Annotated in this window: 110 protein-coding genes, 4 tRNA genes, 1 pseudogene and 1 riboswitch (1 of these 116 cut by a window edge); of the genes and pseudogenes, 84 read left to right on the forward strand and 31 right to left on the reverse strand. The window is 59.5% G+C overall.

The features are described 5' to 3' along the window. Both L861_RS20135 and L861_RS20140 read left to right on the forward strand, forming a co-directional pair. A protein-coding gene (locus tag L861_RS20135; protein ID WP_016418503.1) for an SDR family NAD(P)-dependent oxidoreductase crosses the window boundary here: on the forward strand, positions 1-319 show its final stretch. 452 nt of this gene lie to the left of the window's left edge; the window shows 319 of its 771 coding nt (coding positions 453-771); the start codon falls outside the window, past its left edge; its stop codon occupies positions 317-319. Between the two features lie 266 nt (positions 320-585). Continuing rightward, positions 586-2,391, forward strand: a complete 1,806-nt coding sequence (locus L861_RS20140) for an acyl-CoA dehydrogenase C-terminal domain-containing protein (protein WP_016418504.1) — start codon at positions 586-588, stop codon at positions 2,389-2,391. Between the two features lie 140 nt (positions 2,392-2,531). Here L861_RS20140 and L861_RS20145 read toward each other — a convergent pair whose 3' ends face one another. Further along, positions 2,532-2,972, reverse strand: a complete 441-nt coding sequence (locus tag L861_RS20145; protein ID WP_016418505.1) for a MerR family transcriptional regulator — start codon at positions 2,970-2,972, stop codon at positions 2,532-2,534. 74 nt (positions 2,973-3,046) lie between these two features. On the opposite strand from L861_RS20145, the gene L861_RS20150 reads away from it, so the two are divergent. Then, positions 3,047-3,496, forward strand: a complete 450-nt coding sequence (locus L861_RS20150; protein WP_016418506.1) for a hypothetical protein — start codon at positions 3,047-3,049, stop codon at positions 3,494-3,496. A gap of 58 nt (positions 3,497-3,554) precedes the next feature. On the opposite strand, the gene L861_RS20155 is transcribed toward L861_RS20150, so the two are convergent. The 7 genes from L861_RS20155 to L861_RS20185 form a co-directional block, all read right to left on the reverse strand. Then, positions 3,555-4,262: a tellurite resistance TerB family protein gene (locus L861_RS20155; RefSeq protein ID WP_016418507.1), complete on the reverse strand. Its 708-nt coding sequence runs from the start codon at positions 4,260-4,262 to the stop codon at positions 3,555-3,557. Positions 4,263-4,365: 103 nt separating this feature from the next. Further along, positions 4,366-4,974: a cob(I)yrinic acid a,c-diamide adenosyltransferase gene (gene cobO / locus L861_RS20160; protein WP_016418508.1), complete on the reverse strand. Its 609-nt coding sequence runs from the start codon at positions 4,972-4,974 to the stop codon at positions 4,366-4,368. Positions 4,975-5,132: 158 nt separating this feature from the next. Continuing rightward, entirely contained in the window at positions 5,133-7,121 is a 1,989-nt protein-coding gene (locus L861_RS23800; RefSeq protein ID WP_016418509.1) for a putative bifunctional diguanylate cyclase/phosphodiesterase, read from the reverse strand. Positions 7,122-7,490: 369 nt separating this feature from the next. Beyond that, positions 7,491-8,513 (reverse strand): alpha/beta hydrolase, encoded by a 1,023-nt coding sequence (locus L861_RS20170; RefSeq protein ID WP_016418510.1) that lies wholly within the window; start codon positions 8,511-8,513, stop codon positions 7,491-7,493. A gap of 27 nt (positions 8,514-8,540) precedes the next feature. Continuing rightward, positions 8,541-8,843, reverse strand: a complete 303-nt coding sequence (locus tag L861_RS20175; protein WP_016418511.1) for a helix-turn-helix domain-containing protein — start codon at positions 8,841-8,843, stop codon at positions 8,541-8,543. A 35-nt stretch (positions 8,844-8,878) separates the two neighbouring features. Then, positions 8,879-9,955: a PA0069 family radical SAM protein gene (locus L861_RS20180; protein ID WP_016418512.1), complete on the reverse strand. Its 1,077-nt coding sequence runs from the start codon at positions 9,953-9,955 to the stop codon at positions 8,879-8,881. A 74-nt stretch (positions 9,956-10,029) separates the two neighbouring features. Next, positions 10,030-10,494 carry a hypothetical protein gene (locus L861_RS20185; RefSeq protein ID WP_016418513.1) on the reverse strand — a complete coding sequence of 155 codons (465 nt, stop codon included), beginning with the start codon at positions 10,492-10,494 and terminating at the stop codon, positions 10,030-10,032. Between the two features lie 238 nt (positions 10,495-10,732). Here L861_RS20185 and cobT point away from each other — a divergent pair, with 238 nt between their 5' ends. From cobT to L861_RS20250, 13 genes are all read left to right on the forward strand, one after another. Next, complete coding sequence (gene cobT, locus L861_RS20190; protein ID WP_016418514.1) at positions 10,733-11,800, forward strand: nicotinate-nucleotide--dimethylbenzimidazole phosphoribosyltransferase; 1,068 nt, start codon at positions 10,733-10,735, stop codon at positions 11,798-11,800. Continuing rightward, entirely contained in the window at positions 11,797-12,774 is a 978-nt protein-coding gene (cbiB, locus tag L861_RS20195; protein ID WP_016418515.1) for an adenosylcobinamide-phosphate synthase CbiB, read from the forward strand. Before cobT ends, cbiB begins: the two co-directional genes overlap by 4 nt. After that, positions 12,774-13,862, forward strand: coding sequence for a threonine-phosphate decarboxylase CobD (gene cobD / locus L861_RS20200; RefSeq protein WP_016418516.1), 1,089 nt, complete (start codon positions 12,774-12,776; stop codon positions 13,860-13,862). Before cbiB ends, cobD begins: the two co-directional genes overlap by 1 nt. Then, complete coding sequence (locus L861_RS20205; protein WP_016418517.1) at positions 13,859-14,410, forward strand: bifunctional adenosylcobinamide kinase/adenosylcobinamide-phosphate guanylyltransferase; 552 nt, start codon at positions 13,859-13,861, stop codon at positions 14,408-14,410. Before cobD ends, L861_RS20205 begins: the two co-directional genes overlap by 4 nt. Next, a complete protein-coding gene (cobS, locus tag L861_RS20210; RefSeq protein WP_016418518.1) occupies positions 14,407-15,165 on the forward strand; it encodes an adenosylcobinamide-GDP ribazoletransferase in 759 nt (252 codons plus the stop codon). The genes L861_RS20205 and cobS overlap by 4 nt, the downstream gene beginning before the upstream one ends. Further along, the gene (locus tag L861_RS20215) at positions 15,117-15,755 is read left to right on the forward strand and encodes a histidine phosphatase family protein (protein WP_016418519.1); all 639 of its coding nucleotides are present in this window, start codon (positions 15,117-15,119) and stop codon (positions 15,753-15,755) included. The genes cobS and L861_RS20215 overlap by 49 nt, the downstream gene beginning before the upstream one ends. Beyond that, a complete protein-coding gene (locus tag L861_RS20220; RefSeq protein WP_016418520.1) occupies positions 15,707-16,135 on the forward strand; it encodes a bifunctional adenosylcobinamide kinase/adenosylcobinamide-phosphate guanylyltransferase in 429 nt (142 codons plus the stop codon). The genes L861_RS20215 and L861_RS20220 overlap by 49 nt, the downstream gene beginning before the upstream one ends. Before the next feature lie 43 nt (positions 16,136-16,178). Continuing rightward, a riboswitch (cobalamin riboswitch) is annotated at positions 16,179-16,394 on the forward strand. A gap of 110 nt (positions 16,395-16,504) precedes the next feature. Further along, complete coding sequence (locus L861_RS20225; protein WP_016418521.1) at positions 16,505-18,361, forward strand: TonB-dependent receptor domain-containing protein; 1,857 nt, start codon at positions 16,505-16,507, stop codon at positions 18,359-18,361. Positions 18,362-18,456: 95 nt separating this feature from the next. Continuing rightward, positions 18,457-19,356: a cobalamin-binding protein gene (locus L861_RS20230; RefSeq protein WP_016418522.1), complete on the forward strand. Its 900-nt coding sequence runs from the start codon at positions 18,457-18,459 to the stop codon at positions 19,354-19,356. Further along, on the forward strand, positions 19,343-20,353 hold the full coding sequence (locus L861_RS20235; protein ID WP_021029245.1) for a FecCD family ABC transporter permease: 1,011 nt from the start codon (positions 19,343-19,345) through the stop codon (positions 20,351-20,353). Before L861_RS20230 ends, L861_RS20235 begins: the two co-directional genes overlap by 14 nt. A 1-nt stretch (position 20,354) precedes the next feature. Beyond that, positions 20,355-21,122 carry an ABC transporter ATP-binding protein gene (locus L861_RS20240; protein ID WP_016418524.1) on the forward strand — a complete coding sequence of 256 codons (768 nt, stop codon included), beginning with the start codon at positions 20,355-20,357 and terminating at the stop codon, positions 21,120-21,122. 19 nt (positions 21,123-21,141) lie between these two features. Then, positions 21,142-21,753 carry a cob(I)yrinic acid a,c-diamide adenosyltransferase gene (cobO, locus tag L861_RS20245; RefSeq protein ID WP_016418525.1) on the forward strand — a complete coding sequence of 204 codons (612 nt, stop codon included), beginning with the start codon at positions 21,142-21,144 and terminating at the stop codon, positions 21,751-21,753. An 11-nt stretch (positions 21,754-21,764) separates the two neighbouring features. Further along, positions 21,765-23,210: a cobyric acid synthase gene (locus tag L861_RS20250; RefSeq protein ID WP_035569075.1), complete on the forward strand. Its 1,446-nt coding sequence runs from the start codon at positions 21,765-21,767 to the stop codon at positions 23,208-23,210. A gap of 6 nt (positions 23,211-23,216) precedes the next feature. Here L861_RS20250 and L861_RS20255 read toward each other — a convergent pair whose 3' ends face one another. After that, a complete protein-coding gene (locus L861_RS20255) occupies positions 23,217-24,017 on the reverse strand; it encodes a glycerophosphodiester phosphodiesterase family protein (protein ID WP_021029246.1) in 801 nt (266 codons plus the stop codon). 194 nt (positions 24,018-24,211) lie between these two features. Here L861_RS20255 and L861_RS20260 point away from each other — a divergent pair, with 194 nt between their 5' ends. Both L861_RS20260 and chrA read left to right on the forward strand, forming a co-directional pair. Next, positions 24,212-24,781, forward strand: a complete 570-nt coding sequence (locus tag L861_RS20260; RefSeq protein WP_016418528.1) for a hypothetical protein — start codon at positions 24,212-24,214, stop codon at positions 24,779-24,781. Between the two features lie 97 nt (positions 24,782-24,878). Continuing rightward, entirely contained in the window at positions 24,879-26,288 is a 1,410-nt protein-coding gene (gene chrA, locus L861_RS20265; RefSeq protein WP_016418529.1) for a chromate efflux transporter, read from the forward strand. 20 nt (positions 26,289-26,308) lie between these two features. On the opposite strand, the gene L861_RS23805 is transcribed toward chrA, so the two are convergent. After that, complete coding sequence (locus L861_RS23805; RefSeq protein ID WP_161629064.1) at positions 26,309-26,863, reverse strand: bactofilin family protein; 555 nt, start codon at positions 26,861-26,863, stop codon at positions 26,309-26,311. A 111-nt stretch (positions 26,864-26,974) separates the two neighbouring features. On the opposite strand from L861_RS23805, the gene L861_RS24610 reads away from it, so the two are divergent. Further along, on the forward strand, positions 26,975-27,628 hold the full coding sequence (locus L861_RS24610; protein ID WP_236617182.1) for a bactofilin family protein: 654 nt from the start codon (positions 26,975-26,977) through the stop codon (positions 27,626-27,628). A gap of 53 nt (positions 27,629-27,681) precedes the next feature. Here L861_RS24610 and kduD read toward each other — a convergent pair whose 3' ends face one another. From kduD to L861_RS20290, 3 genes are all read right to left on the reverse strand, one after another. After that, complete coding sequence (gene kduD / locus L861_RS20280; protein WP_016418532.1) at positions 27,682-28,434, reverse strand: 2-dehydro-3-deoxy-D-gluconate 5-dehydrogenase KduD; 753 nt, start codon at positions 28,432-28,434, stop codon at positions 27,682-27,684. Positions 28,435-28,513: 79 nt separating this feature from the next. Then, entirely contained in the window at positions 28,514-29,116 is a 603-nt protein-coding gene (locus tag L861_RS20285) for a LysE family translocator (RefSeq protein ID WP_016418533.1), read from the reverse strand. A 165-nt stretch (positions 29,117-29,281) separates the two neighbouring features. Next, positions 29,282-32,248, reverse strand: coding sequence for a LysM peptidoglycan-binding domain-containing protein (locus L861_RS20290; RefSeq protein WP_016418534.1), 2,967 nt, complete (start codon positions 32,246-32,248; stop codon positions 29,282-29,284). Between the two features lie 226 nt (positions 32,249-32,474). On the opposite strand from L861_RS20290, the gene L861_RS20295 reads away from it, so the two are divergent. Continuing rightward, on the forward strand, positions 32,475-33,452 hold the full coding sequence (locus L861_RS20295; RefSeq protein WP_016418535.1) for an NADPH:quinone reductase: 978 nt from the start codon (positions 32,475-32,477) through the stop codon (positions 33,450-33,452). A 69-nt stretch (positions 33,453-33,521) separates the two neighbouring features. Here L861_RS20295 and L861_RS20300 read toward each other — a convergent pair whose 3' ends face one another. Beyond that, a complete protein-coding gene (locus L861_RS20300) occupies positions 33,522-34,427 on the reverse strand; it encodes a MurR/RpiR family transcriptional regulator (RefSeq protein ID WP_021029247.1) in 906 nt (301 codons plus the stop codon). A 147-nt stretch (positions 34,428-34,574) separates the two neighbouring features. On the opposite strand from L861_RS20300, the gene L861_RS20305 reads away from it, so the two are divergent. From L861_RS20305 to L861_RS20315, 3 genes are read left to right on the forward strand one after another with little or no spacing between them, the layout of a single operon-like run. Further along, the gene (locus tag L861_RS20305; RefSeq protein WP_016418537.1) at positions 34,575-35,903 is read left to right on the forward strand and encodes an aspartate aminotransferase family protein; all 1,329 of its coding nucleotides are present in this window, start codon (positions 34,575-34,577) and stop codon (positions 35,901-35,903) included. Between the two features lie 11 nt (positions 35,904-35,914). Next, complete coding sequence (locus L861_RS20310) at positions 35,915-36,478, forward strand: carboxymuconolactone decarboxylase family protein (RefSeq protein WP_016418538.1); 564 nt, start codon at positions 35,915-35,917, stop codon at positions 36,476-36,478. A 28-nt stretch (positions 36,479-36,506) separates the two neighbouring features. After that, entirely contained in the window at positions 36,507-38,417 is a 1,911-nt protein-coding gene (locus L861_RS20315) for an SLC13 family permease (protein ID WP_016418539.1), read from the forward strand. On the opposite strand, the gene L861_RS24615 is transcribed toward L861_RS20315, so the two are convergent. From L861_RS24615 to betI, 5 genes are all read right to left on the reverse strand, one after another. Continuing rightward, on the reverse strand, positions 38,336-38,947 hold the full coding sequence (locus tag L861_RS24615) for a hypothetical protein (RefSeq protein ID WP_144063084.1): 612 nt from the start codon (positions 38,945-38,947) through the stop codon (positions 38,336-38,338). The genes L861_RS20315 and L861_RS24615 overlap by 82 nt on opposite strands. Then, positions 38,929-41,376, reverse strand: coding sequence for an acyl-CoA dehydrogenase (locus L861_RS20325; RefSeq protein WP_016418540.1), 2,448 nt, complete (start codon positions 41,374-41,376; stop codon positions 38,929-38,931). The genes L861_RS24615 and L861_RS20325 overlap by 19 nt, the downstream gene beginning before the upstream one ends. 185 nt (positions 41,377-41,561) lie before the next feature. Then, complete coding sequence (betA, locus tag L861_RS20330) at positions 41,562-43,259, reverse strand: choline dehydrogenase (protein ID WP_016418541.1); 1,698 nt, start codon at positions 43,257-43,259, stop codon at positions 41,562-41,564. A 116-nt stretch (positions 43,260-43,375) separates the two neighbouring features. Further along, complete coding sequence (betB, locus tag L861_RS20335; RefSeq protein ID WP_016418542.1) at positions 43,376-44,845, reverse strand: betaine-aldehyde dehydrogenase; 1,470 nt, start codon at positions 44,843-44,845, stop codon at positions 43,376-43,378. Between the two features lie 50 nt (positions 44,846-44,895). After that, positions 44,896-45,519: a transcriptional regulator BetI gene (gene betI / locus L861_RS20340; RefSeq protein ID WP_179944134.1), complete on the reverse strand. Its 624-nt coding sequence runs from the start codon at positions 45,517-45,519 to the stop codon at positions 44,896-44,898. A 248-nt stretch (positions 45,520-45,767) separates the two neighbouring features. Here betI and choX point away from each other — a divergent pair, with 248 nt between their 5' ends. The 20 genes from choX to L861_RS20440 all read left to right on the forward strand — a co-directional run bounded on the left by choX (position 45,768) and on the right by L861_RS20440 (position 59,661). Further along, complete coding sequence (gene choX, locus L861_RS20345; protein WP_016418544.1) at positions 45,768-46,727, forward strand: choline ABC transporter substrate-binding protein; 960 nt, start codon at positions 45,768-45,770, stop codon at positions 46,725-46,727. A gap of 95 nt (positions 46,728-46,822) precedes the next feature. Next, a tRNA-Met gene (locus L861_RS20350) sits at positions 46,823-46,899 on the forward strand. 158 nt (positions 46,900-47,057) lie between these two features. After that, positions 47,058-47,133, forward strand: a tRNA-Asn gene (locus tag L861_RS20355). A gap of 41 nt (positions 47,134-47,174) precedes the next feature. Next, a tRNA-Asn gene (locus L861_RS20360) sits at positions 47,175-47,250 on the forward strand. A 34-nt stretch (positions 47,251-47,284) separates the two neighbouring features. Next, positions 47,285-47,360: transfer RNA gene (locus L861_RS20365), tRNA-Asn, on the forward strand. 130 nt (positions 47,361-47,490) lie between these two features. Continuing rightward, positions 47,491-48,357 carry a ParA family protein gene (locus tag L861_RS20370; protein WP_016418545.1) on the forward strand — a complete coding sequence of 289 codons (867 nt, stop codon included), beginning with the start codon at positions 47,491-47,493 and terminating at the stop codon, positions 48,355-48,357. Further along, positions 48,344-49,768 carry a replicative DNA helicase gene (gene dnaB, locus L861_RS20375; protein ID WP_016418546.1) on the forward strand — a complete coding sequence of 475 codons (1,425 nt, stop codon included), beginning with the start codon at positions 48,344-48,346 and terminating at the stop codon, positions 49,766-49,768. Before L861_RS20370 ends, dnaB begins: the two co-directional genes overlap by 14 nt. After that, positions 49,765-50,202 carry a hypothetical protein gene (locus L861_RS20380; protein WP_016418547.1) on the forward strand — a complete coding sequence of 146 codons (438 nt, stop codon included), beginning with the start codon at positions 49,765-49,767 and terminating at the stop codon, positions 50,200-50,202. Before dnaB ends, L861_RS20380 begins: the two co-directional genes overlap by 4 nt. After that, positions 50,199-50,537, forward strand: a complete 339-nt coding sequence (locus L861_RS20385) for a hypothetical protein (RefSeq protein WP_016418548.1) — start codon at positions 50,199-50,201, stop codon at positions 50,535-50,537. The genes L861_RS20380 and L861_RS20385 overlap by 4 nt, the downstream gene beginning before the upstream one ends. After that, a complete protein-coding gene (locus L861_RS20390; protein WP_016418549.1) occupies positions 50,534-50,971 on the forward strand; it encodes a hypothetical protein in 438 nt (145 codons plus the stop codon). The genes L861_RS20385 and L861_RS20390 overlap by 4 nt, the downstream gene beginning before the upstream one ends. A 186-nt stretch (positions 50,972-51,157) precedes the next feature. Then, positions 51,158-51,415 carry a hypothetical protein gene (locus tag L861_RS20395; protein ID WP_027947860.1) on the forward strand — a complete coding sequence of 86 codons (258 nt, stop codon included), beginning with the start codon at positions 51,158-51,160 and terminating at the stop codon, positions 51,413-51,415. A 3-nt stretch (positions 51,416-51,418) separates the two neighbouring features. Further along, the gene (locus L861_RS20400) at positions 51,419-51,940 is read left to right on the forward strand and encodes a hypothetical protein (protein WP_016418551.1); all 522 of its coding nucleotides are present in this window, start codon (positions 51,419-51,421) and stop codon (positions 51,938-51,940) included. After that, a complete protein-coding gene (locus L861_RS23810) occupies positions 51,937-53,832 on the forward strand; it encodes a ParB family protein (RefSeq protein ID WP_016418552.1) in 1,896 nt (631 codons plus the stop codon). The genes L861_RS20400 and L861_RS23810 overlap by 4 nt, the downstream gene beginning before the upstream one ends. After that, positions 53,829-54,428, forward strand: coding sequence for a DUF2857 domain-containing protein (locus tag L861_RS20410; RefSeq protein WP_016418553.1), 600 nt, complete (start codon positions 53,829-53,831; stop codon positions 54,426-54,428). The genes L861_RS23810 and L861_RS20410 overlap by 4 nt, the downstream gene beginning before the upstream one ends. Further along, positions 54,425-55,795 (forward strand): STY4528 family pathogenicity island replication protein, encoded by a 1,371-nt coding sequence (locus L861_RS20415; protein WP_144063085.1) that lies wholly within the window; start codon positions 54,425-54,427, stop codon positions 55,793-55,795. The genes L861_RS20410 and L861_RS20415 overlap by 4 nt, the downstream gene beginning before the upstream one ends. Positions 55,796-55,902: 107 nt before the next feature. Then, on the forward strand, positions 55,903-56,676 hold the full coding sequence (locus L861_RS20420; RefSeq protein ID WP_016418555.1) for a PFL_4669 family integrating conjugative element protein: 774 nt from the start codon (positions 55,903-55,905) through the stop codon (positions 56,674-56,676). A gap of 149 nt (positions 56,677-56,825) precedes the next feature. Continuing rightward, entirely contained in the window at positions 56,826-57,344 is a 519-nt protein-coding gene (locus tag L861_RS20425) for a DUF3158 family protein (RefSeq protein WP_144063086.1), read from the forward strand. A 220-nt stretch (positions 57,345-57,564) separates the two neighbouring features. Further along, entirely contained in the window at positions 57,565-58,053 is a 489-nt protein-coding gene (locus L861_RS20430; protein WP_016418557.1) for a single-stranded DNA-binding protein, read from the forward strand. 74 nt (positions 58,054-58,127) lie between these two features. After that, the gene (locus L861_RS24620; RefSeq protein ID WP_144063087.1) at positions 58,128-58,697 is read left to right on the forward strand and encodes a hypothetical protein; all 570 of its coding nucleotides are present in this window, start codon (positions 58,128-58,130) and stop codon (positions 58,695-58,697) included. A gap of 61 nt (positions 58,698-58,758) precedes the next feature. Beyond that, on the forward strand, positions 58,759-59,661 hold the full coding sequence (locus L861_RS20440) for a hypothetical protein (protein WP_016418559.1): 903 nt from the start codon (positions 58,759-58,761) through the stop codon (positions 59,659-59,661). Positions 59,662-59,683: 22 nt separating this feature from the next. Here the strand turns inward: L861_RS20440 and L861_RS20445 are convergent, their stop codons facing one another. Further along, positions 59,684-59,932, reverse strand: a complete 249-nt coding sequence (locus tag L861_RS20445) for a hypothetical protein (RefSeq protein WP_016418560.1) — start codon at positions 59,930-59,932, stop codon at positions 59,684-59,686. Between the two features lie 157 nt (positions 59,933-60,089). Here L861_RS20445 and L861_RS20450 point away from each other — a divergent pair, with 157 nt between their 5' ends. The 13 genes and pseudogenes from L861_RS20450 to L861_RS20510 all read left to right on the forward strand — a co-directional run. Then, complete coding sequence (locus L861_RS20450; RefSeq protein ID WP_016418561.1) at positions 60,090-62,135, forward strand: DNA topoisomerase III; 2,046 nt, start codon at positions 60,090-60,092, stop codon at positions 62,133-62,135. Positions 62,136-63,007: 872 nt separating this feature from the next. Further along, positions 63,008-63,556, forward strand: coding sequence for an STY4534 family ICE replication protein (locus L861_RS20455; RefSeq protein WP_016418562.1), 549 nt, complete (start codon positions 63,008-63,010; stop codon positions 63,554-63,556). 86 nt (positions 63,557-63,642) lie between these two features. Continuing rightward, entirely contained in the window at positions 63,643-64,218 is a 576-nt protein-coding gene (locus tag L861_RS20460; RefSeq protein ID WP_016418563.1) for a hypothetical protein, read from the forward strand. Positions 64,219-65,908: 1,690 nt separating this feature from the next. Beyond that, on the forward strand, positions 65,909-66,310 hold the full coding sequence (gene pilL2 / locus L861_RS23815; protein WP_161629065.1) for a PFGI-1 class ICE element type IV pilus protein PilL2: 402 nt from the start codon (positions 65,909-65,911) through the stop codon (positions 66,308-66,310). Positions 66,311-66,312: 2 nt separating this feature from the next. Next, entirely contained in the window at positions 66,313-67,038 is a 726-nt protein-coding gene (locus tag L861_RS20475) for a TIGR03759 family integrating conjugative element protein (protein ID WP_016418567.1), read from the forward strand. Positions 67,039-67,041: 3 nt separating this feature from the next. Continuing rightward, a complete protein-coding gene (locus L861_RS20480; protein ID WP_236617183.1) occupies positions 67,042-67,767 on the forward strand; it encodes a transglycosylase SLT domain-containing protein in 726 nt (241 codons plus the stop codon). 18 nt (positions 67,768-67,785) lie between these two features. Further along, the gene (locus L861_RS20485; RefSeq protein WP_016418569.1) at positions 67,786-68,343 is read left to right on the forward strand and encodes an integrating conjugative element protein; all 558 of its coding nucleotides are present in this window, start codon (positions 67,786-67,788) and stop codon (positions 68,341-68,343) included. 9 nt (positions 68,344-68,352) lie between these two features. Further along, on the forward strand, positions 68,353-70,548 hold the full coding sequence (gene traD, locus L861_RS20490) for a type IV conjugative transfer system coupling protein TraD (protein WP_016418570.1): 2,196 nt from the start codon (positions 68,353-68,355) through the stop codon (positions 70,546-70,548). Then, on the forward strand, positions 70,529-70,822 hold the full coding sequence (locus L861_RS20495) for a hypothetical protein (RefSeq protein ID WP_016418571.1): 294 nt from the start codon (positions 70,529-70,531) through the stop codon (positions 70,820-70,822). Before traD ends, L861_RS20495 begins: the two co-directional genes overlap by 20 nt. A 1-nt stretch (position 70,823) precedes the next feature. Next, the gene (locus L861_RS20500; RefSeq protein ID WP_021029249.1) at positions 70,824-71,522 is read left to right on the forward strand and encodes a TIGR03747 family integrating conjugative element membrane protein; all 699 of its coding nucleotides are present in this window, start codon (positions 70,824-70,826) and stop codon (positions 71,520-71,522) included. A 105-nt stretch (positions 71,523-71,627) separates the two neighbouring features. Then, a complete protein-coding gene (locus L861_RS24320) occupies positions 71,628-72,098 on the forward strand; it encodes a helix-turn-helix domain-containing protein (RefSeq protein ID WP_081645912.1) in 471 nt (156 codons plus the stop codon). Beyond that, positions 72,049-72,408, forward strand: a complete 360-nt coding sequence (locus L861_RS24325) for a hypothetical protein (protein ID WP_442915665.1) — start codon at positions 72,049-72,051, stop codon at positions 72,406-72,408. The genes L861_RS24320 and L861_RS24325 overlap by 50 nt, the downstream gene beginning before the upstream one ends. Next, positions 72,303-72,884 (forward strand): annotated as a pseudogene (locus L861_RS20510) (IS3 family transposase); the annotation flags it as partial. The gene L861_RS24325 and the pseudogene L861_RS20510, both read left to right, overlap by 106 nt. A 69-nt stretch (positions 72,885-72,953) precedes the next feature. Here L861_RS20510 and L861_RS20515 read toward each other — a convergent pair. Continuing rightward, a complete protein-coding gene (locus tag L861_RS20515; RefSeq protein ID WP_016418576.1) occupies positions 72,954-73,613 on the reverse strand; it encodes a glutathione S-transferase family protein in 660 nt (219 codons plus the stop codon). Positions 73,614-73,715: 102 nt separating this feature from the next. On the opposite strand from L861_RS20515, the gene L861_RS20520 reads away from it, so the two are divergent. From L861_RS20520 to L861_RS20570, 11 genes are all read left to right on the forward strand, one after another. After that, positions 73,716-74,597: a LysR substrate-binding domain-containing protein gene (locus tag L861_RS20520; RefSeq protein WP_016418577.1), complete on the forward strand. Its 882-nt coding sequence runs from the start codon at positions 73,716-73,718 to the stop codon at positions 74,595-74,597. A 550-nt stretch (positions 74,598-75,147) separates the two neighbouring features. Further along, positions 75,148-75,492 (forward strand): integrative conjugative element protein, RAQPRD family, encoded by a 345-nt coding sequence (locus tag L861_RS20525; protein ID WP_016418578.1) that lies wholly within the window; start codon positions 75,148-75,150, stop codon positions 75,490-75,492. Then, positions 75,492-75,716 (forward strand): TIGR03758 family integrating conjugative element protein, encoded by a 225-nt coding sequence (locus tag L861_RS20530; protein WP_016418579.1) that lies wholly within the window; start codon positions 75,492-75,494, stop codon positions 75,714-75,716. The genes L861_RS20525 and L861_RS20530 overlap by 1 nt, the downstream gene beginning before the upstream one ends. A gap of 46 nt (positions 75,717-75,762) precedes the next feature. Further along, positions 75,763-76,131: a TIGR03745 family integrating conjugative element membrane protein gene (locus L861_RS20535; RefSeq protein ID WP_016418580.1), complete on the forward strand. Its 369-nt coding sequence runs from the start codon at positions 75,763-75,765 to the stop codon at positions 76,129-76,131. A gap of 15 nt (positions 76,132-76,146) precedes the next feature. Further along, positions 76,147-76,527, forward strand: coding sequence for a TIGR03750 family conjugal transfer protein (locus tag L861_RS20540; protein ID WP_016418581.1), 381 nt, complete (start codon positions 76,147-76,149; stop codon positions 76,525-76,527). Beyond that, on the forward strand, positions 76,524-77,165 hold the full coding sequence (locus L861_RS20545) for a PFL_4703 family integrating conjugative element protein (RefSeq protein WP_016418582.1): 642 nt from the start codon (positions 76,524-76,526) through the stop codon (positions 77,163-77,165). The genes L861_RS20540 and L861_RS20545 overlap by 4 nt, the downstream gene beginning before the upstream one ends. After that, positions 77,162-78,079 carry a TIGR03749 family integrating conjugative element protein gene (locus L861_RS20550; RefSeq protein ID WP_016418583.1) on the forward strand — a complete coding sequence of 306 codons (918 nt, stop codon included), beginning with the start codon at positions 77,162-77,164 and terminating at the stop codon, positions 78,077-78,079. Before L861_RS20545 ends, L861_RS20550 begins: the two co-directional genes overlap by 4 nt. Then, complete coding sequence (locus L861_RS20555; RefSeq protein WP_016418584.1) at positions 78,076-79,545, forward strand: TIGR03752 family integrating conjugative element protein; 1,470 nt, start codon at positions 78,076-78,078, stop codon at positions 79,543-79,545. The genes L861_RS20550 and L861_RS20555 overlap by 4 nt, the downstream gene beginning before the upstream one ends. Beyond that, positions 79,508-80,002 (forward strand): TIGR03751 family conjugal transfer lipoprotein, encoded by a 495-nt coding sequence (locus L861_RS20560; RefSeq protein WP_051149385.1) that lies wholly within the window; start codon positions 79,508-79,510, stop codon positions 80,000-80,002. Before L861_RS20555 ends, L861_RS20560 begins: the two co-directional genes overlap by 38 nt. Then, complete coding sequence (locus tag L861_RS20565; protein ID WP_016418586.1) at positions 80,002-82,905, forward strand: conjugative transfer ATPase; 2,904 nt, start codon at positions 80,002-80,004, stop codon at positions 82,903-82,905. The genes L861_RS20560 and L861_RS20565 overlap by 1 nt, the downstream gene beginning before the upstream one ends. Continuing rightward, entirely contained in the window at positions 82,902-83,642 is a 741-nt protein-coding gene (locus L861_RS20570; protein WP_016418587.1) for a hypothetical protein, read from the forward strand. Before L861_RS20565 ends, L861_RS20570 begins: the two co-directional genes overlap by 4 nt. Here L861_RS20570 and L861_RS20575 read toward each other — a convergent pair. After that, positions 83,588-84,574 (reverse strand): hypothetical protein, encoded by a 987-nt coding sequence (locus L861_RS20575; RefSeq protein ID WP_016418588.1) that lies wholly within the window; start codon positions 84,572-84,574, stop codon positions 83,588-83,590. The two genes, L861_RS20570 and L861_RS20575, sit on opposite strands and share 55 nt — an antisense overlap. Before the next feature lie 323 nt (positions 84,575-84,897). Here L861_RS20575 and L861_RS20580 point away from each other — a divergent pair, with 323 nt between their 5' ends. Then, positions 84,898-85,530 carry a LysE family translocator gene (locus L861_RS20580; RefSeq protein WP_016418589.1) on the forward strand — a complete coding sequence of 211 codons (633 nt, stop codon included), beginning with the start codon at positions 84,898-84,900 and terminating at the stop codon, positions 85,528-85,530. Between the two features lie 46 nt (positions 85,531-85,576). On the opposite strand, the gene L861_RS20585 is transcribed toward L861_RS20580, so the two are convergent. Together L861_RS20585 and L861_RS20590 are read right to left on the reverse strand one after the other, a co-directional pair. Next, positions 85,577-85,828 carry a hypothetical protein gene (locus L861_RS20585; RefSeq protein ID WP_016418590.1) on the reverse strand — a complete coding sequence of 84 codons (252 nt, stop codon included), beginning with the start codon at positions 85,826-85,828 and terminating at the stop codon, positions 85,577-85,579. A gap of 73 nt (positions 85,829-85,901) precedes the next feature. Beyond that, complete coding sequence (locus L861_RS20590; protein ID WP_016418591.1) at positions 85,902-86,684, reverse strand: IclR family transcriptional regulator; 783 nt, start codon at positions 86,682-86,684, stop codon at positions 85,902-85,904. A 131-nt stretch (positions 86,685-86,815) separates the two neighbouring features. Between L861_RS20590 and L861_RS20595 the strand changes: the two genes are divergently transcribed. The 7 genes from L861_RS20595 to L861_RS20625 all read left to right on the forward strand — a co-directional run bounded on the left by L861_RS20595 (position 86,816) and on the right by L861_RS20625 (position 92,793). After that, complete coding sequence (locus tag L861_RS20595; RefSeq protein ID WP_027947976.1) at positions 86,816-87,340, forward strand: 2,4'-dihydroxyacetophenone dioxygenase family protein; 525 nt, start codon at positions 86,816-86,818, stop codon at positions 87,338-87,340. Between the two features lie 68 nt (positions 87,341-87,408). Beyond that, positions 87,409-88,383 (forward strand): Bug family tripartite tricarboxylate transporter substrate binding protein, encoded by a 975-nt coding sequence (locus L861_RS20600; protein ID WP_016418593.1) that lies wholly within the window; start codon positions 87,409-87,411, stop codon positions 88,381-88,383. 33 nt (positions 88,384-88,416) lie between these two features. Beyond that, positions 88,417-88,887 carry a tripartite tricarboxylate transporter TctB family protein gene (locus L861_RS20605; protein ID WP_016418594.1) on the forward strand — a complete coding sequence of 157 codons (471 nt, stop codon included), beginning with the start codon at positions 88,417-88,419 and terminating at the stop codon, positions 88,885-88,887. Further along, complete coding sequence (locus L861_RS20610) at positions 88,887-90,392, forward strand: tripartite tricarboxylate transporter permease (protein WP_016418595.1); 1,506 nt, start codon at positions 88,887-88,889, stop codon at positions 90,390-90,392. Before L861_RS20605 ends, L861_RS20610 begins: the two co-directional genes overlap by 1 nt. A gap of 22 nt (positions 90,393-90,414) precedes the next feature. Beyond that, positions 90,415-91,113 carry an SDR family NAD(P)-dependent oxidoreductase gene (locus tag L861_RS20615; protein WP_016418596.1) on the forward strand — a complete coding sequence of 233 codons (699 nt, stop codon included), beginning with the start codon at positions 90,415-90,417 and terminating at the stop codon, positions 91,111-91,113. Between the two features lie 40 nt (positions 91,114-91,153). Next, positions 91,154-91,918 carry an SDR family NAD(P)-dependent oxidoreductase gene (locus tag L861_RS20620; RefSeq protein WP_016418597.1) on the forward strand — a complete coding sequence of 255 codons (765 nt, stop codon included), beginning with the start codon at positions 91,154-91,156 and terminating at the stop codon, positions 91,916-91,918. An 86-nt stretch (positions 91,919-92,004) separates the two neighbouring features. Further along, complete coding sequence (locus L861_RS20625) at positions 92,005-92,793, forward strand: SDR family oxidoreductase (protein ID WP_016418598.1); 789 nt, start codon at positions 92,005-92,007, stop codon at positions 92,791-92,793. Positions 92,794-93,450: 657 nt separating this feature from the next. Here L861_RS20625 and L861_RS20630 read toward each other — a convergent pair. The 5 genes from L861_RS20630 to L861_RS20650 form a co-directional block, all read right to left on the reverse strand. Further along, positions 93,451-94,404 carry an NAD-dependent epimerase/dehydratase family protein gene (locus L861_RS20630; RefSeq protein WP_016418600.1) on the reverse strand — a complete coding sequence of 318 codons (954 nt, stop codon included), beginning with the start codon at positions 94,402-94,404 and terminating at the stop codon, positions 93,451-93,453. 29 nt (positions 94,405-94,433) lie between these two features. Further along, the gene (locus tag L861_RS20635; protein ID WP_016418601.1) at positions 94,434-95,726 is read right to left on the reverse strand and encodes a TRAP transporter large permease; all 1,293 of its coding nucleotides are present in this window, start codon (positions 95,724-95,726) and stop codon (positions 94,434-94,436) included. 2 nt (positions 95,727-95,728) lie between these two features. Next, a complete protein-coding gene (locus tag L861_RS20640; protein ID WP_016418602.1) occupies positions 95,729-96,247 on the reverse strand; it encodes a TRAP transporter small permease in 519 nt (172 codons plus the stop codon). An 82-nt stretch (positions 96,248-96,329) separates the two neighbouring features. Further along, a complete protein-coding gene (locus tag L861_RS20645) occupies positions 96,330-97,304 on the reverse strand; it encodes a TRAP transporter substrate-binding protein (RefSeq protein WP_016418603.1) in 975 nt (324 codons plus the stop codon). 45 nt (positions 97,305-97,349) lie between these two features. Beyond that, positions 97,350-98,639 (reverse strand): ribulose-bisphosphate carboxylase large subunit family protein, encoded by a 1,290-nt coding sequence (locus L861_RS20650; protein ID WP_016418604.1) that lies wholly within the window; start codon positions 98,637-98,639, stop codon positions 97,350-97,352. Between the two features lie 124 nt (positions 98,640-98,763). Between L861_RS20650 and L861_RS20655 the strand changes: the two genes are divergently transcribed. From L861_RS20655 to L861_RS20695, 9 genes are all read left to right on the forward strand, one after another. Further along, positions 98,764-99,810 carry a LacI family DNA-binding transcriptional regulator gene (locus L861_RS20655; protein ID WP_016418605.1) on the forward strand — a complete coding sequence of 349 codons (1,047 nt, stop codon included), beginning with the start codon at positions 98,764-98,766 and terminating at the stop codon, positions 99,808-99,810. A gap of 23 nt (positions 99,811-99,833) precedes the next feature. Further along, positions 99,834-101,156, forward strand: coding sequence for a four-carbon acid sugar kinase family protein (locus L861_RS20660; RefSeq protein ID WP_016418606.1), 1,323 nt, complete (start codon positions 99,834-99,836; stop codon positions 101,154-101,156). Between the two features lie 546 nt (positions 101,157-101,702). Further along, positions 101,703-105,692, forward strand: coding sequence for a sensor domain-containing phosphodiesterase (locus tag L861_RS25125; RefSeq protein ID WP_016418607.1), 3,990 nt, complete (start codon positions 101,703-101,705; stop codon positions 105,690-105,692). A gap of 597 nt (positions 105,693-106,289) precedes the next feature. Then, on the forward strand, positions 106,290-107,189 hold the full coding sequence (locus L861_RS20670) for a hypothetical protein (RefSeq protein WP_016418608.1): 900 nt from the start codon (positions 106,290-106,292) through the stop codon (positions 107,187-107,189). Positions 107,190-107,541: 352 nt separating this feature from the next. Then, entirely contained in the window at positions 107,542-107,985 is a 444-nt protein-coding gene (locus L861_RS20675; protein ID WP_016418609.1) for a TIGR03757 family integrating conjugative element protein, read from the forward strand. After that, positions 107,982-108,947: a TIGR03756 family integrating conjugative element protein gene (locus L861_RS20680; protein ID WP_016418610.1), complete on the forward strand. Its 966-nt coding sequence runs from the start codon at positions 107,982-107,984 to the stop codon at positions 108,945-108,947. Before L861_RS20675 ends, L861_RS20680 begins: the two co-directional genes overlap by 4 nt. A 5-nt stretch (positions 108,948-108,952) precedes the next feature. Next, complete coding sequence (locus L861_RS20685; protein WP_027947979.1) at positions 108,953-110,407, forward strand: hypothetical protein; 1,455 nt, start codon at positions 108,953-108,955, stop codon at positions 110,405-110,407. After that, positions 110,404-110,784: a hypothetical protein gene (locus tag L861_RS23825; protein WP_016418612.1), complete on the forward strand. Its 381-nt coding sequence runs from the start codon at positions 110,404-110,406 to the stop codon at positions 110,782-110,784. Before L861_RS20685 ends, L861_RS23825 begins: the two co-directional genes overlap by 4 nt. After that, the gene (locus L861_RS20695) at positions 110,781-112,310 is read left to right on the forward strand and encodes a conjugal transfer protein TraG N-terminal domain-containing protein (protein WP_081645914.1); all 1,530 of its coding nucleotides are present in this window, start codon (positions 110,781-110,783) and stop codon (positions 112,308-112,310) included. Before L861_RS23825 ends, L861_RS20695 begins: the two co-directional genes overlap by 4 nt. A gap of 29 nt (positions 112,311-112,339) precedes the next feature. On the opposite strand, the gene L861_RS20700 is transcribed toward L861_RS20695, so the two are convergent. Beyond that, on the reverse strand, positions 112,340-112,687 hold the full coding sequence (locus tag L861_RS20700) for a hypothetical protein (RefSeq protein ID WP_016418614.1): 348 nt from the start codon (positions 112,685-112,687) through the stop codon (positions 112,340-112,342). A gap of 89 nt (positions 112,688-112,776) precedes the next feature. Beyond that, positions 112,777-113,049 carry an HU family DNA-binding protein gene (locus L861_RS20705; protein WP_016418615.1) on the reverse strand — a complete coding sequence of 91 codons (273 nt, stop codon included), beginning with the start codon at positions 113,047-113,049 and terminating at the stop codon, positions 112,777-112,779. Between the last annotated feature and the right edge of the window lie 93 nt (positions 113,050-113,142).

A 113,142-nucleotide genomic window follows, 5' to 3' on the forward strand; every position in this document is an offset into this window, starting at 1 on the left:
CATCGCCGCTTTCGATGGCCAAATCGGCCAAGCTGCCTATAGTGCCTCCAAGGCAGGGGTGGTGGGCATGACGCTACCGTTGGCCCGCGAACTGTCGCGCCACGGCATTCGGGTGATGACGATTGCCCCCGGTGTGTTCGAAACGCCGATGATGAGCGAACTTCCCGACGAAGCAGTGGCGGAACTCTCCGCTGCGGTGCCATTTCCCAAGCGCTTGGGCAAGCCAGGGGAATTTGCCATGCTGGCCGAGCAGATCATCACCAACCCCATGCTCAACGGTGAAGTGATTCGCCTCGATGGTGGGATTCGGATGCAATGACCCGGCTACGCCGTAAGCTTTAAGTGGGAAGTGGGAAGTGGGAAGTGGGAAGTGGGAAGTGGGAAGTGGGAAGTGGGAAGTGGCCAATAATTCTTCTTTCTTCTTTTCTTCAGTCGCGAAGCGACGTTCTTCAACCTTCCTTCTTCCAGGCGCGCAGCGCCGTACTAATTTAAACGAACGCTTGACTGTGGGTGCTGGGCCGGCTAATTTCAAACATATGTTTGAATTGGCTTGGCTGCCTTGCATCGTTTTCAGGAGTGTTCGACATGCCCGACTATCAGGCCCCCTTGCGCGATCTGCGTTTCGTGATGGACGAAATGCTGGAATTCCCTGCTCATTATGCTCGCCTTCCGGGCGGGGAAGAGGCGTCGCCGGATGTGGTGAGTGCCATTCTCGAGGAAGGGGCGCGTTTCGCTCGCGAGGTATTGCTGCCACTCAACCGGAGCGGTGATCGGGAGGGTTGCCTGCTGGAAGGCGGGGAGGTCAAGGCGCCCAAGGGCTTCAAGGAAGCCTATCGGCAATATGTCGAAGGCGGCTGGCCGAGCTTGTCCGCCGAGCCGGAGTTCGGTGGTCAAGGTTTGCCACCTTCGCTGGGCATGGTACTTAGCGAGATGATTTGTGCCTCCAACCTGGCTTGGGGGATGTACCCAGGGCTTTCCCACGGTGCCGCCGATGCCTTGCGTCATCATGGCAGCGACGAGCAGAAGGCTACCTATCTGACCAAGTTGGTCGAAGGGGTATGGACCGGCACCATGTGCCTGACCGAGCCGCATTGTGGTACCGATCTGGGCCTGATCAAGACGCGTGCCGTACCGGCCGCTGACGGTAGCTACGATATCACCGGCACCAAGATCTTCATCTCGGCCGGCGAGCACGACCTGGCCGAAAATATCGTCCACCTGGTGCTGGCCAAGCTGCCCGATGCTCCGGAGGGTTCGAAGGGCATCTCTCTGTTCGTGGTGCCCAAATTCTTGCCGGATGCCGATGGTAATCCCGGTGAGCGTAATGGCGTGGCTTGTGGCTCGTTGGAGCACAAGATGGGCATCCACGGCAACGCCACCTGCGTAATGAATTTCGATAATGCCAAAGGCTTTTTGGTCGGCGCACCGAACAAGGGGTTGGCCTGCATGTTCACGATGATGAACGTGGCGCGCATCGGTGTCGGCATCCAGGGGCTGGGGCTTGCCGAGGCCAGTTTCCAGAACGCCCTGGTGTATGCTCGCGACCGTCTGCAGATGCGTGCACTTTCCGGCCCCAAGGCGGTCGACAAGCCTGCCGACCCGATCATCGTGCATCCCGATGTACGCCGTATGCTGCTGACCCAGAAGGCGTTTGCCGAGGGCGGGCGCATGCTGGTGATGTATACCGCGCAGATGGTCGATCTGGTCGAGCATGGCCAGGATGCCGCCGAGCGTGAACGCGCCGAGCTTTTGCTGGGCCTGTTGACTCCGGTCGTCAAAGCCTTCCTGACCGAAACCGGTTTCGAGGCCACCAATGAAGGTGTGCAGGTGTTCGGTGGCCACGGCTTCATTCAGGAGTGGGGGATGGAGCAGTTGGTGCGCGACGCGCGCATCACGCGTTTGTATGAAGGCACTACCGGCGTCCAGGCGCTTGACCTGCTGGGGCGCAAGGTGCTGATGTCCCAAGGTGAAACGCTCAAGGTCTTCACCAAAGAGATTCACAAGTTCTGCCAGGCTGAAGCCGACAACGCCGAACTCAAGGAATTCATCGCACCGTTGGCCAAGCTCAACGGTGAGTGGGGTGACCTGACCATGGGAGTCGGCGTGAAAGCCATGCACGATCGCGAAGAAGTGGGGGCCGCCAGTGTCGACTATCTGATTTATGCTGGCTACGTGACCCTGGCTTACCTTTGGGCGCGTGCCGCCAAACAGGCGCAGCAGTCCCTGGGTGGTGAGGAAGATGCCTTCTACAAGGCCAAGCTCGACACCGCGCGTTTCTTCTATCAACGCCTGTTGCCGCGTACCCGTGCCCACGCCCAGATGATCCAGGCCGGCGCCGGATCGCTGATGGCGATGTCTGCGGAAGACTTCGGCCTGGGATTCGAAATCTGATCCATCGTGGGGCTAGAAAGCCCAACCATGCTCGCAAGTACGCCCCACCACATGGGGCGTCATAGAACACTCTCGGTCAGGCGCTCTGACCTTCTCTTCCTGGCGGCCTATTGGCCGCCGAGCTTGATGAAAAATCTGGGCTAGCGACTTCCATCGGATTCCTGCTTCGCCAACTCCTTGAACACCACACAGTTGCGCCCCGGGCCGCCGCAACACGCTTCCTCACACTGGTCGACGAATACCTCGAGATTTCTCTCCAACTCGTGCAATTCCGCCAGCTTCGCGCGCACGTCGGCGAGACGCGCGCTGGCGATGTCGCGCACCTCAGTACAATCGCGGTCAGGGCTGATCGAAAGTCCGGCGAGCAGCTTTACCTGCTCGATTGGAAAGCCAAAATCCCGGCAGCGGCGGATGAAGATCAGGCGTTCCAGGTCGGCGTCCTCGTAGACGCGCTGGCCGCTCGCGCTACGGCTCGGCTTCGGCAAGAGCCCGATTTCCTCGTAGTACCTGATGGTTGGAGTGGTAACCCCGGCGGCCTTGGCGAGGGCACCTATGCTCAACACGCGGACGCGGACACTCATGGCTGAGATTCTCCTATTGCCCTTCAAGTTACTTGAAGGATTAGAATCTTATCCAGAGGGATGAGGAGCGCAATATGATTCAGGCACCCCCTGCCAAACCTTCCTGGCCAAGGGCGATCGGCATCGGAATTGCGGTGTCGGTTCTCACCGCCATCGTCATGGTGACCTTGTTGAAGGCCGGTGTCTCGCCCTTCCCGAAGCCACCTTCCTTGGCCTTTGCCGAGACCCTGCTGGGGCGAACGTTGCCGATGCCGGTCGGCTTGCTCTTCCATACGGTCTACGTGACCTTCTGGTCGGTCGTGTTCGTGCGGTATTTCCCGCGCAAGAACCTCCTGACCGCACTAGGCCTAGCCGCCGTACTGTGGGTAGTCATCCTGGTGGTGTTCTTCCCCATGGTGGGCTGGGGACTCGCCGGGCTGGCGATCGGTCCCAAGCTGATCCCGGCTTCCGCCCTGCCGCACCTGTTGTTCGGCCTGCTGCTATGGGGGCTGGACCGCTACTTTGGCAGGCACGGCGGACCATGACACATCATGAACGGAGGCCGGCGACCTGCGCGATGGCATGGGGAAGGGGCGGCTGGTGTCATTCAGCGGCAGCCAACGCCTGGCGTTCCAGTTCCGTTGTCATGGCGGGCTCCAGCCCCAAGGCTTGGGCAAGTTGATCGAGCCAGGCACGCTCCATGGGATTCTGGTCATCGATCATTGCCACACTGGCCAGGTATATCTCGCGAGCTGCCTGCGGCGAGTCGGCTTGCTTGGCCAGGGCTTCGGCGTCCAAGGGGGCTTGGAACTGTCGCTCGACCCAGGCGTGCAACTCCTCGTCGGCCCCCATGGAATCGATCTGCTCGGTGAGCTGGGCACGCTCGTTCTCGTCGATATGCCCGTCAGCACGTGCTGCCATGATCATTGCCTGCAGGATTTCCAGGCTGCGCTGTTCCTGCTGCTGGCCCTGTAGCCGCTCCAGCGGCTGGCCTTCCCGCGCATCGTCACCCTGGCCGGATTGATAGTTCTGCCAAGCCTTCCAGGCCAGCATGCCCACGCCGGCTATGGCACCATACTTCAATGCCTTGCCGCCCATCTTGCGGCCACGCTTGGAACCGATCAGCATACCCAGAGCACCACCGCCCAACAGACTCTTCATGTCGACACCGCTGCCGCCTGCCTGGCCTTGACCGCTGCCGACTTGGGAAGACAGCCCCTTCATCAGCCGATCGACGTCGAATCCGCCGCCTTGCGATTTGCTACCGCCGGCTTGCTTCATGAGTTGGTCGAGAATCCCCTTGGCGTTCATCTGATACTCCATGTGAAGTCTGAAAAAGTCTTGGGATGCTGATGATTCAGCAGCCATACCTCTGGTTTGGAAGCTGCGATAGCGCGGAAGTTCGTCGCTGGTATCAATAATCGATGCCGCGTCGAGCCTGGATCCCACTGTTGAAGGCGTGTTTGGTTTCCTGCATCTCGGTCACCGTATCCGCCATGGCTAACAATTCACGATGAGCGTTTCGCCCGGTGACGATCACTGTCTGTTCGGTGGGGCGATTTTCCAGCGCTATCTTCAGTACCTCGAATTCCAGGTAGCCGAACTTGAGCATATAGGTGATCTCATCGAGCACCACCAAGTACACGGAAGGGTTAGCCAGCATGCGTTCGGCTTCGTGCCACACCTCCTGACACGCCTGGGTGTCGGTTTCGCGGTTCTGGGTTTCCCAGGTGAACCCGGTCGACATCACCTGCACCTCGAGATTGTCGTCATCGATCAAGCGTTCGCGCTCACCGCATTCCCACAATCCCTTGATGAACTGCACCACGCCGACCTTGTAACCGTAGCCCAATGCGCGTGTCACCGTACCCCAGGCCGCTGTGGTCTTGCCCTTACCGTTGCCAGTGAACACCAGCAGCAGGCCACGTTGTTCGGTGGCGTTGGCGACCTTCTCGTCTACATGCGACTTCAGTTTCTGCATCGCCTTCTTGTGGCGTGCTTCGCGATCATCACTTTCACTCATCTGGGGCTCCGCAAGGAAATGGGCTGTGATGCCAACAGCCTACGTCAGTGCAGGCTTAGCGTCAGCCATGACTCGCTGGGCTCAAATGCCCATCAAGCGGATCCGTGTCAGAAGCTCGGGGGAAGGGGGCAAACCCAGCCGGGGCGGACATCTCATGATCAGTCGTTGTCGGCTTCGTCCAAGCTGCCACTGTATTCCAAGGGGGCCCAAAGGCGTCCCTGGAGTATGTCGCAGCCCTTATGGCGAAGAATAATTGCTTGCTCTCGTGTCTCCACACCGTTGGCGACCACTTGCAGCCCCAACTCATGGGCCATGATGATGAGGCTGCGCACGATCGCCTGGCAGTGCGTATTGTCAGTGATGCCGTCGATGAGTGTCTTGTCGAGCTTGATGGTGTCGACCGGGAAACGGTGAAGTTGGGTCAGGGCGGAAGGGCCGCTGCCGAATTCGTCGATGGCCAATCTCACCCCCATCCCCTTGAGGCCATGCAGAATATCGCTGGCCCGCCGGGGATCGCTCATCAGCACGTTTTCGGTCAGTTCTATCTCCAGCATCTTGCCGGGTAGGCCACTATCGATCAGGGCATCTCCCACCTTGTCGACGAGATCGTCGCGCAACAACTGTGTCGTAGAGATATTGAGGTTCATCTTCAGGCCGACCCCCGAGTCCAGCCAGCTACGCCCCTGGTGGCAGACTTTCTCCAGAACCCACTGTCCGATGGAAGCGGTCAGGCCGGATTCTTCGGCGGCATGTACCAGTTGCTGCGCCTCCATCGAGCCGAACCGAGCTGAATTCCAGCGTGGCAGTGCTTCCACGGCAAGTACCTGTCGGGTGTGCGCGCAGATCAAAGGCTGGTAGAAAAGCTCCAACTCGCCACGTGGCATGGCTTCGCGTAGTGCGCCACGTAGAGCGAAGCGATCCGGTTCACTGCGCTGCAGCTCAGGGATGAAGATCTGATACTGCCGGCATCCGTTGCGTTGGGCCTGTCGAAGCGCAAGGCTGGCATTGCGTATCAGTTCGTGGACCGTGCGGCCGTGGTCGGGAAACAGGCTGATGCCAATGCTGCAAGTAGAGAATACCTTATGACCGGCCAACTCGACTGGTTCACTGGTCCAGATCAACAGTCGCTCGACAATTGGCTGAATCTCTTCCGTGCGCGTGATGCCCGGAAGTACCACCAGCATCTCGTCGCTGCCTAGCCGGCTGACAATCTGGCCCTGCCGTAGACAGCGCTTGATACGCTGTGCGGTCCTGTGCAGGAAATAGTCGCCCATGTCGAGACCCAGCGAGTCGTTGATCGATTGCAGACGGTCGACATCGATGTGCAGCACCGCCGTCTTGGATTCGCTATTCGTCTCATTGGCGATGAGCTCTGCCAGGCGGTTTTGGGCGTGTTGTCGATTCGGTAGACCTGTCAATACATCGTGGCCAGCGTGATTGGCAAGTTCCGTCAGCATGTCGTGGCAGAGCTGCTGGGAGGCATTGAGCGCGTGTTCGGCCTGGGCCCGGCATTGAGCTTCATGGCGTAATACCTGGGCTTGTTGCTGGAGTCGGGTCACCTCACGTAGCTGTAGGTGAGGAGGGAGCAGACAGTAGTTTTCGGCCGGCAGCACATGCGAATGGTGGTCGCATATGGCATCGAGCGTTTCTCTGTCGGTGGTCTCATGAAAGTTGGCGATGGCATAGGCGCACAACAGGGTTAGCGATGAGCGGTGGCAGGCATCATGCCAAAGCTCTTCCAGGCGTATCGCCGCCTCGGCGTTGCCGGCCTCGCAAAGCAGATTGACCAGTTCTCCGAAAGCACGAATGGGTCTTGGGAGCGCGGAAGATGAGGTGAGACCAGCAAGCACATGGCGTTCGAATAGCGTTTCGTCGGGCATGCCATCACGCATGATGGCATTGAGCGTGATATGGGCATCGAGAGCAATGAACTCGCCATTGGCGATGGCAGAGTGGATGTCCACTCCTTTGGTCTTCAGTCGTTGGGTGATGGCTTCCAGATGCGGGGCGGTCAATATCACCAACAACCGATTCCCGGCCTGGGCCCCAGCATGCAGATAATCCGCCACAACATCAGCGAGGAAATCGTCGTTCTCATAGAACTGAACGATATGGTCGTGTGCCTGGCACTGGGCTGCTACTTGCATGTGATATCCTTCTACATGAAAGCATTTCTTGTAATGTAATCAGCCGCACTTTATTAGTGGTTGTTGATGTAGACTGTGCTTGACGTTGAGAGCGTGCGTCTTCAGTACCCGAACTCTTTTCTTTATCACGCACTTTTCAGGCTGTCAAAGCCCCCTCTCTAGGCGATCTTTTGATGCCTTCCACATTTCTTGCGCATTTTGTCGGGGTTTCCTTAGCTTAGCAGCGCGACCATTCTTCGCGACCTACAGACGAACGACGAAAGTGTGAGAAACTCATACTGTGAGGTTTTCCTCATGGCTCAGTCGTACTCTTGGCTGGTACGCGGCGTGCCTTCCGCTCCAACCGTTCGGTGGCCGTCGGTAGCGCGGTTACGAGCCGCAGAGTATCCGTTTGGCATCGTTGACGCTGACTTCGTCGCCAGAAGGTAGCGGTGCCATGGGGTCTAGCAGCCAGGCGGCGATGTCGTCGTGGGTCAGGTGACGCTGGGTATAGCGCGTCAGCATATGGTAGCCAGCGGGATAGAGTGCCATTCGCCAGGGGGTGGTGTCGGCATTGGGCAAACGCTCGAGCATATCGCAGATCGCCTTTCTGGGGATGATCTGATCTTCTTCGCCGTAAAGGATCAGGGCTGGGCCGGGGAGCTGTGAAGCGGCTTGAAGCGCTTTATCCATCATCATCGTCAGGCCATACAGGGTATCGACCCGGGCGCTGCGCAGGATCAAGGGATCCTCTGCCAGGCGGCGCTTGATCTCGGGATCGTCGGTGGGTTCGATACCCAGGCGTTGGGTCAACCTGGCCGAAAAGGTATAGGAAGGATATAGGCGAACGCTGAGCCATAGCCCCATGCGTTGATACCAGGGCATGGTGCTTTGGCCCCACACGGCGGGTGAGATCAGTACGCTGCCGTCGACGGGTGGTGGATCGTCGTCGGCCATGGTCAGTAGAACCACGGCGGCCCCCATGCTCTTGCCGACGAGATACAGTGGTGTTTCGGGATAACGCTCGCGTAGCAATCGTGCAATGGTGTCGACGTCTTTGGACAGGCGCTCATCGCCTGGCCACAGGCGGCGCTGCGCTGTGGTGCCGAAGCCGCGCTGATCGTATGCATAGACCTCGATGCCATGGTCGGTGAGCGCATTGGCCAGAATCTCGAAGCTGCCACCGTGGTCGTTGAAGCCGTGTACGGCGAGAACGACGGCTCGTTGGTGACCTTCGGTCGTCCAGTGGGTGAGAGGCAGGCGATAGCCATCACTGGCAGTTACCCAGAAACTCTCCAGACTGGCAGCCGGGGCACCTGGCCCAGGGGCCTGGATGACCGCGCGACTACCGCATCCCCACAGGGTCAGCGGCAACATCAGGAGCAGTAGTAGTGAAATGAATGGGCGATCCATGTCGCAAGATTAGCGAATCGAGAAAGCTCATGGGTAGCCCAAGGAGTCCTTGATGTGTGTCAGATGGTGCATGATCCAGCGTCGGTTGATAGCCCCCCAATCGCGAATCACATAGCGGCCGATATTGTTCGGCGCTCCGGGATGGCGCTCGAATTCGCAGACGATGTCCAGTTCGGCCAGGGAGTTGATGGTGTCTTGGGCGGTGCGCCTGGGCATGCCGGTGGTTTCGGTCAATGTGGGCACACTGGTGGCGACGCCTGTATCGATCAGGTAGGCCACGTAGAGGCGGCGATAGAAACTGGACTTGGTCTTGCTGAGCTTGCCGGCCATGATGCGTTTTCCGATGAGGCATGATGAACGCCATCTTAACCGAACAAGTCGCCTTGAGCGCGGGGAGGAACAAAGGCCCCGCAATCCAGCTCCGCTTCGGCTCGGCCTTGCATGCCAAATCGACGGCTGGCTTTAGCGAAACGTTGTGCCAGCAGATCGGCGAAGACGCCCTCGCCACGCATGCGTTTGCCGAAACGAGCGTCATAGTTTTCGCCACCCCGGCATTGGCGTATCAGACTCATCACCTTGGCAGCGCGTTCCGGGTAGTGGGTAAACAACCATTCCTCGAACAGGGGGGCAACTTCGTGTGGTAGGCGTAGCAACATCCAACCGGCAGTTCGAGCACCAGCCCGGCAAGCGGCTTCCAGCAGATGTTCCAGCTCGTGATCGTTGAGGCCGGGGATCACCGGCGAGATCAGGGTGCCTACCGGGACACCGGCGGTATTCAGTTCACGCATCACCTTGAGGCGTGCCTGAGGAGAGGCAGTACGTGGTTCCAGCGTTCGTTTGAGGTCGGCGTCCAGACTGGTGAGGCTGATGAAGACACGCACCAGACGACGTTCGGCCAGAGCGGACAATACGTCCAGGTCACGCAGGATCAGGGCGCTCTTGGTGATCAAGGTGACCGGATGCCGGCATTCCAGAAGCAGCTCGAGAATCGCACGGGTAGTACGGCGTTCGGCTTCCAGGGGCTGATAACAATCGGTATTGCCGGATAGGCTGATGGGGCGGCAGACATAGCCAGGTTTGCAAAGTTCCTCGCGCAAACGTTCCAGCAGCCCAGTGCGCGCAATCAAGCGCGTTTCGAAGTCGAGTCCGGGCGAGAGATCCCAGTAAGCGTGACTGGGGCGGGCGTAACAGTAGATACAGCCATGCTCACAGCCGCGGTAGGGGTTGAGCGAACGGTCGAAGGGCAGATCGGGTGAACGGTTCCAGGATAAGGCGCTCTTGGTCGCTTCCTCACGTACCTCCGTGACGATACGTGTCGGAGCTTCTTCCTGCCACCAGCCATCGTCGACCGCTTCGCTCACCGTGGGAGCGAAGCGGTTGGGTGGATCATAGGTGGCGCCGCGGCCTTTTCTGGCAACGGGAAGTGACTTTTGCGAGGTCATGGAATCTCTCCAGATACTGTATATAAAAACAGTATAGGAGGGAGTTCAACGATCCTCAATGAACTGATTGGGGCTCAGTAATCCTCGAGTCGTTGCATGTCGCGGGCGATGCGTCTCACTTCTCCTTCGTGTCCCGTGGCCAAGGCAACGAAGAAGTCACGCTCCGCTTCGATGCTGGCCCGGTCAGCGCGGTGCATGTAAAGATCCTGCAAGGTCTTGTGAGTGGCCAGAGCGGTGGCCAATACGTCCTGCACGCTGGCACAATCCATGCACTCTGGCAGTCGGTCGAGTACCGGTGGATGAGGAAAGTCGGCTGGGTCGTCGAACCAAGTGTCGAGTACGTTACAGTGGTCGTTGCCGTCGTTGAAATAGCCTTGTAGGCCGGCTTGCATCTTGCGTTCGCGTTCGGCCAGATATTCGAGTGCCATGCGCACCCGTTCGCTGACATTGCTGGAGGCGAGTTCAGAATACTGATCGCCGAGGCGTGCATGGTAATCCGCTGCCCAGCGCACGAGGTCCTTGACTTGATGGAAACGCATGGTCGTCTCTCCTGTCGTGCCAACGTGCGCTTCGCCAACGAATGCCAGCGTCGCGTTGGATCGTTCTTTCCTTGTCATCCTAGCTGAGCCCTGCGCGAGAGACTTGACGGGTATCAAGCTCTTCTCGTGTTTTTGCGCTTGGGGCATTCGATGCATGATGAATCTTCTTTGCTACTATTAGCGTTTTCCTATGGGCTCACTCGCATTGGGCCCTCGAGAAGACATGCCAGGAGTGGCCGTGCTGAACGATACCTTAGCCAGAATCACAGGATCGGACCGGGAAACCGGTCGCCGGGTCACCGACTATCTCGATACCTTGACCAAACCGCCGGGTAGTTTGGGACAACTGGAAATCCTGGCCGTCCAGCTTGCCAGCATGACTGGCGATGACTTTCCTCGAGTGACACCGCCCGCCGTTGTGGTCTTTGCCGCCGATCATGGTGTTGCCGCTGAAGGCGTCTCGGCTTTTCCGCAGGAAGTTACCGCGCAAATGGTGGCCAATTTCGTGGCTGGCGGTGCCGCCATCAATGTCTTCGCCCGCCAGATCGGGGCGCGAATCGAGGTCATCGATGTGGGCGTGGCGTCCGAACTTGCAAGTGGGGAGCTGGCGCAGGGTGCCGTGGATGAAAAGGTACGCTCCGGCACTGCCAACTTCGTCGAGTCCGATGCCATGACTCGCGCCGAGGCAATACAAGCGATCGAGTCCGGCATTCGCGCAGCGAATCGAGCGCTCGATGCCGGTTGTCGTTGCCTGATCGTCGGTGAAATGGGCATTGCCAATACCAGCGCCAGTAGTGCCGTGCTGGCAGTATTGAGCGGTGAACCGGTAGCCGCAGTAGTGGGGCCGGGAACAGGAATCGAAACCTCGCGGCTCGCGCACAAGCAAGCAGTGATCGAGCGCGCTATTGCGGCGCGTCAGCCTCAATCCGGCAATCCTCTGGAAGTGCTGGCAAAACTGGGCGGGCTAGAAATGGCGGCGATGGCCGGCGCCTACCTTGGCGCGGCGGCACGCCGTATGCCGGTGCTGGTCGATGGTTTCATCGCCACCGTGGCGGCACTGGTGGCATGCCGACTGTGTCCCGAAGTGCGAGGATTCATGATATTCGGTCATCGCTCCCGCGAGCCGGGTCACGATATTGCCCTGACATCCCTGGATGCCAAGCCTCTACTCGACCTGGAACTGCGTTTGGGAGAAGGCACTGGTGCGGCGCTGGCCTTTCCATTGCTGGAGGCAGCGACGCGCATGTTGGCTGAAATGGCGACCTTTGCCTCGGCAGGGGTCGCCGCCGGCGAGTCTGGAGAATGAACGTCGAGCCACTCTCGCTATGGGGCATGACGCTACTGTTGGCAGCAATCTTCCTGGATCTGGTGCTTGGCGACCCGCGTTGGATTCCACATCCGGTGGTCGGCATGGGCAAGTCGATCGCCACGCTGGAGCGCGCCTGGAATCGTGGGGAACCGCTGGCGCGACGATTGATGGGCGGCCTGTTGACTATCGTGGTGGTACTTGGTGTCTACGGGGTCGCTTGGTGGGTGATCGAGATGCTGACACGTTTGAACCCCTGGCTGGGGTTGGCAGTCGAGTTGTGGCTGCTAGCTACCACCCTGGCTATCAAAGGATTGGGAGATGCCGCACGGGCAGTCGCTAGCCCCTTGCTGAAGGGGGATATCGTGGCGGCCAGGCGGGCACTGTCGATGATCGTCGGTCGCGACACCCAGGATTTGAGCGAGGCTGAGGTGGCACGTGGCGCGGTGGAGACGGTGGCCGAGAATACCGTCGATGGCATTACGGCACCGTTGTTCTGGGCTTTTCTTGGTGGTGCGCCGCTGGCGTTGGCCTACAAGGCGGTCAATACCCTGGACTCGATGGTCGGTTATCGAAGCGCCCGCTATGCCGATTTCGGCTACGTCTCAGCGAAGTTGGATGACTTGGCTAACTGGCTGCCGGCGCGCTTGACCGCACTGTGTCTGTGGATTGCCGCGCTGGCGATACCTGAAGCGAGGTGGCGAGGGGGGCTGGCCGGCACCTGGCGCGATGCTCCCCATCATCCTAGTCCCAATGCCGGATGGCCCGAGGCGATGATGGCGCGGCTACTCGGCGTGCAGCTCGGCGGCACCAACACTTATGCCGGTCAGCCTTCACATCGGGCACTATTGGGCGAACCACTCGAGTCTCTCAATGGTAGGCATATCGCGCGGGCCATCCGACATATGCACGGTGGCTGGATTGTCTTCGTCATACTGTTGGGAGTATTGGCCCTGGTAGTCGGAGGACATTGATGACCATGCAATGGCCCAGTCACGGTGGACGTCCCGAGCAAGTACTGCCCCGCTTCGGTCTCGACGAAGATCGGGACGTGCTGGACTTCAGCGCTAATATCAATCCGCTGGGACCACCGGCCTGGCTTGGGGAGCGGCTGGTCGCCGAACTGTCAGGGGTCGAGGCCTACCCCGACCCGAGCTATGGCGCTGCACGCCAGGCCATTGCTGAAACCGAAGGCATTTCGGCTTCCCAAGTGCTGCTGACCAACGGCGGGGCGGAAGCAATCTTCCTGACAGCGGCCCTGCATGCCGGCAAGAGAGCGACCATCGCGCAACCGACTTTTGGTGAGTATGCTCGGGCTTGTCACCATTACGGGCTCTCGGTGAGCGAGCTTCACCTTGAGTCAGACGACTTCGTACTACAGGAGTCGCAAGCGGTGAACGCCATGCGCGTCACCAATGTAGTGTTCCTGTGTCGGCCCAACAATCCCACCGGTACCGTGGTCGAGCGCGCGTTGATCGAACGTATGCTGGAGGAGGGCGAGCGCCAAGGGAACGTATTGGTAGTGGACGAGGCCTTCGTCGACTTTGTCGCCGATCCCGTCGAGCGGCTGACGCCGTTGCTGGAACGCCATTCCAACCTGATTCTGCTGCGATCGTTGACCAAGCTGTACGCCATTCCAGGACTGCGACTCGGCTATCTGCTGGCCAGCCCGGATAGGGTATGCCGAATGGCCGAGCTTCAGATGCCATGGAGCGTAAACGCACTCGCCGCTGCTTTGGTCGAGCCGCTGCTGGCGGATGAAGGCTTCGTGACTCGCACTCACGCTTGGCTGCAAGGGGAGTTGCCTCGCATGCGCAAGGCGCTGATGGCTCTCGAGTTTCGAGTGGCGCCCTCGCAGGTCAATTTCCTGCTGCTGCAGGACACTCGACATCCCGCGGAGACCGGCGCCTTGTTCGAGTTTTTGTTGCGTGCTGGCATCCTGGCGCGCCATACCCATAACTTTTCTGGATTGGATGGCGCCTGGCTGCGGGTGGCGATTCGCTCCGCCGCCGACAATGACCGCCTGCTGGAGGCGCTAGAAGCATGGAGACGACGAACATGATCGCTTTCGTCAGCGGTGGCGCACGTTCGGGCAAGAGCGCACGGGCCGAGGCTCTGGCACGGCGCTGGCATCAGGCCAGAGGTGGTGAGCGCTACTACTTGGCCACCGCCAGGCCTACGGACGGTGAAATGGTGGGGCGCATTGCCCGACATCGTGAAGCACGCGGCCCGGGATGGACGACCCTGGAAGAGCCGGTGGACTTGGTGGCGGCCCTCGACCGAGTGGCGCCGGGCAGCACGCTGCTGCTCGACTGCCTGACACTGTGGGCCAGCCAGGTGCTCTACGCCAGCGACCTCGATGAGCGACAAGCCCTGACCATGCTCGACACCATGCTGTCGTGGGCCAGGGCCCGGAATATCGCGCTGGTGGTGGTTTCCAATGATCTCAACGAGGAGGTGCCGCCGCGCGATGCCGAGGTCAAGCGTTATGTTGCCTTTTTGCAGCGAGCGCATCGTCGTGTCGTCCACGAGGCCGAGTTGGCGATCCAGGTCGTGGCCGGACTCCCCATGTACTGGAAAGGAAACGAATGGACAGGGAAGGCCCAATGAAGGACGCCGGCTATGGTTCGCTGCTGGCACTGCAGTTTCTGACCCGCTTGCCGGTGCCGGTTCAGTGCCCATGGAATGCCGGGACCAGCCGTTGGGCGGTGCGCTGCTATCCACTCGTGGGGCTGCTGCTGGGTGGCATTTTGGCACTTGTCGGCCATCTGCTCGGTACTTGGTTGCCGCCCACGTTGCAGGTACTGGTCTTGCTTAGCTTGTGGGTGGCGCTGAGCGGGGGGCTGCACCTCGACGGCCTGATGGACGTGGCCGATGCCCTGGGTAGCAACGCCCCATTGGAGCGCCGCTGGGCGATCATGAAGGATCCTCACGTGGGTAGCTTTGGGATCATTGCCCTGGTGTTCCTGCTGTTGTGGAAAGCAGCGCTATTGTTGGTGCTGCTGGAGGCGGGGATGAGCCTGGCCGTGTTGGCAGTGATCCTGGCGCTGGCCCGTTTTGGTGCCGTGGCCCTGCTGGTATTGGCGCCGGCAGCACGACCCGAGGGTATGGCTTGGGCATGGAAGCGACATCTTGGCCTTCGCGATCTGCTGCTGGCGCTGTGGCCGCTACCATTGTGCTTCTGGCTGTTGCCCGGTTGGTTGCTGCTATTCGTCGCCCTGGTACCGTTTTTACTGCTGTATGGCTGGGGCATGACGCGGGCTTTCAAGGGCATCAACGGTGATATCGTCGGTGCCGCCATCGAAGGAGGAGAACTATGGCTGCTGCTGATCGCTTGGATCTGGTGGTCGTCCGCCATGGGCTGACTGCCTGGAACCGCGAGCGGCGCTATCAAGGGCACCGAGACATTCCACTGGCATTGGAGGCACATGAAGCGCTAGCCATATTGCGCGACGATTTGGCGCGTTTCGACTTCGGTATGGCGTACTGCAGCGATTTGACCCGTTGTCGCCAGACGCTCGAGTTTCTGCTCGACGAGCGCGAGGAGCCTGTCGAGCCATGTTTCGATGCCCGGTTGCGTGAACTCGACTTCGGCGACTACGAAGGCAAGTGCTACGAAGAACTCAAGGATTTGCCGGCCTACCGGGCCTGGATCGATAGCCGGGGCGAGCAGGCGCCGCCTGGCGGCGAATCGGCAGAAGCATTGCGTCAACGTCTCGAGGCCTGGCTCGGTGAATTGTTCGCCGAGGCGAGGCACGAAGGGCATCGCCAGGCATTGGTGGTAACACATGGCGGCGTGATCCGCGAACTGCGCCGACGTTTCGAGGCCATCGACTTCTGGGAGGGTAGCGTCGGCCAGGGTGAGGGCCGCTGCCTGACCTTTCTTCATCGACACGGAGGCTGGCAATGCAGCTCTTCATCGGCGGTGCCTATGCCGGCAAGCGCACGGCGGTAAGGGAACGTTTTGACTCGCCATTCTGGTGTTCGGCCTATGACGGCAAGGGGCTTGACGAGTGGCGCTCTGCTATTGGTACGGAGCACTGTCTGGTGCTCGAGGGCTGGGAAGAATGGTTGAAGACCGAGTTGGCCTCCGAGCCCGATGACGATCGGGTCAGGGAACGTATGCGCGGAGAGCTGGAATCGATCCGGGCCCAGGAAGATGTCCATGGCTTGCAGGTGGTGCTGATCATGCTGGAGATGGGACGTGGCATCGTCCCTCTGGATGTCGGCGATCGCCGGCTGCGCGACTTGGCCGGCTGGCTCGCCCAGGACGCCGCTACTCACTGCGAACATGTCTGGTATGTCTGGAATGGTCTGGCAAGGCCTTTGGTTTGATCTAGAACGAGTTATGTGCGTTGATCTTTCCCTAGGGCGTTGCTAGGTTACGCCCACTCTCAGGTGTTGGTGGAGCCAAGCTTCGCCAGTGAAACGGGAAGTCGGTGAGCAATTCTCGCGATTCCGACGCTGCCCCCGCAACGGTGATCGAGTCAAGGAAAACCCAGTGCCACTGTGCTGCCGCACGGGAAGGCGGTTTTCCGGGACGTGCCAACGTCCACTCGTCAGTCCGGAGACCGGCCTGGAGAGGCATGCCTGGTTGCGGTGGGTGACCGAAGGGCAGGGCAGACTCCGCACCACGTTTCCCCTTTCCTTCTCGCTACACCGGGCCATTCAATAGAACCCGTGCGGGTGAGCAAGGGAAACATAATGAAGACGAAAACCATGCGTCAGTGGGGACTGGCTGCCTTGTGCCTGAGTGCCGTGCCCATGGTCGTTCAGGCCCAGGCTACCGATGAAGATGCCGATAGCGATACCTCGCTGAACCTCAACCCTCTGATCGTTACCGCCACACTAGCGCCGCGTACCGCCAATGAATCCCTCTCATCCGTTACCGTGATTGACGAGGAAACCCTGCGCCGCCAGGATCCCGTCAGCATCACTGATGTATTGCGCGGCCAACCGGGGGTAGATGTATCCAACAACGGCGCCTTCGGCAAGAACAGCAGTGTCTTCATGCGTGGTACCAACGATGACTCCACCCTGCTGATGATCGACGGTATCCGGCTACGTTCATCTACCGCTGGAACCCCCGCCTGGCAGTTTCTGGAACCACGCATGTTCCAACGTGTGGAAATCGTGCGCGGCCCGCGCGGCAGCCTGTACGGTGCCGATGCCGTGGGTGGTGTGGTGCAGCTATTCACCCCCGAGGGTGAAGGCGGGCCCAGCCCAAGCATTTCTGCCGGCGGTGGCTCCTTCGATACCCAACGTTATAGCGCCACTCTTTCCGGCAGCAGTGGCGGCACTCGCTACAGTTTTGCCGGCAGCCGTTTCTCCACCGATGGCAGGGAGGTCGTACGTGGCGAAGGAGACATGGGTTACGACAACACTACCGGCTTCGCACGGCTGTCACATACCTTCGACAGTGGCGCCGAATTCGGTGTGCTGGGGCTTCGGGCACGTGGTAATACCGAGTTTATCGGCGGTAACACGGACTACGTACAGCAGGTGGCCGGCGTGTATGGGGAACTGCCAGTGACTGGCAATTGGCGTAGCCGACTGACCCTTAGTGAAGCGCGGGATGAAAGCGACAACATCGATGACTTCGGCGATTCCATCATCGATACCCGAACCCGGACCGCGCGCTGGGAAAATACCGTCGATATTGGCCCTCACGAGCTGATTGCCGGTGCCGAGTACAGCAAGGACGATGTCTCTAGTACCACTGACTACGATGAAGATAGTCGCGATAATACTGCCGTCTTCGCCCAAGGATTGCTCGATTTCAGTCCATTCGCAGCGCAGTTGAGTCTGCGCCATGACGGCAATGAAGAGTTTGGCGAGGAAACGACCGGTAGTTTAGCGCTGGGATATGAGCTGGATGATGATCATACCCTGCGTGCCAGTTATGGGACGGCCTTCAAAGCGCCTTCCTTCAACGAACTCTACTGGCCATTTCAGGACTTCGGAATCTTCGGTTCATTTGAAGGCAATCCAGACTTGAAACCGGAAACGTCCGAAACCCTGGAAGTTGGAATTCGCGGCCAGTATCGGCGTCATTTTTGGGATCTGGCGATTTATCAAACAACCGTGGATGACCTGATCGTTACAGAAACGGTGAACAATGCGAGTCGGCCCGCCAATGTCGACAGGGCACGCATTCGTGGTGCCGAGCTTTCTGCCGGAACCGAACTTGATGACTGGACCTTGCAGGCGGCGCTGACCTACACCGATCCTGAAAACCGCGATACCGGCAAGCGTTTGCGGCGTCGAGCCTCCCAGAGTTTGCGCCTGGATATCGACCGTGAACTCGGCGACTGGTTGCTGGGCGGTTCGTGGATCGTGCAGAACCACCGCTATGACGATGCCGCTAACGAGAAACGCTTACCTGGCTTTGGGCTGGTCAATTTGCGTGCCGGTTGGCAGTTCGCGCCACTATGGTCGGCCCGGCTGACGGTGGAAAATATTCTGGATAAAGAGTACTCCACCGCTAGGACTACTGGCGGCGACGACTTCATCAACGCCGGGCGTGCCGCGTTCCTTAGCGTTCGCTTCGGCGCCCAGTGAGGCGTCTCTCTATCCTTCCTGATGGGCGCGCTGTGCTGGCTCTGGCCTCGGCGGGCAATATGGTCAAGTCAATGGGCGGAGTAAGGGCAGGTACAATGAAGGCGGGCATCGAGAGACGTTTTTGGGGGTTGGGGTTGGCATTGTTGCCGGGTGTCGCGGCGATGCCGGTGCAGGCCGAAACCTGTGTCATCGATGATGCCGAGCGTGAGGTATGCCTGGCGCAGCCGGCAAACCGCATCGTGGCCTTGTCGCCCGGGGCCACGGAACTGGTATTCGCTGCTGGTGCCGGCGACCGCGTGGTCGGCGTGGTCAGCTTCAGCGACTACCCGCCCGAGGCCAAGCAGCGCCAGAGCGTGGGTAGCCATACGCGGTTGGACCTTGAAACCGTACTGGCGCTGGAACCGGACCTGCTGGTGGGATGGGTGACCGGCAATCCGCATGAACAACTCGAAAAGCTCCTGCGCCTAGAGGTGCCTCTTTATCTCAGCGAACCGCGTCGTTTCGAGGAAGTCGCCACGTCGTTGGAGCGGTTGAGCACTCTCGCCGGCACCCGCGAGCTTGGCCAGGGCGCGGCCGATGAGTTCCGTGCCGGTGTGGCCGAGTTGCGTGCCCGCCATGCCGATGCACGACCGGTGCGGGTCTTCTATCAGGTTTGGGACGAGCCGCTGATGACGGTCAACGATGAACATCTGATCAGCCAGGCCATGTCCTTGTGCGGCGGCGAGAACGTGTTCGGCGAATTGCCCCGACTGGTGCCGCGTATCGGCGAAGAGGCAGTGCTGACCGCCGATCCCGAGGCGATCGTCGCCGGGGGCATGGGCGAGGCGAACCGCGATTGGCTGGGTGACTGGGAGCGTTACGAGGAACTGAGCGCGGTACGCCGCGACAATCTGTTCTTCGTACCACCGTCGCTGATCCAGCGACCCACGCCACGACTGCTGGAAGGTACCCGAATGCTCTGCGATCACTTGGAGACGGCACGTGGCCGCGACTGAACCGACTCCGACGGCTTGGTCATCGGCCAGGCGGATACGACGCTTGCCATTGGTACTGCTGATCGTAGTAGCGTTAGCGTCGCTGTTGGTGGCGGTGGGGGTAGGAAGTGTCACTATCTCTCCGCAGTCGCTGTGGTCAGTGCTCATGGGGCAGGGCGACCCCCTGTATCGAACCTTGATTTTCGAGCTGCGCCTGCCACGAGCCCTGGCGGCCTTCGGCACCGGTGGCCTGCTGGCCGTAGCCGGAGCGCTGATGCAGGTTCTGCTGCGCAACCCACTGGCTGATCCCTATGTGCTAGGAGTTTCGGGTGGGGCGGCGGTAGCGGCGTTGGCGGCCATGCTGGTCGGGCTTGGTGGCATTGCGGTATCCGGCTCGGCCTTCGTCGGTGCGCTGGTCTCGACCCTGCTGGTCTTCGGCCTGGCACACGGCACCGGTAGCTGGACGCCGACTCGGCTGTTGCTGACCGGGGTGGTGGTCGCTGCTGGCTGGGGAGCGATGATCACCTTCATGCTCTCGGTGGGCCCCACCGAGCAATTGCCTGGAATGCTCTATTGGCTGATGGGTGACCTGGCCTATTCACGCGGCCCCTGGCCGGCGCTTGGGCTGTTGGCGGTCACTTGGCTAGTGCTGATGCCACTTGCGCGCAGCCTCAACGTGTTGGCGCGTGGTCCCTTGCAGGCCGCGGCCCTGGGCGTGGCGGTACGGTCGCTGGAAGGGGCGGTCTACGTCATGGCTAGCCTGCTGACGGCAGTGGCGGTGACCACGGCCGGTAGTATCGCCTTCATCGGCTTGGTGGTGCCGCACATGCTGCGCCTGGTATGGGGCAACGACCAGCGCGTGATTTTGCCGGCCTCGATCCTGGCAGGTGGCACCTTGCTGACCCTGGCCGACACCCTGGCGCGGACACTGATCGCGCCCGAGCAGTTGCCGGTGGGTGTGATCACGGCGTTGCTAGGGGTGCCGACCTTCCTCTACCTGCTTTACCGGAGTCGCTGATATGAGTGTGCTCGAGGCCAGCGGGCTGGTGATCGACGTGCCGGGGCGAGAGGATGGCCAGCCGCTCGACTTCGCTATCGAGCCGGGGCAGCTGTGGGGTGTGCTAGGACCCAATGGTGCCGGCAAGACCACATTGTTGCATACCATGGCCGGGCTTCGCGCGCCGCGCCGTGGGCAGGTGTTGTTGGATGGCACCTCACTCGCGCGGCTACGGCGGCGGCATCTGGCGCAGGCGCTGGGTGTGGTCTTCCAGGAGCGCCAGGACGGTTTTCCGGCTACGGTGAGCGAAACCGTGCTGATCGGTCGCCATCCCTTTCTTTCCCCCTGGCAGCAGGAGGGGACCGAAGACCTACGCCTGGCCGAGGAGGCGATGGCCCGCCTCGAGCTCGAAGACCTGGCAGAGCGTTTGGTGAGCCAGCTTTCCGGTGGCGAGCGGCAGCGGGTGGCGATCGCCACCACCCTGACCCAGTCGCCGCGGCTATGGCTCGCCGACGAACCCACCAATCATCTCGATCTGCGCCATCAGGTAGCGGTGATGACATTGCTCGCCGAACAGGCTCGCAACGGTCGAGGTGTGCTGTTGTGCGTGCATGACCTCAATCTGGCGGCACGTTGGTGCGATCACCTGTTGTTGCTTTATCCCGATGGCGATGCCTGTTGGGGAGCCGCACAGGACATGCTGGTGCCCGACGCACTGGAGCGTCTTTACGACCAGCCCTTGATGGTTGCCGAGATAAACAGCGCTCGGGTTTTTGTTCCGTCAAACTGACGACAGGAGAGAATAAAGGATGCGCGAGAACGCTAAGGATCCCCAGCGCCATGCCGAGCGCATGGCCAGGAAGCAGCGCGTGATGCGCGAACGCATGGCACGAGCCCAGAAGGAGCAGGGGGTATTGCTGGTACTCACCGGCCCCGGCAAGGGCAAGAGCAGTTCCGGTTTCGGCATGCTGGCCCGCGCCTTGGGACACGGCATGAAAGTGGGCGTGGTGCAGTTCATCAAGGGCAAGTTCCGCACTGGCGAAGAGGCATTCTTCCGTCGCCTTCCAGAAGTAGACTACCACGTCATGGGCGAGGGCTACACTTGGGACACCCAGGACCGCGAGCGCGATATCGAGGCCGCCGAGGCTGCCTGGAAGGAAGCCCGGCGTATGCTAGATGACGAGAGCTACGACCTGGTGTTGTTCGACGAGTTGAATATAGCGCTGCGCTACGAATACCTGGATCTCGACCAAGTGCTCGACGATCTCGAGGCTCGCCCGGAGATGCAGCACGTGGTGATCACCGGCCGCTACGCCCCCCAGGCGCTGATCGATATCGCTGATACCGTGACCGAGATGGACGTCGTCAAGCACGCCTTCAAGGAGCAGGGGATAAAAGCCCAGAAAGGTATCGAGTTGTGAGTCGTACCTTGATGATCCAGGGCACCACGTCGGATGCCGGCAAGAGCACCGTGGTGGCGGCGTTGTGCCGTTGGCTGTCTCGGCGTGGCGTGTCGGTGGCGCCATTCAAGCCGCAGAATATGGCGCTCAACAGCGCGGTGACCGAAGACGGCGGCGAGATCGGCCGCTCCACCGCGTTGCAGGCGCTGGCTTGCGGGCTGGCGCCGCACAGCGATATGAATCCGGTACTGCTCAAGCCGCAGAGCGACCGGGGTGCCCAAGTCATCCTGCGTGGTCGGGTGCATGGCAACATGGATGCCCTGGACTATCACGCCTTCAAGGTCGAAGCTCGGCATAGCGTGATGGCGGCCTGGGAGTCGCTGTCGAATCGCTTCGATGTGATCGTCGCCGAGGGCGCGGGTAGCCCGGCGGAGATCAATCTGCGTGCGGGCGATATCGCCAACATGGGCTTCGCCGAGGCTATCGACTGCCCGGTGCTATTGGTAGGGGATATCGACCGGGGCGGAGTCTTCGCGCAACTGGTAGGTACCCTGGAACTGCTTTCCGACTCCGAGCGGGCACGCACCCAGGGCTTCATCGTCAACCGCTTTCGTGGCGATATCGCGTTGCTGGAACCGGGGCTCGATTGGCTCGCCGAGCGCACCGGCAAGCCAGTGCTGGGCACCTTGCCCTATCTGCAGGGGCTGTTGCTGGATGCCGAGGACAGCGTGGGGCTGAGCGGCCGGATGATGGGCGAGCCGGCCCTGCGTGTGGTGGTGCCGGCTCTGCCGCGAATCAGCAATCATAACGACTTCGACCCGCTACGCTTGCATCCCCGTGTCGAGCTTTCTTTCATCGGGCCGAACCAGGCGATACCTGCCGCCGACCTGATCATCCTGCCAGGCAGCAAGAGCACCCGGGCCGATCTCGAGTGGCTGCGTGCGCAAGGCTGGGAAACCGCCATCCGTTGCCACTTGCGTTATGGCGGCAAGCTGTTGGGGATCTGTGGCGGTTTCCAGATGCTCGGACGGTCGGTGCATGATCCCGAAGGCCTGGAAGGCGAGCCTGGGAGTACCCCGGGCTTGGGTCTGTTGGACTTGGAGACGTATATGGTGGCCGGTAAGCAACTGTGCAATGTGCAAGGCGTACTGAATCCCGAGGGCGTGGCCGTGAGCGGCTACGAGATTCATAACGGTATGAGTGAGGGCGCTGCATTGGGCACGCCGCTCGTCATGCTGGATGGCCGAGTGGATGGGGCGGTCAGCGCTGATGGTCAGGTGATGGGCACCTATCTGCATGGCCTGTTCGACCGTCCCGAGGCGTGCCACGCACTACTGGCCCGTTGCGGCTTGGATGACGCCGATGCGGCCGTGGATTACCAGGCGCACCGGCGCCACGAACTGGATCGCTTGGCCGATACCCTGGACGCGCATCTGGACATGGCCAAGGTGTGCCGTTTGCTCGGTATTTCCGGCTGACCGGGTTCAAGGCCGTTGATGCGAGCTACCAGGCAGGTGATGTTCGAACAGGGAAGGATCGTCGCTGATGACGGCATCGACTCCCCACGGCCATAAACGAGCGAAGGCTACGGGATCGTTGGCGGTGTAACAGAACAACTGATAGCCGGCTTCCTTGATCTCGCGGGCACGCTTCTCTTTCAGGCGACGCCAGTCGACATGCAGGCTGTAGGCAGCGAACCGTTCCGCTTCCTGATACCACTGGCGCGTCGGCTTCTCGTACAGGACTCCCAAACGCAGGCGTTGGGCATCGGATTCAAGGCGGCGAGCGGCCTCGAGGGCTTCCTGGTTGAATGAGGACACGATCAGCCGATCGGCGGGAAGAGCGCGTAGTGCCATGGGCAGTGCCGTATCGACCAGTGCGAGGGCATCGCGACCGCGATTGACCTTGAGTTCCAGATTGAGACCCAGGCCGAGTTCGCCGATCAACGCCAGCATCTCCTCCAGGGTTGCCATACGTTCGCCCTGGAAATCGGCACTGAACCAAGTGCCTACGTCCAGGGCCTTGGCCTTGGCGAGGTCGAGCTTGGCTAGCTTGCCGCGGTTATTCGAGCAACGCCGGACGCCGTTATCGTGCCAGATCACTGGAGTTCCATCTCCCAATAACTGAACGTCGAGCTCTACCCACTGGCAACCAATGCGCTGGGCGGCCCTAACCGCCGCCAGGGTGTTTTCCGGCGCATGTGCCGAAAGACCTCGATGGGCGATGGTAAAGGGCACAGGGTTTGGAGAAATCGGTAAACTCACGACAGGAGAAGTGTCTTGCATGGCGGAGTCCCCTTATCAGGTGAGGTGCCGGAAGAGAACGATGGAAGCAGCATGACGCATTTGCTGTGAAAAAGCATGGCAATGAAGTGTGACGACAGCATGACGATGCCCCGGTCTGCCTGAACTATGCTAGGCTGCGCGCATTTCAGGGTGGCTTTCCCACCGAATGACGAGTGATGCAAGAGGGAATGCCCATGAGAGTCGTTCATGTCAAAGCGGCTACCGAACGCGATGCGTGCTTGGCACGGCTATGTGCCGAAGTTTACGGGAGAAAGGCCGGGCTCTTGCCATTGGTCAGTTTCGCCGGTACACGGCGGGTGCTGTTCACCCAGGAAGCTGCTCGCTTGCTGGCGTTGACCGATGATCAAGGAGTTCCCCAGGCGCTGGCGCTGCTGGTGTTGGACGAAGCGGGAACGGGCATGACATTGGTACTGTCCTGTTCGTTGATGGGAAACCGCGAACCAGAGCGTCGCCTGATTGGCGAACTGGCGTTCAAGGCTCCACTTCGGGTCGAAGCTTTGGATCAGGATGCTGAGGCCTTCTACCTGGGATGTGGAATTACCCGCTGGTTCGCTGGCCGAGATGGCAAGCGCATCGGGCTGGGGGCATTACATCCGGTGAGACATGCCAACGAACTCACTGAGACACTCGATTTCGACGAGCAGGCCGTACTGCGTAACCTCAAGCATGATGCCAAGGGCTTCGAGGAAGAAAAGCAGCGCTTCGTGAATGGTCTGGACGACTTCCCGGCGCATTTGTCGTGATCCCGTCGTAGCCGTGTGAGTGTGTCGTCGTATGAGTGTAAAGCGGCCGTGATATAACCGTTATCCGCCTTAGGCTCAACCAATAGGAAGCCGATACATGGCTGAAAATGCCGCCGTACGTCAAACGCCTACCCAAGAAAGTCTCGAACATGGGATTCCCTTTACCGAGGCAGTGCGGGTGTGGTTGCGTATCGCGTTGCTCTCCTTCGGAGGGCCGGCCGGTCAGATCGCGGTGATGCACCGTATCCTGGTTGACGAAAAGAAGTGGGTTGGTGAACAGCGCTTCCTGCATGCCCTGAACTATTGCATGTTGTTACCGGGACCGGAGGCCCAACAGTTGGCGGTTTATCTGGGATGGCTGCTGCACAAGACCAAAGGCGGTCTGGTGGCAGGCACCCTGTTCGTGTTGCCAGGTTTCATAGCGATTCTGGCCTTGAGCGTTATCTACGCTCTATTCGGTAATGTCGGGCTGGTCGAGGGATTGTTCTTCGGTCTCAAGGCGGCGGTATTGGCCATCGTGTTGCAGGCGGTGATGCGGATCGGCCAACGGGCACTGAAGAACCGGGTGATGATTGCCATCGCCGTAGCTGCCTTCATCGCTATCTTCGGTTTCGACATCGCCTTTCCGCTGATTGTGTTGAGTGCCGGCGTCATCGGCTTTTTCGGCGGCAAGCAAGGCTCTGCATTGTTCCGGGTCGGCGGTGGTCATGGTAAAGGCGGTGCCAGCATTCTCGCCGACAAGGATTCGGCATTGGGGGAATATACGCCGGCCCATGCGCGAGTCTCACTCGCTTGGTCGTTGCGGATTTCCTCACTGTTCCTGACGCTATGGCTGGGGCCGATAGCGCTACTGCTGATGGTGTTAGGGCCGGCGGATGTATTCAGTCAGATCGCCGTCTTCTTTTCCAAGATGGCGGTGGTGACCTTCGGCGGGGCCTATGCGGTGTTGGCTTATGTCGCCCAGGAAGCCGTGCAGAATTATGGTTGGCTGGCCCCCGGTGAGATGCTGGATGGCTTGGGTATGGCCGAAACCACGCCGGGCCCGTTGATCCAGGTGGTACAGTTCGTCGGTTTCATGGGGGCGTACCGTGATCCGGGGATGCTGGATCCGATGTTGGCTGCCATCTTCGCTGCCGTGCTGACGACGTGGGTGACCTTCGTGCCGTGTTTCCTGTGGATCTTCCTTGGCGCACCGTTCATCGAGCGGTTACGCGACAATCCAGCGTTGACCGGTGCCCTGTCGGCGATTACCGCGGCGGTGGTCGGGGTGATCATGAACCTGGCGATCTGGTTTGCCCTGCATGTACTGTTCGATGAGGTTGGCACGTTCGAGGGCTTCGGTCTGGTACTGGAGATCCCGCGTTTGGACAGCCTCGACCCGGTGGCAGCAGCGATCACAGCCGGTGCCATTGCGGCGGTCTTCGTGTTCAAAGCGCGCCTGCTGGTAACGCTGGGGGGCTGTGCTGTGGCTGGTATTGCCTGGTTTGCGGTGAGTGGCGCTTTGTAGACATGGTCCCTCTGCCAGTGCTACCGGTAGTCAATGATTTCGCCCTGTAGCCTGGCACCCGCTTCGCAACTAACCCTTTCAGCGGCAATGGTGCCGCTGAAGCGTGCATTCGACAGTAACTCTACCTTCTCGTCTGCTTGCAGCCTGCCCGTCACGCTGCCATCGACAATAATGGTAGGCGCCTCGATGGTGTCAGCCACTGTGCCGGGTTCGGCAATCATCACGCCGTGGCGTTTCACTTTGATTGCCCCACTGACGGCTCCCATGATGACCAGAGACTCCTCTGCGAATATCTCGCCAGCGATTCGAATGGAAGGACCAACCAATGTCATCCCGGTCACGACATGCGGTTCGACTTGGGGTGTGCATGGACAGAAATGAGCGCCGTGATACTGCTGACCGACACCCGCCAGAGCTGCCGCCGTATCACTGACGGGCGAGTCTACCAGTTGCTCGGGCTCAAGAGGTTTATGAAAAGATCGTCTCACGTGTTTCGATACCCGCCATTTGCCATCCAGCACAATGATCAGGATGATTACCACACCCAGCAACAACACCCATCCGCTTTGTTCCATGCGCTTGCCCTTATCTGTCATCGTGATTGGCATTATACTTCGCTAAAACCTTATGGAATATGTGCCAATTGTTTATGTGAAATGCTCCTGGGCATGGGCGGTTTCTTTCGCATGACACAGGACACGGCGGCATTAGCCATCACTATCAATGACACCCAGGGAATTTTCACCATGTTCAACAAGCCAAAAAGAACCAATGCTTCCACCGATCACCTCGTGTCGCTCCCCGCGACGGACAGGCAGCCCCATAATCATGACGAGGTATCCGAGGCGGGAAATTCTGCTCGGAGCATCGCTAGGATAGGCCCGACGGCATGCATCAATGGTGACATCGCCGGTGAAGAAAATCTGCTGATCGAAGGTCAGGTAAACGGGACTATCGAGTTCAAGCACAACACGATTACCATCGGTAACGAAGGTGATGTGCAGGGGGATGTATTTGCCCACACTCTCTACGTGGCAGGGAAGGTGGAAGGTCGTCTGATCGCCTCCCACAAGATCACGATTCGCCACAGCGCGCATATCACCGGTACTATCATTTCACCATGTCTCGTCCTGGAAGACGGTGCCGTCTTCCATGGCAACATCGATATGGATCCCGATAACCGAATATTGGCTGATGCATTTGGCTCTCCTGAGCAGCCATTGTCCAAGACACAGTCCGACGTCAGTGAAAGCTCACTCAGCGGTATGTCAGGGGAAGAAGAGACCTTGAGCATGGCCGACCAGGCAGCACAAGAGAAAAGTCTCGAAGACGTTTCGTGATTGCCGCCATTGGTCAGCGAGGATACTCGCTGAGTAGGCACGTGCCTGTTATCTCAACGCGCCAGCCAGCCGCCATCCACCGCTAGGGCATGTCCGTGCACGTAGTTCGCGGCATCTGAGCAGAGAAAGACCACGGCACCGGCCAGGTCGTCGGGTTCGCCCCAGCGGCCGGCAGGAATACGCCCCAGAATCTCGGCACTGCGTTGCTCGTCCTCGCGCAGCGCCTGCGTATTGTCGGTGGCCATGTAGCCGGGAGCGATGGCATTGACGTTGATACCGTGCTCGGCCCATTCGTTGGCCAATAGCCGGGTCAGGCCGAGGATGCCGCTCTTGCTGGCGGTGTAGGAGGGCACACGAATGCCGCCCTGGAACGATAATACCGAGGCGATGTTGACGATCTTGCCTTGCACTTCGCGATCCACCAGGTGGCGTGCAACTTGCTGTGCCAGGAAGAATGCCGCCTTGAGGTTGACGTCGACCACTGCATCCCAGTCCTCTTCTCTGAATTCCAGTGCTGGGGCACGACGAATGGTGCCGGCATTGTTGGCCAGGATATCCAGCTTGCCGGCCTGAGCCAGGGCGCGGTCGACGATATTGCTTGCCTTGTCACTACCCAATTCGGCCTCAATGTTGTGATAGGTGCGGCCCAGAGCCTCGACCCTGGCTCGGGTCTCAACAGCGGAACGGCGATTGACGCCGACGATATCGGCGCCGGCCTCCGCCAGCGCCACGGCCAATGCCTGGCCTAGACCCTTGTTGCACCCGGTGACCATGGCGACTCGGCCTTCGAGTGAGAACAGCTTCATACCACACTCCTTCGATGAGGATTCTTGCTGTGATGCCTGCCTCAGCGTAGATCAGGCATTCACGAAATAGAAACGGAAGCTAGGCCACGAGTTTGCGTATCACTTGCTCATACAGGATCGTGCCGGCGACATAGATCAGCAGCAGGGCCATGATGCGGTTGAAATGGACGAAAAGGCGTGGATTGGTGATCCAGCGGCCGGCGACCGCACCCAGTAGGGAGTAGCTGCAGGGGGCGCCGAATGCCAACAGCGACAGGAAGATCGACATGGCCAGAATGGCGAGACCGGTAATTCCCTGTGCCGGGAACTGCAGGGTGGCGATAAGTAGCGTCGCCAACGTGCCTTTGGGATTGAGCAACTGCATCAGGAAGCCATCCTTGAACGTCAGGATTCCTTGGCTGTGGCCGCCATTGGTGTCGACCTGGGCTCGGAATAACTTGATGGCCAGGTAGGCGATGAACGAAGCGCCGGCCAAGGCGACGTAAGGCAGGTAGTCTGGTTTGACGATCGCTTCGCCGGTGTAGCCGAAGACCAGGAACAGCACCAGCATGGCAAGTGCCACGCCGCCGAAGAATCCGAAGGTCTGGCGGAAACGGTTTTGCAATCCCGCATTCAGGCTCAACAGGTTGACCGGGCCGGGTGTGTACATGATGCCGACCGCGTACAGGAAGATATCGAGCATTGCTGCGTTCCCGATGGATCAAGAGTGACTCAACTTGTACCGCCTGGCCTCCATTTGGTCTTGGACGATATTGCTTGATGCAAGGCGCACTGAGAATGAAAAAAGCCGACGCCTGTTCGGCGCCGGCCAGGGGTGAGTCTTTTGTCGTGGATGAGGTATGGCGACTCAGGCATACGCTTGCGGCGACTCGATATCGAGTTGGGGCAGCATGGCATCGAGCTCGAACTTGGATTGGGGTGTCAGCGTGCCGCTTCTCGATTCTCCCAGTGAAGGAGAGGCCAACTCGAAGCCATCGGCATGCTCATTGAATTGACTGACGTCGCCGTCGAGGTCATTGAGCGCGTTGTGCAGGTTGTCGCGTAGCGCAGCGAGCATCACCGAGCCATTCTCGCCCTCCGGAATCGAATTGACCCATTCGACGGTCTGCTCCGGTGTGAGCCCATGCAGCTCGCCATAGCGCATCAGTAGTGGTACCGCGTTGTGTCCTTCGTCGCTGCGTTCGATCAATATCTCCGCGGCTTCTTCGCTGAAGCCGGCATGTGCCAGGAAGTCGGCCGTGGTCTGGGTCTCAAAGGGTGGCTCTTCCATGGATTCCTTGATGTACAAGCCCAGCGAGGCGGCCGTGGCGACACCGAAACCCACTGGACCTCCCCACGCCGTGGAACTGAACATCACTGCTATGCCGACACCCCCGGCGGCAGCGGCATTGAGGCCGGCCCCCCAATAGTCCCCCTCTTGCAAACGCATCACGGCGTCGAAACTGGCTAGGGTGGCGCCCATGATATGCACGAATTTTCCGGCCGTCTTGAGCGCATGGACGCTGTCCGCATTGGTAATGCTGCGATACGCCGCCACCAGTTGTGCACTGTCGACGCCAACGCGAGACATGGCGGTCACCAGCTCGGCGGAATTGCGGAAATCGGGATTCTCGAGGAAGTTGTAGCCGGCATTGATCAAGCCGGAGCCGACAATAGCAAATGCCGAGGTGCGGAAGGTCGTGCTGAATGGTGTGTTACGCACGAACTTGCCGTCTATCTGGTCCAGGGTATTGTTGAGATTACGCAGGATACCGTTGACCCGCCCGAACTCATTGTTGCCGGGTAGCGGCTCGGAGGGGACGACGCCGCTGAGGAGCTCAGCGAGTTCGTTGAGATCGCTGGTCGAGATGTCCATTAACTCCGCGAGTTGCGAGTTATTATTCAATGTCTCGCGGATGGCGTTGCGCGCCTCTTCCATTGAGGCGGCGTCGGTGAAATCGAGATCCGCCGCCGAACCCAGCACATTCTCATTCAGATAGGCGCCCACCAGCGTTGCCGCCAATGGATCATCGCCAGTGATGCCGAGTTCGTTGAATGTTTCGATCAGCGCATCGCCGGCTTCACCACGTACCAACTCGGGCTTTTCCTGCAAGGCAGTCGAGATGGCCAGCTGTGCGTTGGAATCGTTGAGTAGACCGTCGATACGTTCCTGGTGATCGGCGCGCACCTCATCGGGCAGGCCCTGCAACTGCTGGATCTGCTGCAACAATCCTGCACCGCTGTCGGCGAGCTGTTCCCGCAATCCCTCTAGTTCCTCGCTCCATTCAGAGCCTTGCGCTTCGATATACTCCTCGATCGCGGCCTCGAGCTGCTCTTGTGTCATCGCGGAACTACCGGTTCCGATCAGGTAGCCCAGCTCTTCGAGGTGCTCGTGATACGCTTCGGCCTGCTCCCCGATAGTGTGGTCGCGGAACTGCTCGACAGTCGCGATGACTTCCTCGCGAAAATCGACCACGCCGTCTTGCGAGGCGATCGCCAGCGCCAGGGCGGGGATCTTGTCCCCTTGTGAAACCGACTCGTACATCGCATTGCGGACGGTATTCATGTCGACGGGGAGCATTTGGGCAAGCTGATCGGTGGCGATTTCTCCCGTCGTCGTTCCGTCGATGCGATCGAGGATCGGGATCAGGAGTTGCGTGCCATTGGGGCCAACCATCGCGCCACCGTATTCCTGAAGGGATCCGTTATTGGCCGCTTCGAGCTCAGGAATCAGTGCGTCCACGACCTCGGCGGTCAGCTCGGGCCCCCGTCCCTCCGTCAACTGGTCGAGGCGTTGTATCGTTGCGAGCATGCGTTGCTGGGGATTCGGATTCTCCACTCCTTCGAGCTCGCCTTCGAGAGGTTCGGCAGCCCACTCGGCGGCGTTATCGATGATGTCCTGGGCATCACTGGAGCGGTCCAGTGCCTCCTGCACTCGCTGGGGGGAAGTGGCGTAGCCTTCCTCGTAGAGTCGCAAGGCTTCGATGGGATCGTCGGCCGCCTGGGCATCGGTCATGAAGTCGGAGGCTGCATTCTCGGCAATCTCACGAGTTCCATTTGAGCGATCCAGTGCGGCCTGTACCGCTGGCGATGCTGCATCGTATCTCTCTTCCAACAATTGCAGCGCGTCGTCCGGGTCAGCTTCGGCCTGGGCATCGGCGATGATCTCGCGGGCTTCGGCCTCGGCTTCCGGCCCGGCGTGGCTGGTTTCATCGAGTTCGATGCCAGCGTCTTCCGCCGCTTGTTCGATGGCCATCTGGGCGGGGCCAGCATCGACCCAATCATGGTCGTAGATACGCTGTAGCGCGGCCTGTCTGTCGTCTTCCGGAAGCGCCTCCACGTAAGCTTGAACATCGGAGGCAAGCTCGCCGATCTCGGCATCGTAGTCGACCGAGGCCGGGGCGTCGGCGTATTCGAGATCGTTGCCCTGCTCACGAAGGCCTTGCACGAAATCCGCTTCGCCTTCCGGCACTCCCTGCGCATTGCGCGGCGAGGTCGCCGCTTCTTCAGGCGAGGTGTTGGGCACGAACAACACATCTCCCTCATTGATCTGGTTCGGATTCGGCATGTCGTCGCGCTCGTTGAGTTCCAGGAGCGCTTCGAAGTCGACATTGAGCTCGTCGGCTATCCGTGCCAGGTTGTCGCCGTCTTCGACCACGAACACGCGCTCTTCGCTGGCGTCCAGCGCTCCTGAACCTCCGGCCTCTGAGCGGGCATCGAGAGCCTCCTCAATGGCTTGTTGGAAGTATTCTTGCTGTGCCTGTGTCAAAGGCGTCTGTATTAGCCCGTTCTCGCTATAGCGACGTAAGGCTTCGATATCGATCCGGTACGACATGGCATCTATTCCTTCCTTGGCTGAGGGGAGGGGGCTTGGAAGAGATTAGGAAGATTGGATTTACGAGCCGTGTCGCTTGGCTGACGTTTCGGTGAAGCTTTTGTTGCATCGTTACAGGACGATCCGTGGGTCGAGTTCATCGGGGTGAGGGGAGATGACTTGACCTATCCTGTCAGCGGCGCTTGTATGGTGAACCAAACTCGTTAGCTGAATAAGGAAGATTCCGATGGCCAAACGCATCCAGTTTTCTCGCACCGGTGGCCCCGAGGTGCTCGAGCTCATCGAGGCCGAGCCATCATCACCCGGTACTGGGGAGGTTCGCATCAGAAACCGGGCAGTGGGCCTGAATTTCATCGATATCTATTTCCGCACCGGCTTGTATCCGGCCCCGTCTTTGCCTTCCGGGTTGGGCACGGAGGGTGCCGGAGTCGTCGACGCGGTAGGCGAGGGGGTGTCACATCTCAAGCCAGGCGATCGCGTGGCCTATGCCCAAGGGCCTCTCGGTGCCTATGCCGAATACCACACGCTACCGGCTGACAAGGTGGTGGTGCTGCCGGATGGTATCGAGTTCGAAACTGCGGCGGGATGCATGCTCAAGGGCCTGACCGTGCAATACCTGCTGCGCCAGACCTACCCGCTCGAGGGGGGCGAGACGATCCTGTTCCATGCTGCTGCCGGTGGTGTGGGTTCCATCGCCTGCCAATGGGCACGTGAGCTGGGCGTCAAGCTGATCGGTACGGTGAGCTCGCGTGAGAAAGCGGATCTCGCTGAGAAGAACGGTGCCTGGGCGACCATCGATTACACCAAGGAAGATGTGGTCGAGCGGGTGCGCGAGCTGACCAATGGCGAGATGTGCGATGTGGTCTACGACTCGGTGGGCAAGGATACCTGGGAGACGTCGCTGGATTGCCTCAAGAAACGTGGGTTGATGGTCAGTTTCGGCAATGCCTCTGGTCCGGTGGAAAACGTCAACATCGGCATCCTCAACCAGAAGGGCTCGCTCTATGTGACGCGCCCTAGTCTCAACGGCTATGCCGATACACGTGAACGGCTCGAGATGATGTGCAACGATCTGTTCGGCGTGCTCGAAAGCGGTAAGGTCAGGATCGACATCGGACAGCGCTACTCACTGGCGGAAGCTGCCAAGGCCCAGGAAGCTTTGGCCGGGCGCAAGACCACCGGATCGACGATCCTTTTGCCCTAAGCAAGTTTGCTCCCTATGCCATCCCAGCGCCCGCCTCCTGAGAGGCGGGCGCTGCCGTTTCCGACAGGCTTAGAGCGACGAATTGAGTTCGGTGATCATCCGCTCGCGTTGCCTGAGTGCCGCCAGGCCGCTGTCGCCCAAATGGCTGGCGACTTCGCTCAGCAATCCCTCGGCGAGCAGCATGAAGGCACACATGCTGTTGCTGAAGAACAGGCTGTGATTGGGTACCTGGAAGCTGTGCGTGGCCACCTTGGTCAGCGGCGAGTTCGCTGAGTCGGTCAGCGCGATCACCTCGATTCCATGACGTGCGGCCACTTCCGCCGTGGCCAGGACGCTAGGTGTATAAGGAAAGCAACTCACCACGACGAGCAGGTCGCCGGTGTCGAGCTGGGCCAGGGCATCAGCGACGCCTTGGCGGCTCGCATCCAGCACGGCGACATCGGAACGCAACATGCCAAGCCCATAGGACAGGAACAGGGCCAGCGAGTTGAACTGGCGCATACCGTGAACACGTACGCGGTGCGCCGTTGCCAGGCGCTCGACCGTTCGTTGGTAGGCCTCGGGGTCGATTCGCTCGAGCAGGCCAGCGAAGTTGGCGCTCTCCTGGCGGCCGAGCCGGGCCAATCGAGATAGTCCTTCCCCTTCTCCACTGGCGGTCATCAACTGCGAGGCTTGATCGCTGTAGAAGTGCTTGCCTTCAGTGAGCTCACGACGAAATACCTCTTGGAACTGATTGAAACCGCCGTAGCCCAGGCGCTGGGCCAAGCGTGTGAGTGTCGAGGCATTCACGCCCAAGCGTGTGGCAAGCTCGCTGATAGAAGAGACGGCCGTCTGTTGAGGCGTTTCGATGAGTGCGGTGAGAACCTGCCGGGAGCGGTTGCCCAGGCGGATGCCGGCCTCCCCTGCATCGAGCGCCTCGAGCATTTGCCTGAGCTCGCTTAGCGTATCCGGTGAAGGAGTGGCAAGTATCGTCATCGGTGAGCTTTCCTCGGTTGTCTCGGTGACTGAGCTATGGTCAATAGCATGAGCATAATGGATTGGTAGGTTTATGCAAATTTTATTGCGATATTTAAAAATGCATTTACTATTTGCATTTGTGATGTCTACCTCCTGGAGTGGAACATGAGCCATGTATTTCACCGCAGTCTGAAGCAGAGCTACCCCACGGCCGTCAGCGGCGATGGGCCTTACCTGATCGACGATCAAGGGCGCCGCTACCTGGATGCCAGCGGCGGGGCCGCGGTGTCGTGCTTGGGGCACAGCGATGCCGATGTCATCGAGGCTATCCGCGAGCAGGTGAGTACGCTTGCCTATGCGCATACGTCTTTCTTTACTACCGAGCCGATGGAGACGCTGGCCGACTTCCTGGTCGAGCGTGCTCCGCAGGGTCTTGAATCGGTTTACTTCGTCTCGGGAGGCTCCGAGGCGATCGAGGCGGCACTGAAGCTGGCCCGTCAGTACTTCATCGAAATCGGCCAGTCACAACGCAAGCACTTGATCGCGCGTCGTCAGAGTTATCACGGCAACACGCTGGGGGCGCTCGCTACCGGGGGTAACGAATGGCGGCGTCGTCAGTTCGAGCCGTTGCTGATCGATGTCAGTCATGTCAGTCCTTGTTATGCCTATCGTGGCTTGCGGGATGGCGAGACACCGGAAGCTTTCGGCATTCGCCTGGCCGCCGAACTCGAGGAGCAGATTCTGCAACTCGGATCGGAAAACGTGATGGCGTTCGTGGCCGAACCCGTGGTCGGTGCCACGATGGGGGCGGTGCCGCCGGTACCCGGCTATTTCCGACGTGTCCGCGAGGTATGCGATCGCCATGGTGTGCTGCTGATCCTCGACGAGGTGATGTGCGGCATGGGACGCACCGGGACGCTATTCGCCGCCGAGCAAGAGGGCATCAGCGCTGACCTTATTACCATTGCCAAGGGGCTGGGTGCTGGCTACCAGCCGATCGGTGCCACTCTGGTCAGTGGTCGTATCCACGATGCGATCGCCAATGGCTCGGGATTCTTCCAACATGGGCATACCTATATCGGGCATGCGACAGCCTGTGCCGCGGCGCTGGCCGTGCAACGAGCGATTGAATCTCGCGATCTGCTGCCCCGTGTGCGTCGTTTGGGAGAAGAGCTCAGTCAGAGGCTTCACGAGCGCTTTGGTGAGCATCCCCATGTTGGCGACATTCGTGGTCGGGGGCTGTTCCAAGGCCTTGAGCTGGTCGCGAACCGTGACGGCAAGACGCCTTTCGATCCTGATCTGAAGCTGCATGCGCGCATCAAGAAGGCTGCCATGGAGGAAGGACTGATGTGCTATCCGATGGGCGGCACCATCGATGGTAAGCAGGGAGATCACATTCTGCTGGCACCGCCGTTCATTCTCGACGACAACCATCTGGACGAACTCGTCCAGAAACTCGATGATGCCCTGCGCAGCGCGCTGGGTGGCCTGTAAGAGGAGCGACGATGGCCATTCAATCTCGCCTCACTTCACTTTTAGAAGAGCAGATGGACGACGCCCAGCGGCGCGTGCTCAGTAATATCCTGAGCGGCCCACGCGGCAATCTCGACGGTCCATTCCTGGCCTGGATCCATAGCCCGGAACTGGCCGACCGTGCCCAGCGCTTGGGAGCGTTCTGCCGCTACGACACACGTCTGGAACTGCGCTTGACCGAGTTGGCGATCCTGTTCACCGCTTCCTGGTGGCAGTCTCAGGCCGAGTGGCAGATCCATGAACCCATCGCCCGCGAAGCGGGTATCTCCGAGGTTGTGATCGAGGCGCTACGTACCGGTCGTGAGCCGGCGTTCGATCGTGATGACGAACGTCTGATTCATCGCCTGGGCAAGACGCTATACACGACAAAGCGTATCGACGATGCACTCTATTCCGAGGCCATCGAGACGTTTGGCGAGCCCGCCGTGGTCGAACTGGTAGGAGTGTTCGGTTACTACGCTCTCGTTGCCATGACGTTGAACGTTTTTGAAGTGCGCCGAGACGCACAGGCCCCTCTGCCGTTTGCCGAGCCGTGAGGGGTAACGCACAAGGAGGTGGCCATAGATGTCCGATGCGACGTTGGTGTTCATCGTACTGGGATTGACCCTGATGGCTTTCGTGTGGGGGCGTTTCCGTTACGATCTGGTGGCGCTGATGGCCCTGCTGGTGAGCGTAATGCTGGGGCTGGTGCCGGCACGTGAGGCTTTCCAAGGTTTCGGGCATCCCGCAGTGATAACGGTGGCGGCGGTGTTGGTGTTGAGCAAGGGGTTCGAGCGTTCGGGGGTGGTCGATATCATCGCCGAACAGGCCTTGAAAGTCGGTGACCACCTGCTGCTGCAACTGCTGGTACTGACTGGTACCGTGCTGGTGTTATCGGCGGTGATGAACAACGTCGGGGCGCTGGCCTTGATGCTGCCGGTGGCAATTCGCATGGCTCGCGAACACGATAGCCCGCCGTCGCTGCTTTTGATGCCGCTAGCCTTCGGTTCGTTGCTGGGCGGCTTGATGACGCTGATCGGTACTCCACCCAATATCATCATCGCCAGTTATCGTGGTGCTCAGACCGGCGACAACTTCGGTATGTTCTCATTCACCCCGGTTGGGGTAAGCGTCGCCGTGGTCGGCTTGCTGTTTCTCGTGCTGTTGGGTTGGCGCCTAACGCCGCGGCGCAAGGGCCAGGCCTCTGCGGATGAACTTTTCGATACCGCCAACTACCTGAGCGAGCTTCGAGTGACGCAGGATTCCAAGGCTCAGGGATGGACGTTACGCGAGCTGCACGAAGCCCTTGAGGAGACCATACCGGTATTGGCGGTAGTGCGTGACGACAAGCGTAAACCCGGTCATACCTTCCTGAGTAGCCTGCGGGAAGGCGATATCCTGCTGGTGGAGGCCGGTACCGACGAATTGAAGTTGCTCGAGAACAAGGCTGGGCTGAAACTCGGCAGCCACGACACTGCAGACGCGGATGCCGCTGAAGAGGCGGATGAAGCCTCGCCGCAACGGGATGCGGCGGAGGGCCTCGAATCGACATCCGAGTCGAATGCCGGCGATAAGAAGGACGATGGCGAACGTCGATCGCGTGCAGACAAGGAAGCGGAAAAACGCCGGGTGGATACCGAGGGGTTGCAACTGGTCGAGGCGGTGGTGCGCAACGATTCGATGATGATCAACCGCACCGTGCAGCAGTTACGACTGCTTAACCAACATGGTCTGCATCTAGTGGCGGTGGCGCGCGATGGGTCGCGTCTCAAGCAACGACTGCGCGACGTACGATTTCGTGCTGGCGATGTGTTGCTGCTTCAAGGGGGAGAGAGCGATCTCAACGAGAGTCTGCCAACGTTGGGTTGCCTGCCGCTGGCCAGCCGCAACCTGACCCTGGGTCAACCGCGGATGCTGCTGCTGTCGGTGGCGATCTTCAGCCTGGCGATTCTTGCCATGCTGCTGGATCTGTTGCCGGCCGCCGTGGCTCTGTCGACGGCGGCGGTGATATCGCTACTGGTCGGCGTATTGGCACTGCGCGATGGTTATCAGGCCATCGACGGGCCGGTCATCGTGTTGTTGGGGGCGATGATTCCCGTAGGCCAGGCCTTGGAGACCAGCGGTGGGGCGAAATTGATCGCCGAGACGCTGTTGGGACTTGGCAGCCAGTGGCCGCCGGTGGCGATCCTGGTGGGGCTGTTCGTGATTTCGATGCTGCTTTCCAATGTGGTCAATAATGCCGCTGCGGCATTATTGATGGCGCCCATCGCCGCCAGCCTGGCCAGAGGCTTCGATCTCTCGCTGGATCCGTTCCTGATGGTCGTGGCAATCAGTGCTTCGTGTGCTTTCCTGACACCCATCGGCCATCAGTCCAACACCTTGGTAATGGGGCCTGCCGGCTATCGCTTCGGCGACTACTGGAAGCTTGGCTTGCCGCTGTCGTTGGTGGTGCTGGTGACGGCCATACCGATGATTCTGCTGGTCTGGCCGTTGTAGGGATGGCCGGCCTGACGGCCGGATCGCGCAGAAAATCTGCGCTCCCACCGGGGGCTCATGGCTGGAGTGTGAGCGAAGCTTTGCTTCGCGATGAAGGCGGCACTGCCGAGAAATGCCGGCCTGATGGCCGGATCGCGCAGAAAATCTGCGCTCCCACCGGGGCTCATGGCTGGAGTGAGAGCGAAGCTTTGCTTCGCGATGAAGGCGGCACCGCCGAGAAATGCCGGCCTGATGGCCGGATCGCGCAGAAAATCTGCGCTCCCACCGGGGCTCATGGCTGGAGTGAGAGCGAAGCTTTGCTTCGCGATGAAGGCGGCACCGCCGAGAAATGCCGGCCTGATGGCCGGATCGCGCAGAAAATCTGCGCTCCCACCGGGGCTCATGGCTGGAGTGTGAGCGAAGCTTTGCTTCGCGATGAAGGCGGCACTGCCGAGAAATGCCGGCCTGCGGCCGGATCGCGCAATGAATTGGCTCCTACAAGGATTGGTGCCATCCGTGGCCGGGAAGTCAATCAGGCGGCGTTGTGCCAAACCACCTTATCCTGCTGCTGAGCGAAGGCATCGAACGCAAAGTCGTCGACACTGAGCATCTCCAGTACCTCGGCCTCGAATTCACGCATGAAGCGTGCTTCTTCTTCGCTGAGAATGCCAGCGGTCAGCGCTGCTTCGACGCGTTGTTCGGGGTGCAAGGCACCCACCGGTAGCTCGCCCTTGGCATAGGCTTTGTTGACCTTGTGGTAGAGCGGCTCGGCTTTGGGGTAGTCCGCGAGCAAGGCATTGTAGTGGGCCAAGGGATTGTCCCGTTTACCGTCCTGCCGGTCCCAAGTGTTGCTGATCAGCTTACTGCGCAGGCTGGTGTGATGGGAGATGCTCTGAGCGATTTCACGCGTCAGATCGTCCTGGGGCTTGTTCCAGCGGCGTCCCAATGGCATCACCACAACGGAGAGCAGTTTGCCCAACGCCCGATTGGGCAGATTGTCGAACAGTTCGACCAGCGCTTGTTCGGCGCGATACAGCAGCGTCTGACAGCTATAACGCAGCAGCGTGGCCTCGCCTTCGACCTTGTCCGATTCATGCCAATGCTTCAGCACCATTGATGTCAGGTAGAGGTTGGAAAGTACGTCTCCGAGACGTGCCGAGAGCATTTCGCGAGATTTGAGGCTGCTTCCTAGACTCGCCATGGCAGCATCCGCACACAGGCCGAAGCCGGCCGAGAGTCGCGCAACGTCCTGGGCATAGGGGGAAGCGACCTCGTCGAAAGGCGTATCGGCCTTGCCAATTCCCAGTCCTTGGGTAAAGGCACGCGCCGCATTGCCGAAGATCAGCCCAGCATGGGAGAAGAACGCCTTGTCGAATGCCTGGATGTCGTCGGCATCCTTGGCAGCCAGTTCCTCCAGAACATAGGGATGGCAGCGGATCGCCCCTTGGCCGAAGATCATCAGGTTGCGGGTCATGATGTTGGCACCTTCCACGGTGATCGCTACCGGGTTGGCACTATAGCCGATGCCAATGTAGTTGCGCGGCCCGAGGGTTACCGCCTTGCCGCCATGAATGTCCATGGCGTCGGCCAGCAGGCTACGTTGGAATTCAGTGAGCTGGCTCTTGAGAATCGCTGAGGGCACAGCGGGTTTTTCGCCATGATCGATCAGGTTGGCGGTCTGCATCACCGAGGCCTGGGCGATATAGGTGAGCGAGGCGATGCGTGCCAATGGCTCCTGGACGCCTTCCATCTCTGCTATTGGCAGGTTGAACTGACGGCGGATACGGGCGAAACCTCCCGTCCAGCCCAGCGCGTAGCGTGAAGTGCCGGTAGCACCGGAGGGCAGGGTGATGCAGCGTCCCACCGACAGGCATTCGACCAGCATTCTCCAACCCTGACCGGCCATCTCCGGTCCGCCGATGATGGTATCCAAGGGCACGAACACGTCCTTGCCCTTGATCGGGCCGTTCATGAACGGGCTACCAATCGGATGATGGCGACGACCGATCTCCATGCCTTCGGTATCGCGTGGCACCAGCGCGCAGGTAATACCCAAGTCTTCCTCTTCGCCCAGCAAGTGGTCTGGGTCGAACATGCGGAAGGCCAGGCCAATCACAGTGGCGATGGGCGCCAGGGTGATCCAGCGTTTTTCGAAGTTCAGGCGCAGACCGAGCACTTCCTCGCCATCGATGACCTGCTTGCAGACCACACCAGTGTCAGGCAGCGAGGTGGCATCGCTGCCGGCTCGCGGGCCGGTGAGGCCGAAACAGGGGATCTCGCGTCCGTCGGCGAGGCGTGGCAGGTAATGATCCTTCTGCTGCTGGGTCCCGTACTTGAGCAGCAGTTCGCCCGGCCCCAGTGAGTTAGGCACACCCACGGTGACCATCAAGGTCTCGTTGATGGCTAGCTTCTGCAGTACCGCCGATTGGGCTTTGGCCGAGAAGCCCAGGCCGCCATACTCCTTGGGTATGATCATGCCGAAGAAGCCTTCTCGCTTCAGGTAATCCCATAGCTCCGCTGGCAGGTCGGCACGCTCGCGGGTGATTTCCCAGGCATTGCACATGCCAGCAGCGACCGAGCACTGCTTGTCGAGAAAGGCATGTTCTTCCTCGCTCAAACCGTCATCACGATAGGCGAGCAACTTGTCCCACGCCGGCCTGCCGGTGAATAGCTCACCATCCCAGGCGACGGTGCCGGCTTCCAGGGCGACACGCTCGGTATCCGAAACTTTGGGTGCGACGTTCTGGAATGTGGCAAAGATCCTCGGCGACAGCCAGCGGCGACGTAATGTCGGCAAGCCGCAGGCAGCAACCGCCGCGGCACCGACCAGCAGCACAAGGCCGAGCAGGGGAGCGCCGAACAGCATCCCGGCGATACCGAGCACGGCCAGTACGCCGAGCGCGGCTGGTGCACCGGCTTCGCGGCGCATGACGATCAGCAGACCGACCACGGCCAGGACAACGAGAGCGAGTTGGGTCATGCGAGACCTCCGTCTGCAAGTCAGGGTGTCACGATACTCTAACAAGCGTTTGAATTATTCAAGCCTAGTGCATATGAGACAGACTGACCAGAAGGAGAGAACATCTCATCCCCTATAAAAAAACACCCCACCGGGGGTGGGGTGAAGTGGACATCACCATATGCGGTGAACGGATACAGGTAACGCTATCCCGCTTGGTCCTGAACCTGGGGGGCAGTACGTGCCGGGGCGCCGTTGGCGACGTAGTAGGGCGCATTCGAGCGCGGCAGTGGTTCGCGGCCGCGAATTCGATCGGCGATCTTCTCGGCCAGCATGATGGTCGGGGCATTGAGATTGCCGGTAGGGATGACAGGGAACAGCGAGGCATCCACCACCCGCAGCCCTTGCATGCCGTGCACGCGTCCCTCGGCGTCGACCACCGCCATGTCGTCGTAGCCCATCTTGCAACTACCGCAGGGGTGGTAGGCGGTTTCGGCATGGGCACGCACGAAGTCGTCCAGTTCGGCGTCGGATTGCACGTTCGGGCCGGGTGAAATCTCGCGGCCACGGTAGGCATCCATGGCGGGTTGCTGGATGATCTCACGGGTCAGGCGAATGGCATCGCGGAATTCCTGCCAGTCCTTGTCTTTGGACATGTAGTTGAACAGGATGCTGGGGGCCTCACGTGGGTCGAGCGAGGTAAGGCGGATACGGCCGCGGCTTTCCGAACGCATCGAGCCGACATGGGCCTGGAAGCCATGGGCTTGCACTGCGCTCTTGCCGTTGTAGCTGATGGCGATTGGCAGGAAGTGGTACTGCAGATTAGGCCATTCCTCTTCGTCACGGGTACGAATGAACCCGGCCGCTTCGAACTGGTTGCTGGCACCGACGCCGGTACCAAGGAATAGCCACTCGGCACCGATCTTGGGCTGGTTGTACCACTTCAGTGCTGGATACAGTGAGATCGGCTGCTTGCATTCATATTGGATATACATCTCCAGATGGTCCTGGAGATTCTCGCCGACACCCTTCAGGTCATGCACCACGGGGATGCCGAACTCCTTGAGATGCTCGGGGTTGCCGATTCCTGAACGCAGCAGAATTTGTGGCGAGGCAATGGCGCCGCTGCACAATAGGACTTCGCGACGGGCGCGGGCTTCCACTGGCTGTCGCTTGTGCAGATAGCTTACTCCCACGGCACGCTTGTCCTCGAACAGGATGCGGTCGGTGGTGGCATGGGTAACGATGGTCAGGTTGGGCCGCTGCTTGGCCTGGTCCAGATAACCCCGGGCGGTGGAGGCGCGGCGTCCCTTGGGCGTGACGAAACGGTCCATGGGGCCGAAGCCTTCCTGCTGGTAACCGTTGACGTCTTCGGTCTTCGGATAGCCAGCCTGCTGTCCGGCCTCGATGAAGGCATGGTAGAGGGGATTGTTGCCGGGCTTGGGCGTGGTCACGCTGACCGGTCCATCGCCGCCATGATAGTCGTTGGGGCCGATGTCGCGCGTTTCGGCTTTCTTGAAGTAGGGCAGGCAGTCGGCGTAGGTCCAGTCCTCAAGACCGGACGCCTTGGCCCAGTTATCGTAGTCCAAGGCGTTGCCGCGGATGTAGCACATGCCGTTGATCAGCGATGACCCGCCCAACCCCTTGCCGCGACCGCATTCCATACGGCGGTTGTTCATGTAGGGTTCGGGATCGGTCTCGAAAGCCCAGTTGTAGCGCTTGCCTTGCAGGGGAAAGGCCAGGGCGGCTGGCATCTGGGTACGAAAGTCGAAGCGGTAGTCCGGGCCGCCGGCTTCCAGCAGCAGTACGCTGACATCGGCGTCCTCGGTGAGACGTGTGGCCAACACGTTGCCGGCCGAGCCGGCACCGATGATGATGTAATCGAACTCGTGAGCTTTTGTCATTGGAGCCCTCCAGGATAAGAGGCGTACGTCAGATCGATGAGCGAGCGGCAGCGTGAGGTGGAAATGCGGTGACTCCACCTCTTGCATGCTGCCGCTCTTATGTGAGCCGGTTAGAGTTAGAACACCGGTGGGAACGGCCCCATTTCCACCTGGATCGATTTGATCTGGGTGTAGTGATCGAGTGTCGAGATACCGTTCTCACGACCCACGCCGGACTGCTTGTAGCCGCCCACCGGCATTTCCGCCGGCGACTCGCCCCAGGTGTTGATCCAGCAAATGCCGGCTTCCAGGCGATGGATGGTGCGGTGCGCACGGGTCAGGTTCTCGGTAAAGACACCGGCGGCCAGGCCATAATGGGTATCGTTGGAGCGAGCGATCACTTCCTCTTCGTCGTCGAAGACCAGCACCGACATCACCGGGCCGAAGATCTCTTCGCGTACGATGCGCATGTCGTCGGTGCAGTCAGTGAAGACCGTGGGGGCAGCCCAGGCGCCATGTGCGAAATCACCTTCGGCCATCGGCTCGCCACCGATCAGCACGCGGGCGCCTTCCTGCTTGCCGATAGCGATGTAGGACAGCACTTTGCGTTGATGTTCGAAGCTGACCAAGGGGCCGAAATTGACCTCTGGATCCAGTGGATCGCCTGACTTGATGCGCGCCACTCGCTCCTTGATCCTGGCTTCGAAGGCGTCCTTGACCGAACGCTGCACGAACACTCGGGTACCGTTGGTGCAGACCTGGCCGCTGGAGTAGAAATTGGCCATCATCGCGGCGTCGGCGGCGCGATCCAGATCGGCATCGTCGAACACGATCAGCGGCGATTTGCCACCCAACTCCATGGTGACGTCCTTCAGTGTCGAGCCGGCAGCAGCCGACATGACCTTCTTGCCGGTACCTACCTCACCGGTAAAGCTGATCTTGTCGATACCCTCGTGGGCAGTGAGCATCTGTCCGACACGACCGTCACCATGCACCACGTTGAATACACCGTCGGGTAAACCAGCCTCGGTGAAGATTTCTGCCAGCTTCATGGTGGTCAGGGGGGTGACCTCGCTGGGCTTGAAGACCACGGCATTACCCGCCGCCAGAGCAGGGGCGGACTTCCAGCAAGCGATCTGGATCGGATAGTTCCAGGCGCCGATGGAGCCGACCACGCCCAGCGGCTCGCGGCGCGTGTAGACGAAGGAAGACTCGCGCAGTGGGATCTGCGAGCCCTCTATGGCTGGAGCCAAGCCAGCGAAGTATTCAATGGCGTCGGCACCGGTGACGATATCCACCGCGGCGGTCTCGCTGATTGGCTTGCCGGTATTCAGGGTTTCGAGTTCAGCCAATTCGTCGTTGCGTTCGCGAAGCAGGCTCACCGCGCGGTTGAGGATGCGAGAGCGTTCCATACCTGTCATGGCGGCCCAGCTCTTCTGACCTTCACGGGCCGAGGCCACGGCAGTATCCACGTCGGCCTGAGAGGCTTGCTGGACCTCGGCCAGGAGCGTGCCATCGGTAGGATTGATGACTTGGAACGTTTCTCCGGAGGTGGCGTCCACTCGGCGCCCGCCGATATAGAGTTGCTGGAGTTCGATTGTCGCCATGGGGTCCTCCTGTGGGAGTTAGAAACCGACTGCGCATCCGTTAGCGCGGGTCAGTCATTCGTTGTGACAGTGGTTTGCCGAGTCGTTGTTCGTCTAGCGAGTTGTGTATCGAGATAGTCGTAGGCGAGCCCACGAGCGCGATCGACGTCCAGCCCTTCCGGTGCCATGGCACCGCGCAGCCACAAGCCGTCGATCATCGCGGCCAGGCCACGAGCGGCTTGCCGTGCCTCTTCCTTAGCTAGGCAATGCCGGAATTGATGGCACAGATTGGAGTACAGTCTTCTGTCATTGACATGCTGAAGACGTTGAAGATCGCGTTTGTGCATGCTGCTGGCCCAGAATGCCAGCCAGGTTTTCATTACCGACTGGCTGACTTGGCTGCGATCGAAGTTGCCGTCGATGATGGCTCGCAGATGATCACGCGGCGAATCGCTTGGTAACGCTTGGCGTCGACGTGTCACAGCCTCGCCAAGATCGCTGAGAATCTGACGCATGGTGGCTTCCAGCAACCCATCCTTGCCGCCGAAGTAGTGGCTGATGATGCCGGCGGAGACACCGGCACGCCGGGCGATACGCACGATAGTGGTATCGGCCAGGCCGGCTTCATCGATAGCCTCCATGGTGGCTTTGATCAGCTGGCGGCGGCGAATGGGTTCCATTCCGAGCTTTGGCACCGGTCTTGTCTCCTCTCTGAGTAGCGCTCGCGAACTCCGGCACTCGTTCGTTCTCGTTGCAGAGCCGGGTGCTGGTCGCTACCTCTATCGTGAAAAGTATGTATCTTTTTTATTGAACGTTCAATCAATAAAAAAGATCGTGTCGTGATATGGTATGTCAGATTCGCTATGAATCGAGCTTAACAAGGAGGGGGATACCGAGTGTAATGACTTGTCCCAAGGAATAGGAAGGCTGGAGAAAGGAAGCGATGAGCAAGACATTGAAGAATTCCCTGCCGATGCTAGGGGTGGCCGCATTGGTTCTGAGCGCGGCTCCACTGATGGCAAAAGAACCTGAGAGCTGTCAGTCGGTGCGTTTTGCGGAAGTGGGCTGGACCGATGTCGCGACGACCACGGCACTCACCCGTGAGGTGCTCGAGGGTCTTGGCTATGACACCTGGACCAACACGGCATCGGTTCCCCTTGTCTACTCAGGACTGCGCAACGGCGACTTCGATATCTTCCTGGGTAACAGGATGCCTACGATGGCGTCGATCAGTGATCCTTATGTCGATCAAGGGGATGTCGACCGAGTCGCTGCCAACCTGCATGGTGCCAAGTATACGCTAGCGGTGCCGCAGTACGTTCATGAGGCAGGGGTGACCTCGGTGACTGACTTGGCCGAGCACGCCGAGCACTTTGGGCAACGCCTGTACGGCATCGAGGCTGGCAGTGACGGCAACCTGATCATCCAGGACATAATCGATGACGAAGCTTTTGGTTTGGAAGAATGGCACCTGATTGATTCCAGTGAGGCCGGTATGCTGGCTGAGTTGCGCTCCAAGGTGCAAAGTGAGGAATGGATGGTGTTCCTTGGCTGGGAGCCGCATCCGATGAACGTCAATTTCGACATCGCCTACCTGGAGGGGGCCGATGATTATTTCGGTCCCGATCGGGGGCGAGAGACCGTTTATACCAATACGCGAGCCGGTTATGTCGAGGAATGTGCCAATGTCGGAACGCTGCTCAAGAACCTGGAGTTCACATTGGAGATGGAGAACCGGCTGATGAGTGCGATTCTGGATGAGGGCAAGGAACCACGCGATGCTGCCCGCGCTTATCTGCGGAAGCATCCCGATGTACTGAAGCAATGGCTCGATGGTGTATCCGCCCGCGAGGGCGGAAACGGTCTAAAGGCTGTCAGAAGTGCACTGGATATCGAGGGTTGAGGTGCCGCTGCAGGCTTGCCAAGCAGCGGGCCCGCAGGCATAATGCGCACCCGTTGTCGGCCTTCCCCGGTATTCGGTGAATCCCGCCCGCAACTGGCTACGTAGCTCAGTTGGTTAGAGCACATCACTCATAATGATGGGGTCCCCTGTTCGAGTCAGGGCGTAGCCACCACGGCGAATCCTGAAACGCCCGTTCGATAAAAAATCGAGCGGGCGTTTCGCTTCATGGCCCACGGAACCACTGTGGCAAGGGATTTGTCTCCTGAAATCGTAGCATCGACTTGACCTTCACGAAGTGATCCGTATACTACGTCGCGTGTTCCGGGTCGTTCCCCGATAGCTCAGTTGGTAGAGCAAATGACTGTTAATCATTGGGTCGCAGGTTCGAGTCCTGCTCGGGGAGCCAACATTCACGGAACACAGGTAGGTAGCTGATTTGCAAGAGATTCCTCGATAGCTCAGTCGGTAGAGCAAGTGACTGTTAATCACTGGGTCGCAGGTTCGAGTCCTGCTCGAGGAGCCATCCTACCCCCTGCCTTTCCGCGTCTGCCGGTCGTTCCTCGATAGCTCAGTTGGTAGAGCAAGTGACTGTTAATCACTGGGTCACAGGTTCGAGTCCTGTTCGAGGAGCCAGTTCCGACCAGGCAATCGCCACTCGGTCTGTCCTCTACCCGCCCAATGTCCTTTCGGGATTGATGACCGCGTAAGAGTTGATAACGGCTGTGCACTCGTCTCCCCCTCAACGGAGCCGAGGAGCTTAGCGATGAGAATCATCTCTGTTATCTCCAGCAAGGGCGGTGTCGGCAAGACCACGGTCACCGCCAACATGGGCGGTCTACTCGCCGATGCAGGGCTGCGAGTCCTGATCGCCGATCTGGATATCCAGCCCACACTCTCCAGCTATTTCCCTCTCAGATTCGAGGCACCCGGCGGGATCTATGAGCTGATCGCCCTTGGCGATACCGCCGCCGATCATGTGGTGTCGCAAACTGCCTATCCCCACCTCGACATCATCATTTCCAACGACCATGGCGGGCAGCTGCCCCAGTTGCTGCTCAACGCGCCTGATGGGCGATTCCGACTGGCCCACCTGCTCGGGGCGTTTCGTGATGACTACGACGTTGTCCTGATCGATACCCAGGGGGCCCGTTCCATAACGCTGGAGATGGCTGTCCTGGCCTCGGATCAGGCGTTGTCTCCCATTACCCCCGAACTGCTCTCGGCGCGGGAATTCGTTCGTGGCACCGTCGGGTTGCTGCGCGATCTGGAGACACTCAGCCGGTTCACCCATCTCAGCGTTCCGCCCGTCTCCGTGCTGATCAACCGCCTGGACGAAACGGTCGATGCACGCAATATCCACCATACCCTGGCCGAGATGTTCACCGCAGGTGATCAGGGCGTCCGAATTCTGAAAAGCACGATTCGCGCCGGCGTGGCCTTTCGTCAGGCAGCCTCGGCGGGCGTGCCGGTTCACCAGTACGAGACGCGCAAACCGGCCGGTCGTAGGGCTCCCGCGGCGGCGGATCAAATCAAGGCGGTCACCTGCGAACTCAACCCCGACTGGGAGCCGCTGATCGAAGGTATGGCACCCAAAGCCGTGATGGCGGGAGGCAGCTATGAGTGTCATTGAGCCTCTGCCGTCTCGCCAGGATGCAGTGCCTGAAACGGGCATCGTGCCACCTCATAGCCTCGAGGCTGAGATTTCACTGCTGGCCGGCATCATGCTGGACGCCCAGCTGTGGGACGACGTCGCCGATAGCGTGGCCAGCTGCCATTTCTATCGGCCTGGCCATCAGGCGATTTTTGCAGCGATCGCCTCTCTGGCCGAGGAGAGCCAGCCCATCGACCTGGTGACCGTCAGTGAACGCCTGGAATGCCAGGGCCAGTTGGAGCAGGTCGGCGGGTTGTCTGCATTGACCGAACTGGTTCGCCAATCTCCGGGAACAGGTAACGTTCCGGTCTATGCCCGCATCGTGCGGGACCGCTATGAGCTACGGCAACTGATCCATACCTGTTTCGACCTGACCCGGCAGGCGTTTGGTGAGCGGGGCAAATCAGCACGTGAGTTGATCGAGGACGCCGAGCATCGTCTGTTCGCGCTCACGGAGGATCAAGGCTCGGAACTCTCTTCGGTCAAGGACATGTTGTCCCGGGCCGTCGACGCCATCGATACCGCCTTCAACGCCAAGGGCGGGATCACCGGGACACCGAGCGGCTATGTCGATCTTGATCGACTGACCGCGGGCTGGCAGCCAGGAGACCTGATCGTGGTAGCCGGTCGCCCCGCCATGGGCAAGACCACCTTCGGGCTCAACCTGGTCGAGAATGCCTTGATGGCTGCGACAACGGTCACGGCGACGGCGCCGGCTTTCGTGTTCAGTGTCGAGATGCCGGAAGAGCAGTTGATGCTGCGTTTGATCGCCAGTCTTGGCCGGGTATCGCTCCAGAAACTGCGCACGGGGATGTTGGACGACGAGGACTGGCCGAAGGTCACGGCCGCGGTCAGTCGGCTCACAGAGCTGGAGGGACGCCTGTATATCGATGACCGGTCCGGCGTGACGGCGTCATCGCTCAAGGTTCGAGCTCGTCGGATGGTTCGCCGCTATGGGCGTCCCTCCCTGATTCTTATCGACTACCTCCAGCTTCTGCACGAGCCCGGAGCGGAAAATCGCACCCTGGAAGTGGCCACGGTGAGCCGGATCCTCAAGGAGACGGCCAAGGAACTTCATGCCCCCGTGATTGCGCTCTCCCAGCTCAATCGCTCGCTGGAGAACCGACCCAACAAGCGTCCCTGCTTGGCCGACCTGCGTGACAGCGGGGCCATCGAACAGGATGCCGATGTCATCGCGTTTCTTTACCGCGATGAGGTGTACCACCCCGATAACCCCGACAACCACGGGCTGGCCGAAGTGCTCCTGAGTAAGCAGCGTAACGGCCCCATCGGCACGGTACACCTGGCGTTTCTCGACACTTGCTCACGCTTCGAAGCGCTTGAATGGAAACGGTCGGAAACCGGCAATCAGGGAGGTCAAGTGGCATGAAACTCTACGAATCCATGACGCTGCTCCAGGGGGGGCCGGATGAGGCATGTATCCGTCATGTCGCCACCAACGCTGGTCCACGCCCGGTGTATGCCTTTGGCGATCTGATGATCGAGGTTGCCGAAGGACGGCACCAGGGGCGGAAGGTGGAGGCATTTGCCTTCCTGGTGAGAGGGGAAGCCGTTCGCGTGACCGAGCGACGCACGGGTTACCAGCTCGTGGACATTCCCATCGTGCATGTCAACGGCGACTTCAGCCAACTGGATGACCGGCGTTTCGCCCAGGTTTGCGAGGCCATGCTCCGCGGCAGCCTGGAGGCCGCCTTCATGCGGTTCCGTGACGCCGATGATCCACAGCTGGATCAGCTTTTCGCGCGACTGGATGCCGTGCCTGAACTCACCATCCCGCCCATGGCGGAAGGGGGTGGGGAATGAAGGCTATCCAGGCGGTGCTGTTTGCCGAGCCGATTGCCGATCTGGTCTGGGATCGAATTCTGCTGCTGAGATCCCTGGGCCTCGACGGCAGGTTCATAACCGTCAATTCCTTCGAATCGCCGATGGCGGCCCGCTACGAAGCCGGTGACGCCAACGGTACCGAATCCCCCGGTGAGTACGGCATGGAACCGCCCGCCGGCTACGAGCTGATTTTCAGTGGCCCGAGCGAGGACGGGGAGTCGGTCTGGGCATTGTATGCAAGGCCGCTCACGCCACTCGGGGAATATTTCATGCGTGAACTGGACGAGGCCCGCGTCCGGGAGGCGATGCCATGAATGACTACCTATTACACACGAGCGTCACCGACGCCAGGGCAAGCCTGGAATGCCAGCTCGGTCAACACCCCATGGCCGCGGCACGAACATCGTTGACCTTGCTGTCCCGGCTGCAGGACCAGCCTGGGCAGATCGCCCGCCGCAGGATGCTTGCCGGCGTACTCAGGAAAGCCGCCATCGAAGTGGCGGAGCAGCCCGCCTCTTCGAAGGACCTGCCCATGGGGGTGTTGAGGCAGGCCAATGTGGCCGTGGCCAGGCACATTTACGAGCACTGGCAACTGACGGCGCCAGCCGAGGCAGCAAACTCCGCGCTCATCGGACTGGAAGCCATCCAGGGAAACCCACGAGAGGCGTCGCGTCGCCGGATGCTGCTCACTGTCATCCGCCAGGTGGCTTCGTCGTTGAGCCGTGATCAAGGGAGGGCGGTGGCATGAACTGGCTACATGACCTCGCGAAGTCCGAACGCCCATCACGCGAGCGACGCGAAATCCGGCAACCAGAGCAAGCATGGCGCAGGCGCCATGGGCAACGTCGGTGGTTGTTTTGCCGGTGCCTGGGGCGGCGGGGTCCTTCTCACGATTCCAATCAGCGGGACGAGCTGCGGCTCAAGGGGGGGCGTCATGCCTAATCTCATTCCAGTCGCGGCCAGAGGTAGCCGTGGGATGCAACGCGTGATCGAGTTTGCTGTGGCGCATGGATGGCAGGTAAGCCGGACATCCGGTGGCCACCTGCGGCTCTACAAGCCAGGTTGCGGTGTCATTTTCGCGCCATTCACCGCGAGTGACAGGCGAGCCCAGCGGAACGCCCTGGCTCGACTGCGCCGGGCACAGCGTCAGGCCAAAGCCACCAAGGCGCGCCAGATCACAGGGAGGGACTGACGAATGGCTAGCTTGCGCTCCAATGCCCTGAATACGTTACCCGGTCACTGCGTGTGCCGAAGACGGGATCTGACCAGCCTGACCCCTGACCGTGGCCTGTGCTATTTCGTCTCGCCACTCGCGCACTGCCTCACGCGTTATCGCCGTTGGCAGACCTCTCATCCTGACGTGCCGACCCGCGATCAACAGGCAATGCTCGCCCTGCTCGAGGATAGCTGCCTGCTGTGCCGTGTCGTGGTCAGGCCACCGATCGATATCCGCAGCCGGCTGCGTTGGCAGCAACTGGAGATGGCAGACCTCTCGGATATCCAGTTATTCACGATCGTGCTCGACAACCTCTTCACCATTCGAGATCAGGTCGCCGTCTGGAACCGTCGGCTCGACCACGCCGACCTGTCATCGTTGCTGGCCGACTTGAGGTGTCTCACCTGGCGGATCGAGGTCTTGCTCGATCCGGCAAGAGGTATGCGGGACATCGTCAGGATGGCGAGTGAGGCAGGGGCGAGGGAGGATCAGCCGTCATGAGCAGACTTCTGGCGAAAGATGAGTTGACGAAAAAGCTGCTGCAGCCGGGCCCCAGGCTCAATACCCCTCGGGTGGACAGTTTAAGTGCGCCCAACGAGGAGATGGGCATGTCGGTGACGCTGGACAGGATCCGGCCGTATGACCGTAATCCCCGGACCCAACGCAACCCGAAATATGACGAGATCAAGGAGAGCATCCGGCAGGTGGGGCTGAAGCACCCACCAGTGATCAGCCAGCGCCCTGGGGATGACAAGTACATCATCTGTGACGGGGGCAATACCCGGTTGCAGATCCTCCAGGAGCTCTATGAGGAGACCGGTGACCGTCGTTATTTCGAGTTCTGGTGCATCTTCCGGCCCTGGGTATCAGAAGCCCGCGTCCTGGCCGGGCATCTGGCGGAGAACGACACCCGTGGCAATCTGATGTGGGTCGAACGGGCCGTGAAGGTGCTGGAGGCCAGGTCGATATACGAGGAGGAGATTGGCGAGGAACTCAGCAATAGCGAACTGACCCGTCGTCTTGCTGCTGATGGGTATGTGATCGATCGCAGCCTGATCAGTCGGATGGCGTATACGGTCGAGCATTTCCTGCCGACGATTCCTCAGACGCTGTACAGCGGGATGGGCAAGGACCAGGTGGCTAAACTCATTTCCTATCGTGAGGCCTGCCGCCTGATCTGGGAGCGCTGCGACCAGGAAGTGATGCCAGAGGACTTTGCCGAGGCATGGCACGAAACCCTCGCCTGGCACGACGATGAAGGCCAGACCGTACTGGCCTGGAATATCGTTATCGATCGGTTGTGCGGGATGCTGGTCGACCGTACGGGCGTTCACTACAACATCATCGAGCTGGTGCTCGACAACATCGTGACTTTTCGCAAGCGGCGATGGGATCTGGAAGAGCACGAGGCGTTTCTCCCGCTGGATGATGAACTGACCCTGAAGCGCGATCCCGATGCCTTGCCCCCCACGCTTTACCCACCGCTACCGGAGGAGGAACACCGCAGCAACCCTCGAACGCCCGATAACGACGGTCCAGGTGTTTCATCGGTGCAGTCGAACCGGGCAACGGGTGAGCAGTGTCACGATACATCGGAGATCGAGGCAGACACTTCCATGCCGGAGAGGGAGTCCAGTCAGCAGCAGAACAACGAGCTGACCCGACTTCGCAAGCAGGTGGCACAACTACAGGAAGAAGAATCCCAACGTGCCGATTCGTCAAATGATGCCTCGACCGACATGTTGCTGATGCCCCCGCCGATGGCAGACGAGGAGCCTGCTACCGAGGCTGAACCGACCGATATGCCGGCGGGGGCATCCCTCGATGAGCGGCAGGCGCGTCTTCAGGGACAGGTGCTGTCGGAGTGGCAGGAAAGCCCCGGTAAGCGGGGATATCGGCACTATCTGGCAGAACAACTGGGGGTCGCCACCATCGACTTCGAACGGGCGGCTCCCCTGTCGATTCCCCTGATGTCCGGTGACACGACGCCTCCGATTACCGATATCTGGTTCATTGAGGGGACCCATGACTCCATCCGGGCCCTGCGCATTCAGGTGCGGGAATTCGCCCAGGCTATCGCCCGCTGGGGGGGATTTGGGGGTAGCGAGATCGTGGTCCCTGTCGAGGAAGGTATCGGCTTCGATTTGATCCCTCTTGAGGATTCGCCGGATCGTCGGTCGCTGCTGGCCTGGCAGGCACTGGCGAGCCTGCGCGGAGAATTGAATCCGGAGTATCCCACCGATGCCTCGCTATGGGGGGAACTACTCGGCACCCATGGCGACGATGCCGACTGCACGTGGAATGACGCCATCCTGGTGCGCTACTTCCGCTTGATCCGGTTAATCCGCCGGCTCCGCGCCCACTTGCATGACAATACGGGGGACGAGGCATGACGACGATCAACCAGCATCTCAATCACGCACTGCTGACCCAGGTCATGGCCCTGTTGCGGGAAGGCAACATGCGCAAGGCCCTGGCCCTGGGATTCAGTGAAGACGAATTGCGCACGCTGCGGCGTATGCGGGCCAGCGAGATCGAGTCACTGGCTTGTACGGGGCGGGTTTTTGCACGCTTCTCGGTCGATCATCAGGCACTCAAGGGTATCCTATCGCGGCTCGACGAAGACCAGGATCGGGAATCGTTGATCGACCGCTGTCTGCGCTTGGGAGCCAGCGTCAGCATGATGGGCACATTCTTCGGCCTGACGACGAATGACTGTGCCTCGCGACGGCAGCTCCTGGGAATCGAGCCGCGCCAAGGGCGCCTCGCCATGCCATCGGAAGGGCAGGAACATGATGCCTGGGAGCGCTGGCAGCATATTGCGCCGGATCCCCGGGATGCCGAGGACGTGCAGGGCATGATAACGCTGGCGAGTGAGACCGGCTTGCCGCTGGCCGTGATCTGGCACCTGGTCAAGCAGTGGGCAGAACCGGACCAGCCGCGTACGACAGTGCCAGCGGAAGAGTGCGTCCATGAAGGAGTGACATGATGGCGGTCGCAGAACGTTCCGGAACACGGGACTGGCAAACATTGATCGGGCGTGCCGCCTCCGCCATTACCCGACGACGAGGCGAGGCGTCGAACTCCGAGAACAAGACGCCGAGAGACAAGCAGGAACTGGATGGCCTGCTGTTCTTCGGCAACCCCCACGAGACGGTTCCCCGTGCACTCTTGCTCGATCCCCGGCTCGGTCATGTCGACAAGCTTGGCTGGCAAATGATGCGGCTGCTGGTCAATCCGGATCGCACCACCTGCTTTCCGACCTATGACGAGTTGCAGCCGTTGCTGCGCGGGGCGCCTGGTGAACAGGCCTCACGTGCCACAGTGGCACGGGTGATCGCGGTCCTGCGCCTGACACGTTGGCTGAGCCTGGGGCATCGGGCTCGGGACAAGCACAACGGCCGGGTCATCGGCAATGTCTATATCCTGCACGACGAACCCTTGTTGCCATCCGAGGCCGAGATCTTCGATGCCGAGTACCTGGAGTTCGTTTGCCAGTGTCTCGAGCACCGCAATCGTGTCGTCAATGCGGTCGCTCACTCGGTATTCGAGGAGATCCAGCAATCGGGGGCGCTGCATTCGCTACCGGATCGATTGCAGATCATGTCGCAACGGGCAAGACGCCATGAACTGATGCGTGACTCCTCCACCCATGCCAAGTCGCGTAAACGGCATCAGGCGCCTTCCACCTCGCCCGGATCCTCAGCGAAGTCCAGCCAGTTCTCAGTGAAAACTCAGTCGATTATCAATGACTTGGCAGCCAGTTCTCGACGAGAACTCAGGGAGTGTCCACCGAGAACTGCCCTGAGTTCTCAGCAAGAACTCAGCCCGGAATCAACCAGTTACCCCTCAGTTTTCCCTGAGAACTCTGTTAGTACGGTACGTACTACACACAATGTGTGTAACAACCGTACCGTGCGCGCACGCGAGGGAGGAAACACACCGGATCAGAATCTGGTTTGGCCCGGCTCGCTGGGACTTGATGCTGCCGACCGCCAGGCCCTGTCTTTGCTGCTTCTGGATCTACCGAGTGAGTTGCGCCAGCCCGTGCTCGATGAAGCGTCCGGGCGAATCGAAGCTGGTGAGGTGAGACATCCCAAGGGCTTTTTGAGGACACTGATCAAGCGGGCCGTGCAGGGAGAGTTCGTTGCCACCGGGCATGCCCAACAGCAAGCAGTCAAACGAGGAGAAACCCGTCTGCGTAGCCATGCCACTTCTCCTCGTAATGAGGTGGCTGCAACCCATGCCCGTTCAGCTGACTCACCGAGTATGGAGACTGCCTGCCCGAGAGTGACGCCCCGGGAAGCCGCCGAGGCACGAGAGGCGTGCTTAAGGAAAGTGGGCCTCAGACGGTAAGAAACCCTAAAGGATCCTATTAAGGTTTTGGGTATTCAGTGACCCGTCGCCACAAGACAGTGCTTCCAATCGACATTGACCTCTCAGGCAAGAAGGATTGGAGCACTATGGCAACAGCAGGCCGGTTGGGCGCACTACGAAGCAAGATCGAGCTGACGCTGCACACGCATCACGCGGTACGCCTTTGGCATGGCCGTGGTGTGGAATCCGGGTTACCACAAATCATCGGAATGCGTCAGTTCCTGTTGCTGGCTGGCAAGATCAAGCAGAATGCCGCCAAGGACGATCCCTATGCCGACTATTGGTTGCTGAAGCTGGATGATCGCCTGAAACATGCACGTATCCAGCTGGACCAGCGACTGAACCAATCACATACCTTGCTGGAAAAACTGCCCGCCGAACTCGAAGTGGAAGAGAACCTGAACCAGCAGCCCATGAGAATCCCGGTCTTTACCGGGGGACAGCACGGCTGGTTGGCGCTCCGCTTGCTTATCGATTTCGATCGTTTCGTTAGAGAGGTCATGCTCGCCCACCATGTTGCCCTGATCGGGCGTCGCCAGACAGACGATCTTATCCGCACAGGCGGGCATGTATTGCGCAGCCTGTGTGCCAGTCCTCAGAAATACCCTGGATTCAGCGGTGCCACTCGCGATGACTTCGCCGCCAACAATGCCAAGGCGAGAGAGGCCATCGAGAAATATGGTGAGCTTCCCCAGGATGTGCTGAAAGGGATAAGACGCAGTGACTTTGCCCCAGCATTGTTCAAGTCAGGGCCTGAGCCGTCTCCGGCATCTTCAGCAACGCCGTCGGGGTGGGAGGCGACATCCAATGGTGACGCTAGTGATGCCGACAACTCTGAAGAAGACGCCGGAGGAAGTTGAGCTGGGAGACTGTGACAGTGTCACAGTCTCCGAATGCCGGTGCAGGGGTGTGACGGCGTCACAGTCTCCGAATGCCGGTGCAGGGGTGTGGGGCAGCCATGAGGACCCACGGGGGTAGGTGATGCGAGAGCGGGAGCGAGACGATCGCCATGGTAGCCACTCGAAAACGTGATAGGCGTTCTGCACTCGATGTGTACGGCTTCGCACCAGAAGGGTACGCAAAGGGCCTTTTACCTTTTAAGGGTAAGGGGGAGTTGCTGCGATTCCGAGATGAACTGGAACTGGTCCAGTTGAAACTGCGGCAGCAGGCGATCGACCTTGCCAATGCTTACAACCAGGAGCTCTTGAAGAATACGGGTATCGTGCTAAGGCCACATTGGCGAAAGAATGAAATAGCCTGCTCCCTTCGCTGGCGCGACCGGCATCAGCACCGAATGGGGCTTCGTTTGTGGGAGGCAACAGTGGCACAGGCGGGGCCGGGGATGCGAGAAGCACTGGTCGACATGGAGGTCGAGCGATGCCTCTTCAATGGTGCTGTTTCTGTGGTAAGCCGGCAATTATGGCGGGTACGACGTGTATTGGCCGACATTGAACATGCCGAATCTTACCTACTGGCCAACAGTCGGGATAAGAACACAGGAAATATTGGAGAAAGCGATACACGTTAATGGGTGATAAATATCGGGACTTCTCGTGCACGGTGTTGGTATGGATATATATCGTACTAACGATTTGATATTGGCTGAATAACCATTGATCGCGATATCAAAGCGCCAATGATAAACCTTCCACGCCCCTTTTAATGTTTCCTGATGCTTTCTCCCTTCTCCTCGGCGAGAGTCGCACGGACCTAATGGTTCTTGTAGCCAGTTTCTCGGGAGGAACGCCATGAGTACGCGATTTTCAGGGGTAGGCAATATCGGGAGCGATCCCGAGGTTAAGGTATTTTCCGGTGAAGAAAACCAGCCACCGGTGGCTCTGCTGCGTTTCAACGTGCGCTTTGATAATCCCGTTCCAAGCAATGGAGAACTGGTCGATCGTGGTGGTTTCTGGGCCAATGTCGTGCGCTGGCATCCCGATGTGGAGACGGCCGAGAAATGGATCCGTCTGTATCAGCGAGGTATGCGGGTCATGGTGGATGGCCGGATGGAATATCGAGAATGGGAGAAGGATGGAGAGCCGCGTGATGCCTTCCAGGTAAGAGCCAGCCATATCGGGATCCTGCCGCATCGCCTGGTCAAGGTTGAGATGGAGGAGCGATCCCCCGCTTCGGGACAGCAAACGTTGGGAGAGCTGCCGCAGGAGGATGATGAGATACCGGAATCCTCAACCGACCAGGCCGCCGATCACTCCTTCGATGAAGAGAGTTCCCCATAGGTCGATGCCGGGAAGGTGCCATTGGCACCACCCCGGCTTTGAGGCTGCTCAAGTGATTGGCAGAAAGGGGGAACATGCGAACTACCACACAATGGCTTGTGCTGACGGTGGTTACGCTCCTCGTAGGGTGTACTACCGACGACCATCTCTATTCACAAGGACGATGTCTTACCTGCGTCAACAATCCTTTGACCGGGGAGCCACTGAACTACGAGTCCGAGGAAAGAGCGAGGTCGGCAAATGGGGAGCGGCGTTCAGACCAGGCAGTCGTTATCGAAGACTCGAGCATACGGGGGAGTATCGACCTGTCTTCCCATCTCGATGTGGATACGGTCTATGCACGATTGAAGTCCGAGTTCGGCTTTCGTTCACGTGCCGACTTCAGCCCGAATGATACCGCCGACAAGCTGGCCATGATGGATGCGGCCTGGCATCACGAGGCAACGCCGGGTGCCTATTACCGGTTATCCGACTATGTCACGCAAATGATGGCCGGCAGGGCTGTGAGAATCGTGCTGCGTGCGGAGATCCGGAAGGAAGGTCAGGGCACCGGTATCACACTGGCCTATGCACCGGCTGACAGTCTCTATGACGGTGAGGCGATGGGAGCAGCTCTGAAAGCGAGAGCTGAGCATCAGTTGTAAGGATGGTAGTCTCTAATATATGGCAGTGGGACCTGGATGATGTATAACTCGGATACGAAACATGGATGTTTATAAGCTCAAGGTGTCGGATTGGGGAGAGAAGCCGCTAGACAAGGATCGGTTCGAAGCCGAGACCAAGAAGAAGCGACCCTATTATGTCATTGATGAGAAAGGGCGTGAGACCTACTTCGCGGTATGTCCTGCCTGTGACAACCCTATCCAGATTATCGGCTTTTATCGACGTCTTCGACATACCGATAAACCCTACGCCAAGCATTACGCGAAATCCGTTCCGGCATTGGCCACCTATCGCCAGGAAGCCTATGAATACTGTCCCTATGCCAATCCTCGGCAACATGACAGGGCAGCAAGGAAAAGTCCCCATGATCCATTAGGCGAGAAAATACTGGCGTTGTTGGTTCAGGAATTTGACCGGGTGATCTATCTATTGGAGAAAGCCATCGGGCTTCGTATTTCCAACAAGCTGGCTGAGCAAATGCTGGTGGATTATAAGGCAATGGAAGGGCATCTCTATACGGGAGCTACCTTATCAAACATTCCTTGGGTTTTTGCCTACATGACGAATTCGAAATCCATAGTAGGTCGAAACATCCTGGACACGGACATGGTAGAGGCCATTATAGAAAAAGTGGATGGGGCAAGTGTCGATGAGGAATCTGGCTTTCTGTGGCAAAGTCCTGAAGCGAAGGCTAGCAAGCAATTTCTCGATATCAACTATTGCTTTATCCATCACCGCTCTCGCCGTGAAGATCATAGTGTTAAGGAATCCATGGTGATGGAGGTTACCCAGGGGAGTCGCGCCGAGCAGGTATATCGAAAAGCCATCGAGTTCGATAGGGAAGCTTTTCAGCGATTGATTCATGCCTCGGGGGAACGGGTAAAAAGGCCGCGAAAGGACGTATTGGTTGGCATGGCGAAAAGGATCTTGCGCGGCCTCGAATGAAAGTGTTCGGTCGTATGTCACGTCAGTCGATGTTCTGATAACGCGAACTAACCTGTAACCACCACTCTTCAGGCAAGGAGGGGACGACGCCCTCCTGCTCTGCGAACTTCATGCATTGGAGCACCGTCTCGAGTCCAAGCGTGAATTGATGATGCTGGTCTTTGAGGGCGAACACCATATATTCATCTTTCGCCAATTCATCGGCCTTGGGTTCAGTATCTGGTGAGGAGAGTCTGGCTCGGTTGTGAAGCATTCCATGATGTTCCGACATTTGGCGCACCTCTTTTTTGCAGACAAGGTGGCATGAGCATCTCATCTCCATGTCATATCTTCAGACATAACCCTAAGCGCCAAGTATAGAATTTCTTGTTCCCATTCTTCTTGCCCGGGAAGAAGGTGATGCCATTCCAATATAGGGAGCGTTGGAGATGGCACGTCTCTTCCTCTGCGAGAAACCCTCCCAGGCACGTGACATCGCCCGGGTCCTCGGTGTCACGCAAAAAGGGAGCGGGTGCTTGCAAGGTCATGATGTTGTCGTGACCTGGTGTTATGGCCACTTGCTGGAGCAGGCAACGCCGGAAACCTATGATCCTGCCTGGAAGCGTTGGGCGCTGGAAACACTACCGATACTGCCCCGGGAATGGCAGCTGGTGATCAAGCCGGATTGGCGAAAGCAATTCAACATCATCAACAAGTTGCTCAAGGATTCGACGGAAGTGGTGATCGCCACGGATGCCGAGCGCGAAGGCGAGCTGATCGGTCGCGAGATCCTCGAGTATTGCAATTACCGCGGGCCCATCACTCGGTTATGGCTATCGGCCCTGGACGACGTCAGCATCCGCAAGGGGCTGGCGGACCTCCGTCCCGGTGCGTCGACCGAGACCTTGTATTGTGCGGGGTTGGGTCGAGCTCGCGCCGATTGGTTGGTCGGCATGAACCTGACACGTGCCTATACAGTGCTGGCGGGACGTCAAGGGCATGACGGGGTGCTCTCGGTTGGGCGAGTTCAGACCCCGACCCTCAAGCTCGTGGTGGATCGGGATCGCGAGATCGCCGCTTTCGTTCCCAAGCCGTTCTGGGACGTGGTCGGGACGTTCCAGGCCGAGGAAGGCCTGTTTCAAGCCAAGTGGAAGCCGAGTGATGAGAGCCTTCTCGACGATGAGGGACGTTGTATCGACGAGCAGGCGGCAAGGGCCCTGGTACAGCAGGCCGAAGGCCACCCCGGTCGTATCGTCTCGCTGGAAACCGTTCGCAAGCAGCAAGCGCCGCCACTGGTGATGGATTTGTCGACGTTGCAGCAGGAGGGATCCCGGCGCTGGGGCTACGGCGCGCAGGAAGTGCTGGATATCGCCCAGGCGCTCTATGAAACCCACAAGGCCACCACTTATCCGCGTACCGACTGCCGCTATCTGCCAGTCTCCCAATTCGATGAAGCGCACCAGGTCGTGACAGCGCTGCAACAATCGGATCCCTCATTAACACCGCTTATCGACGCCCTGGATCTCTCACGCAAGAGCCGGGTCTGGAACGACAGTGAAATCACGGCGCACCATGGGATCATTCCTACCACCTCGCCATGTGATGTAACACGGATGAGCGTGCCGGAGCACAACCTGTACGACCTGATTCGCCGGCACTACCTCGCGCAATTCCTGGTACCACACGAGTTCGATCAGACCGAAGTGATCCTGGATTTGGTAGGTGAAACCTTTGTGGCTTCAGGCCGACAGGTGAGGGTGGAGGGCTGGCGTGAGTTGTTCCGACGTCCCGCGTCAGGGGACGACGGTGAGGAACAGGAGTCTTCCGGGAAGGCCAAGAAAGAGGACCGGGCGTTACCGGCGCTCCAGCAAGGCGAGGTCTGCCCGGTGACCCACCTTGAAATAGCGGCGAACAAGACCAAGCCACCCAGGCCGTATACCGAGGGGACGCTGATCAAGACGATGAAGAATGTGGCGCGCTTCGAGACGAATGAAAAGCTCAAGGCGCGACTGAAGGTGTCCTCGGGGATTGGCACCGAAGCGACTCGGGCCGCGATCATCCAGACGTTGCTGAAGCGGGGGTTGCTCCGGAAGAAGAAGGGGATTGTGGTGTCGACTCCCATGGCACAGCAGCTGATCGACCGGCTGCCGGCCATGATCACGAATCCCGGGATGACGGCCTTGTGGGAGCAGGCCCTGGATGAGGTGGCAGCAGGACGGATGACGCTCGAGGATTTCATGGAGCGTCAGGAAATCCTCATCAAGCGGCTTATCCAGCAGGCTTCTGATGTGACCATGGATCTCCCGCCGCCATCGACACCGAAGTGCCCGGAATGCGGGGCCAATACACGCAAGCGGAATGGCCAGTATGGGCCGTTCTGGAGCTGCTCCCGTTTTCCGGAATGCAAGGGGATGGTGAAGATCGAATCGCGGGGGCGGCGCAAGAAGACGTCTCGTGAGAAGGCTGGTCACTGTCGTGGCAAGGGACGTCGATAGCGTCTCCGCATGTCGTCTTGACGACGGCCGACATGCCTTCAATAATGACCACGAACCCCGTTGGTTGCTGTCGGTCTACACGCAACGCCCTTTGAACCTTCTATGGTTCGATACCCCAAGCATCCACGCCTCGGGTAGCGGATGCGCCCAAGCCTTCCTTTAGGCTTCACACTGCGTCATCAACAGTCTGGGTACGAGGCTCCTTCTTCCAAGGCCAACGTGGTAGTTGGCCACTCTCTATCTGCTCGCAAACTGGCCAGGCAGGTGTCCCCGGCGGGGCCTCTTCCTGGCCGGTTGCGATCATTTCACGCCTGCGGTGCCCGCCGCATCACCACTACGGGCGCCCTTTGTGCGGGGATCCGTGCTTGGCAATACCGAGTTCGGCCGCGAAGATCACTCGGGTGCGACAGCGTCGGCATGGCTAGCGGGACATGCAAGGTTGCGCATGGCGGCTTTACTATTGTTCGTTGCTCCACGGCAGGTAACACCTACACCATGTCACTGGTCTTCAACCCCAAGGGGTGGCATCCGTTCGATGCCGCGCCTTGCGAATGGAGATCAGTCACGATTTGGCCCATGCGGCCAGTTCGTGGCGTCTCGACAGGGCAAGTGCTGTCGCTGGCAGCCCGGTGGTCTCGACCGGACCCAACGAGACACCCAGGCACCCGGCGTTTTGAAGGGTGCGCCGCTTTGCGGTAACGCCGTCCCGAAGTCCCCACGCATCCCGAGATGGGGACACCGCCCAGGCGGTTGGATGCCACCTTCAACTATCGGCATGCGCCGATGGCTTTCCTATCACCCACCACGGGGAAACACGTCCCCGGTGGGGAGAGATGTTTCTTCGTGGATGTCGACTCCCAAGGAGAAACACCATGACGACTTCTACCCAAGCCAAGCAAAACGGCAATCCATTCTTTGATCTGCATATCACCGGCCTCGGCTATCTGAATCGCGTTCGCGAAGTCACCCCCAAGCGCGGCAATCCCTTTTGGGCATGTGACATCGCGGCGCTCAGTGGTCCAGCCGACGATGTGGAATATCGACGCTTCGACTGCCGCGTGAGCGGACATGATGCGATCAAGTTGGTCAAGCGCTGCCAGGAGGCAGTGGATCAGGACCGTAAGGTGCTGATCGGTTTCAGGCTGGGGGATCCCTGGATCGATACCTTCACCTACGAGAAGGGAGAGAAGCAGGGGCAACTCGGCATCAGCCTGAAGGCCCGGCTGCTGTTCATTAGCTGGATCAAGATCGATGGCGAAGGTGTGTATCAGGCACCTCGTCGCGGCGAGGCATCTCAGGAGTCTCCCAATGATTCGGAGGTGCCGGAGGAGCACAGCGCATCGACCTCGGTTTCCAGCGAGCGGGGTTCTCCTGCTGGTGAAGCGGCAGGATCGTTCGATTCACCGGCTGGTATCGCCTGAGCCTTTCCTCAACACCCACCCATCCGGGGAGTCATCTCCCCGGTGGGGGGCTCTCCGGCGATGTCGTTCATCGAAGGAGAAACACGATGTCCCGATTCGTTCCCAATCCGTACGCCATTCCGGGAGCCCTGATTCGTGAAGATGTGCTGCGCGAGCAGTTCAGCCTGATCGTCGGGGCGACGCGGTGGGAGTACCAGCCCGATGAGGATCCAGCGGATCCCTGGTTGGAAGTGCGCCTGCATGAGTATGCCGGCCGCTATGCCACGGTCAGCGATGTAGTGGCCAGCTTGCCCAAGGTGATGGCTTCCCTGTCGGATGACATCATGCCCCGTCATGCTGTCGTCATGGATCGCTTCGATCGCCATGTAGCAATTGCCGTCTTTCGTTGGGCGGCCTTCCAATGGCTGTTGCCCCCGGCATCCCCGGATGAGGAGGCCGCCATACGCCGTCGGATGGCCGAGCTCGAGGACGTTGCGCATCGTGAGATCGTGCTTGCCGACAACTTCAGCACTGCCAGACTACTGCGTGGACACGCCCTGGATCTGAATCTGCACCTGATGCTTGCCCCCTACTACCGGCCCTATGTGCGTCGAGAACTGGAGGCACTGCAGGACGTCCCTCTGCGTGAAGCTTTGAAAGGTAACATCTCGCGAGTTGCCTGATCTTAACCCCTTCACCCCCACCTACCCGGAGTCTTTGCCTCCGGGGAGGTGGGTTCATGATGATTTTCCTCTCAATTCTCTACCCGCACGGGCCATTGGATAATGGTTCCTTCATTTTCCTGGGGGAAGGATGCTTTAGCAGATATCCTGAATATTCGTAAATGAAGGAAGCTATAGCTTCGTTCTCCAAAGAGGCTACGAATCATTAATTTACCCAGTGTCAGTCCACCAAACTGCTATCTCGACCCTGGGTGATGTTCATGTGTTTTTTTTTAGAGTTACTTTGGTTAAGTAGAAGCTGGTAATGGTAAATAAATGTCCTGTTGCGGGCGGGGTGTGGCACGTATAATGCCGGCCTCATTATTCGACTGATCCGCTTGTTGAGGAAGCATTACTTCTCTAGTCCTTTGCCGATCATGAGTTGTATGGTGAATTCCAGTCTCACAATATATTTCAAAGTAGTCTTTTGTTTCCCGCTGTAAGCTATAATTATTTGGGCAAAGCTGGACGTCAATCTATGACAGCCGAAAAGGTAAGCGCCAAGAACCTAGGCTTGTACCCCCCTCGGTCAAACTCATCTTCTTCCCGCGATCCCTCTTCTCCGAGAACCATTACGGTCATGGCGGACGGCATGATTGTGTCCATTGATTACAGTGCCGGACATTAGCCAGTAATTGGTGGGCAACAATTAACGCAAGAGAATAATGAGGTATTCCATGAAATTCTTGACATTGACCGCGACTCTCTTCGTTAGCTTGCTTGCTTCAGGCACGGTGCTGGCATCGGATTCATCATACTTGGACCAGCGTAGTGCACGCCTTCATCAGACGACTGGTGAGAGAGACATGGTGCGAGTCAGTACGGATACCCCTATGGTATCGGAGGCATCGTATTGGGAGAAACGCAGCGCACAACTTAACCGGGCGAACAGTGAAATAGCTGACCTTCAGCAGGAAAAGCATAGCGCCAGAGGGCTAATTCTAGTCAACGATCCCGATGTTTGGTGGCGCTGATACGGCTTGTCTCTGTATGTCGCCAGAGACCCCATTCGCAAAAACCATGAATAGAGGTGAATAAGTCTATGAAGGTTAATATGATCACTCCAGCCTGCTGCTCAGCACGATTTCCCCGACCTCCTGCTGGAACCATGGACACAGTTGCATTAGAGGAGGGCTGGGAAGCGGTCGAGCCTAGAAATACCGAGCGAGCTGAGGATTGAGTCGATCATTGAGGATGAGAAAGAAAGAGCATTATCTTCGTATCAGGAATGGAGTGTATCGTTCCTGAAGTGCCAGGGCCTGATTCGGGTCCTGGCGTTTTTGGCTAACGTTCCCTTGGTCGCTCGGTGGCTTCATCTTTCAGCACCTTAACGGTCAAGGCACAAATATCTTCCTCCGCCGCTTAGCGTTTCCCGTCGACGTATCCACTTCTCGCGCGCACCTTGAGACGCAGTTCGGAGTGTTCTCATGCGCGAGGATGACCCATGTTTCCCACGCTCAAGGCAATCCTGCTGGCGAGTAGCTTGTTGGTCCCCATGCTCCTGGTGGGATGCGCGCAACAGCCAACATCGCCTCCTTCGGCAACCGAGATGCCAGCCTCGTCATCTCCGGAGGCGAAAGCGCTTGTCATTCCGTCCCGGGGGCCATCTCGGCGAATGATGAGTGAGGCAAGATTCATTCATCAGGCAGGTATGACCAGCACCCAACACGATGTGGCTAAGGATTTCCCTACCGTCGAGGTATGGAGAAGCAGTCGCTACCAGTTGGTGACGACCAGTGCGACGCTCGCCCAGCGTGATCTGCTTGAGCAGTTAGTCCAGCTGCGGTTCCCCGGCACTATCCCTGCCACCGTCGAAGATGCGCTGCGCCAGACCTTGCGCGATACCGGTTTCACTCTCTGTCCACCTCAGGGAGTGCCCCAGTCGCTGTTATATGGAAATCCGCTGCCGGCCGTCCATCGCCGCTTGGGGCCCATGCCGTTGCGTGAGGCGCTGACGGTCCTGGCGGGATCGACGTGGGAGATGCAGGTGGATCCCATTGCGCGGCTGGTCTGCTACCGGCTGCGTGACCAGCCGCTGGCAATGAGGAGGTGACGATGTCGAAACGTTGCTTGCTGTGGCTATTGATCGGAGTGTCGGGAGCTGTCTTGCCCGCCGTGGCCCAGGAAACCACCTCTCACGAGGCACGCGATGTGGAGCGGGAGACGGTCCGCCACCAGGCGACTGATCGTCAGGCGCTTCGTCGGGAACAGGCCGAGGCCTGGGGGCTGACGGAAAAGGAGTGGACACGCTACGAGACCCTGATGCAGCAACAGCGAGGAATCTGGTCGCCCAACCTGGATCCCATCATGACCCTGGGGGTGGAAGCACGCACCGAAGAAGAGCGTCAGCGTTATGCCGAACTGCTGGTCGAGGTCGAGCGCGATCGGGTTGAACGGGAACTGGCCTTCCAGCGTGCCTACGACGAGGCGTGGGAACGTCTCTATCCCGATGCCATGCCGGTCGAAAGCTTTACCTCGCGTTCGTCGTCTTCCCCGTTCGATGGTCGGGCCTCAAGCGAACAACCCTCACGGCTTGGCGTGGTCGTGGCGATCGATGGCTGTTCGGCATGTGATGCCACCGTGCAGCGTCTGGTTCGTCAGGGAGTCTTGATGGATATCTTTGTCATCGACAGCGGTGGCGATGACATGGCGATCCGTCGGTGGGCGTCCCGCCTGGACGTCCCGCCGGAGTGGGTTCGCCGGGGGCTGATCACCCTCAATCACGGTGACGAGCTGTCGGTGGGTATCGACCAACTGCCCCAGGTACTACCGAGGGGGTGACCGATGGTCATGAACGGACAGGCTCGTCGGTGGTGGGGAATGGGCGCCATGTTACTGCTGATGGCGATGGCCGCTCGTGCCCAGGACGTGCCGCCGGCCTACGTGGTGGCGGCAGAATTTCATGGCGTACCGCCCGACGTGCTGTATGCCGTGGCCAGTGCTGAATCCGTGATCAGCCTGAAGGCGGGGCGTCGTCCCTGGCCCTGGACATTGAATGTGCGGGGCAAAGGCTATCGTTTCGCCAATCGTCGTGCCGCCTGTGATGCATTGCGACTGGCGCTCGACGAGACCCCGTTGGTCGATGTAGGCATTGCCCAACTGAATGTACGTTGGCAACCGCAGCTATTTGATCAGGGCCAGCGCTTCGCCGATCCCTGCGCGGCGTTGGATCCCTACGCCAATCTGGAGGAAGCTGCGCGACTGCTGCGTGGCCACTTTTCGGACACCGGGGACTGGCTCATGGCCGCCGGCCGTTATCACCGGCCCGCCGGAGGGTCGCCGGCGGCTCGCTATCGCCGGGTGGTCGCGGAGGAACTCGCTCGCCTGAGGCCACAGGGACCATCACTGGCCCAACGGCATGGGGACGTGAGCCGTGTTACTGAATCCTCTCCCTCCGACCCCGACACCTTCCTGACCTGGAGGACGCCCGACGAGCCTGTCTGGTCCTGGATATCACCCGAACCGGTGCGCTGGGACAAGGTCGTGGCCAGCCAGGGCATCCTGCACTGAATCCTGAGGAGACGGACCATGCCGAGGAAAGTACAGAGACTTGTCATCCTGTTCATGGGCTTCCTGTCGCTGGTTGGCCAGTCCCATGCACAGCCATCGGGTATGCCTGAGTTGATCGTGGTAGCCGATTACGGTGGTGAACCGGCCCGCCCCTATTACGTGGCGATTGGAGCGGCAGGAATACCCGAGGCCGAGGGCTTCGAGGTGACCGATACGTCGACTCGGCCTGCCAGCAAACCCTTCAGCGAACAGGACATGCTGCCGGTCAGGAGCGAGTTGCTGTCGCCCGGACAGGTCACGCCTCGCCGACTTACGCTGCCGAGGCGCATGACGCCGTTCTTCCTGATCGGATCCGACGAGGTGTCTCACCAGTGGCTGGCACAACGACGCAATCGCCTGCATGAGATGAATGCCGTGGGGCTGGTCGTCAATGTCGAGGATAACGCGGTGCTGACACGGCTAAGAGAGGTTGGTCAGGGATTGGAACTTCGTCCCGTCTCAGGCGATGACATCGCCGGCCGGTTGGGGATTGCGCATTACCCGGTGCTCGTCACGCCGGATGGACTGACGCAGTGAGGGCCGAGCATGAGTCAGTCGTATCCCCTCGAGTCCCTGCTGCGACCGGCCGTCGAGCTCAATACCGTGGTGGTCTGTGTGGCCTCGGCGGTGCTCTGTGTCGTCGCCCCCTGGGCAGTGGCCTTGACGCCGAGCGTCGGGATCGGAATGGCAGCTGGCTTCCTGGGCTTTGGCCTGTGGCGGTTACGGCAAGCCTGGGTGGTACTGCGCTACCGGCGCCACATGCGACGCCTGCCACGCTTCGCGTTGCGCAGTGACCAGATTCCCGTCAGCCCCCGGAGTCTGTGGCTCGGCAAAGGTTTCCGCTGGGAAGCGAAACACACCCAGCGCTTGCACGAGAGCTTTCAGCCGGAAGCCAAGCCCTTTGTTCAACCGTCGCTCGCCTATCGAATCGCGAGGCATCTCGAGAACCGTCTCGAGCGTTATCGGACGTTGTACGTTGTCATTCGTCTGCTGAGTGCGGATACCATACTGAATCCGTTTCGGCCGCTACCGCCCGTAGGCGGCATCCCGGCATTGCATGCGGTCGAGTGGCGCGAGATGGATGTGCGGCTGCCGCTGGGCGAGCGGGTTGGCCATACCCTCGTCGAAGGCACCACGCGTGTGGGCAAGACGCGCCTTGAAGAGGTGATGATCACCCAGGATATCCACCGACCCAGTCAGGAGGTGGTGATCTGCTTCGACCCCAAGGGCGATGGCGACTTGCTGCTGCGCATGTACATCGAGGCACTGCGGGCCGGTCGGGGAGACGAATTCTATATTTTCCATCTCGGCTGGCCGGATATCAGCGCTCGGTATAACGCCGTGGGACGTTTCGGGCGGATCTCCGAAGTCGCCACCCGCCTGGCTGGTCAGCTCTCGGGGGAAGGCAACAGCGCCGCCTTCCGCGAGTTTGCCTGGCGCTTTACCAACATCATCGCCAGGGCCCGGCATGCCCTGGGTCAGCGTCCTACCTATGACCAGATCCTCTCCGATGTCGTCAATATCGACGGCCTGATGATCGAGTATGCCCAGCAGACACTCGTCTCCCATGACACGCACGCCTGGGAAAGCATCAGCGAGATCGAGAGCCGGCTCAACGACAAGTCGATACCGATCGCCATGAAAGGCCGCGACAGGCGCGTGGTGGCCATCGAGCAGTACCTGCAGAAGGTGAGAGTGCACGATGCCGTGCTCGAAGGGCTGCGCTCGGCGGTGCGCTACGACAAGACCTATTTCGACAAGATCGTTGCCAGTCTCCTGCCGTTACTCGAGAAACTGACCTCCGGGCGTATCGCCGAGCTGCTCTCCCCCGACTACCACGACCTGGAGGACCCGCGGCCGATCTTCGATTGGCAGCAGATCATCCGCAAGCGCGGCATCGTGTATGTCGGGCTCGATGCGCTTTCGGATTTCGAGGTAGCGCAAGCGGTGGGGAACAGCATGTTCGCGGATCTCGTCAGTGTCGCCGGCCACATCTACAAGCACGGTATCGATGACGGCCTGCCGGGAGCCGGTTCAGGCGAGAAGGTGGCCATCAACCTGCATTGCGACGAATTCAATGAGCTAATGGGCGACGAATTCGTGCCGCTCGTCAACAAGGGCGGTGGGGCAGGAATTCAAATCACCGCCTATACCCAGACCCTGTCCGATATCGAGGCCAGGATCGGTAATGCCGCCAAGGCGGGGCAGGTGGTGGGCAACTTCAACAACCTCATCATGCTTCGGGTTCGTGAGGAGAAAACCGCCGAGCTCCTGACCCGTCAGCTGCGCAAGGTTAACGTCGCCAACCGCATGCTGGTCAGCATGGCCGGTGACAATTCCGACGTGACCACCGATATCGATTTCACCAGTTCCGGCGGGGATCGTATCAGTACCGTCCAGGTGCCGATGATCGAGCCGGCGGATGTGGTCAGCCTGCCGAAAGGGCAGGCGTTCGCCCTGTTGGAAGGGGGCCAGTTGTGGAAGGTGCGCATGCCCCTGCCGAAGCCCGACCGGGGCAAGGATATTCCCCGAAATATCACGGATATCGCCCACCAGATGAAGTCCCGCTACTCGACGGGGGAGCGGTGGTGGGAAGCCGTGATGCCGCCACCGATTCATTTCGAGCCGCCGGAGGAGGCCAGCCGACCCGGCTATCAGGCGATAGTCATGCCGTCCGGCGACGGATGGAACAGCGACAACGAACCATTGCAGGAGGCTGGCCATGCCGCTGGGAGCGAGTAAGGAGGGGCAGGAACGGGAGCAGGTCGTCTCGGTGCGGCTCGATGACGATCGTGGAGCCTCACGCCTGCTGACGCTGCCCGAATCATTGGTCGGGTTGCTGCGCTACGTCGAACTCGGAATCGATCGACTGGAGCTTACCCAGCGGGCGTATCACAAGGGCATGGCGCCGATCTGGGAGTTGGGGGCAAGTGCCGAGGAACGGATCCTGATCCTGCATTGCCAGGATCGGCGCTGGTACCTGCGATGCCGCCTTAAAGCCGTCAAGGTGCATTGACATGGTAACCCGGACCGCGGAACAGACTCAGCAGCGCCGTAGGGGGTGGATCACGAGGCTCTTGGGGTTGCCATGGCAGTTGCTCGGCATTCTGCTGGTGTCGCTGCTGTGCTCGATCGTCATCGAGTGGGCCGGGATCTACTGGGAATGGTGGAGCCAGCCAGGAGCAGAGCATGCCCGACACACCATGGAACGGGAGATGGGGTGGTTGGATAGCGAGTTCACGCGATCCCTGGTGTTTTCACGACCGGTCGCCTCGGCGACGTGGCTGGTGGAGAAGGCTTACGAATGGATGTTCGTCAGCACCGGTATCGCGCCATGGCTGACAAGCAATGCTGACAGCGGCGGCTGGGTGGGCACACTCCATGAATATCTGCAGGCGGCGGTCTACGTGACCCTGATGACGCTGACCCGGGTGGTGATCCTGGTGCTGACGTCACCATTGTTCTTCCTGGCGGCCCTGGTGGGGTTCGTGGATGGCCTGGTGCGTCGTGACCTGAGGAGATTCGGTGCGGGCAGGGAATCGGCATTTGTTTATCACCACGCCAAGCGCGCCGTGACGCCGATTTTTATCGCGGGCTGGCTGATCTATCTCTCCGTACCATTTTCGATCCACCCCAATCTATTCCTGCTACCCTGCGCATTGCTGTTCGGGTTGATGATCAGTATTGCGACCTCGAGCTTCAAGAAATATATCTGACTCATCGCTGCGCCTTCCCCTGTGAAACGAGAAGCGGGAGTGGAACCCCGCGACTTGAACTGACCCCCGAAAGTTGGACACCGCTCCAACTGTAGGGGGTTTTGCATGGCGAGGTATTCCAGTGAGTTCAAGTTACAAGTGGTCCTGCACCACGAGAGTCCGGCGGGAGGAAGCAGACGCACAGCGATACAGTTCGGGCTGGATAGAGGTGTTGTCAGGTCATGGGTAGAGGTCTATCGCCAACATGGTGAGGCAGGATTGGCTCGCCGTACACGCCCCCAGGTCTATGATCTGGCCTTCAAGCTGAAAGTCGTGCGTTTTCTCGAAGAAGGCGGCTCTCTTCGTGAGGCCAGTGCTTACTTCAACATCCCAGCGCGTACTACCATTAGAGAATGGCGGCGCCAGTATGCCTCTCATGGGGTTGACGGCTTGTCTGACCGCCGTGGGAGACCTCGTGTGAAAAAGAAGAAACCGCCATCCTCTGGTACCAAGGCACCTGACCAGATGTCGTGGGGCAGGAATTCAAATCACCGCCTATACCCAGACCCTGTCCGATATCGAGGCCAGGATCGGTAATGCCGCCAAGGCGGGGCAGGTGGTGGGCAACTTCAACAACCTCATCATGCTTCGGGTTCGTGAGGAGAAAACCGCCGAGCTCCTGACCCGTCAGCTGCGCAAGGTTAACGTCGCCAACCGCATGCTGGTCAGCATGGCCGGTGACAATTCCGACGTGACCACCGATATCGATTTCACCAGTTCCGGCGGGGATCGTATCAGGAAGTGCGACCCAAGCGTTACCGGTCCTTCCGAGGTGACGAAGGTGGTCTCGCCGCCAACCGTCTACAGCGCCATTTCCGAGCAGACCGTCCGCATCAGAAGTGGGTAACAGATATTACAGAGTTCAACATTCGAGGGGAAAAGGTCTTCCTGTCACCGGTCATGGACCTCTATAACCGAGAAATCGTGGCATTCTCTATTGCCCGTACCCCTCGGCTGCCGATGGTCATGGCCATGCTGGGTAAAGCCTTGCAGCAGGTCAAAGATGCCGAAGGGCTGGTTCTTCATTCTGATCAGGGCTGGCAGTATCAGATGCCTGCCTATCACGCGGCGTTGACCGCTAGAGGAGCCGAGGTCAGCATGTCTCGTAGCGGGAACTGCCTGGACAATGCCGTCATCGAGAACTTCTTCGGCCTCTTGAAGAGTGAGTTCTTCCATGGCCAGAAATTTACTGGTGTAGAGAGGTTCATCAGGGAACTCCGGGCCTACATACGCTATTACAACCATGACCGCATCAAGGCCAACCTAAAAGGCCTGAGCCCTGTGGAATACAGGATCCAGGCCTTGGGGACCGCCACTACCTGAATCAACCCGTCCAACTATTGGGGGTCACTTCAGACTGCGGGGCTTATCAATGACGATTCACCTTGAGCACTATTGGCCGACGGCAATCTCAGGAACATTGACGCCTTCTTTATCAAGGGCCCTGGCTACCGCTGGACGAGCCACAACGTCGCGCATGCGAGCCGTCCATATTGGATAAGGGCGACCCATCGGCATGCCGATCTTTTCACCCCAGCGGTAAAGCACTAACAGGAATGGATCTACCAAGGTGTAGCCAAGTGTCTGCGTGTGGGTTTGTTCGGTGAGCAAGTCTTCAATGCGCTGAAAGCCATCGTGAATGAGGGTCTCACCGTTGGATCGGATCGCCGCATGCGTGGTTGAATCCGCAGAGAACCGTTCCGGTCGCCAGAGTTCTCCAAATCCCATGCCATGGACCCAACCCACCAGCCAGGCAAGCCACTCGTGACACCGTGCTTCCGCCAAGGGGTCGTTGGGCAGCAGACCTCCTTTCGGATGGCGCCGGGCCAGGTAAGTGACGATAGCGGGTAATTCAGTGAGTGGCTGTGATTCGCCTGGAATCAGCAATACCGGTACCCGGCCCTTGGGATTGAACGCCAGGTATTCCGCTGTTTTCGTACTGCCATCCGCCGTAGACACCAAACGCAAATCGAATGGTTGCCCCAATTCTTCGAGTACAATGTGCACAGCCAAGGAGCAGGCTCCAGGAGAATAGAAAAGCTGATACGCCATGAGACCTCCAGGTTGAACGATGATGCGTAGGCTACAAAGCCACCCCCGAGGTCGACAAACGATACTTTCTCGCAACTAGCCATTAGTGATCGTAATGACAGTATGACGCGCCTCCCGTCACTTCAGATCTTGCTCTCTTTCGAAGCCAGCGTTCGTCTACGCAGCTTCACCCGTGCCGCTGAGGAACTGGCGTTGACCCAGGGCGCGGTGAGCCAGCATGTTCGTGCATTGGAAGCGCGCTTGGACACTCGGTTGTTCCACCGGGAGCGTCTAGGAGTCGTGCCCACAGGGGAAGCCCAACATCTGGCACTTCAGGTGCGCCAGGGCTTGGGAGTCTTGGAGCGAGCCTTCCGGCTCGAACCAAGACAGGCGAAATCGCCTGATCCGGTTCGACTTCGCTTGAGCACACTGCCCAGCGTGGCAAGACGCTGGCTAGCGCCGCGCTTGCAGAACTTCCAGCGTCAGCACTCGAATATTGACGTACAGGTGGAGATGGGCGCGGACCTAGCCAGCCTGGATCACCATGATGGTGTTGATGTGGCGTTGCGCTACGGGCCGGGGAATTGGCCTAGTTTACGTTGTGACAAGCTTGCCGAGGAGAGCATATTTCCGGTGGCAAGTCCGACCTATCTGGGTCCTGGTCCTGCTGATGACGTGGATCTGAGCGCTTACACCCTGCTGCGTCACCCGGCACAGCCGTGGGAGCTCTGGTTCCAGGCCGCTGGATTGCCTCTGGCTGAATCGGCGGAAGGGCCTCAATTCGACGACTTTGACGCCTATATTGATGCGGCGGTGGCTGGCCAAGGCGTCGCGCTGGTGCGCCGTGCCTTGGTGAGCGAGGAGCTGGAGAATGGGCAACTAGTGTGTCCGTGGAAGATCGAAACCCGGGATGTGCATGCTTACTATCTGGTTTGGCGACCAGACAGCGCTAAGCTTGCCGCCATTGAGGCGCTGCGTCTCTGGTTGCTCTCAGAGTTCGCTTAGGCATATAGCACTGGCTGATCATGCATCGTGTTGTGTATGGAGGGTTAGATTGCCGGATAGTGGATCGATCGAAGGCTGGAGGGGCGGTCGTCTGGAATCCGTTATCAATCCTTTGCTGTGTTCCTGGGGAAAGGGGCCTTGCACCGTTGCATCCCGGGGGTGATACAAGGCCCCATATCGCCTGGATACGGCGACTTTCTGAAGTTAATTCATCGGATTGGGTATCGTCAATCAATAGTATCCTATTGTTATGAACGGGAGTTGATGACCTGAGATTCATCAGAACTACCGTAAATGTCGTAAATTGTCTTCAGTTCGAGATAACGAAGTCTCTGTTCCGAGTTATAGTCAAAAGTATCTTCTTGAGATGGCTTAGCAGCACTTGAAGCCCTATGGACAGGGCTTCCTTTTTCGCCTGGCATTTACACTTGCCATGGCAAGTCCTCTCCCAAAAACCTTTCCTGAAACGCTTAACGTTTCCTGCTGAATTCGCCTCCTACCCTGACCACCATGGCGTCAGTCTTATCGCGAATAGCGGGGCCGATGCCATATGACCGGGGGACGTAAATCGCTTCTTTCTCTGCTGTTGGCAGGCGGTCTGGGCAGCATTCTTGGCTTGCCCGCTGCTCAGGCGGAGCTGCATGACGGAATCCAACGCCGCGATCTGGCGCTCATCCAGGCGCAGCTCGAGCAGATCGAGCAGGTAGTGGACCGCCTCGAAGCCCGTCAGGCGCTAGCTGAACCCGCTTCGACGCGCTTCTATCTCGACATTTCCCGGCTCAGAACTGACCTCGAGACCATCTCTCGGGGCATTGACGCGTACCTGGCACCCCCACGGCTTCCGCCACGACAGCCCTTGCCGCTTTCGGGTGATTACTTGCAGGAGGGCCGCTGATGGAGACCACTGCCGCCTTCCAGGCCGGGGCGGGATTCGCTTCCGACACCCTGTTCGTCGTCGTCGCCGGGACCGGGTGTACCGCGGCCTTCCTGTGGGCCATGTGGGCCGCGCTCTCGGCCTACAAGGGCTGGAGCAAGGAACGTGTCGATGGCGACGTGTTCGGACTCGCGGTCCTGCGCGTCGTGCTGTTGGTCGTGATGTTCATCTGGCTGTTCTTGTGAGCGGCCATCACCCTTCCCTTCGGGGAAACAACCTAGGAGAGACGTCATGAAAGCACCTGCCTTGAGCTATTTCTCCCTTACCAAACGTCGGCTGAAGACCCTGATGGGCATGGCCATGTGGCTCCCGACCCTGGCCATGGCACAGGGACTGCCGGAACTGGAGCAACCCTCGCAAGGGGGTGATGGGCTGATGTCCACCATGCAAGGGTATTTCTATGATGCAGCCATCATCATCGGTCTGGTGCTGTGCACCGTCGCCTTCCTGGTCGTCGGGACATCAAGCGTCGCCTCGTTCAAGGAAGCCCGTGAACGCGAGACCTGGAGCAAGTTCGCGATCACCGTGGTGGTCGGGGTGGCGCTCATCGTGGCGATCATCTGGCTGGCCACGGAAGCAGGACCGATTCTCGCCCAATGACGAGGGATAGTGGTGATGGCGAGCATCGACTTCCTTCCCCGGCGTCTGAACGAGGTGCCAGTGGTCTTTCGCGGCATGACCGGCCGAGAGGTTGGCCTGATGGCGGTCGGCGGATTTGCCCTTGGGGTGCCGGCCGGCATCGTGAGTGCCCTGGTACTCGGGGCCATTGCCATGGTGCCTACCGTGGCCAGCGTGACCGCCGGCCTCGCACTCTGGTTCGGTGGCACGGTGATGCGTCGCCTGCGTCGGGGCAGAACCACCACGTGGTTCTATCGCCGCCTCCAGTGGAAGCTGGCGAGTGCCGGCTTGCCACTGGGGGAGGGCGAGACTCTCATCACCCGCTCGACCGTGTTCCGCATCGGGCGTGACACCCGGGGTCGTGGAGGCCGGCCATGAGTCGATTTCGTCACGGTCTGGCGGCACGCGATGCGCATATCGCGTCCCTGCGCGGCATCATTGCCATCCTGGTCATGGTCTGTGCCGGCCTGTGGTGGGGCTGGCAGCAGGCGCCCAGGGATCTGACCATCCACAACCCACCGGACTTGCGCTCGGGAAGCACCCGGAAGTGGTGGGAGATCGACCCCTCCAGTGTCTATGCGTTCGGCTTCTACATCTGGCAGCAGGTCAATCGCTGGCCGGCGAACGGGGAGGTCGACTACAAGCGCAACCTGTATGCCTATTCCCCTTTCATTACCCCGTCGTGCCAGATCTACCTGGAGAACGACTACGAAAACCGCAAGAACCGGCAGGAACTGTCCGGGCGAGTGCGTGGCATCTACGAGATTCCGGGGCGTGGCTACCAGACAGACTCGGTGGAAGTCCTGAGCCGCGATGCCTGGGTCGTGACCCTGGATCTGGCCATTGACGAGCAATACGCCGGCACCCCGGTGCGTGACGTGTTCGTGCGCTATCCGCTGCGTGTGGTGCGGGCCGACGTCGACCCGGAACGCAACCCCTGGGGCCTGCAGATCGACTGCTTCGAGGGGGTCCCCCAGCGCCTGGTCGTGCCGGACCAGGAAGGAGAGGACGCATGACAGTGCCCCTGTGTCGATCATGGTACCGCTGGTCAGGACTTGCCGGGTTGCTGGTGGGCGCGTTGTTGCTGGGTATGCAGACCTGGGCGGTGGAGATCCGCCACTGGGATCGCAAGCCCCTCGTTATTCCGCTCCCGGTGGATGCCGAACGTATCGTCACGCTGGATCGCAATGTGCGGGTGGGGCTGCCGCCGACCATCGCGGATCCCGAGGTACTCCGGGTCCAGAGCGCCGGGGGTGTGCTCTATCTAAAGGCCTTTGAGGCGTTCGATCCCCAACGCGTCCAGCTCCAGGACGTCGAGACGGGCGAAATCCTGCTGCTGGACCTGTCAGCGAGAGAAGGAGCCAGCCATGAAGAGATCCGGGTGGTCGATGTCGAGCCTCAAGGCGACGGACAGGCAGCGACTACAGCATCTGACGCTACGCAGTCATCGAGTGGCGGCCGTCGCGAGGCGCGTGAGACGACAGCGCCGGCCCTGCGAGCGCCGATCCCCGTCGTGCTGACACGCTACGCGGCGCAGTCGCTGTACTCTCCCTTGCGGTTGATCGGGAGCGTACCCGGCCTCCACCGCACCCCCATGCGACTTCCCGAGACATTGCCCTCGCTGCTGCCGTCGTTGCCGGTGACGGCCACCCCGCTGGGCGCCTGGACACTCGAGGGCTGGACGGTCACTGCGGTGAGACTCGAGAGCCAAGATCCCCGACGAGCCTTCGAACTCGATCCGCGGTGGCTGCAGGGCGACTTCCATAGTGCCACCTTCATGCATCCGTCGATCGGCCCGCGCGGCAGCGTGGAGGACACCACCACCGTGTTCCTGGTCACAAGCGGAGATCTGGCGAACGCATTACTACCTGCCACATCACCGGAGGCAGGGCTCGAAGCGAACGAGGGGGAGCCGGGAGGTCGGCCATGACACTCAAGAGCAACAGCCTGCTCAAGTTCCTGGTCCCGGCATTGGTCATTGCCGTGCTGTTGATCGTGCTGCGCAACTGCACGGAGGGCAGCGAGGAGGCGCTCGAGGGAACGGCGGGTCGTGCACAGGCGAAAGATCCGTCCCTGACATTGACCGACGAGGAGCTCAAGGCGTTGGGTGTCGAGGGGGATACACCGCGCGACACTGTGGCCACCCTGGTGGGGCAGGTGAAGGCCATGCGTACGGACCTCCAGCGGGCGCAAGACGAGAGCGAGCGTCTGCGCGAACAGAACGAACAGCTGGCGACCCGTAACCGGAATGTCCAGCGCGAGATCGACGAAGCGCTCGAGGAGGAGTGGGCACGACAACAGGCCGAGTTACGTCAGCAGTCCCGGCAGGAAGACTCCCTGTTGGGCACCCTGCAGCAGCAGTTGGATCAGCTGCAACGCCGGGTCGATGGCAATGGCAACCATCAGGAACTGCCGATCGGACTGGGACTCGAGGGCGGCGGTGGTCCGACCACTACCCACTATGACGGCCCCGGAGCACGCTTGAAGTGGGTCGACCCCCTGGATGCGCCAGGTGAGTCGAATGAGGGCCACCAGGGCGAAACCGCCTTCCCGACATCGTTCCGGGACGCGGCGAAGTCGGCAGGGGAGGCGCTCAATCGCACGTCCACGGCGATGGAGAGCCGCGTTACCGGGGAACCCGATGCCTCGAACGTCGAGCCGGTCTATACGCTTCCCGAGAATTCCACCCTGATGGGGTCGGTGGCGATGACCGCCCTGCTGGGACGAGTGCCGATCGACGGTACCGTCAATGATCCCTATCCATTCAAGGCCATCATCGGCCGGGACAACCTGACGGCCAACGGCGTCGAGCTGCCCGAGGTGCAGAGTGCCGTCGTCAGCGGTTCGGCCACCGGTGATTGGACGCTGTCCTGTGTCTGGGGGCAGATCACGTCACTGACCTTCGTGTTCGAGGACGGCACGATCCGCACCTTGCCCACCCCGGAAGACGTCAATGAGGCGTCCGGCAACCGCGGTGACAGCACCAGGATTGGCTGGATCTCCGATCCCCATGGCCTGCCGTGTGTACCCGGGGAGCGCAAGACCAATGCCCGGCAGTTCCTGTTGACGTCGTTCATTCTCGGTGCCGCCGAAGGGGCGGCCGACGCCATGGCCCTGGGCGAGACGACCCAGAGCACCAATGCCCTGGGGGGCACCACCAGTTCCGTTACCGGGGATGCGGGCAAGTATGCCGCCAGTGCCGCCATGGCCTCGGGGGTGTCCGACGTTCGTGAGTGGGTCCAGCAGCGCTTTGGGCAGACCTTCGATGCCGTCTATGTTCCCCCAGGCCAGCCGGTGGCCATCCATATCGAGAAGGCGTTGCCAATCGATTACGAGACAAAGGGAAGGAGGGTGCGCTATGAACGTCACGCAACGGTGGTTCATGAACTGCCGTAGGTGGGGAACGGTGCTGCTGCTGGGCGTACTGGCCGGCTGTGCCACATCCCAGGAGGAGCTGCTCCCCACGGGCGATGCCACCATGATGGAGATCTGGCAGAAGAACGGCGGTATGGGTGCCGCTGGAGATCGTAACCGCCAGCGACGATTGCTCGACGCACGTAGCGACCTGAGACGTCCGCTCTCGTATGGGGCCATCGTCGATCAGCGCATCCGCTATACGCGCGAGGCCGTCAATGAGATCTACCAGCAGTTCACACGCCTGCCCAATCCCGATCTTGTGATGTACGTCTTCCCGCATCTGGCCGGTGCCGAGCCGGTACCGGTGCCGGGGTACTCGACGGTCTTCCCCCTCTACACCAGGCCGCAGTACGCCATGCCGGGCGAGACAGCCAGGCCACAACTTCCGGGATCCAGGCACGAACGGGGGCGCGAAGCTCCAGGAGGGTATCGCTGATGTCGGCTCTGGATACATTTCTGAGTCGCCTGTTTCCACCCAAGGGCGAGATAAACACGACCGACTCAGCGGGCACGGCTCCGAATGCGGGCGTGGAACCCCGTGGTGCCGCCGCGGCACTGCTGACTGACGAGACGGGGCGCCCGCTGTCGTTGCCGCGTGGCAAGCCGATCAGCGAGGCCGAGATGCGTCGCGCCTATCGTCGAGCGCCGTCCTTCGCCAGTCGTCTGCCGTGGGTCGAGTATCTGCCCGAGTCTCGGTGTTTCCTGCTCGAGGATGGCGTATCCGTGGGGGCGGTGGCCGAGGTGATCCCGGTACCCACGGAAGGGCGGTCGACGGAGTCACTGGAGGCGGTCCGTGACCAGGTCGAAACCGCTCTTCAGGACAGCCTGCCAGAGCGAGATGACCATCCCTGGGTGGTGCAGCTGTACGTAAAGGATGAAACCGATCCGCGCGAGGACCTCGAGCGCCTGCGTCACTATGCCCGCGAGGGGCTCCTCGACACCGAATACACCCGGGACTGGCTGTCGTCCATGGCGGGCCATCTCAAGGCGATCGCCAGCCCCGGCGGCCTGTTCCACGACGACAGGGTGACTCACACCCAATGGCGGGGTCAGACACGGCGAACGCGGCTGGTGGTGTACCGCCGGCTCGGCGGTGGCAAGCGCAAGCTGGGCGAACGGCATCGTCACCTGAGTCCCGAGGATGCCGTGAATCATGTCGTTGAACGCCTGTCCGCCTCGCTCAAGGGGGCTGGCCTACGGCTGCGCCGCTATGACGGACGCGACTTCCATCGCTGGCTGATGCCGCGGTTCAATCCGCGGCCGAAGCTGTCCCCCGATGAACCCCAGCGATTCTATGACCTCTTCGACTATCCCGGCGACGGTCCCGACGAGCGGATGTGGAACTACGACCTGGCCGAAGGCATGTTGGCCAGTTCGCCGCATGGCGATGTCGACAAGGGGCTGTGGTACTTCGACGGCCTACCGCATTGTTGTATCCCCGTGGAGGAGATGCGTTACCCGCCCAGTATCGGGCACCTCACCGGTGAAGTGCCACGTGCCGACGGCGCGGTGCGCAACGCGCTGATGGACTTGCTGCCGGAAGGGACTGAGGCCTGCCTGACCATCGTGGCCATCCCCCAGGAGCCGATCGAGGACCATATCAATACGCTGAAGGGCAAGGCCCATGGCGACAGTGTCCTGGCGGCCAACGTGCGACGCGACTGCGACCGGGCACGGGAGTTCCTGGGCCACAACCACAAGCTGTACCAGTCGTCGCTGGTATTCTTCGCGATGGGGAAGGACGAACGCGAACTGCAGCAACGGTCCCTGGCCCTGACGACACAGTTGACCAACGTCAATCTCAAGCCGGTCGATCCCGAGGATGAGGTGGCGGCGCTGAATACCTACCTGCGCTGGCTGCCGATGGCCTTCGACCCCGAGCTGGACCGTAAGAACCGCTGGTATACCCAGTACAACTTCGTGCAGCACCTGGCCAATCTCGCCCCCTTCTTCGGTCGTGCCCGGGGAACCGGGAGCCCGGGCATCTCATTCTTCAATCGGGGAGGAGAAACCTTCTCGTTCGATCCCTTGAATTTCCACGACCGTGAGGCTAATGCGCACATGCTGATGTTCGGGCCGACGGGGGCGGGCAAGTCGGCCACGTTGAACGCGATGCTGAGCCAGGTCATGGCCTTGCATCGCCCACGGCTATTCGTGCTCGAGGTAGGCAATTCCTTCGGCCTGCTGGGTGACTATTTCAAGCGCAAGGGGCTGACCGTCAACAAGGTCCGCCTGGCACCCGGTTCGGGCGCCAGACTATCGCCATTCTCTGAAGCGCACCGACTGCTTGACACGAAAATGGAAGCCGCCAGGCAACAGCGCGACGCCGAGGACATCAACCCTTATGAAGCGGCCCCGGTAGAGTCGTTGGCGGATGATACCACCCAGACGGATGACGAGCGTGATCTGATCGGCGAGATGGAGATCACCGCGCGGCTGATGATTACCGGCGGGGAAGCCAAGGAAGAAGCGGCCTTCCGACGGGCGGATCGGCGTATGGTGCGAGATGCCATCTATCGGGCTGCCCGGCAGACACACACTGAACGGCGCCAATGCCTGACCCAGGACGTGCGCCAGGCGTTTCGGGATATTGCCAACGACCCTGATACCCCGGAGCAAGCTCGAGCGAGAGCCTATGAGATGGGCGAAGCGCTGGGCCTGCTCGTCGATGGTTTCGATGGCGAGGTATTCAACACCCCCGGGGAGCCCTGGCCGGAGTGCGACGTCACCGTTATCGACCTGGCGCATTACGCTCGTGAGGGGTATGAGGCCCAGCTGGCCCTGGCCGTCATCAGTATCACCAACATGATCACCAACCTGGCCGAGCGTGAGCAGTACAGCGGGCGACCGATCGTGCAGGCGACGGATGAGAGCCATGTCATCACCGTCAATCCTCTGCTAAGTCCCTACTTCGTCAATGTTGGCAAGATGGGGAGGAAGTTGAAACGCTGGTTATGGTTTGCGACGCAGAATCTGGAAGACTACCCGGATGCCGCCGAGAAACTGCTCAACATGATCGAGTGGTGGGTGTGCTTGACCATGCCACCCGATGAAGTGGAACAGGTCGCGCGCTTCAAGGAACTCACGCCGGCGCAGCGTCAATTGATGCTCTCCGCCACCAAGGTGCCGAAGAAGTACACCGAAGGGGTGGTGCTATCAGGTCGCCTGGAGGCGCTGTTCCGGGTGGTACCGCCGAGCCTCTATCTGGCGCTGGCCGGCACCGAGGGCGAGGAGAAGGCCGAACGCAAGGAGGTGATGGACGAACTTGGCTGTTCCGAGCTCGATGCCGCGATCGAGATTGCGCGACGGCTGGACGAGAAGCGGGGGATATCCGCATGACAACTGCTGACACATCCCGAGAGCACTGGCTGCCGATCCGCCTGATACCGGATCCTGCAACAAGAGAAGTGCTCAATGCGGGAGTCGGGGTGGTGGACCAGACGGGGATCTTACATGTTCGCCTGGTTCCCCACCTGCGTGGGCTGCTCCCTCTCTATGGCGATCGTCCCGGCTTCGATTTGGGGGCGCTATATGATCTTCTGGAACGGGCACAGCAGCATTATCATGGCGTCCCTTATGTTGCGGTGGCGGAGCGCGTCCTGCATCCCCAGTTGCAATTGGGACAACCCGTCTCGACGGCAGGCGACAGCATTGAGTCGATATTGGAGACGCAGCTCGAACAGGCGGTGCCACTTGCCTGCACTGATCTTCCTGCGCCGCTCTTCGAGGTGCCGACTTCAGCTGTACTGACAATGAGCCAGGCCTGTCGGCGTTGGCTGGACGATGCCCAAGTGACCTTGGTGACATGCCTGGGAACGCCCATCACCGCTGCCGTATGGCTGTATCGGTTGGGCTTACCCTACTGGTCCCTGGACCTTGAGGGTGCTAGAGGTCATCTCGCCATCACCATTGCGGTGACGGGAAGGACGCGTCTTCCTGTCCCGCTGGATCAGGCGCCCCAGGTCGAGGTAGTGGACAGTGTCGACGCTTATTACCTGATCCGAGCAATAACAGCGTCTCCTTATGTCGATGTCGACTTCCTGGAGTTGGGAGGGGCTCTCAGGATGGAAAGCTGACGCAAGTCTTCCACCTGCAGCGAAACTGTCCGGTATCGGGGATCGTAATGGAGAGAGCCGATGGCATAGAGCCGATAGTAGGGTGTTTCCTCGTTCTCCAGGATCTCTTTGATGTAGTGGCGATGGCGACATGATACTACTTGCTTCGGCGAAATATAGAGCCTGACCTTGACAGGCTTCGTCTCACCATCAGGACCCTCGACAGCAATGGTGTCGAAAAAATGAAAGAGGGCGCCTTCGCCGTAGCGTCGCTCCAGGTTGGCCCCGCCATACATGACCCTGTCCCGGGTTTGTAGAGAGCATCGTTTCAGGGATTGGAAGTAGTCTACGAGTCGTATGGTACCAATCCCTCCCACTTGAAGTTCCAAGCGTTGTCGTTCTTCCCAACTGAGTAGTTTCCCCGACTCGATGTAGGTGTTGACGAGCCGGTCCAGAACGCTGGTTCGATGTTTACCCGGTCGGGATGACGCTTGTGGCCGATCTTGGTGGGGTGGCTTGGGTGGGGCTCCCACCGTGTTCTGATCGCCATTGGTCGAGGAGGTCGGGTCGTCATATCCGGGGACAGGAGGGTCAAACCTGTCGATGAAATCCGTCAACTTTGCCCTGGCCAGGCGCCGCTGGAAATCGTTATCGCTTTCTCCCTCTTCCTGTACCGGGGAGGCCTCATCTTCCATCCAGGGGCAACCCGCAGCATGGGGTTCCTGCTGCCAACGTCTGAAGTGTGGTGCCTTGAAGACATTGCTTTCTTCAATGGGCTTATCATCGTTGACCGCAGCGACACGTACCTGCTTTTCCTGGCAGGCAGGGTATTCGCAGAGGTAGCGAAAACGCGGAGGGCGAGGGGAGGGCAACGAGAGATACTCGAAGCGCGCTTCATCAATGGTGACGATACGATCAAGGTCGATGCAGTAGGCATGAGTGATGGTCTTCATCCTGATCTCCTGTGCAATCCGTTGCTTAGCGATTCAGCTCACAATGGTTAACGCAAATGCGTGGCGAATACGATGTCCGTCCCCGTCGTATCTCAATTCGGCAATGGCCGTGACCTCTTCGGCTATGCAGTCCCTACCCTTTGGCGGCTATGAGAAGGTGATGCTGCGTTGCTGAACAGTACGCACTCCGTCATGAGACGTTAACTATTGGAAGGCCCAATGACCGGTTCGAGCCCGAAGCGGGAGAGGGCTGTCGAATCAACTTTACCTTCATGAAATCCTGTGGCTAGCTCTGAGCAGAACGCCCAATTGGAGATGTCGGAATGGATTTTCACATCTGGCTCGCCTTTGCCTCCGCCTCTATTGCACTGCTCCTGATCCCAGGCCCCACTGTGCTTCTGGTATTGAGCTACGCCATCAGCCAGGGACGACAGGTCGCCTTGGCAACGGTCGCAGGCGTCGCTCTAGGAGATCTTCTCGCAATGAGTGCCTCACTGGCCGGACTCGGTGCCCTCGTTCTTGCATCGGCAACATTGTTCACCGTCCTGAAATGGATCGGTGCAGCCTATCTTGTCTATCTTGGCATCAAGCTGTTCCGCAGCGCTCCGTCCACTTCTCTCGAGAGTCTGGATGAAACCCCCAAGGCCTCATCGGCAAGGGTGTTTGTGCATTCTGCGGCCGTGACAGCCCTCAATCCGAAGTCCGTTGTTTTCTTCATCGCATTTGTGCCGCAATTCATCTCTCCCGAAGCAGCACTGGCGCCGCAATTCGTCCTGCTGATAGCAACCTTTGTCGGCTTCGCTGCCATTAACGCACTTGCCTATGCCCTGCTTGCAGACAAATTGCGTCGCCGGATCGCCTATCCTTCGGTATTACCGATCCTGACACGGGTCGGAGGTGGTGCGTTGATCGCTATGGGTATGGCCACGGCAGCCTTTCGACGGTCCACGTCCTGAACATAGTTGTCGGTATACAGCTTGAGATTTGTGCCGCTCGGCTTCTTCATCCAACTGCCCCAGCCTTCAGCGCCTGGAAATAACGCACCAGGTCCTTGGCTCGCTCTTCGCTGACCAGCGGCTTGGCCGACTTGTAGTCGAAGGCGCTGATTGGCTCATTGCGGAACCAGAACAGGGCATGTTGGAAGTTCCCGTTGATGTCCGTGGCGGCATGCAGCACTTGCAGGGCAGCGCGCAGGAATCCTTGCGGCTTTTCGGAGCCCAGGGCGCGAGAGATCGTAACACGATGGACTGGCATCGAGTGCCTCTGGTTAGCCCAACCAGTGTCCTGATGGGGATATCGGAAGAGATTACTTCCGCCAGAGTTGACTTCACATCGTTAGTCCCGCTTCCCGGCACAATTCCTGAATGCTTCCCACGATTTGTGCCTCGCCCTCATCCGGAAGACGATAACGCGGCACGCTGACGCTAATGGCACCTGCAACGGTTCCGTCAGCGGCATGCACCGCCAGGCCGAAGCAGATGATCCCGTGTTCATTTTCCTCGTCGTCGATGGCGTAGCCCCTTTCCTGGGTACGTTTCAGTTCCTCACGCAGGGCCTCCAGCGACGTGTAGGTTTGGGGGGTGACTGCCTCCAGCTTGAGTTGAGACAGGTATTGCTCCCGAGCCGAGTCGTCCAGAGCCGCCAGGTAGGCCTTGCCCACCGAGGTGGAGTGCATGGGCACCGGCATGCCGATATACGAGGCCATACGTACCGCTTCGGGCGATTCCACCTTGTCGACGAATGTCATGTGGCAGCCGAAAGGCACACCCAGGTGCACGGTTTCTCCCGTCGCCTTGCCGATCGCCTTGAGCGTGTTGCGAACCCGTTCCTGCAAACTGCTCTTGGCCATGGTCTGTTGTGCCAGACGCAGGATCTCGCGACCCAGCACGTACTCGCCGCCGAGTGGATTTTTCTCGATGAACCCTTCCTGTTCGAGCGTATTGAGCAGGCGATAAACCGTAGGCCGGGGAAGTCCCAGCCGTTGCTGGATATTCCTGGCGGAGGCTTCCTGCCCCAGTTCGGGAATGCATTGGAGGAGCGTCAACCCCTTGGTGAGGGCGGCGGCACCCTGCACGGACGGTCGTGTACTGCGCGATTCGGCGTCGTTCATATGGGCTTCCTACTACTAATGTCTAAAAAGTTTTGAGCAGCGATCAATTGACGCACCTCTTGAAGCCTCTTAGGTTGATAACCGTATTGTCCATATTGTGATTCAATTGTCCATATAGTGGACGGGAAAATATGCCAACACTTCAAGATGAACACCAACGGATGCCGTATCAGTATCCACAACCGGCCGAGGCGTCAGCGGACATCGTGGTGCCACATGCGATACCTGACGATGAGCGCATCTGGGTTCCTCAGGCGGAAAACGTCGATTTCCGTCCCCTCTGTCTCAATATCTCCCAGGGCTATTGGGTCAACCTGCTGCGCGTTCGCAAGTCCGGTGTGCTGAGCCGCCATCGTCACCCGAATCCGGTTCACGGGGTCGTGCTCAAGGGCCGGTGGCGTTATCTGGAACATGACTGGGTAGCGACGCAAGGCAGCTATGTCTACGAGCCCCCTGGTGAGACCCATACCCTGGTGGTGGATGACGATGTCGAGGAGATGATCACGCTCTTCCAGGTCAACGGCGTGATGTATTACGTCGACCCCTGGGGCAACCACCTGGGATTCGAAGACGTATTCACCAAGATCGACATGTGCCGCAAGCATTACGAGGCCTGTGGTCTTGGCCGGGAGTATGTCGACCAGTTCATTCGTTGAGTGCCGTCCGGCACTCCCGCATCCCCATAAAGAAAAGCAATAACAGAACAAGTGACAAGGAGCCCCTGATGACTTTCCCTAACAAGCCGCTCGCACTGTCCGTCGGACTGCTGACTGCCGCCCTCTCCGTGGGGGCCGCTCAGGCGGATTTTCCTGAGAAACCCATCCAGTTGATTGTGCCCTGGTCCGCCGGTGGTGGAACCGATGCCGTGGCACGCCAGCTTGCCAGCGGACTCGAGCAGGAGTTGGGCCAAACCGTCAACGTGGTCAATCGCACGGGTGGTGCCGGAGTCGTCGGCCATACGGCCATGACCATGGCGGATCCGAATGGCTATACCCTGGGGCTGGTGACCGCTGAAATCACCACCTATCGCCACATCGGGACGGCCCCTATCTCGTATGAAGACCTCAGCCCGATCGCCATGATCAACCTCGATTCCGCCGCTTTCAACGTCAGCGCGGATTCAGGGTGGGAGTCGCTCGATGCAGCCCTGGAGGACATCAAGGCGAACCCCAATGACTATACCGTATCGGGATCGTCCCCCGGGGCGGCATATCACCTAGCCTTTGCCGGCTTCCTCAACCAGCAGGGCATCGATCCCAATACCGTGGCCCTGGTGCCCAGTGAAGGCGCCGCTCCCGGCCTGCAGGAACTGGCCGCCGATGGCGTGGATTTCGTGTTCTCCTCGTTACCCGAATCTGAATCCATGCGTAGCTCTGGCCGCGTGGATACGCTGGCGGTCTTTGCCGACGAACGCCTGGAGGCGTTTCCCGATATTCCCACGTCGGAAGAGGTGACGGGGGATCCCTGGGCAGCCGGTACCTGGAGGGGCCTGGTTGGCCCGGAAGGATTGCCCGATGACGTGGTCGCGAGACTCGCCGAGGCAACCCAGAAGGTTTATGAGTCCGAGGACTTCCAGACTTTCATGGCCAACCGCGGTTTCGGGACGGCTTGGCGAGGCCCGGACGCCTTCGGCGAGTTCATGGCCGAGGCGGATGCCAACAATGCCGAGATCATCGACAAACTGGGACTGGCGGAATAATCCTCGATCGCGAACAGCAAGACAGGAGCCGTCATGCGAGTCAATGATCTCCTGCTCGGACTGCTCATGGCGCTTCTCGGCGTCGTGACCGTCTGGGCCTCCAGGGACTTTCCCACACTCCCGCGCCAGGCCTTTGGCGCGGGTACCTTTCCCACCCTGATCGGTGCACTGCTGGTGGTATTGGGCCTGCTGTTGGCAGTGCGGGGCTGGCAACAACGTGGTGCCTGGTTCACATGGCATGGCCAGGTGGCGCTTTCGCGTGTCTGGCTTTGCCTATTGGCGGTGGTGGCGGCTGTCGCGGGCTACGTCTGGCTTACCCCGGTTCTTGGATTCCCCATCGTCTCCATTGTGATGCTGACACTGCTCATCGGCTGGCTGTCGGCCGGGCGCTGGTGGCTGGCCACCGGTGTGGCGGCCGCCGCCACGCTGCTGGTTTGGCTCGCGTTCGCCCAGCTGCTGCATGTCCCGCTGGCCCTGGGGATTCTCGAAGAGGTGATTTATTGATGGCGGAACTACAGCAAGCAGTGGCGATGGTCTTCGCCTGGGATGTGCTGGCGGTCATCGTCGGTGCCTCCCTGTTCGGCCTGTTCATTGGGGCGATTCCGGGATTGACCGCAACTATGGCCACGGCGCTATTGGTCCCGGTGACTTTCTTCATGGAGCCGCTTCCGGCGATTAGTGCCATCGTCGCGGCTACCGCGATGGCGATCGTGGCGGGGGATATTCCAGGCGCCTTGCTGCGGATACCGGGCACGCCGGCCTCCGCCGCCTATACCGACGAAGCCTACCTGATGGGGCGCCAGGGCAAGATCGGCCAGGCCCTGGGAGTCAATCTGGCCTGCTCGGTCGTGGGGGGCATCATCGGGGTGGGGATCCTCGCCTTTTTCGCCCCGCTGGTCGCTGACTTCGCGATACAGTTCACTAGCGATGAGTACTTCTGGCTTGCCCTGTTGGGGCTGTCGTGTGCCGTGCTGGTGTCTGGGGCGGATGCCCTCAAGGGTGCCATCTCCATGGTGCTGGGCTTGCTCATTGCCATGGTGGGCATGGACTCGGTATCGGGGCAGATACGTTTCATCTTCGGGATACCCGAGCTGATGAGTGGTATTTCGATCCTGCCGGTCCTCATCGGACTGTTCGCCGTGGCCGAGTTGCTGCGTCGCTTACCCGAGATTGGCCGGACATCGCTTCCCCCGGCTCCGCACGTAGCAAAGCCCTTCAACGGCGTAGGCCGCCTGATGTGGCAGTACAAGGGTGGAGTGGCACGCAGTGGCCTGCTGGGAACTTTGATTGGTGCCTTGCCCGGGGCAGGAGCCGATATTGCGTCGTGGATCAGTTACGCCCTGTCGCGCAAGCTCTCGCGCACTCCTGAAAAGTTCGGCACAGGGCACCCAGAGGGCTTGGTGGCGGCGAGTTCCGCCAACAACGCGGCACTTTCGGGCGCCTATGTGCCTGCCCTGGTGTTCGGGATTCCCGGTGACACGATCACTGCCATCATCATCGGGGTATTGATGATGAAGGGTGTCACCCCCGGGCCGGACGTCTTCACGACCGATGCGACACTCGTCAATGCCATCTTCCTGGCGTTCCTGATTGCCAACCTTCTGCTGCTGCCGCTGGGCTTTCTGGCCGTTCGCGGGGCACGACATATCCTCTCCGTGCCGGCCAGCGTGCTGTATCCATTGATCCTGCTGTTCTGCATCGTCGGTGCCTATGCGACCAACAACAGCATGCTGGATATCTGGCTCATGCTGGGGCTGGGGCTAATCGCCTATTTCATGGTGGAGAACGATTTTCCCATCGGGCCGATGATCCTCGCGGTAATCCTGGGCCCCGTCGTGGAAAGCAACTTCATGCGCTCCATGATCAAGTCCAACGGCGAGTTGCTGGTGTTGTTCGATCGCCCCATCGCGGCGGTACTGGGAAGCCTGGCCATCCTGGTGTGGCTCGCCATCATCGGTTCGAGCCTGTGGTCCGCGCGGCGGGCACGATCATCCACTGTCTCCACGTAGCAAACCATCCACAAGGAGCGTTATGAAAACCGTTGTAGTGATCGGTGGCAGCACCGGAATCGGCAGTGCCATTGCCCAAGCGTTCGCAGGGCAGGGCGCGGAAGTGCATGTGACGGGCATCGAGGCACCTGATGCCATGCAAGTTCAAGGTGTGGCAGGCAGGCATCAACTCGATGTGCGCAACGAGCGCGACGTCGCGCGCTTCTTCGAGGCTTTCTCACACATCGATGTCCTGATCAACTGTGCTGGGGTCATCCAGCGCGAGGGCAGAGAGTTCACCCCGGAAGTCTTTGCCGGGGTTATCGACATCAACCTCAATGGTACCCAGCGTTGCTGCCAGGCCGCCCATCAGGCACTGAAAGCGGCCGGCGGGTGCGTCATCAACACCGCCTCGATGCTTTCCTTCTTCGGCAGTGGCCATGCCCCGGCCTATTCCGCGTCCAAGGGGGGGATTGCCCAGCTGACCCGTTCACTGGCCATTGCCTGGGCAACAGATGGTATCCGGGTCAATGCCCTGGCGCCCGGCTGGATTGCCACCGACCTGACCTCGACATTGACCCAGGATACCGAGCGTTCGGCCGAGCTCGTGGGACGGACGCCAATGGGCCGTTGGGGAAAACCGGACGACATTACAGGGCCGGCCCTGTTTCTTGCCTCTCCCGGGGCTGCTTTCGTCACGGGCGCCATTCTGCCGGTGGATGGTGGTTACTCCGCCCGGTAAGCACGCCTAGTGATCCAATGCAAAGAACGAGACACTGCCCATGAGCAACTTAACATCATCCACTCTCGACCCCTACGAACCACGCCGACCACGCTACCAATTCAACAGCAAGGTGGCCGTCGTGACGGGGGGCAGTCGTGGGATGGGGCAAGCCATTGCCGAGCGTCTGGCGCACGATGGGGCCACCGTGTGGATCCTAGACCTCGATCCCACTCCAGGCGCTCCCTACCAGCTCCGAGCGGATGTGACGTGCCCAGACTCCCTGGAAGAGGCTGCCGACACCATCATGCGCTCCAGCGGTGGGCTGGACATCGTCGTGCATAACGCCGGTATGGCGGGGCCGACGGTGCCGCTGGTGGAATACGATCCGGTGATTTGGCGCAAGATCATCGACATCAATCTGATAGGCACGTATGAGGTTAGCCGCTGCTTCGTGCCCAGGTTATTGAAACGGTCCCGTAGCTGGTTGGTGAACATGGCCTCCCTGGCCGGCAAGGAGGGCACAACTAATGCATCGGCCTATAGCGCCGCCAAGGCAGGTGTCATCGCCCTGACCAAATCCCTGGCCAAGGAGCATGCGGCAACGGGGTTGCGCGTCAACGCCCTGGCACCGGCAGCCATCGAGACCGATCTGCTCAACCAGATGAGCCCGGCCCATGTCGAGACCATGATCGCCAAGTCGCCTCAGGGACGATTGGGCCTGCCCCAGGAAGTGGCCGAAATGGTGGCCTGGTTGGTGTCGGATGCCTGTACCTTCCATACGGGAGCAACTTTCGACCTGTCCGGTGGCCGGGCAGTGTATTAATCAACCTGGTCGGCTCGACCAACACTAACTGGGTGACGGTACTCATTCAGGTATGGGACCCGACGTCAGGTAGAGGAGAACGAAATATGGAGCTGGGAATCGCAGGACGCTGGGCGGTGGTATGCGCCGCCAGCAAGGGATTGGGCAAGGGGTGCGCCAGGGCGTTGGCCATGGAAGGCGTGAACCTGGTGATCAATGCGCGGAGCAAGGAAGCCCTGGACGCCACCGCTCAGGAGCTGCGGGAACTCGATGCGGACATCGAAGTGCATGCGGTGGCCGGTGATATCGGTTCCGAGGCGGTCCGCACGGCGGTCCTGTCAGCCTGCCCGAGGGTCGATATCCTCATCAACAACAACGGCGGACCGCCTCCTGGAGATTTTCGTGACTGGAGTCGCAATGACTGGCATGCGGCAGTGGAGGCCAACATGATCACGCCGATCGAGCTGATCAAGGCAACGGTGGATCGCATGGCGGTCAACGGCTTCGGGCGTGTCGTGAACATCACCTCGGGGGCCGTGAAAGCGCCGATCGACATTTTGGGACTTTCCAATGGTGCTCGTAGCGGGCTTACCGGCTTTGTTGCTGGCCTGGCGCGACAGCCGCAACTGGCGGGAAACAATGTGACGATCAACAATCTGTTGCCAGGGGCCTTCGACACCGAAAGGCTGCAGAGCACGCTGAAGAGCACAGCGAAGAACACGAACCAGGACCTTGAACAAGTGCGCGAAGAACGCGCTCAGGGTATTCCGGCACGTCGTTTTGGTTCAGCCGATGAGTTCGGTGCGTTCTGCGCTTTTTTGTGTAGCATCCATGCCGGCTACCTGACAGGGCAGAATATCCTGCTTGATGGGGGGAGCTATCCTGGGACGTTCTAATGGAATGGGTTTCAGGCTACTCGCATCAGTGTCACCCGCGCTCTGCCGGCTCAATATCACCCTCATGAAGCAGCCAGTTGACATGATGGTGTTTATGCCAACTGCTGCCTGCATGAAGTGTATCTAACTAAAGAGATGCGTCACCCGAAGAACCAGGAGGCGATCAGACCGCTCGGATGGGGCAGGGTGTGGCGACGTGGTCAACGTTATTACGGGCTTGATCATGACCGCTGGGACCGGAATCGAGAGTGCTGGAAGGAGGCACAAGAATGAGACTGCCAGCATCTTGAATGCGAAAGAGAGTGAACGGGAGAAAGAACGTGAACGCTGGGAGTACAACCAGTGTGATAGTGGCTCCTGAAAGGCTTGGGGTTTATATGGAAGGAGATTCTACTGGTTTTTTCCATGCCGCAGCAGCACAGATGAGGTATGGCAGGACGCTACGAGCTATCCCGACAACATTGCCATTTGATGCCGGCTAGCTATCAGACTCACGCATTGACTCATGGCCTGCGCAGCCGTGCCCATGCAGTATTCTGATCATCAAGGACACCACGGTGGTCGGCATGCCTATCGTCAATGCTGAGGTCGGCAATGAATGCCACCACGGTGCCCCAATAGGCCATGATGGCATTCACGAAATGGGGGCAGTTCCAATCAGCTGGCGTTGGATTTCAACCACCGCCAGTAGTCCTGGAGGCCCTCGCGAATATCCGTGTATCTTGGCTGGAAGTCGAGTTCCTGTTGGGCGAGTGATATGTCCAGTGGTGCTCCCCTGACCACAAAGGGACCGGGACCAAGCTGGACATTGGCACGTTGGCCGATCATGTCCGCAACATAGTCGACGATCTGCAAGTGATCGACGGTAACCCCGCTGGAGATATTGAAATTGCGGTGGTTGACCCGATCCTTCTCGAACAATTTCACAATCCCGGTGGCGGTATCGTGCACATGGGTCCAGTCCAGTGCTTGTTCGGAACCGTTGGTTGCCTGGATATCGTTGAGTCCCTCCAGTGGTCCAAACAATGCTTGATAGACCTTGTGCATGTGTGAGGGACGCTTACCGGGCCCGTAGACGAAGAACAACCGTGCGTTCCTTACGTCCATGCCGTAGGTATCGCTGTATTGCAAGCCGTATAGCTCACCGGCAATCTTGGTGGCGCCATACAGGTCGGTCGCCTTGTAGGGTGTCGATTCGCTCTGTGGCCCTGCAGCATCGCCGTATACGGCACCGGAGCTCATGTTGACGACTTTGTTGATGCCCAAGATGCGGCAGGTTTCCAGCACGTTCAGTGTGCCGGTGGCATTGATCGAAATGTTCTTGAAAGGGCGTTGCTGGAAGTGGGGGCCAGCAATCACCGACACGCCGTGGATTACACCTTCCAGCTCATCGCGATGGCGAAGCATGATGTCGTACATGGTGTGGTAGTCGAGGACATCCACGCTTTCCAGTACCAGCTGGTCTCGGACTTCTTCCAGGTAATCGAGTCCCAGCCGGTCGAACTGGTTGACGGCCATGTCACAGATGATGACTTTCTTGCCATTCTTGGCCAGTTGGTAGGCCACCCAGGAGCCGACGTGGCCGAGCCCCCCTGTAATGAGTACGGACATGGAATGGTATCTCCTTGGTTGTTTACCGCTTAGTTGAGGACCAGGTTGGGCAGGAACATCACGATCGCCGGGAAGCAGGTGATGATCAGCAGCACGATGAACAACGGGATGTAGAATGGGATCGTCTCTCGCACGAGCCCCGCGAAGGACATGCCGGTGATCTTCTGTATGGTGAACAGCACAGTGCCGACCGGAGGCGTGATCAGCCCGATCATCAGGGTGAAAATCATGACCACGCCGAAGTGCACGGGATCGATGCCATATTGCACGACCACCGGTACCAGTAGCGGTGTCAGCAGGAACAGTGCCGGTACCGAATCGATGAACAGCCCGATCAGCAGGATAAATAGCGCGAGAATCAGCAGCAGTGCCAGCGGGTCGGTGATGGTCGCGAGCAGGAAGTCGGCCACCAGTGAGGTGACTTGATAGCGTGCCAGCACCCAGCTATACAGGGCACTGCCGGCGATGATGAATAGTAGTGCGGCAGTGTCGATGGCGGTGGCACGGAGAATGTCCAGAAACTCTCGGAAAGTGATCGAACGATAGACCATGAACGAGATGATCAGGCAGTAGAGCAGTGCGACGACCGAGGCCTCGGTCGGGGTGAATACCCCCGACAGGATGCCTACGATAATGATCAATGGCGTGAGCATGGGCAGCAGGCCACGCGTCATGGCCAGCATGAATTCATTCAGGCGTGCCTTGGCCCGGGTGGGAAAGCCACGGCGATGCGAGATGATAGCCACCATTGCCATCAACCCCAGTCCCATGATTAGCCCGGGTATGATGGAGGCAAGGAAGAGCGCCGCAATCGAGGCATTGGCAAGGGCCCCATAGATGACCGCGGGAATACTGGGAGGAATGATCGGGCCGATGGTGGCGGAACTGGCGGTGACCGCGGCGCTAAAGCCGGTCGGGTAGCCGTCGTCTTCCATGGCCTTGATCTCCAGGGCTCCAAGGCCACCGGCATCAGCGACCGCCGAGCCCGACATGCCGGCAAACAGCATGCTGGCAACGACGTTGACATGTCCCAGGCCCCCCTTGAAATGGCCGACCATGGTGCGGGCGATATCGAACACGCGATCCGAAATCCCGGCGCCATTCATCAGTCGTCCGATGAGCAGGAACGCAGGAATGGCCAGAAGGGTGAAACTATTGACCCCGTAGAGGGTGCGTTGGGAGATCATCTCCATGGGGATGGCATCGAAGCCTCGAGTGTAACCCAGCACCAGAGCCGACGAGGCAATCATGGCGAATGCCACCGGCACTCCCAGCATCAGCAGGATAATCAGGCCGACGAACATGATGGCGAATACTTCCATGGTCACTCACTCCTGCCTTCTTCGGTGGCGGTGTTGTATTGGGCGCCGGCGATCCGTTGGTAGAGATCGCCAAGCAGCAGGGTGATCATGAGCAACGCGGAAATGAGCTGAATGAGGTAGATATACGAAAAACTCATTCGGAACGTGCTTGCCATGACACCGGCCGTGCGATCCATCATGTTCCAGGCACCGGCTACCAGCATCAGTAGCACCAGTATGCAAATCACATCCGCGATACTGGCGGCGATGTTACGAAGTGAGGGGCTGAGAGTATCGGTGACGACGGTGATACGAATGTGCTCCTGATAACGTAGTGCCAGGACGGAGCCGAGGAAGATCTCTGCCAGGAAGAGATAGCGCGATGCCTCGTCTGTCCAGGGCACCGCAATACCCAGGGCGTAACGTGAGATGACCTGGATAGCCATGATGATCAGCATCAGGGCGAAGGCTGTCATGACAATGCCGGTTAGGAGCTTCCAGAAAAAATCGACCGCACGGGTAACGCATTCCGCGGTTTTCACGGGCGCCTCCGGTAAGATGTTGATCGGTAAAGGAAAGACTGGGGCGATCCGTGGCCGTTAGCAGGATGGACCGCCCCCACTTTCACTCGACGAGTGATAGGACGTAATCACGCACCGACGGGTGATAGCTTTCCGCGATATCGCGGATGGCGGGTTCCGCGGCACTACGGAAGGCGGCCACGTCGGGCTCGACGATGGTTACGCCCTGTTCCTGGAGCTTGGCATAGAGTTCATCCTGACCATTGGCGACCATGTCATCCCCCCAGCTGGTGGCCTCTTCAATAGCCCCGAGAATGATGTCGCGCTCTTCCTCGTTCAGGCCTTGATAGAAGTCCTCGTTCATCAGCCAATGGAAGAAGGAATAGACGTGTTCAGTACGATTGATGTGGTCCTGTACCTCGTAGATCTTGCCGGCATGGATGAGGTCGACCGGATTTTCCTGCATCTCGATTACCCCAGTCTGGAGTGAGGTGTAAACCTCCGGCCAGGCGATGGGGCTGGGTAGGGCACCGATTTCTTCCCAGATCTGGATCCAGGGTGCGATCTCGGGCACCCGCATGCGGACTTCCTGGATGTCTGCCGGGGTCTGAACGGGGAAGTTGGACGTCAGGTTGCGAGGGTTGCGGGCTGAGAGACCGACCAGGCGCATATTGCCGTTGGCGATCAACTCTTCGTTGAGCAGGTCACCGGACTCCCCGGTGTAGACCTCCCGGGCCTGTTCGCTGGAGCTGTAGACAAAGGGCAGGTCGGCAGCGGCGAACGGTTGGGCGTATAAGGTCATGGGCATAGAGCCACCCAGTGCAATGGCATATTCGCCATAGCTGGCGCCTTCGAGGTGGTCGCGTTCACCACCGACTTCGGTACCCAAGAGCGTCACCGAGAAGTCACCATTGGATTGTTCTTCGATGCTTTCCTTGAGCCTCTCGCCGACCTTGAACATGGCGTGTGAAGGTTCGACGTGAATGGCGATCGCGAGCTCCTTGGCCGAGGCATTCACCGAGGCACCGAGAGTGACGAGGCCGGCGAGCACGATTCCGCTTGCTTTTATTGTCTTCATGTTGCTTCCCCTAAGTGGTTTGAGCTTGGGTGGCGTGTCAGTGATTCATCCTGAAAACGGGCGACGAAAGGCCCGCAACGCGACAGCTAGGTCGGGTTCCTCTTTGGCATAGTCTTCCAGGGCCACGCCTCTGGTCGCCGCCTGCCAGGCGGCGTGAATACTCCGGCAGCCGGCGGCGGCCCCATGGGGATGGCCCATGATGCCGCCGCCGCAGGTATAGATGAGATCTGTCGACTGCAATGCGGCGAAGGTGGCGTGGGCCTGATGGATGGTTTGGGCCGAGGAGAACACCGGCATGGCGCGGTCGTCCCGACTTGACCCTTCCTGCAAGGGGGTCAGGCAGGCACTCGCGGAATCGATCACTGATCCATTGGACTCGGCGAACTTGCTGCCGAGTCCATTGACGTGAAGATGGTCCGCCCCGGCGAGACGCAGCAGAACCTGATAGGCTCGGTAGCTCATGCCGATCTGTGGGTGACGGTAGAACATTCCCCAGCCGTTGCGATGGCCATGAATCGGCAGTTCTGAGTGACGCCGCAACCCCACCAGTGATGCCATACCAATCCAGTTGACACTGGCCATGACGCAGGTGCCGCCATGGTCGCGGACCAAGTCGTGGCGCTGACGCATTTCATCGATATCGCCGGTGATATTGAAGGCATACATGGGCTTGCGCCCGGTGTGCTGTGCGTGTTCCTCGATGACCCGCATGACGGCAGGCACGCGCTTGGCCAGCGGTGAGTAGGGAGGATCGGCAATCAACTCATCGTCCTTGATGAAGTCAATGCCGGCTTCCACCAGTTGCTTGACCAGATCCGCCGTGGCCTCGGGCGATAACCCTACGCTGGGTTTGATGATGGTGCCGATCAACGGGCCATTGGCCACACCCGTCAGCCGTCGTGTGCCATTGATGGAAAATTGGGGCCCCGCGAAAGCATTGATGAAATCATTCGGTAGCGTGATATCCGTCAATCGAATCCCGGACAGTTCGCGCAATTCAGTGAGATTGCCCAGTATCGTAGCCAACAGGTTGGGCAGGCTGGTGCCGATGTTCTCCAGTGGCCAGGACAGCGTAATAGCGGCACACGCATAGTGTTTGCCGGGGAGCGCTCCAGATAGTGATGGTGTGGCGACCGTTTCGAGACGGACCACGGATTCGACCCGGGCGGCGTGTCGTTCACGCAACTCATCAGTTTCTCCCTCTAACCTGAGGAAGGTACCTGAAGATTGCTCGCCGGCCATGGCCACGGCGGCCTGCTCGATATCGAGAGGTGTTTCGATCCGATAGCTGGCGGTAATCCGAGGTTTATGCCGTTGGTCCCGGGTTACTTGCATTGGCGTGCTCTCCCCCGTGTTGTTGTTTCAGGAAACCTAGCATGGTCAATTTGGTAGCGCTACCATTTTTTTGATCGTAGAGTAGACTGGACACATTGAACGCAGGCTAGACAAGGAACAGGTCATGACGACCAATAAGGCAGGCATACGCGAGCGTCGCCGCCATCGAGGCGATAATCGCGTCACCATTCAGGATGTGGCGAAGCAGGCGGGGGTTGCTCCCATCACGGTATCGCGTGTCTTGAATACCCCGGAGAAGGTGTCAGTGAAGCTGCGCGAGCGTGTCGATCACGCCGTACAAGCGCTGGGATACGTACCAAACCTGATTGCGGGAGGGCTGGCCTCGGCGGGGACACGTGTAATTCCGGTGGTGGTGCCATCGCTGTCCATCCTGACGTTCATCGAGGTGATTCACGGTATTCAGGAAACCCTGGAAGCCGCCGGATACCAGGTACTGCTGGGGTCGACTGACTTCGACCTGGATCGTGAGGCGGCGCTGATGGATTCGGTATTGGGCTATTCGCCTTCGGGGGTGATCCTGACCGGCTTGCAACACCGTGAGAGTGCTGTGCGACGCCTGAAGGCCTGGGGGCGACCGGTGGTCGAGATCATGGAGCTTGGCGATACCTGCATCGACATGTGTGTGGGGGTACAGAATGCCGAGGCCGGTGCCTGTATGGCCAATCATTTGCTGGAACGTGGCTACCGGCGTATCGCCTTCCTGGGAGCTGGTATGGCACGTGACTATCGCGCACGTCAACGCTTCGAGGGGCACCGTGAAACGCTGAAATCCGCTGGTGTTGAGTGCGACCTACTGTTTCAGTGTGAGGAACCGTCGTCGTATGACGCCGGTCGCAACGTTTTCCTCGAGGCTCTCGAGAAATGTCCCGATCTCGAGGCGATGCATTTTGCCAACGATAATCTCGCCGCTGGCGCGATTATGGAAGCCAATCGTCAAGGGATTCGCATACCAGGCGATCTCGCTATTGGTGGCTATCTCGGTCTATCGCTGGGCGAGCACTTGTCCCCCCGTCTGACCACCGTTACGGTGCCGCGCTACGAAATGGGTGTCGAGGCGGCAAGGTTGCTGTTGGCACGACTGGAAGGCAGGTCATCTCTCTCGGACCAGGTCGATATTGGCTATGAACTGACAGTTCGTGAGAGCACCTGAAGCGATCACCAGGAGACAACAACATGCAACGATTGCTGGCGGCTTTCTATGGTGATGACTTCACCGGTTCGGCAGAAAACCTGGCGCAATTCAGTCGTCATGGGCTGCGTGGGCGTTTGTTCTTCTCCAGTCACGATCCAGACGTGATGCTTGATATGGCACCCGGGCTGGATGTGATCGGGTTGGCGGGGACGGCCCGTGGGCTTTCTCCAGAGGCGATGACCGAGGAGGTCGAGCCGGCCCTGGCGATTCTCGAGGCACTCGATCCGTTGATCAAGCAGTTCAAGGTGTGTTCGACCTTTGACTCGTCGCCGTCAGTGGGCAGTATTGGGCATGTCATGGAGTTGGCCAGGCAGCGCTGGCCTGGATGTGCCTTGCCGATACTGCCCGCGACACCTTCCTTCGGACGCTATACCGCATTCTCTCACTTGTTCACGCGTTACCAGGGGGAGATTTGCCGGCTGGACCAGAATCCGGCCATGGCAAACCACCCTTCAACGCCGATGGGGGAGGCTGATCTGCGACGGCATTTGGCAGTGCAGACGACCATTTCGCCGGCAGCCGTGACACTGCTCGACTATCGCGAAGCGGGTGACGGCTGGCGGCGACTGGAATCTGCCGTGGAAGAAGAGCGTTACGTCGTCCTCGACGCAACAGACCAGAACGAACTCCAACATGCTAGCGACCTGATTCTAAGACTAGGCAAACGACGGTCCATGCTGGCGGTAGCCGCCCAAGGATTGGCCGACGCACTGGGGCGAGGCTGGTCCCAGGAATTAAGGGAGCGGAAGCCGCTGCCGACAACCTATCCAACAACTCAGCGGTTGTTGGTACTGTCGGGTAGTTGTTCGCCCCAGACACGTGGCCAACTCGCCCATTTCGAAGCCCAGGGCGCTGAGATCATCACGCTGTCACCGGAGCAGGCTTTACGCAATGCGGATAAGCTTGCCGGGCAACTTGCCGAACAAGTCGCCGCGGCATTCGAGCGAGGGTGTGATGTTGCCGTGGCCACCACCCGTGGCGATGCGGATGTCATCGCTGGCCTATCTTCGGAGAGTCTGGCACATGCCGTGGGAGGGGTATTCGCACGTTTGGCTCGTGAACTCAGGGAAAGCTGTGACATTCAGCGGATGGTATTTGCGGGAGGCGATACCTCGAGCCAGGCCATGCGCCAGATCGGTGCGGACGCGCTGGAAGTGGTGGCCTTCGATGAGGCCCAGGGTGGGCATCTGTGCCGGCTGGTAGCCACGGTTTCCCCCGTCGATGGGTTGGAGGTGGTGCTTAAGGGGGGCCAGATAGGTGGTGAAGACCTGTTCACACGTGTGCGGCACGGCACGCGACATTGATCAACAAATCGAGGGATGGACGCCTCCCATCCCAGTAGCCGTCATCATGAGGCGCGGCTGGCAAAAGACTGATTCGCCAAGCGATGTTTCTCATCATTGGTACATCAGGGATTTAGAAAGTTCTGTGGTGCCATTCCTACTTTCAGATCGGCTTGTCGCGGCAGGTCTCGACTAGGGGAGAGGTCAGCTGTCCACACCCTTTGTCATCGGCGATGGTCAGCACTGGGTAGAAGCTGCAGTCCGCAGCAGACTGCCAAACCATTAGTAAATCGGTATTGCAGGGAACAAACTGAATAACGGGAGAAATCAGTAGCTTTCACTGCTTTTGCTCCATTCGTCGCCTGCTAGACTCTCAATTCGGTTTGGGGACACCCAACCGTCTGTCGATGCCGTATTGCCTTAGCCAGGTTTCGGCTCCCACATCATATATTGTGTATATAAGCAAATACGACGATTTATGAAGCGGTTGGCTCATAGCAAATAGAAAAGTGCGCTTATGTGCCAACATCGAGATCGTGGCAGAGGGGGCACATGGGAAGGGGATGGATGGGATTGGGAAAAGAAGCTGTCAATCGGCAATTGGCCTTTCATACCACATTGCTCATGCTGATCGTGGGCATCACGGCAATGGGTGGTTTAGGCTCGTTGTCTGTACTGTATCTGGATAACCATCCCCACATTTTTCCCTTGTCACCCCAAAGTGCCGTGGCCGGTATGCTGACCGGGATGGGGTTGCTGGCAACCCTGTTGGGAACTCGCCTCTGGCGCCGCTTGATAACCGGTGTGCTGCTGGTTCTCGTGATATACGCTCTCGCTATGTCCTCGGTCGCCACGGGCATGGGCTCTGGTGAATTCCTCTCCCATATCCAGGGGCTGTTGGCGATGGCTTCGGTACTGCCCCTGTTGCTGATCATGCTCTGTCTGTGGATCGGCTTACCGGGTAGTGGAAGGTCCTGGTTTTGGCAATTCGCCGGTGTCCTGATCGGGGTGATCGGGTTGGTGATGCTAGCCGCCGATCTCTTTCTGGGACAGCCGAATCTGTGGTTGGGAGTGCCAACACAGCCTTCGATTGCCACGATGCTGCAATACCTGTTGCTTGGCTCGGCCATGGGGATGATGGGTAGTAGGCCGAACACGCAGGGGCTGATGTTGAAGCGCCCTGCCATCGTGGCAGGGGTGCTGGGGGTTCTGGTGAGCTTCCTTTGCTGGCTCCTGCTCAGCTGGCAGCAACATCAAGGGATAATCCAGCGTGCCGAGCATCTGATGGATAACATCCAGCTCATCGTCGAACACGAGATAATAGAACGTGAACAGTTCATGCGGCGAATGGCGGAGCGCTGGAGTGTCGATGGGGGCTTGCCTTCCAAGACCATGCGCGAGCAGGAGGCCTATAGCTACCTGCGAGATACACCTAGCTTGAAAGCGCTTGCCTTCCTGGATGCGGAGCATCGCTCCTTCTGGCGGAAAGCACGCACAGGGCATGCGGACGCGTTACTGTGGTTGGATGATCAACTACTTTCCGATGACGTGTCGCTTTGGCTCGAGACGTCAGGGAATGAGGCGCAATGGAGGTTCCCAGATCCGGCACGCCCTGCCATGGCGCTGCTGTCGCTTCCCTTGCCAAACACCGATGGCCATCAGCTGATCTCCTCTCAGGATCTGGCAGTGATGCTGCAATCGGAGGTTAGGGCTGCCTTCTCTCCTTTCTCGGTTCATGTCCATCGCCAAGGGGAAGAGCTGTTCGAATTGGCTGATCGTGGCCACGAAGCCAATCACTCGGCGCATGGCCAGGAAGCATTGGCAGAGCTCGACATCTCCCTTTCAGGGGGGCCGCAGCTCCACTTCGCTGCCTTTGAGAGTTCCTTATCCCCGTTTGGGTTGGCCGCACTGTTACCGCTCGGTGTCGGTGTGACCGGGCTGACGTTGACGTACCTATTAACCTTCAGTCTGGGGTTGAGCGCCGTGAGCCTGGCGCGCTCGCAGAAGTTGGCTGCGGCCAAACAGCAACTGGAGGCTCAGCATCATATCCAGTCTCTCATCGCGCAAGAAGCACCGCTTCACCAGATTCTGGAAGCCGTCTGCCATATGGTCGAGCGGCAATCTCCCGGTGCCCTATGCTCGATTATGCTCAGCGACGAGACGCAGCAGACACTTGACCGGATCATTAGTGTCAGTTTACCTCAGGCTTACCAGAAGGTGGTCAAGGGACTGGCGATCGGTCCGAGCGTCGGGGCCTGTGGCAGTGCGGCCTACCAGCATGAGACGGTCATCTGCAGTGACTTGACCATCGATCCACGCTGGGAAGGCTATCGCGATATCGCACTCGAACATGGACTGCATGCCTGTTGGTCCTATCCGGTCATGGCTACCAACAACCGGCTGTTGGGAACCTTTGCGGTCTACCATCGCCACCCCGGAGAACCGACAGCGCTGGAGCGCCGGTTGATCCTGGAGGCCGCTGAGCTCGTGGCCCTGGCGGTAGGGCGGCATGTCGATCGGCAAACCTTGTGGGCCAACAAGCAACGCTATCGTTCGTTGTTCACCTATCACCCGGATGCGGTGTATTCATTGGATGAAAAGGGACACTTCGTCAGCGTCAACCCCGCCGGCAGTGCAATCACGGGCTTTGCCGAGTCACAAATCCTTGGCAAGCATTTCTCGCATTTTGTGGAGGAGGCAGATCAGGCGCGAGTGCAATCGATTTTCGAGGATGCATTGAGCGGAATGCCGCAGCGATTCCAGGCACGCACCCGAGATGTCCAGGGTGAGGTTCATGTCTTGGATGTCGTCAATCTACCCATCGTCATCAATGATCGCATCAGCGGGGTCTATGGTATTGCCAAGGATATTACGGAGCGTAAGCAGCAAGAGACGCAGTTGCGCATCTTGCAGCGCAGTCTGGAGGGCAGTGTCAATGGCGTGGTGATCGCCGATGCCGGTGCCCCGGAGTTGCCAATTATCTATACCAATGAGGCGTTCACGCGAATTACTGGCTACGGCAAGGATGAGGCGCTGGGCCACAACTGTCGCTTTCTGCAGGGGCCGGAATCCGAGTCGGAAGCTGTCGGGCTCATTCGTCATGGCCTGACCAACCAGCAGGAAGTGCGTACCACATTGCGCAATTACCGTAAGGATGGCACCCCGTTCTGGAACGATCTGTATATTGCCCCGGTGCGAGATGAGAGCGGCAAGGTGACACATTTTGTCGGGGTCCAGAACGATATCTCGGAACACAAGGCCTATGAGGCCAGGCTTGCCTATCACGCGAATCATGATGCCCTAACCGGTCTGGCCAATCGCACCTTGTTGGAGGATCGGTTGACCCATGACATTCACCTGACCCTCCGTGAAGGTCGCATGCTAGCAGTCCTGTTCATCGATCTGGATGATGTCAAGATGATCAACGACAGCCTCGGTCATGGTGTAGGCGACAAGTTAATCATTGCTGTAGCAAAGCGCTTGACGGAAGAGATGCGACCTGGCGATACCCTGGCTCGTTTCGGTGGTGATGAATTCGTAGTGCTGTTGCCCGAACTCGAACATGAAGAAGCTGCGATGAAAGTGGCGGAACAACTCTTGGCGACAATCGCTCGTCCCTATCGATTAGGCGTACGTGATCTGTATGTCACCGCCAGTATCGGTCTGGCATTCAGCTCCGATGAGATCGAGCACCCGCTGGTCCTGATCCAGCAAGCCAACTTGACTGTGTCGAAGGTCAAGAAACAGGGCGGCAATGGCTATCGCCTCTATTCTGGTGAAATCAGTGCTCAGGCCCGTGAGCGTCTGACATTACGCCATGATCTGCAGGCGGCCATCGAAGCCCGGCAGTTCGAAGTGCATTACCAACCGTTGGTACGGGCCGAGGATGGCAGAATTACTGGATTCGAGGCGTTATTGCGCTGGAAACATCCATCTAAGGGATATATCTCGCCAGCGGTCTTCATACCCCTGGCCGAGGATACTGGCCAGATCATTCCGATTAGTGAATGGGTGCTGAGACAGGCATGCCACGACCTCCAGCAGCTTGGTGACGACTATCGAGTAGCCGTCAATCTCTCCCCCATGCAGTTCCACCGGTCCGATTTTCTCTCCACCTTGCAGCGTACCCATACGAAAACAGGTCTGGCACCCGGGAGGTTGGAGCTGGAACTGACCGAAGGCATCCTGATGGAGGACACCGAGACGGCGATCGGTTTACTGCGCCAGCTGCGCGACATGGGCATCAAGGTGGCTCTTGACGACTTCGGTACGGGCTTTTCTAGCTTGAGTTATCTCAAGAATCTGCCGATAGACAAGCTCAAGATTGATCGCAGCTTTGTTCTGGATGTGGCGAACAAACGCCAGGACGCCGGTATCGTGCAAGGGATCATCGACATGGCTCATCATCTTGAACTGACGGTCGTGGCAGAAGGTATTGAGACAGTCGAACAACGCGACACATTGAGGGCCCTTGGCTGCGATCTGTTGCAGGGTTATCTCTTTGCCAAGCCCATGCCGTTGGCAGAGCTTCGAACTTTTCTAGAGACAAGTGGCTAAGCCCAGGATGTTCTCTGAAAATGGGATGGGTAGGATGTACGCGACGGGCAGGGCTGTCATGTCGCATAATGCACGTTTAGGCTTGTTGCGATCGCTTTGTTGTGGCGAGATATTACCTTCCAGGCTTATCCCTGATTCGATGTTCTGCGCCATATTGCTTTCCCATTCCGGCTTCCTGACTGGACAGACTCTCCTGCTCCATTGGTATCGAACCTGACGGATTGGAGTGATGTCAGGATTCGTTCCGGACTTCCCAGAGTCACATACACCGGTGCATGATCGGAAACCATGTTGCGGATCTCGACATGGTCAATGCCATATAATGGGCGGTAACTCGAGGATCCCATGGCTAGTGATATTGAGATTACCGAGTATCTCCAAACATAGTCGTGCCTACGGTAACCAAGTGCCAGGGCCGATGAGGCGGGGTGGCTGGCCTTCATGTGAATGTCATGTTTCTGACAATGCTTGCCATCGATAATGGCTAAACGAAGCACGACGGCTGTCGGCTTGGCTTGAGAGATCAATGACTGGTGTTCATTTCACCCTCATGTTGCCAATAGCCTTGCATGCGCCCCGCTGAAAAAGGAGTTTTCGATGTCAGAGCAAACGCAAATACTATGGACACCGGCAGGTGTGAATTTACCATCCCTGGGCTCAAGGGCTCTTGTTGATGTGTCTGACGGAGATACACCGAATATCCGCATGCCTATTCGCATGTTGTATATTGACACACCCGAAGTGACGGCGAGATCGACCGAGCGAGCTGCTGAGATCGATAACAACTTCGTCGAATTGGCTGAGTGGATCCGGTCCGGTGTTGCTCCCGTCGAAGAGGCGTTTGGTGAATATCTTGTGCCGAAGCTGGAAAGCGGCAATGCCGGTACGTTGCACTTCAGTCAGGGAAAGCATGCCAGTGAATTCCATAAGGATATTGTCGAAAAGCGACTGTCCCGGCCAGGTTCCGAAAGAAAGCGAAATCTATTCATCAGGGGAGCTGAGTCATCATTCGATGGTTACGGGAGATTGTTGGCTTACGTCGCGCCTTCTTATAGCAAGAAAGAGCGAGACGAGATGAGCCGTCGTGAGAGAGCCACCTTCAATTTGGATTTGATTGAAAGTGGCTGGGCAGCCCCTTTCATTATCTTTCCCAATATCCCGGGTGAGCTTGACTTGCCGCTTTTTCTGGAAATGGCAGTCGGCGCGATGAAAGAAAAAAGGGGGCAGTATCATGATCCCTTATCTCTACCCGGTTACGAATATCGGATGTGTGAAAAGCTATATTCAATCACCAAGAAATTAGTCGATGGTGAATCCATCCCATATCGCGAACAGCTCAGGTGGAGGTCGAGGTATTGCGCGGATATGAGGAACCGGAAACTCTTCGACCCTGAAGACTATTTCGAGATTCCGGAACCCTATCGTTTATGGGTCTGGCCGGATGATGTTCAACGTGCCATCAGTATGTTGAACCTTGTTCCATCTTCTCGTCATTGAGTTCAACCTGCCTGTTGTAGCTATCAAATGTGTTGACCATTAGGCATGTAGCTTTGCCTCCACGCGCGCGCTCTTCCAGGAGGAGAGCGCGCAGTCACGACGCTTTCTGCCCATTCGATTGTATAGCGCACCGTGGAAAGCGGCTTTGGGGTGAGTCATCCTCGAACGAGCCGGTGAGTATGACCATTGTCTTGATCTTCCCCTGCACGGTAGTCGAGTCGCGCCACAAGGCGGATCTCAGCCGTCCCATAAGCAATCAAGAAACCTTTTCGCTCCGAATTAGCATTTCCTGCTGCCACTCCGTGTCCTGCACGTTACATCAGGGGCAAACCCTGGTACGGGAGTGGCCATCATGCCCCCACCTCTTTCACGACTGGTTGCCAGCCTCACGCTTTGCCTAATGGCGTGGGGCAGCGGCACTCATGCCGACCCGCCGACCGTTGAAGTCTTCACCGTTGCCGGCATGCCCGTCATCAATGCCGAACCCAGCACGGTGGTGATTGAGCTCGATGCGCCAGCGCGGCTGGATGCCGAGATCTCCCAAGGATTGCCCTCTGAGCCTTCCGAGGCGGAGCGGGTGATGCGTGAGCGTATGCGCTCACCCGAATGGGCAGACTCGGTCCTGCGTTATGGGGACCTCTCCACGGGTCTGGCACGGGCCTGGGTACTTGGGGTGGAGAAAGTTCCCGCCGTCGTGATGGACGGTCAGCACGTCGTCTACGGCGAACCCGATGTTCGGAAAGCGGTTGCCGCGATTGAGCAGGCCCGGACTATGGCCGGGGAGGGGCAACCATGACATCGCCGCTGACACGACAGACGCTGTCGATCGTTCTCACCGCGGGCCTGGGGGTTGCTGGTGCCACCACATCGCCACCGGCGAAGGCCATCGATACGTTGACCATCACCGAATCAGCCATATCGCCCGAATGCCTCGACTATCGGATGGTGGGGGTCTGCGTGTGGCTGTACTGCTCATGGTCGGGCTGTCGCGTGCGGACCTCGATCAAGGTGCGTCACTACATCCCCGAACTGGTGGTCTCGAGCTACGAGAACACCGGCGACAATCCCTGGCAGGAGATGGCCCTAGTCTCGCCGCCGACCAGTGGCGCCCTGGCCGGGGGACGCAGCACGTCGGAGGCCGAGGATCACCTGCATGAAGGCCTGCGCTTCAAGAACGTCGATGCCATCGGTCATCCGGGCAATGCGTTGTTCAGTCGTTTCGTCAGCCGTTTCGGCTACTCCTGCTCCAGCCCGGCAGAGCCCTTCATGCCCTATTTCCTCTCGACCCTGGATGCCCTGGCCTGGCGTTCGGGGATTCCCGAGATGGCCTACCCCGAGGCTCTGATCCCGGGGCGCCGTGACCTGGGGCAACCGGGCGACATGTGGGGCAACGTCTACCCGCGCAGCGGCTTCCTGACACAGACCCATGACTACAAGGCTGCGGCTACCATGGCCCAGCGTGCCGCCGATATCGTCACGCGAGACGGGCAACCGCACGTGTACCAATCCCTGACACCCTCGAGTCGGCCCGGCTACTGGCCGCCGGATCCCGTCGTCGAGGGCGACGCCTCGACCCACCGCTGGCAGAGCCTGACACCCAGCTTGAGCCGTGCCTGTGTGGTATGGCCCGACCGGGGGCACGCCGACACCTATGCCGATCGGCTGGAAGAGGCAGGCGATTACGCCTGGACATTGTGGCGTCCCTACAGCTGCTGCAAGCGTCGCGGACAAACCCTTCTGACGCATACAGGGGGCTGATGGTCATGCAACGGAAGCGTTCCTCGTTACTGGCGATTCCCCTGGCCGCGGCTCTTCTGACCCAGCCGTCGATTGGCCAGGCCCAGTCCGCTGATGCCCTCTACTACCGGATTGGCGGGGCCTCGCCGTTCAGCCTGTCCGCGGGACACGGCTACAACCCTTACGTCAAGGGGATCGGCGTTCGCTGGAACACTGATGCCTCCTGCGGGAACTTCGATATCGGCGCCACGGTGAGCAACCAGCTCAACGGCATGACCGATGGCTTCCAGGAACTGATGGGAGACGTGGTTGAGAATGCCACCGGTGCGGTGGCCAGCCTGCCGGCGATGATCCTCCAACGCACCAATCCCGGTCTCTACGACCTGATCAGCAATGGCGTGCTCCAGGGACGCATGGATTTCGAGAAGGCCAAGTTGTCCTGCCAGCGAATGGCGGAGCGCATGGCCGACATGACGGTCGGCGGTGGCGTCCAGCAGATGGCCAGGTCCGAGACCTGGCAAGAGGCGGCGCAGACCACACCGGATGTGGTGGCGGCCCAGCGGCAGGTCGAAGAGGCGGGCGGTGATCATGGTGTCATCTGGGTGGGCGGACACAAGCGAGGGGGCGCCGGACAGTCTCCGATCCGTGTCGTCGAGGATGTCGCCACGGCTGGCTACAACCTGCTCCATGGCCGCACCGACACGACCAGCCGCCAGCCCATCTCGGGTGGTGGGGGAGGCTGGGGCTCCGTACCCACCAACGATGGCCCCTGGATCGGCGGAGGAGGGGTCGCCGGCGGACCGGGAGGACCCGGCGGGGGGAGCGGTGGCTGTCAGGGCGGGATGTGTACCGTCTGGGGCAGTCCCGAGGACGCGGCCGAATGGACGCGGGACGTCCTGGGGGAGCAGGAACTCCAGACCTGCGATAACTGCGAGAAGTCCCGGGCACAGGCCGGCACCGGGTTGATTCGCGAGCTCGAACACGAACAGCAGCAGGTCTACGACAGGCTCGTGGCGCTGGTGTCGGGCAACGAGGAACCCACCGACGAGAACCTTCGGGCCGTCTCCGCCGGTGACGGACTGACCGTCTCGCGCGGCGTGATCGATGCCCTGCGCCACGATCCCGAATCGGCCTTCCTGGTCCGGCGACTGGCCAGTGAGATGGCCCTGGCCCGTACTCTGACCAAGGCCATCTGGGCGCGGCGCACATTGTTGGCCGGGGCCAGTGATCCTGGCATCGCCAACAACGAGATCGGCATGCGCGCCCTCGATCGCAAGCTTGCCGTGCTCGACCGCGATATCGAGTCCCTCCAGTCCGAAATGGAAATCCGCCAGTCGCTGGCGACGAGTGTCGCCGGCACGGCACTCGAGCGCGCGGCCAATCGCGGAGCGGGCTCGAGGAAAGACGAAACCTCACGACCGGATGCTTCCCTCGACAGCCGGGGCCGGCCTTTATCCAGTGAAGGGGAGGACTCGCCATGACACAGACGCGATACGCCTGGTATGACCCGCGTCGCTGGCCGTCGCTGTTGGTGGCGTTTCTGACGCTGCTGCTGATGTTCCTGCTTAGCGGGGTGATCGTCTCGATCGGTATCCGCATCGCCGGCAGCCTCGAGGCGTTCCAGGCAGGAATGGCAGCGGCCCAACCGTTATTGCTGGTGTGGCGTCTGCTGTTCTACGGCGCCATGGCCTGGTTGTGGTATCGGCATTGGCGCCCCCGGGTCATCAGGCGTCTGAACCGGGATCGTGACGGCGGTGAGCAGGCCCGACCCAAGCTCGAGAAACTCGAGCGCCTGGTGCTGGTGCTCGTCGCGCTACTGGAAGTCATGAACTTCACCAACTGGCTGGGAGGTGCATGATGGATCTGCTGACGGCGCCGCTGGTGGTCTTCGACTATTTCGAGAACACCATGGTGATGCTGGGCTGGGTCATCCACAACGCGCTGTGGGGTGTCATGAACCAGAGCGGCATCACCGCGATTCCCTTTATTGCGCTGATCGTATCCGAGTGGTTCAGGGCCCGTCAGGAGGGCGATGACGAGGGCAACAAGGGCATCCTGACGATCAACCGCATCGAGAGCCGGCTCTATGCCATGGTGATCGCATTCGCGTTCACCTGTCAGCCGGTGCTGGAGTTGCAGATCTCCACGGTGGACGTCGACCACCAGCGCTCCCAAGAGTGCGGCACCCGCCAGTTCGCCTCTGGCCAGTGGGGCGAGTCGACACTCAATTCGCTGGACGGCCAAACGCCGCGGATTCCGCTGTGGTGGGGAACGGTGCATGCCGTCTCGCATGGTATCACCAGCGCGGCGATCGCCGCGATTCCGTGCTCGACCGACTTCCATTCGATCCGCACCGAACTTGACCTGCATGCCATCAAGGATCCCGGCCTGCAGCGAGAAGTGGGGGAGTTCCAACTCGCTTGTTTCGGCCACGCCCGCAACAAGCTGTTCCAGCAGGGCGGTCGCATCGAGGCCAGCCTGGCCCGGGATGTTGACTGGGTCGGCTCCCGCTACTTCCTGGAGACCCCGGGCTTCTACGACAGCTTCTACGCCGGCCGCCCGATCCCGGGGTTTCCCTATGATGAGCAGCGCGACATGTCACGACCCAATACAGGCCCCGGCCAACCGGGCTATCCGACCTGTCGCGAATGGTGGGCGGCTGAAGAGTCAGGGCTGCGCGCCCGACTCCACGATCAGATCGATCCCGGCTTCTGGGATGACTTCCGTAGTGTCTTTACCAGCACCGAGGCCGAGGACTACGTGATCCGGCGCATGGTGAGCCCGCGTTCCGGAGCGGCCAACGGCAACCTCGACCAGGCAGTGGTGGGATACCGCAACCTGGATGGCGGTACCGTGGGGCAGGCCGTGACCTCGGCCGCCGGTGCCGTGGGCGGGGCACTGGCGATGTTTCCCTTCGCCGCGGGCATGGACATGCTCAAACAAGCCTTGCCGATGGTCCAGTCGATCCTGGTCATGGCCGTTATCGTCTGCCTGCCGTTCGTGATGGTGATCTCCAGCTACTCGTTCAAGGCCGCGGGCGTAGCCACCTTCGGCCTGTTTGCCATCTGGTTCCTGACCTTCTGGTGGGAAGTGGCAAGATGGCTGAATAGCAACCTTGTGGATCTGCTCTACCACAGCGACGCCGCCAAGATGAGCTTCCTGGCCGCGGTCAACAACACATACGACAAGATGGTCTTGCAGTTTGTAGAAGGGATGACGTTCCTGATTTTGCCTGGGATCTGGATCACTGTGCTTGGCTGGGCAGGAATGAAAGTTGGTGACTCCTTGGGGCGGAGTATTGGAGAAAGCTCGAGACCCGCTCAAGGAGCTGGTGAGCAGGGTGGAAAGAAGTCACAGAGCGGAGCTTCAGGCGGAAAATTATAGGTAAGTCATGATGACTAGGAGAACATCTCCTAGTCATCATCACCGCTATAACTGAATGGATAGATCCGTTCACCACTAGCATTGTAATAGATGCTCATAGTTCTATTGGTTCGCGGATCTGAAGTATCTGCATCCCATGGATCGAACAGGGACTCTTCTTCCTCAGTAGACGACTGAGCTGGAGTATGAAAGAACACTTTGTACGCATTCTTGCCCGCTTCGAGCGACGCAGCACCGAGCGTGCGCACAAGACCCTTTGTTTCCCCATTGCCGAATAGCAGGGCAGACGTGAAGGCTACAGAGCCTTTCAGCAGCTGCTTGGCAGTCTGGTGGTGTTCACCGGCTTTTTTACGGGGTAGCCGTTCTCTGAGACACATGGCGCCCTCCCATGGATGAACGACGTCAAACTATTAGCTTAGTCAGCCAGGGAAGGGCGGGCAAATTCGTCCTCAAGAGGGGGAGCGAATCACTTCACCGCATCTTTCAAGCCTTTCCCGGCCTTGAACGTGGGAACCTTGGACGCAGGGATGAGGATCTCCTTTCCGGTCTGCGGATTACGTCCGGCGCGTGCGGCATGTTCACTTACCTGGAACGTGCCGAAACCGATCATCGATACCGTGTCTCCTTGGCTCAGTGTCTTGGTCACGGCGGAGGTGAACGCATCAAGGGCATTCCCAGCCTGGGCTTTGCTTAGTCCTGCCCCTCGGGCAATACACTCGATCAGATCCCCTTTGTTCATGTGCATTTCCTTGAGTGATGGCTCGAAACTCATTGAATCTAGCACACGATTGATTAGTACTACTGTGTCAGAAACATCGTCGTTTGCTGTACA

The organism is Litchfieldella anticariensis FP35 = DSM 16096, assembly GCF_000409775.1.
Taxonomy (GTDB): Bacteria; Pseudomonadota; Gammaproteobacteria; order Pseudomonadales; family Halomonadaceae; genus Litchfieldella; species Litchfieldella anticariensis.

Coding starts and splice junctions, on each gene's coding strand:
- L861_RS20140 (WP_016418504.1), top strand. CDS start 586: ATGCCCGACTATCAGGCCCCCTTGCGCGATCTGCGTTTCGTGATGGAC.
- L861_RS20145 (WP_016418505.1), bottom strand. CDS start 2,972: ATGAGTGTCCGCGTCCGCGTGTTGAGCATAGGTGCCCTCGCCAAGGCC.
- L861_RS20150 (WP_016418506.1), top strand. CDS start 3,047: ATGATTCAGGCACCCCCTGCCAAACCTTCCTGGCCAAGGGCGATCGGC.
- L861_RS20155 (WP_016418507.1), bottom strand. CDS start 4,262: ATGAACGCCAAGGGGATTCTCGACCAACTCATGAAGCAAGCCGGCGGT.
- cobO (WP_016418508.1), bottom strand. CDS start 4,974: ATGAGTGAAAGTGATGATCGCGAAGCACGCCACAAGAAGGCGATGCAG.
- L861_RS23800 (WP_016418509.1), bottom strand. CDS start 7,121: ATGCAAGTAGCAGCCCAGTGCCAGGCACACGACCATATCGTTCAGTTC.
- L861_RS20170 (WP_016418510.1), bottom strand. CDS start 8,513: ATGGATCGCCCATTCATTTCACTACTACTGCTCCTGATGTTGCCGCTG.
- L861_RS20175 (WP_016418511.1), bottom strand. CDS start 8,843: ATGGCCGGCAAGCTCAGCAAGACCAAGTCCAGTTTCTATCGCCGCCTC.
- L861_RS20180 (WP_016418512.1), bottom strand. CDS start 9,955: ATGACCTCGCAAAAGTCACTTCCCGTTGCCAGAAAAGGCCGCGGCGCC.
- L861_RS20185 (WP_016418513.1), bottom strand. CDS start 10,494: ATGCGTTTCCATCAAGTCAAGGACCTCGTGCGCTGGGCAGCGGATTAC.
- cbiB (WP_016418515.1), top strand. CDS start 11,797: ATGAACGTCGAGCCACTCTCGCTATGGGGCATGACGCTACTGTTGGCA.
- cobD (WP_016418516.1), top strand. CDS start 12,774: ATGACCATGCAATGGCCCAGTCACGGTGGACGTCCCGAGCAAGTACTG.
- L861_RS20205 (WP_016418517.1), top strand. CDS start 13,859: ATGATCGCTTTCGTCAGCGGTGGCGCACGTTCGGGCAAGAGCGCACGG.
- cobS (WP_016418518.1), top strand. CDS start 14,407: ATGAAGGACGCCGGCTATGGTTCGCTGCTGGCACTGCAGTTTCTGACC.
- L861_RS20215 (WP_016418519.1), top strand. CDS start 15,117: ATGGCTGCTGCTGATCGCTTGGATCTGGTGGTCGTCCGCCATGGGCTG.
- L861_RS20220 (WP_016418520.1), top strand. CDS start 15,707: ATGCAGCTCTTCATCGGCGGTGCCTATGCCGGCAAGCGCACGGCGGTA.
- L861_RS20225 (WP_016418521.1), top strand. CDS start 16,505: ATGAAGACGAAAACCATGCGTCAGTGGGGACTGGCTGCCTTGTGCCTG.
- L861_RS20230 (WP_016418522.1), top strand. CDS start 18,457: ATGAAGGCGGGCATCGAGAGACGTTTTTGGGGGTTGGGGTTGGCATTG.
- L861_RS20240 (WP_016418524.1), top strand. CDS start 20,355: ATGAGTGTGCTCGAGGCCAGCGGGCTGGTGATCGACGTGCCGGGGCGA.
- cobO (WP_016418525.1), top strand. CDS start 21,142: ATGCGCGAGAACGCTAAGGATCCCCAGCGCCATGCCGAGCGCATGGCC.
- L861_RS20250 (WP_035569075.1), top strand. CDS start 21,765: ATGATCCAGGGCACCACGTCGGATGCCGGCAAGAGCACCGTGGTGGCG.
- L861_RS20255 (WP_021029246.1), bottom strand. CDS start 24,017: ATGCAAGACACTTCTCCTGTCGTGAGTTTACCGATTTCTCCAAACCCT.
- L861_RS20260 (WP_016418528.1), top strand. CDS start 24,212: ATGAGAGTCGTTCATGTCAAAGCGGCTACCGAACGCGATGCGTGCTTG.
- chrA (WP_016418529.1), top strand. CDS start 24,879: ATGGCTGAAAATGCCGCCGTACGTCAAACGCCTACCCAAGAAAGTCTC.
- L861_RS23805 (WP_161629064.1), bottom strand. CDS start 26,863: ATGGAACAAAGCGGATGGGTGTTGTTGCTGGGTGTGGTAATCATCCTG.
- L861_RS24610 (WP_236617182.1), top strand. CDS start 26,975: ATGACACAGGACACGGCGGCATTAGCCATCACTATCAATGACACCCAG.
- kduD (WP_016418532.1), bottom strand. CDS start 28,434: ATGAAGCTGTTCTCACTCGAAGGCCGAGTCGCCATGGTCACCGGGTGC.
- L861_RS20285 (WP_016418533.1), bottom strand. CDS start 29,116: ATGCTCGATATCTTCCTGTACGCGGTCGGCATCATGTACACACCCGGC.
- L861_RS20290 (WP_016418534.1), bottom strand. CDS start 32,248: ATGTCGTACCGGATCGATATCGAAGCCTTACGTCGCTATAGCGAGAAC.
- L861_RS20295 (WP_016418535.1), top strand. CDS start 32,475: ATGGCCAAACGCATCCAGTTTTCTCGCACCGGTGGCCCCGAGGTGCTC.
- L861_RS20300 (WP_021029247.1), bottom strand. CDS start 34,427: ATGACGATACTTGCCACTCCTTCACCGGATACGCTAAGCGAGCTCAGG.
- L861_RS20305 (WP_016418537.1), top strand. CDS start 34,575: ATGAGCCATGTATTTCACCGCAGTCTGAAGCAGAGCTACCCCACGGCC.
- L861_RS20310 (WP_016418538.1), top strand. CDS start 35,915: ATGGCCATTCAATCTCGCCTCACTTCACTTTTAGAAGAGCAGATGGAC.
- L861_RS20315 (WP_016418539.1), top strand. CDS start 36,507: ATGTCCGATGCGACGTTGGTGTTCATCGTACTGGGATTGACCCTGATG.
- L861_RS20325 (WP_016418540.1), bottom strand. CDS start 41,376: ATGACCCAACTCGCTCTCGTTGTCCTGGCCGTGGTCGGTCTGCTGATC.
- betA (WP_016418541.1), bottom strand. CDS start 43,259: ATGACAAAAGCTCACGAGTTCGATTACATCATCATCGGTGCCGGCTCG.
- betB (WP_016418542.1), bottom strand. CDS start 44,845: ATGGCGACAATCGAACTCCAGCAACTCTATATCGGCGGGCGCCGAGTG.
- choX (WP_016418544.1), top strand. CDS start 45,768: ATGAGCAAGACATTGAAGAATTCCCTGCCGATGCTAGGGGTGGCCGCA.
- L861_RS20370 (WP_016418545.1), top strand. CDS start 47,491: ATGAGAATCATCTCTGTTATCTCCAGCAAGGGCGGTGTCGGCAAGACC.
- dnaB (WP_016418546.1), top strand. CDS start 48,344: ATGAGTGTCATTGAGCCTCTGCCGTCTCGCCAGGATGCAGTGCCTGAA.
- L861_RS20380 (WP_016418547.1), top strand. CDS start 49,765: ATGAAACTCTACGAATCCATGACGCTGCTCCAGGGGGGGCCGGATGAG.
- L861_RS20385 (WP_016418548.1), top strand. CDS start 50,199: ATGAAGGCTATCCAGGCGGTGCTGTTTGCCGAGCCGATTGCCGATCTG.
- L861_RS20390 (WP_016418549.1), top strand. CDS start 50,534: ATGAATGACTACCTATTACACACGAGCGTCACCGACGCCAGGGCAAGC.
- L861_RS20395 (WP_027947860.1), top strand. CDS start 51,158: ATGCCTAATCTCATTCCAGTCGCGGCCAGAGGTAGCCGTGGGATGCAA.
- L861_RS20400 (WP_016418551.1), top strand. CDS start 51,419: ATGGCTAGCTTGCGCTCCAATGCCCTGAATACGTTACCCGGTCACTGC.
- L861_RS23810 (WP_016418552.1), top strand. CDS start 51,937: ATGAGCAGACTTCTGGCGAAAGATGAGTTGACGAAAAAGCTGCTGCAG.
- L861_RS20410 (WP_016418553.1), top strand. CDS start 53,829: ATGACGACGATCAACCAGCATCTCAATCACGCACTGCTGACCCAGGTC.
- L861_RS20415 (WP_144063085.1), top strand. CDS start 54,425: ATGATGGCGGTCGCAGAACGTTCCGGAACACGGGACTGGCAAACATTG.
- L861_RS20420 (WP_016418555.1), top strand. CDS start 55,903: ATGGCAACAGCAGGCCGGTTGGGCGCACTACGAAGCAAGATCGAGCTG.
- L861_RS20425 (WP_144063086.1), top strand. CDS start 56,826: ATGGTAGCCACTCGAAAACGTGATAGGCGTTCTGCACTCGATGTGTAC.
- L861_RS20430 (WP_016418557.1), top strand. CDS start 57,565: ATGAGTACGCGATTTTCAGGGGTAGGCAATATCGGGAGCGATCCCGAG.
- L861_RS24620 (WP_144063087.1), top strand. CDS start 58,128: ATGCGAACTACCACACAATGGCTTGTGCTGACGGTGGTTACGCTCCTC.
- L861_RS20440 (WP_016418559.1), top strand. CDS start 58,759: ATGGATGTTTATAAGCTCAAGGTGTCGGATTGGGGAGAGAAGCCGCTA.
- L861_RS20445 (WP_016418560.1), bottom strand. CDS start 59,932: ATGTCGGAACATCATGGAATGCTTCACAACCGAGCCAGACTCTCCTCA.
- L861_RS20450 (WP_016418561.1), top strand. CDS start 60,090: ATGGCACGTCTCTTCCTCTGCGAGAAACCCTCCCAGGCACGTGACATC.
- L861_RS20455 (WP_016418562.1), top strand. CDS start 63,008: ATGACGACTTCTACCCAAGCCAAGCAAAACGGCAATCCATTCTTTGAT.
- L861_RS20460 (WP_016418563.1), top strand. CDS start 63,643: ATGTCCCGATTCGTTCCCAATCCGTACGCCATTCCGGGAGCCCTGATT.
- pilL2 (WP_161629065.1), top strand. CDS start 65,909: ATGACCAGCACCCAACACGATGTGGCTAAGGATTTCCCTACCGTCGAG.
- L861_RS20475 (WP_016418567.1), top strand. CDS start 66,313: ATGTCGAAACGTTGCTTGCTGTGGCTATTGATCGGAGTGTCGGGAGCT.
- L861_RS20480 (WP_236617183.1), top strand. CDS start 67,042: ATGGTCATGAACGGACAGGCTCGTCGGTGGTGGGGAATGGGCGCCATG.
- L861_RS20485 (WP_016418569.1), top strand. CDS start 67,786: ATGCCGAGGAAAGTACAGAGACTTGTCATCCTGTTCATGGGCTTCCTG.
- traD (WP_016418570.1), top strand. CDS start 68,353: ATGAGTCAGTCGTATCCCCTCGAGTCCCTGCTGCGACCGGCCGTCGAG.
- L861_RS20495 (WP_016418571.1), top strand. CDS start 70,529: ATGCCGCTGGGAGCGAGTAAGGAGGGGCAGGAACGGGAGCAGGTCGTC.
- L861_RS20500 (WP_021029249.1), top strand. CDS start 70,824: ATGGTAACCCGGACCGCGGAACAGACTCAGCAGCGCCGTAGGGGGTGG.
- L861_RS24320 (WP_081645912.1), top strand. CDS start 71,628: ATGGCGAGGTATTCCAGTGAGTTCAAGTTACAAGTGGTCCTGCACCAC.
- L861_RS20515 (WP_016418576.1), bottom strand. CDS start 73,613: ATGGCGTATCAGCTTTTCTATTCTCCTGGAGCCTGCTCCTTGGCTGTG.
- L861_RS20520 (WP_016418577.1), top strand. CDS start 73,716: ATGACGCGCCTCCCGTCACTTCAGATCTTGCTCTCTTTCGAAGCCAGC.
- L861_RS20525 (WP_016418578.1), top strand. CDS start 75,148: ATGACCGGGGGACGTAAATCGCTTCTTTCTCTGCTGTTGGCAGGCGGT.
- L861_RS20530 (WP_016418579.1), top strand. CDS start 75,492: ATGGAGACCACTGCCGCCTTCCAGGCCGGGGCGGGATTCGCTTCCGAC.
- L861_RS20535 (WP_016418580.1), top strand. CDS start 75,763: ATGAAAGCACCTGCCTTGAGCTATTTCTCCCTTACCAAACGTCGGCTG.
- L861_RS20540 (WP_016418581.1), top strand. CDS start 76,147: ATGGCGAGCATCGACTTCCTTCCCCGGCGTCTGAACGAGGTGCCAGTG.
- L861_RS20545 (WP_016418582.1), top strand. CDS start 76,524: ATGAGTCGATTTCGTCACGGTCTGGCGGCACGCGATGCGCATATCGCG.
- L861_RS20550 (WP_016418583.1), top strand. CDS start 77,162: ATGACAGTGCCCCTGTGTCGATCATGGTACCGCTGGTCAGGACTTGCC.
- L861_RS20555 (WP_016418584.1), top strand. CDS start 78,076: ATGACACTCAAGAGCAACAGCCTGCTCAAGTTCCTGGTCCCGGCATTG.
- L861_RS20560 (WP_051149385.1), top strand. CDS start 79,508: ATGAACGTCACGCAACGGTGGTTCATGAACTGCCGTAGGTGGGGAACG.
- L861_RS20565 (WP_016418586.1), top strand. CDS start 80,002: ATGTCGGCTCTGGATACATTTCTGAGTCGCCTGTTTCCACCCAAGGGC.
- L861_RS20570 (WP_016418587.1), top strand. CDS start 82,902: ATGACAACTGCTGACACATCCCGAGAGCACTGGCTGCCGATCCGCCTG.
- L861_RS20575 (WP_016418588.1), bottom strand. CDS start 84,574: ATGAAGACCATCACTCATGCCTACTGCATCGACCTTGATCGTATCGTC.
- L861_RS20580 (WP_016418589.1), top strand. CDS start 84,898: ATGGATTTTCACATCTGGCTCGCCTTTGCCTCCGCCTCTATTGCACTG.
- L861_RS20585 (WP_016418590.1), bottom strand. CDS start 85,828: ATGCCAGTCCATCGTGTTACGATCTCTCGCGCCCTGGGCTCCGAAAAG.
- L861_RS20590 (WP_016418591.1), bottom strand. CDS start 86,684: ATGAACGACGCCGAATCGCGCAGTACACGACCGTCCGTGCAGGGTGCC.
- L861_RS20595 (WP_027947976.1), top strand. CDS start 86,816: ATGCCAACACTTCAAGATGAACACCAACGGATGCCGTATCAGTATCCA.
- L861_RS20600 (WP_016418593.1), top strand. CDS start 87,409: ATGACTTTCCCTAACAAGCCGCTCGCACTGTCCGTCGGACTGCTGACT.
- L861_RS20605 (WP_016418594.1), top strand. CDS start 88,417: ATGCGAGTCAATGATCTCCTGCTCGGACTGCTCATGGCGCTTCTCGGC.
- L861_RS20610 (WP_016418595.1), top strand. CDS start 88,887: ATGGCGGAACTACAGCAAGCAGTGGCGATGGTCTTCGCCTGGGATGTG.
- L861_RS20615 (WP_016418596.1), top strand. CDS start 90,415: ATGAAAACCGTTGTAGTGATCGGTGGCAGCACCGGAATCGGCAGTGCC.
- L861_RS20620 (WP_016418597.1), top strand. CDS start 91,154: ATGAGCAACTTAACATCATCCACTCTCGACCCCTACGAACCACGCCGA.
- L861_RS20625 (WP_016418598.1), top strand. CDS start 92,005: ATGGAGCTGGGAATCGCAGGACGCTGGGCGGTGGTATGCGCCGCCAGC.
- L861_RS20630 (WP_016418600.1), bottom strand. CDS start 94,404: ATGTCCGTACTCATTACAGGGGGGCTCGGCCACGTCGGCTCCTGGGTG.
- L861_RS20635 (WP_016418601.1), bottom strand. CDS start 95,726: ATGGAAGTATTCGCCATCATGTTCGTCGGCCTGATTATCCTGCTGATG.
- L861_RS20645 (WP_016418603.1), bottom strand. CDS start 97,304: ATGAAGACAATAAAAGCAAGCGGAATCGTGCTCGCCGGCCTCGTCACT.
- L861_RS20650 (WP_016418604.1), bottom strand. CDS start 98,639: ATGCAAGTAACCCGGGACCAACGGCATAAACCTCGGATTACCGCCAGC.
- L861_RS20655 (WP_016418605.1), top strand. CDS start 98,764: ATGACGACCAATAAGGCAGGCATACGCGAGCGTCGCCGCCATCGAGGC.
- L861_RS20660 (WP_016418606.1), top strand. CDS start 99,834: ATGCAACGATTGCTGGCGGCTTTCTATGGTGATGACTTCACCGGTTCG.
- L861_RS25125 (WP_016418607.1), top strand. CDS start 101,703: ATGGGATTGGGAAAAGAAGCTGTCAATCGGCAATTGGCCTTTCATACC.
- L861_RS20670 (WP_016418608.1), top strand. CDS start 106,290: ATGTCAGAGCAAACGCAAATACTATGGACACCGGCAGGTGTGAATTTA.
- L861_RS20675 (WP_016418609.1), top strand. CDS start 107,542: ATGCCCCCACCTCTTTCACGACTGGTTGCCAGCCTCACGCTTTGCCTA.
- L861_RS20680 (WP_016418610.1), top strand. CDS start 107,982: ATGACATCGCCGCTGACACGACAGACGCTGTCGATCGTTCTCACCGCG.
- L861_RS20685 (WP_027947979.1), top strand. CDS start 108,953: ATGCAACGGAAGCGTTCCTCGTTACTGGCGATTCCCCTGGCCGCGGCT.
- L861_RS23825 (WP_016418612.1), top strand. CDS start 110,404: ATGACACAGACGCGATACGCCTGGTATGACCCGCGTCGCTGGCCGTCG.
- L861_RS20695 (WP_081645914.1), top strand. CDS start 110,781: ATGATGGATCTGCTGACGGCGCCGCTGGTGGTCTTCGACTATTTCGAG.
- L861_RS20700 (WP_016418614.1), bottom strand. CDS start 112,687: ATGTGTCTCAGAGAACGGCTACCCCGTAAAAAAGCCGGTGAACACCAC.
- L861_RS20705 (WP_016418615.1), bottom strand. CDS start 113,049: ATGAACAAAGGGGATCTGATCGAGTGTATTGCCCGAGGGGCAGGACTA.